Genomic DNA, 112,951 nt, shown 5'->3' with positions numbered 1-112,951 from the left:
ACTTATGGATCTCCACCCCTGAATTCCCGGCGGAAGATAACGACATTATGATGCACGGCTTTATGCTGCGTCATCCGCGCGGCAACCTGCTGTTCGGCCGTATTGAAAACCCGGACGATCATAACGTTATTGAACTAGAAGGTGGCGCGATTCGCCACTATTTTACCCACTGGCACGAAGCGGGCCCCGGCGCGGCGCTGATTCAGCAACGCTTTAACAGCGCGCTCTACTGCCACAGCCGTTCGCTCAGTGCGGTGATGACCAGCGTTGAGCCGGATGAGACGCTGACGCACGATGAACTGCATTTCGGCGATCTACAGATTCTCTCCACTCCTGGCCATACGCCCGGTTCCACCAGCTATTTTTACGCCTCGCCGCACGGCAAAAAGTACCTGTTCGTGGGCGATACGTTGACCCGCGATCATGAACGCTGGATCACCGTTCAGGTGCCGGACAGCAATCGCGCCGATCTGGAGCGCAGCCTGCAACGTTTTCGCAAGCTGCGGCCCGACGTTATTTTGATGAGCACCACTCGCGGTCACCTGTCGTGGCAGGAAGTGACGCTGATGGAATGGCTTGACGCGATCGACGAAGCGGAACAGTCACCGGTGGTGGTGCGTGAATCGCCACTCTACTTACCACGTCATTAAGGCTCTTCAGTCAGCGCTTTGGTTAAATAGTGGCGCTGATAGTGGTCAAGGTAATTATCGAGAGAAAATCGCAGCTGATAGCCCTGCTTTTCATAGAAGGGCCGCGCCTGAAAACTTGCGGTGTCCACCTGGGAAAAACGGCAGCCGCGACCGCGCGCTTCCTCTTCAGCCGCCTTGATTAGCCGACTGCCCACGCCCTCCCCGCGCAGCGCCTCGCTAACCCACAGCATATCGATCCGCAGCCAATTGCCGGTAGTTGAGCCAGTGAGTCCGGCAAGCTTGCGGCCCTGCTCATTGACCACAAAGATTCCCAGCGCCTTGATCACATCAGCATCAAAAAATTGGTCGTTATAGGCCTTCAGACCGAGACGTATCTCATCCAGATCGTGCTGGCTCGGCGTGGCGGTGATCTTCAGTTCCATGGCTACCTCGGCGATCAAAAAAAGGGGCTAAAGTGAACGACCTGATTATGAATCAACGTGCGCGCCAGCATCCCAGCGTTCCAGCGTCACCGACTGCGTGTCACGATCGGCGCTGCGGTTGCAGGGAGTCAGGCTGTCGCTGTCGTTGAAAGCAAAGAAGGTTTCACCGCTGCTTTTGTTCACAATCAGCTGATCGCCGTTGCGGAACTGGGTAATCGCCACCTTATCGCCGTCGTTGATGCGTGAACGGGTCTGCCCTGAGGCGATCTGAAAGTGGTGCTCTCCCCACATCAGCGTACTTAAGCCGTAAGCCGCGCGGGAAACCGTCATGGTGGCACGCCCGCTGCAGGTGATCTGGAATTCGGTTTCTGCCTGCGCAGAAGATAAACCGGCCAGCATCAGCAGCGCGGCAACAGAATAGCGCCTCATAGCCTCTCCATTTCGTTTGATTTCATTAGGGAATTTCAAGGTTATCACAGCAGGTTATAAATGAAGAGATCGCTATCGCAGAAACCTGCCCACGCTTTTTCTGCCCGACATGAGTTACCACTGTCGCTGATGAAATGTGGAAATTGTTAGTTTTTATAGTATGTTGTAACTAGATGCGGTGCGATTTTTTTCTGCTCATCCTGCCACGCTATTCGCTTACGACAAATCTGAAAATGGCATTCAGGGCAATTATTTGCGGCGACATTGAACAATTTCCGGCACTAAAAAAGCGGGCTTTATCACAGATAAAGCCCGCTCGATAACGGTATCCTTGCCCTGGAAACAGGTTACTCAGCAGCAACTTCAGCCGCTATTAGCATCAATGCCATACCCGCAGACTCCTCATCATACTCGCCCATCACGGCGCGCAGCGCGGCTGCACAGGCATCAACCTGCTGTTTTTTTTCGTGTGCCAGTTTCTCAATCGCATGACGAATAATCATCAGACTGGCTTCTTCTTCTCTCATCAAAATAACCTTGTAATGGTGATCCAGTGCCTAACCGGGCCAAGAATAACGTGACAACACTGCAAAAGTCACCCCTTTGCCTCGTTTTCGCTTAACTGTAACGCCGCAGCCAAATTTTTTTCACGGGCAAAAATGCTATGCTGAGACTATCCGCTTTGGGATCACGGAACGATAAAGGGCCGAACACATGCTGCGACTTCCCCTGCTTTTCACCGCGCTTTTACTCGCAGGTTGCGCCTCGGGCCCGCAAGGCGTGACCTGTCGTGGCGACCTTTCCACGCTTGACGGTAAAGCGCTCGGGCAAAGCACGGCAAAGGTGTTTGACCTGGTTAACGCGTTCAGCGTCAGCAATGACGATGTCACCGTTGAGAGTGGCCCGCTGCATTCAAACGATCGCCTGCGCTGGATACCGTCCGCGGTGACTAAGGAGGGTTACTACGCGCAACGGCTCTCTTCACACCAGTTTCGCCTGATCAACCCCTATCAGGATAACCAGGTGACATGGCAGTGTCCGTAGAGACCCGTCCCAAAAAATGCTACCGTTTGCGCTTTATCGTTTTGGAAAGGAAGAACAGTGGAAAGAGACGTTGAGAATAACCATGTTGTTCTGTTTCCCTGGCCCGGCAAACGCCGTGCAGATAACCGCCTAAGCTGTGGCGGCATCGATCTTACGCTGGAAACTGGCCGTATCGATGAGATTGAAGAGTGCGCCCGCTCGGCAAACCTGCGTCGCTTGCTGGAAGAGGTCAATCTGCAGGATGGATTGTTTATGACGTTGGCCTGCGATCACGTGAAACTGGAAAACGGTACGGCGGGTTTTGTGACCTTCGCACTTCGCCCCGAAACCTTATCGCAGCTCAGATCTCACACCCTCGACCTCGACCGGCAATTCTGGCGTTATCTCGCCTGGCAGGAGCGCGAGCATGCGATGGCCGCAGGTGCGCTGGTGAACTACGCGCAGTCGGTGATGAACTGGACCCATGCGCCGGTGCAGATCCGCGGTGAACAGTATGACCGAATCACCGTGCAATATTATTGTGAGCGGTCAGATGAAGCGGAATGGTGTCTGGATCACCTGCGCCATTTCCTGGTGTCGTGGTTTCCCTGTCAGCTGGCGCAGGATCAGCCGTGAACCCGGACAGTGCCGGGCAATACTCACGGTTTTACCAGTCTGATAGCGTGCTCCAGCACGCGCTGCTCCTCGCGATCGCTGTCCCCCCGTTTTAGCCGCGTCTGTTTTAACAGCGTGGCCAGCCTCTCGCGCGGCGTATCGTGGCCGCTTTCTGCCAAAACAATCACCGCATCACCCACTACCCGGCACACTTCGTCGTAATACTCTTCGCTCAATACATCACGTTTCATTGGTCACCTCCTCAGTAAAGCCTGGCATAAAACCGGCGATTGAAAATGTCAGTATGCTGTCAGGAGTGAAAAAAAATATGTCTATTGATTGCAACGTCTTTCGCCGCCCGGCAGAACAAAATCCTTGTGCTATGGTTAATGTAGTAGCAATGATGCTGCCAACCCAGGAAGGAGATGCCTTATGTTTGATAAAGCGAAAGATAAAGCAGAAGAAGCAGCAGGCGCCGTACAGCAGCAGTTTGGTCGCGCCACCGGTTCTGCAGAACATGAAGCGAAAGGCGCTGTACGTCGTCGCGCTTCACAGGCAACCTATGCGGTTGATGACGCACTGGATTGCGCGCGTGATGCCGCAGCAAAAAGCCCGCTGACCGCGCTGGCTGTGGCTGCAGGCGTTGGCTTTGTGCTGGGTAAACTGCTTAGCTCACGCTGAGTCTGTCACCAGAATTAAGCTTACGAGCCCGCCTTATGGCGGGCTTTGTCGTTCTGAAGAGGAGAGAATCATGTTTAACGTTGATGATTTCGTCCAGTCCAAAACCGGCGGCCCTAAAATGCAGGTGGTACGGGTTGAAGACGATCTGCTTTATTGCGTTCGCATTGACGATGCGCATAAAAAAGAGCTTACCGTGCCCGCCTCTTCCGTGAATCTGTATCACGAAGAGGGTGATTTCGGCGTCTGCTGAAGTCGATGAACGCCAATAAAAAACCCGCCAGCGGCGGGTTTTTTTACGTCTGAGCAGAATCAGTTTTTCAGATCGTACTCAAGCGTGATCTCAGCATTCAGTACCTGAGAAACCGGGCAGCCCGCTTTCGCTTTCTGAATGATGGCGTCAAAGGCCGCTTTTTCGATGCCGGGCAGCACGATGTCGCTTTTCAGCGCGATTTTGGTGATCGCAAAGCCGTCATCTTTTTTGTCCAGCGAGACGTCAGCAGTGGTGTCGATGCTGGTTGGCGTGAAACCTTCCAGACCGAGCATCATCGATAACGCCATAGAGAAGCAGCCAGCATGTGCTGCGCCGATCAGCTCTTCCGGGTTGGTGCCGGGTGCGTCTTCAAATCGGGTATTAAAACCGTACGGCTGCTGCTTCAGCGCGCCGCTTTCGGTAGAAATGGTGCCTTTACCTTTTTTTAAATCGCCTTCCCAATGCGCCTGGGCTTTCTTATGAATAGTCATGCTTTCCTCCCGTTGATGAGACACAGCGTTAAGTATAGTTAAGGCTGAGGATTTTGCCGGAGCCTGACGGTCAGTCGGCGGTTTATTCAACAACTGCGCCAACGACTTAGGCCGTGCCTGATGCGAAATAATGGCCCCGGCGCACAAAGCGCTTGCCTGCCAGTGGGGAATCGGGGTTATGTTGCAGGGGAAAACGTGACCCAAGGAGAGAAGAACGATGAGTGCTTATATTATGTTTGTGCGCGATACCACCCTCGATGCCGAAGAGTTTGCGACCTATAGCAAAATGGCCGCCGACGCGCGGGGCGATCATCCGTTAACCGCGCTGGCGCACTACGGTGATTTTGAAGTGCTGGAAGGTCAGTCGTCAGAAGGCGTGGTGTTGCTGAAGTTTCCGGACATGGCCGCAGCGCGTGCGTGGTATCACAGCCCGGCTTATCAGGCAGCCAAAGTGCATCGCCTGAAAGGCGCAGAATATCGGGTGATTCTGGTCGACGGCGTCGAATAATCTGCCCAACGCAGACCGGATATCAACAAAAAACCCGCCAGTCGGCGGGTTTTTTCTGGTTAGCGCAGCTGGCTATCTTTACTGCCGCGCCGGTTATACAGGCTGGCCGTATGCTGCTGTTGATCCAGCTTGCTCTGGCAGTTGACGCAAAATTTCACGCCTTGTAACGCCTGCCGTCTCGCTTCAGGAATCGGTTCTCCACACTCCAGGCAAAATTCCTCACTTTCGCCCTGCCCGACCGCATTGCGCACCCGCGCCACGCCGTCGTTAACCGTGCTGTCGATCTGATCCTGCACTGCGCCATCGGAAGCCCAGCCACTTGCCATATTCACCTCCAATTATGGTCACAGAGATAAATATGGGTGCTAACTGCACTTTCTTCAAGCGGTGCGCTGTACGCTCGCCTCTTCCAGCACCTTATGAATAACCGAAGAGAGCTCGTTGATCTCAAATTTGGCCACATAACCGTTGGCACCGACTTTACGCACGTGATCTTCGTTGGCGCTGCCTGACAGCGATGAGTGAATTACCACCGGAATCTCTTTCAGGCGCGGATCGCTTTTGATATTGCGCGTTAAGGTAAAACCGTCCATTTCCGGCATTTCCAGATCGGTCAGCACCATGGAGATTTTATCGCGAATCGGTACGCCTTCGGCCTGTGCCTGCTGCGCCAGAATCTTGATTTTTTCCCAGGCTTCGAGACCGGTGTTGTGCAGCTCAGCTGGAATGCCCATGCCGCTCAGGCCTTTCTCCAGCATTGAACGGGCCACTTTCGAATCTTCAGCCACGATAGCGATAGAGCCAGGGCGCATGCTGAAGGTTTTGTTTTTGACCTGTTCGGTTTTGACATCGCGCGCTGATGGAATGATGTCATACAGAATCTGCTCAACGTCCAGTACCAGCGCCATATTGCTGCCCTGCTCCTGATTTTCGAGCATGGCGATACTGGTAATGTTGCGGCTGCTGATACCCGCTTCGGCAGCGTGAACGTTGCTCCACTCAAGTCGCACGATGTTGTCCACCGATTCCACCGCAAACGCCTGAGTGTTGCGCGCATATTCCGTTACCAGCAACAGATTCAGGCCGGTGGAAGGCGTACAACCGGCGACGGCGGGCAGATCGATGACCGGAATCACCTGGCCGCGAATATTGGCCATACCTAATAATGGCGGCTTCATGCCCGCTGCTTTGGTGATCTCGGTCATCGGTACGATTTCACGCAGCTTAAAGACGTTGATGCCGTACAGCTCTGGTTTTTCTTCCGGTGAAGAGGAACCCAGACGGAACAGCAGCAGCTCAAAACGGTTTGACAGTGTCAGGTTCGCTCTTTCGTCGATATCTTTTTGAAAATTATCCATGTATTCCTCTGAACATTAACAGGTAAGTGATTACAGGCGATATCGACGACGACCGCCTCCGGCAGCGGCCTTCTCACTTCGCGTAAGCAGCAACACTTCTGTCACAGGTTATCGGCAGAGGAAGGCAAAAGGTGAGGATTGCCGCGTGCGATTGGGATTTATTTTCTCCGGCACCCCCGCTGAATTAATCCGTGGGTGCACTTTCTTTAATTAAATCAGCGCCCTGATTTCTCGGGTTACCCACCGCCGGGCTGACCGGATGCCAGTGAAATTCGTCGGCTGAGCGTGCGCCTTTGTGCGCCAGATCGCAGGCTTCATCCGCCGTGGTGGCGGGATCGAGCCAGGCCAGTGCCGCTTCAGGCGTCAATACCAGCGGCCAGCGATCGTGAATATCCACCAGCCCTTTATCGCTGGCTGCGGTAACGATGACAAATCCTTCGTGATCGTTGGCTTTATCGTAAGGCGCGTTGCCAATGGCGGCAAAAAACAGCGGCTCATGGGAGTGATGATAGAGAAACCATGGCTGCTTGTGGCTGCCCTCACGTTGCCACTCATACCAGCCGTCAGCCATGACGATAGCGCGGCCATGCTGCCAGAGCGAGGCAAACATTCTGCCTGAGGCTGCAGTTTCAGAGCGAGCGTTGATTAAGGGTGGCTTCTGCCACCAGCTGGGCGCATAGCCCCAGTGAACAGGATCGAGAGAAAGGGATCCGGCCCGCGCGTTAAGTAACAGCACGCGCGTACCGGGCGCGACGTTATAACGACCGATCGGTTGCGGATCGTAGGTTATTTCGTCGCTGGCAATGCCAAGTGCGGCGAAGTAGTCATCCCTGCTGCGATATTGTGCAAAACGTCCACACATAGTGCCTCCAGCCGCCGCACGCTACGGCAGATGATCACTCCCGAACGGGCGTGACGTTATTTGGGCTGTTTGGGTTCAAACGGATCTTGTTGATCATCCTTGCTGTCATCACGCTTACGCGGAATTTCACCCTGCTCCTGTGGCGCTTCCTGGCCATGCGCCATGTCATCTTCTTCGTAAGGATTGGTCGAATGAGGCGCATCTTCTGGCAGGCCGTGGAGGTCGTTGTCGTCCGGGTAAGGCTTATTATGATCGTGGCGTTCTGACATGGTCATCTCCTTAGGTGAATGAACCTTAAGTATAGGTGATGCGTCATGATTTGCAGGGAAGTGAAGCGGTGCAGAAACAACAACAGGCCGCAAAGGCGACCTGTTATTAACCCCATCCGGCGCTTATCTCCGGCACTCACTGTTGTGGCTTAGCTCTTGAAGGGGCGAAAAGGAGTATCTCAGATCGGCGCCAGCCAGGTTTAACAATTATTGCCGTTGTTATTATTAGCGCGTTAATTATTTGACAGGCGCATCGCGTCTGGTTAACACCAGACGAAACGAAAAAGGGTTAGCAACGAGCAGAAACGTTCGCGTCACGATAACTGGCATGCATAACTGATTTACAGAAGATGCAGACTGCGCCGTGGGGATTTTTTGTGGTGACATCGAACGAGGAGAGACGATACTGATGTCCGCTACAAGAGGGACATTTGAAATTTAGAATAGTGATAGAAACCTTCGTATTTTTGTTTTAAGAGAAATTAGCCTAGCAGCTTTTCAGGCGCCTGTCTCAGTTATGTTAAAAAAAATTAAACGGCTGGTAAATATTTTGGGCCGGACAGCGCGCCAGCCCAAAAAAATTATGCCGCTACTGCATCGTGCGTTTTAAATACGCGAATGGCGCGCGCCAGCTGATCGGCCTGTTCCTGCATCGCCTGAGCGGCAGCCGCTGACTGATTCACCAGCGAAGCATTTTGCTGCGTGACCTGATCCATCTGGGTGATCGCCGTATTAATTTCATGAATGCCGGTGCTCTGCTCAGCGCTGGCAATCGAGATTTCACCCATGATTTCCGTCACGCTTTTCACGCTGGTCAGGACTTCCTGCATAGTGCTGCCGGCATTAGCAACCTGCTTGCCGCCCTCTTCCACCCGCGCAACCGAATCTTCGATCAGCTGAGCAATCTCTTTGGCTGCTGAAGCGGAACGCTGCGCCAGATTGCGCACTTCTGATGCAACCACGGCAAAACCACGGCCCTGCTCGCCGGCTCGTGCAGCTTCCACCGCGGCGTTCAGTGCAAGGATGTTAGTCTGGAACGCGATGCCATCAATCACGCTGATAATATCGACAATCTTTTTCGATGAGGTGTTGATCATTTCCATAGTGGTCACGACCTGCTTAACCGCTTCGCCGCTCTGGACCGCCACGCTGGAGGCCTGCGCCGCCAGCTGATTAGCCTGACGAGCATTATCAGCATTCTGCTTCACGGTGGAAGTCATCTGTTCCATCGCCGATGCGGTCTCTTCCAGCGAGCTGGCCTGCTGCTCGGTACGCGAAGAGAGATCCATATTGCCCGCTGAAATCTCGCCAGAGGCGTTGGCGATAAGGTCGGTACCCGCGCGCACTTCGTTCACGATGTTCAGCAGGTTATCGTTCATGTTTTTCAGCGCGTGCATCAGCTGGCCGGTTTCATCTTTTGAATTCACCGTGATTACCGTACGCAGATCGCCTGCCGCCACGTTTTCCGCAATGGTCACAGCTTCGCGCAGCGGACGTACAATCGAACCGGTCAGGAACATGCCCAGCGCGATCGCCGCCAGAATAGCAACGCTGGAAAAAATCAGCGTAACGTTAATGGCGGTAGAGCCGTCATGAACCGCATTCGCGCCTTCACCCATCAGCTGCTGAGACTGTGAATCAGCAAACTTCACCGCGCTGTTGAGAAAATCATTCTGAATGTTGGTTATTTTGCGCAGGGCGAAATCAGCCGCAACGTCAGCATTGCCGCCACGGATTAAACCCAGCAGCTCCTGCTTCACGCGCTCGAACTCCTGCGAGGCTTCCTTAATAGATTTGATCTTCTGCTGACCAATCGCCGTGGTTTGCAGCTGAGAGATGCGCTCAATGGCTGAATTGGTCTTGTGAGTCGCCTCATCCAACTGGGTGAAACGCTTAACGTTCTGCTCCGGACGTTCGACGTCGATTACCATACCGCGCAAATATTTAATCTGTTCGTTGACGCCGTCGCGCACGTCAAAAGCGAGACGGACTTTAACGTAACGATCGTTGACGATTTTATCGACCGCGTGATTAATGCTGCCGGTTTTGATGACGGCCGTCGCGCTGACAATAATCAGCAACAGGATGACCAGGCCGAATGCGGCGCCAAGACGCACACCCACTCTCATATTTTTGATTGATACCATGACAGAATCCCTTTTAAGTTTGCAGCAACACGGAGAGGTGATGGCCCATCTGTTCCGGCTGACGTCGCCGCTGAAGTAATGACTTGCGATTGCTTGCACCCGTCGGCAAATAAGAACCAACAAGCGACGTGCCGATGTAGCGCATGCATCGGCCTTTTTTGTTAACGTCGCGGCTGAGTAAATCGGCAGAGCCAGGGAAAACTTGATGTCTGAATGTGACGTAAGTAGCAAATTTTCCTGATCATACATCAGGAAATTGCATGTTTTTTCGGCAGCGGATGGGGGAAAGCATTAACTGCCCGCGGTCACCACAGCGACAGCTGCGCAGAAGTCGCAGCAGATTTCGGCGTGGGTGCAGGCGGGATCGGTCGCTGCATCTCATGATGCAGCCAGTGCATGATCACGCTGACAAGGTAATCCTGTTGCGCCGCGGTCAGCGGCTGATGACGAGGAAGCGCATGCCATTTTTCAATGCAGCCACGACAGCAGGTGGCGGTGGCGTGTTGGGCAATAAATACCGGATGCCCTCGCATTGGCGTCTGTTTACCATCGTGCGCAGGCTCTGCGGCGGCCAGGCGTTCAGCGATAAACGCTGTAGCATGTTCGTTCAGCGCCGCCGCGCCTTTGCTTTGGCTGTAAACATATTCCCGATAACCCAAATGGAAGCGCTGGCGGAAAGGTGATTGGGCCAGACGCTGAAACAGTGCTTTAAAAGCCATAGTACCTGACGTCTTATAGAAAGGATTAATGCTGGCCCTGCAGGCGAAACCAGCAGCGCCGACAGCAGAATTGGATCCAGCGTATCAGATAACGTGGCGATTTGATCGGCAGATGCGCTTCGCCCTGCACCACCCGGGCGTCCCGATCGCAACGTTCACAGCAGGATTGCAGATAAAACTTCTCCTCCTGCGTCAGTGGCGCAAAACAGTTAGTGCAGCGCATGTTTACCCTCAACGGAGCAACGGTGAATTCCAGTGTGGCTGCTAACCTCGGTCAGTTAGCGACGCTCGTCCCTGCCGTTTCAGACTTACCCTGACCGACAAGGTCTATCCTGCGCAGATGGCCTGCCCCTCAGCATTCAGACAACTCTGATTTTGACAAAAACTTACAATTTACTGACATCTGGCTGACGAACTGCGGCTATTTCCGCCAGATTTCGCCTGGATTGTAAGCAGTCAGCATGGTCGCCATTCCGGGTCTGCTCGCTGAAATTTATTTTTGTCATTTCCGTGCAACTTTTCCAGCATGGTCTATCTTCATTTGGCGATACCCGTTTATCGCGCACTTGCCGCCGCTTAACGTCATTTTTAAGGTGCGGCGGTAAAAAAGAAAATATGAAATAAAATAGATTATTTCTCTTTTGCAATCGGATTAATCTTGTTATTATGTCTGTGCAAAGATTAGACACAGCACCCGGCGATGTTGCCGGACTATAAAGAAAAAGAGTTTCGACGTTGATTAACGCTTTTTGCGTTCTGTCTTTTTTACGTCAGCCATGGCTTACTCACAAGGTCAGCATCACATGGTGACAGCGGCTCGCACCCCAATGCGGATGCTGTATATTTGACGGCTAAAGGCGACATACTGTTATATTGGAAATCCGGCCTCGTGCCGGATTTTTTTATGGCGATCTCAAATACGGCATTTCCCTGCCCCTCTTTTCGCGAAATCCCTCCTCTCCTGCCAGCATGAAGCAGCCAGCTGCTCTATAGTCAAAAATAGGAGCGCCGTGCGTATCCCGTCAGGCGACAGATCAAGGAGCAAAGCAAACCGATAAAGGCGTAATGCAGAGAACAACGATCAAATCATTGGCTATTCCCGCAACACTGACGCGCCAGGCGCGAAGGAGTTAAGATGATTTACAACAAACTGTTCGCCATTATTTTACCGCTGGCCGTTGTGGGCTGTACCTCTTCCGTCGAAGATGCCCGGCTGAATCAGCCAAGCTGGCAGGGATCCAGTAGCAAAAGCATGGAGGCGCTTAGCCAGTGTATTTATTCAGGCTGGTCAACGTCGAGGGTGATTGCTAAGGATGATACGTCGCATACGGAAATGAAACCGGGCAAAACGACCGTTTATACATGGGAAGAGTCGATGTTTGTCGACCTGACGCCGCAAGGCAGCGGCACCGATATGCGCTTCTATAAGACGTTTGAAATGGGAGAAACGGTGCTTGCTGACCGCCTCAGCATTGTTCAGCATTGCCGCTAAGCTGCTGGCCTGCGCTCACTATCGGCGCAGGCCGGTCGATATTAACGACACTGCCCGGTGACGCTGTCGATGCCGCTTGGACAGACATCGCTGGACGGAATCAGGGAGGTGATACCCATGCCACAACCGGCAAGCAGCAAACAAGAAACCAACAGCAGCACGCTTTTCATAACTCTCCAGCCAGTCATTCGTTAAATACACAAAAAGATGTTCGCCTGATTATCGCGTAATGGCCAGGCCATTACCGCTGTCGCACAACAAAAATGCGACCCGTATGCTGATTCCTCGCCAATCTCTGGCGCCAGCCATCAGGCGCTGATAACAAAGCACAACGGTGGCGGATGAGCCGCTGGTCTCAAGAATAGATCAGACTGCGGATGCGCGGGGAAGAAAGATGTATCAGATCGTGGCCGCCAACATGCGATGTGTGAAAGCCTTACCGACGGCAAAAAAAACGGGAGCCTGCTGGCTCCCGTTGTTGTTCTCACAGAACGCGATTACATATTTTCGATGATCGCATCACCAAACTCTGAACATTTCAGCAGCTTAGCACCTTCCATCAGGCGTTCGAAATCGTAAGTCACGGTCTTGTTAGCGATAGCGCCTTCAACACCTTTTACAATCAGGTCAGCCGCTTCGAACCACTCCATGTGACGCAGCATCATTTCTGCTGACAGGATCACGGAACCTGGGTTCACTTTATCCTGACCGGCATATTTTGGCGCCGTGCCGTGGGTCGCTTCAAACAGTGCGCATTCATCACCGATGTTGGCGCCTGGTGCGATACCGATACCGCCAACCTGTGCAGCCAGCGCATCAGAGATGTAGTCGCCGTTGAGGTTCATACAGGCGATAACGTCATACTCAGATGGACGCAGCAGGATTTGCTGTAAGAATGCATCGGCAATCACATCTTTAACGGTGATCTCTTTACCGGTGTTTGGATTTTTGAACTTCATCCATGGGCCGCCATCGATCAGCTCGCCGCCGAACTCTTCTTTCACTAACTGGTAGCCCCAGTCTTTGAAAGAACCTTCGGTGAACTTCATGATGTTGCCTTTGTGAACCAGCGTCAGTGAGTCACGATCGTTGGTGATGGTGTACTCAACCGCTGCACGCACCAGACGTTTGGTGCCCGCTTCTGAACACGGCTTCACGCCGATACCGCACTGCTCAGGGAAGCGAATTTTCTTCACGCCCATCTCTTCGCGCAGGAACTTGATCACTTTGTCTGCTTCCGCAGAGCCCGCTTTCCACTCGATACCCGCATAGATATCTTCGGAGTTCTCACGGAAGATCACCATATCGGTCTCTTCAGGACGTTTAACCGGGCTTGGCGTGCCTTTGTAATAGCGCACCGGACGCAGACAAACGTAGAGGTCCAGTTCCTGACGCAGCGCCACGTTCAGGGAGCGGATGCCGCCACCGACCGGGGTCGTCAGCGGGCCTTTGATAGCCACGCGATATTCTTTAATTAAATCCAGGGTTTCCTGCGGCAGCCAGACATCCTGACCGTACAGTTCAACCGATTTCTCACCGGTAAAGATTTCCATCCAGGAAATTTTACGCTCGCCGTTGTAGGCTTTTTTCACAGCGGCATCAACCACTTTCAGCATCACAGGGGATACGTCGACACCAATACCGTCACCCTCAATGTAAGGAATAACCGGATTGTTTGGCACGACCAGCTTGCCCTGATCCAGGGTGATTTTTTGACCTTCCGCCGGAATTACTACTTTGCTTTCCATTAACCTCTCCTTCGAGCGCTCTATTTGTTAATGATTTGTAAGATGCGCGTCAATACTACTTGAATATTCACGTCGCGCCAATCATCGCAATTTCGCGTTATAATGCGCCCATTCTCACAGACTGCAAAGCCCATGCGACAAACTCCTGTTAAACATCATCGCCTTAAACGATTCAGCGACAAGCGCGCCCCGGCCCGTCGGGTCACGGGTCCACAACGCATCATTCTTTTTAACAAACCCTATGACGTGCTGCCGCAGTTTACCGACGAAGCGGGACGCAAAACACTGAAGGATTATATTCCGATCGCCGACGTCTATGCCGCTGGTCGGCTCGACCGCGACAGTGAAGGCCTGCTGGTGCTGACCAATGACGGCGCGCTGCAGGCGGCCCTTACCCAGCCCGGTAAGCGCACGCATAAAACCTATTTTGTTCAGGTCGAAGGCGTGCCCGAAGCGCATCAGCTGCAACGCCTGCGTGATGGCATTAATCTGAAAGATGGCCCAACCTTACCGGCAGGTGCCGAAGCGGTGGCGGAACCCGCCTGGCTCTGGCCGCGTAATCCGCCGATTCGTGAACGACAATCGATCCCGACGCAATGGCTGAAAATCACCCTGCACGAAGGCCGCAACCGTCAGGTTCGGCGCATGACCGCGCACATTGGCTTTCCGACGCTGCGTCTGATTCGCTATGCGGTTGGCGACATGTCGCTGGAGGATTTGGCACCCGGCGAATGGCGCGACTATCACCCCACGGCGTAATACGCCATAACGGCAGGTTATCTAATCAGGAGAAGAGATGTTCAAACCTCATGTCACCGTCGCCACGCTGGTGCAGGCGCAAGGTCAGCTACTGGTGGTGGAAGAGTGGGTGCACGGCAAGCCGACGCTGAATCAACCGGCCGGTCACCTGGAAGCGGATGAAACGCTGATTCAGGCGGCAGAACGCGAGCTGTGGGAAGAGACCGGCATTGCCGCCACGCCGCAGCATTTCCTCGCCGTTCAGCAGTGGATCGCCCCCGACAATACGCCTTTTGTGCGCTTTCTTTTCAGCCTGGATCTGCCTGAGATGGCCGCCACCGCGCCACAGGACAGCGACATTACGCGCTGCCTGTGGCTGCCACCAACGGCGGTGTTACAGGCCCCTAACCTGCGATCGCCGCTGGTAGCGGAGAGCGTGCGGCTCTGGCAGCAAAATGTGCGCTACCCGCTGACGCTGATTAGCGCCTTCCAGTGGCCGTTTAGCGAGGGTGCGCAACGCGCAGGTGCGTGATAGCATATGTCGCCTGTTTTTATTTCATTTCGAGTAGCGTGAGTGCCCATGTCTGACAACAGCCAGAAAAAAGTGATCGTCGGGATGTCCGGCGGCGTCGATTCTTCCGTTTCCGCCTGGTTACTGCAGCAGCAGGGTTACCAGGTCGAAGGCCTGTTCATGAAGAACTGGGAGGAAGATGACGGTGAGGAATATTGCACCGCGGCGGACGATCTGGCAGATGCACAGGCGGTCTGCGACAAGCTTGGGATGAAGCTGCACAAAATAAACTTTGCCGCCGAGTACTGGGACAACGTGTTTGAGCTGTTCCTTGAAGAGTATAAGGCGGGCCGCACGCCGAACCCCGATATCCTGTGCAACAAAGAGATCAAATTCAAAGCTTTCCTCGAGTTTGCCGCGGAAGATCTCGGCGCCGATTTCATCGCCACCGGCCACTATGTGCGCCGTCAGGATGTGGACGGCAAAAGCCGCCTGCTGCGCGGGCTGGATGACAACAAAGACCAGAGCTATTTCCTCTACACCCTGAGCCACGAACAGATTGCGCAAAGCCTGTTCCCGGTCGGCGAACTGGCCAAACCAGAAGTGCGCCGCCTGGCAGAAGAGCTGGAGCTGGTCACCGCGAAGAAAAAAGATTCAACCGGCATCTGCTTTATCGGCGAGCGTAAATTCCGCGATTTCCTCGCGCGTTATCTGCCTGCGCAGCCAGGCATCATTGAAACCGTTGATGGCGCGGTAGTCGGCGAACATCAGGGTCTGATGTATCACACTCTGGGCCAGCGCAAAGGCCTGGGCATTGGCGGCCTGAAAGATAGCAACGACGATCCCTGGTATGTGGTCGACAAAGATGTCGCCAGCAATCGCCTGATCGTGGCCCAGGGCGGCGATCACCCGCGCCTGATGTCAGTGGGCCTGATTGCGCAGCAGCTGCACTGGGTCGACCGTGAGCCGCTGACCGCCCCACTGCGCTGTACGGTGAAAACCCGTTATCGTCAGGCTGATATTCCCTGCACCGTCACGCCGCTGGCTGACGATCGTATTGAAGTGCGCTTTGATGAGCCGGTAGCGGCGGTGACGCCGGGCCAGTCAGCGGTGTTTTACCTTGATGAGCATTGCCTTGGCGGCGGCATCATCGAAGAGCGCGTGCCGTTTGTATCATAATGACGTCGGACGCTGGCGAACGGCAACGCGTAAACGGGAGTAACCGTGGCTAAAAATTATTTTGATATTACTCTGGCGCTGGCGGGCATCTGTCAGTCAGCCCAGCTGGTTCAACAGCTGGCGCATCAGGGTCAGGCGGACAACGCCGCGCTGGAGGTTTCGCTGCGTAGCCTGCTCGACCTGAATCCGTCGTCCACGCTGGCGGTCTACGGTAACGATCCTGCCAACCTGCGCCTCGGGCTGAAAAGCCTGATTGCGGTATTGAATTCGCCGAGCCGTCAGGGCGCCAGCGCTGAACTCACCCGTTATACCCTGAGCCTGATGGTGCTGGAGCGCAAGCTGCACGGCAACAAGCAGGCAATGAACGATCTTGCCCAGCGCATTGCCCAGCTCGACCGACAACTGGCGCACTATCCGCTGGAATCAGACACCATTCTCAGCGCCATGGCGGGCATCTATGTTGATGTCATTAGCCCGCTTGGCCCGCGCATTCAGGTCACCGGCTCCACCGCTATCCTGCAAAATTCACAGGTACAGAGCAAAGTGCGCGCCACGCTGTTGGCTGGCATTCGCAGCGCCGTGCTCTGGCAACAGGCGGGCGGCGGACGACTGCAGCTGATGTTTTCGCGTTCCCGCCTCGTTAACGAGGCGAAAGCTATTTTGGAAAAACTGGGTCCGGCCTGGTAATCAGGCCGACGCTTACTGTCAAACGTTTCAGGAGTTGCACCGATGGAATTATCCTCTCTGACCGCCGTCTCACCGGTCGATGGTCGTTACGGCGATAAAGTCAGTCCGCTGCGCGGCATTTTCAGCGAATATGGCCTGCTGAAATTTCGCGTTGAGGTTGAAGTTCGCTGGTTACAAAAACTGGCTGCGACCGCAGAGATCATGGAAGTTCCTGCATTTGATGCTGACGCAAACGCTTACCTTGACCAAATCGTGGCTGATTTTGCTGAAACTGACGCCGCGCGCATTAAAACCATCGAACGCACCACTAACCATGATGTGAAAGCGGTGGAATATTTTCTGAAGGAAAAAGTGGAAAGCGTGCCCGCGCTGCATGCGGTCTCTGAATTTATTCACTTCGCCTGTACCTCTGAAGATATCAATAACCTTTCCCACGCGCTGATGCTGGAAACCGCCCGTCGCGACGTGGTGCTGCCTTACTGGCATCAGATCGTTGATGCGGTGAAAGATCTTGCCGTGCAGTACCGCGATATTCCGCTGCTGTCGCGCACCCACGGCCAACCGGCCACGCCGTCGACCATGGGTAAAGAGATGGCCAACGTCGCTTACCGTCTGGAACGCCAGCTGCGCCAGCTGGAGCGCGTGGAAATCCTCGGCAAAATCAACGGCGCCGTTGGCAACTACAACGCGCATATCGCCGCCTATCCGGAAGTAGACTGGCACCAGTTCAGTGAAGCCTTTGTTACCTCGCTGGGCATCACCTGGAACCCGTATACCACGCAGATTGAGCCGCACGACTATATTGCCGAGCTGTTTGACTGCATGGCGCGCTTCAACACGATCCTCATCGATTTCGACCGCGATATCTGGGGCTACGTGGCGCTGAACCATTTCAAGCAGAAAACCATTGCTGGCGAGATTGGCTCATCCACCATGCCGCACAAGGTCAACCCGATTGACTTCGAAAACTCCGAAGGCAACCTCGGCCTGGCTAACGCCATGATGCAGCATCTGGCGAGCAAACTGCCGGTTTCCCGCTGGCAGCGTGATCTGACCGATTCCACCGTGCTGCGCAACCTCGGCGTCGGCGTGGGCTATGCGCTGATCGCCTATCAGGCTACGCTGAAAGGCATTTCAAAACTGGAAGTGAACCGTGAACGCCTGCTGGATGAGCTGGATCACAACTGGGAAGTGCTGGCCGAGCCGGTACAAACGGTGATGCGTCGCTACGGCATCGAAAAACCGTATGAAAAACTCAAAGAGCTGACGCGCGGTAAACGCGTTGACGCTGCGGGCATGCAGGCCTTTATCGACGGCCTTGCGCTGCCGGAAGAAGAGAAAGCCCGTCTCAAGCAGATGACCCCCGCCAACTACATCGGCCGCGCCATTAAAATGGTTGATGAATTAAAATAATCTTTCTGCGAGCCAGTCTCCCTGGCTCGCGTTAATATCCTGTTTAGCTCCTCGCCTTTATACTTTGCTCCCTCACTCCGGAATACAGGACAACGCTATGCGCGTACTGGTTGTCGAAGACAATGCATTATTACGCCATCATCTTGCCGTGCAGCTGCGCGACATGGGTCATCAGGTGGACGCCGCAGAAGATGCGAAAGAAGCTGACTATTTTCTCAGCGAGCATGCGCCGGATATCGCCCTGGTTGATCTCGGCCTGCCTGACGAAGATGGTATGGCGCTGATCCGCCGCTGGCGTGGCCAGGGCGTTAAGCAGCCGCTGCTGGTGTTGACCGCGCGTGAAGGCTGGCAGGCGAAAGTCGAGGCGCTGGAAGCGGGTGCCGATGATTACGTTACCAAACCTTTTCACATCGAAGAGGTCGCCGCGCGCCTGCAAGCGTTGATGCGCCGCAACAGCGGACACGCCTCGCAAATTATCAGCCTGCCGCCGTTTCAGGTTGATCTGTCACGCCGCGAACTGGCGATTAACGCGCAGCCGGTCAAACTCACCGCCTTTGAATACACCATTATTGAGACGCTGATCCGCAATGCTGGCAAAGTCGTCAGCAAAGATTCGCTGATGCTGCAGCTTTACCCCGACGCCGAACTACGCGAAAGCCACACTATCGATGTATTAATGGGTCGGTTGCGCAAGAAGATGCAGGCTGAACATGAGGGTGATGTCATCACTACCGTGCGCGGTCAGGGCTACCGCTTTGATCTCTGACCAATGAAGCTGTTTAACCGCCAGCGCCCTTTTTCCCTGCGCGCCCGTTTCCTGCTCGCTACCGCCGCCGTGGTGCTGTTTTTGTCGCTCTCATACGGTTTGGTAGCGGTGATCGGTTACGTGGTGAGCTTCGATAAAAACACCTATCGCGTGATGCGCGGTGAGAGCAACCTGTTCTATACGCTGGCGCAGTGGCAGAACCAGAAGCTGACCATCGCCCAACCGGAACGCATGACGCTGAATTTTCCGACGCTGGTGTTTATCTATGATGAGCGCGGCAAGCTGCTCTGGCAGCAGCGCGATGTGCCAAAGATTCGGCAAAAGATCCGCCCGGAATGGCTACAAAAGCCGGACTTTTATGAAATCGATACCAATAATCGCACCAGCCAGGAAGCGCTGGCAAACGATCAGGCTTCACAGAAAAAACTGCACGCCTACGACGGTAACGGCGATGACACGTTTACCCACTCGGTGGCGGTCAATCGCTATGAGGCGACCACTAATCTGCCCGCGCTGACCATTGTGGTGGTGGATACCATTCCGCAGGAGTTGCAGCACTCCGACGTGGTGTGGTCCTGGTTCAGCTATGTGCTGGCGCTCAACCTGCTGCTGGTAATCCCGCTGCTCTGGCTGGCGGCGCACTGGAGCCTGCGGCCGATCGGTCATCTGGCCGGTCAGATCCGCGAGCTGGAAACCAATCAGCGAGAATCGCTCGATCCGCATCCCCCGCAAGAGCTGGTTAGCCTGGTGCGCAATCTTAACCTGCTGCTGGACAACGAGCGGCAGCGCTATACCCGCTATCGCACCACGCTGGCCGATCTGACCCACAGCCTGAAAACGCCGTTGGCGGTGTTACAAAGCACGCTGCGTTCGCTACGCGGCGGTAAAAATTTTACCGTGGAACAAGCGGAGCCGGTGATGCTGGAGCAGATCAGCCGCATCTCACAGCAGATTGGCTACTATCTGCATCGCGCCAGCATGCAGGCCGATCACAATCCGCTGCAGCGCGAACTGCATTCTGCGTCAGCGTTGCTCGACAGTCTTTGCTCCGCCCTCAACAAGGTCTATCAGCGTAAAGGCGTATCGATCAGCCTGGATATCTCACCGGAAACGGTCTTCCTCGGCGATCAAAATGATTTTATGGAAGTGATGGGCAACATTCTCGATAACGCCTGTAAATATTGCCTTGAGTTTGTTGAGGTCAGCGCTCAGCAACATGGCGAAAGTCTGACGCTGCGGGTTGAAGATGACGGTCCCGGCATTCCGCAAAGCAAGCGCGAGCTGATTTTCCTGCGTGGCCAGCGGGCCGATACGCTGCGCCCCGGTCAGGGGCTGGGGCTGGCGGTGGCGCGCGATATTCTGGAGCAGTATGCCGGCGAAATCGTGGCGTCAACCAGCCCACTCGGCGGCGCGCGCATGGTCGTCACCTTTGGACGCCAGGAAGTGGCGCATCACCACGAGTAGAAAGCGGCTGGCACTGTTATACTTGCTGCAATTTATCGCCTGAATGGAATGTCTTATGGATTATCAGCTTGATCTCGACTGGCCCGACTTTATCCAGCGCTACTGGCAAAAACGCCCGGTACTGCTGAAGCGCGGCTTTAAAAACTTTGTCGATCCCCTCTCTCCTGATGAGCTGGCCGGGCTGGCGATGGAAAATGAGGTCGACAGCCGACTGGTCAGCCATCAGGACGGCAACTGGCAGGTGGGTCACGGCCCGTTTGAGAGCTTCGACCATCTGGGTGAGAACAACTGGTCGCTGCTGGTGCAGGCGGTTAACCACTGGCATCAGCCGTCGGCCGCGCTGATGCAGCCCTTCCGTGCACTGCCGGACTGGCGCACCGACGATCTGATGATCTCGTTCTCGGTGCCGGGTGGTGGCGTCGGCCCGCACCTAGATCAATACGATGTCTTTATTATTCAGGGCATGGGTCGTCGTCGCTGGCGCGTAGGCGACAAAGTGCCCATGAAACAGCACTGCCCGCATCCCGATCTGCTGCAGGTCGAACCGTTCGACGCCATCATCGATGAAGAGATGGAGCCGGGCGATATTCTCTATATTCCGCCGGGATTCCCGCACGAAGGCTGGTCGCTGGAAAATGCGCTTAATTATTCCGTGGGTTTTCGCGCGCCAAGCGGCCGCGAATTGATCAGCGGCTTTGCGGATTACGTGCTGGCGCATGAGCTGGGCGGCAAACGCTTTACCGATCCTGATGTTCCGGCGCGCGACTGCCCTTCCACCATCCTGCCACAGGAAATAGAAGGCATTCGCCAGCTGATGATCGACGTGATCGAGCAGCCAGAGCAGTTTAAGCAGTGGTTTGGTGAGTTTATCTCGCAGACGCGTCACGAGCTGGATCTGGCTCCGCCAGAACCGCCTTATCAGCCTGATGAGATCTATGATGCGCTGCAACAGGGTGACACCCTGAGTCGCCTTGGCGGCCTGCGCGTGCTGACGCTGGAAGGTGCGGTGTTTGTTAACGGCGAGCAGATTGAGTGCGCGCGTCCGGAAGTGTTAACTGCGCTGGCCCATCATCATACCCTTGGCATTGCGCAGCTGGGCGAGGCGCTGGACGATCCGTCCGTGCTGGCACAACTGGCGGCGCTGGTGAACAGCGGCTACTGGTATTTTAGCGAAGAAGAGTAACAGCAAGGGCGCTCATTCTACTCTGAGCGCCCTTTTCTTACCGCCTGACCGCGCGGAAATCGCCGTTATTGTCGATCAGTTACCACGATAGGTAGAATAACCGTACTGACTCAGCAGTAATGGAATATGGTAATGCTCGCCTTTATTTTCCATGGTAAATATCACCGGGATTTCCGGGAAGAAGGTGTTCTGTTTCATTTTCTGATAATAATCGCCGGTTTTAAACACCACTTTATATATGCCGCTGGCGACAGGCTTATCCTGCGGATATAACGCCGGGATGCGGCCATTTTTATCGGTCACGCCACTGGCCAGCTTCACCCACTTATCCTGCTGTTTCTGCTCCAGTTCCACTGTGATATCAGCCGTCGGCACGCCGGTCTGTAAATTAAGAACGTGTACGCTCAGCGGATTTTTCATTGCCGTTGGTTCTGCTGCGCCCGCCGTTACGGAAATAGCCATCAGTGCGCCCGCATATAAACCGTGAGTGATTTTCATATTGTTATTCCTTTTATTCATTGATGAGCAGATGAAGCGAGTGTAATGCAGGTACGCAGCGCGGACGCATTTAGCGATTAAAATGTGAAATTTCCGACAGGTGGGAAAATAATAACCGAGTGGAACAAACAATCTTTCTGTGGGCGTGGCAGGAAATGCGATGATGCAGGCGACAACGCGAAGGTGCCGCCCGCCCGAACATCAGCTCGATTTTTTCTCCGCCGCCAGCTCTGCGATGCGCACAATCACCTGCACCGCCTGCGCCATCTGGTTAAGCGAAGCGAACTCATGCTTGCCGTGATAGTTATAGCCGCCGGTAAAGATATTCGGGCATGGCAGCCCCATCCAGGACAACGATGCACCGTCGGTACCGCCACGAATCGGCTTAACCTGTGGCTCAATGCCACAGTCACGCATCGCGGTCAGCGCCAGCTCAATAATGTGCGGATAGATTTCCACTTTCTCGCGCATGTTGAAATAGGTATCTTCCAGCTGCACGTTGATATGACAATCCACCTGCAGGCCGCGGCTCAAACGCTTCGCCAGATCCACCAGCAGCTGTTTGCGCTTTTCGAAATTATCGCGGTCAAAATCACGCACGATATAGTGTAACTCCGCCTGCTCAACGCCGCCTTTCACCTGATGCAGATGGAAAAAGCCCTCATAGCCCGCGGTGTTCTGCGGCGTTTCGCCCGGTGGCAGCTCGCTGTGAAAACGCATTGCCAGATCCAGTGCGTTGACCATCACGCCTTTTGCCGAGCCGGGATGCACATTGTTACCTTTAATCACCACCGTGGCGGAGGCAGCATTGAAGTTTTCAAATTCAAACTCGCCAACGCCGCTGCCATCCATGGTGTAGGCCCAGTCGGCGCCAAAACCTTCGACATCAAAATGCGCGGTGCCACGGCCGATCTCTTCGTCCGGTGTAAAGGCGACGCGAATGGCACCGTGTGGACGATCGCTGGCCGCCAGCTCCGCCATGGCGGTCATGATTTCAGCGATACCCGCTTTATCATCAGCGCCCAGCAGCGTTTTACCGTCGGTGGTAATTAACGTATGGCCAATCAGCTGATGCAGCACCGGGAACATCACCGGCGATAGCGCCTCTTCACCGTTGCCCAGCGCAATGTCTCCGCCGCGATAGTCTTCAATAATTTGTGGTGCAACGTGCTTCGCCGTGAAATCAGGCGACGTATCCATGTGGGAAATAAAGCCAATCACCGGCGTGGGCCAGTCAACATTGGCGGGCAAGGTGCCCATGACCACCGCGTGATCGCTTAGCGTCACGTCAACAAAGCCCAGCGCCAGCAGCTCTTCCTGCAGCTTTCTGGCCATCAGCCACTGCCCTTCCGAGCTCGGTACAGTCCGTGCCTGCGGTCGTGACTGACTTTCAATCGCGACGTAATCTAAAAAACGCTCAAGTAATTGTGTCATTATTTATCCCTCAGAACAGGCCGTTGTGATTATTGACGTCCTGGCGGCGCTTCGCCTTGTTTCACATCATGCTATTGATACTAAAGCGTAGTGCGCTTTACCACCCCGCGTCGATCGGAAAGTCAGGATGAAGAAAAAAGAGTTTATTGCTCAGGATCTGCTGAGCAAAATTTATCAGCACAGCGCCGAGCCGTTGCAGCGACTGCCGCCGGAGCGACAGCTGGCAGAGGAATATGGCGTGTCGCGCTTTACCATTCGTCAGGCGCTGGAAAAGCTGGTGAGCATTGGCATTATTCGCATCGTGCAGGGTTCAGGGATTTATGTTTCCGCCGAGGCGCGTAACAACCCGCTGATCTACAACTCGATCACCGAGAAGCGCTTTGATCAGATGCACTATCGCATGATCAACCTGCATAAAAAGCTGCCGAACAGCGATCAGCAGCAGGCGTTCGCCCTCGGCGACAATGACTATGTCTGGCAATTTTGCCGCCTGCGCTATGTCGATCAGCGCTGCACGCAAATTGAAACCTCCAGCCTGCCCGCCGCCGATTTTGCCGATCTTAACCAGCGAGTGATCGAAAGCTCACTGCAACGCTATGTGATGGCCAAAGGCCTGCGTATTTCGCATTCGCTGACCCGCTATGAGGCGGTGGCGGTCGACAAGGCGCAGGCGGCGCTGCTGGGTTGTAAACGTGGGCAGCCCGCGATGCACATTCAGCATCGCGGCATTCTGGAAGGCGGGCGCATCTATATCATGAGCGACGTGATCGACATTCATTACGCCTGCACCTACGTGATTCCGTTTAATCACGACAATCTGCGCTTTCGCACCGGCGACTAAGGCGTGTGCATGGCGCCGTTGGGCAAGCGGCTCTGCGTCCACTCATGGGGCCGGTACACCAGCGGATACGCGGCGGCCTGCGCCTCATCAAAGCCCACGCCGATGCCGGGCAGCTCGCCGGGATAGAGATAGCCGCCTTCGGCCACCGGCGCGCCGGGAAACACCGCCTGGGTTGCCGCATCGGCGGGAAGATATTCCTGCACCGCGGCGTTGTGCAGGTGAATATTGAGATGGGTATTCACCGCCACGGCGATCGGCGTCATATCCGGCGGCCCGTGCCAGGCGAGGCGTACGCCAAACGCCTGACAAAGCACCGCCAGCTTCAGCGCTGGCGTAATGCCGCCGATTTGTGACACATGGCAACGGATAAAATCGATGCGCCGGTTGACGATCAGATCGTGCCATTCCGCCGGATTGTTAAACAGCTCGCCCATCGCCAGCGGCACGCTGGCATGCGCCCGCACCTGCTCCAGCCAGCCGCTCTGCTGCGGTGACACAATATCTTCAATAAAATAGGGTTGATAGGGTTCCAGCGCTTTCGCCAGCTGAATGGCCTGCTGCGGAAAGAGCCGTTCATGCACATCGTGCAGAATGTGCAGGCGCATACCGTATTTTTCGCGCAGTGCTTTGAACATCGCCACGGTGTTGGCCATGTACTCATCCTGATCGTAATAGGCACCTGGCGTCGGTTCACGGGTGGCATGCAGCTGCTGCGGCGTGCCGCCATAAAAACCGAGCTGACAGCGCACGTAGCGATAGCCTGCCTCCTGCAAGGCGTCTACCTGCGGATAGAGCGCCGCCAGCGATTCCGCCGCGCAGTGGCTGTAGACCGCAATCGCATCTTTCGATTTGCCGCCAAACAGCTGATACAGCGGCATTCCCGCCAGCTGACCTTTGATGTCCCATAGCGCCATATCGATACCGGCAACGCCGTTGTTGATCACCGGTCCGTTCCGCCAGTAGGCGTTCACTATCATCATCTGCCAGAGATCTTCGATGTGGTTGGCATCGCGGCCCATCAGCAGCGGCTTCAGATACTCCTCCACCATGGTTTTTACCGCCAGTGGCCGTTGCTGAAAGGTGGCGCAGCCGAGGCCGGTGATATTTTTGTCGGTGCTGACGCGCACCACCACCAGATTATGCCGGTCGGGTTTGGTAATAAAACATTCAATATTGGTAATACGCGTAGGCGTCATAACAGCTCCCAAATATAACGCGGCCGGTAAATAACAGCGCCGGATGTGCCGTTATTATTCCCGCCTCCGGGCGCGTTTTGCCACTACTTTATTTTGGTTCACGCCGCTGCGATAAAGAGACGAAAAAACGGACCAATTGGCATAAACGTTCCACATAAGGCCTTTTACAGCGTGATTGTGTGAGCTAAATCAATTTTTATTGGTTGGTTTTGCCACGCCGACTCACATAGACTCAGCTCGCGTTAGTGCTATCACCAGGCGCGTTCACAGGAGCAGTAAAACATGAGCAACCCCAGCATAATTAATAAGATCATTGATGGCGTCGGCGGCAGGGAAAATATCAACAACGTCTGGCACTGCATGACCCGTCTGCGCTTCGATTTAATTGACGATCGCAAAGTCGATCAGCAACAAATAAAAAGCCTGGCCGGCGTGCTGGGCGCGCAAATACAGAATGACCAGTTTCAGATTATTGTCGGGCCGCAGGTTAACAGCTGGTTCCAGCCATTAACGGCGCAGCTCAACCTTGATAACAGCGCGGCACCGGCTGAAAAGCGCGCACGTAAAAGCACGATCTCGCTGTTTATGGATACCGTGTCCGGTGTGTTTGGCCCGATCGTGCCCGCTATCGCCGGTGCCGGCATGATTAAAGGACTGCTGGCCGGCCTGGTGGCGCTGAAGGTACTGTCGGCGCAGAGCCAGACGGTGTTGATCATCGACCTGATCGCCAGCGGCGTATTCTGGTTCCTGCCCTTTTTTCTCGCCGTCTCGGCGGCAAAAATGTTTCGCACCAATGAATACCTGGCCGCCGCGGTGGCCGCCTGCCTGATGTATCCCACGCTGATTGATGCCGCGAAAGCGCTGGCCAGCCATGCGCCGGGCGCCGTCAGCACCTTCTGGCTGTTTGAGATGCTGCCGGTGCCGATTTTTAACTACGCCTCCAGCGTGATTCCAGTGATCTTCTCGGTACTGGCGCTGAGCTATATTCATCGCGGCGTCGATCGCATCATGCCGACGGTGCTGAAAACCGTCTTTACGCCGACGCTGACGCTGTTTATCGCCGCGCTGGTTGCGCTGACGGTGATCGGTCCGGCGGGGATCTGGCTGGGCAAGGGGTTAGCCTGGCTGATTGAGGGGCTGTTCGGCTTCTCCGCCAGTCTGGCGGGGCTGGTGGTCGGGGCGATTCGTCCGCTGGCGGTGCTGACCGGCATGCATCACGCCATGACGCCGATTGCCCTGCAGAATTTCACCGATCGCGGCTATGACATGCTGATGCCCATGATGTTTATGGCCAACATGGCGATCGCTGGCTCCACCTTCGCCGTCTGGTTTCTTAACCGACAGAGTGAGGATCGCACGGTCACCCTGTCGGCAGCAATTTCCGCCCTGCTCGGCATCACCGAACCGGCGCTGTTTGGCGTGCTGACGCGGCATAAAAAGGCCTTTGTCGCCACCATCGTTGCCAGCGCCTGCGCATCGGCGTTTATTGCCTTTTTTGGTGTGCGGCTCTATGGCTATATTTTATCGAGCATTTTCAGCCTGCCCGCTTATATCGGCCCGTGGTTTATCTACGCCGTACTCGGCGTGATCATGGCGCTGACCCTCTCTTTTAGCCTGACGCTGCTGCTGTTACGCCCGCGTCGCTAAGCTCTCTCTGGCGAGCGGCGTCCTGCTGCTCGCCGCCGTTTGCCGTTGCCAGCATGCGGCCATGCCATTGCCGCTTTTTTCAGGTATCATCCCGCCCTTCACGGGGTCTGAGCATGCGCTGCGGCGCGATCAGCCATTCGGCAACTTAACCACTGAGTGACTAAAATGACGCAAACACGCGCGCAACAGGCGCTGGTTACGCTTTCTGGCATCAGTAAAGCTTTTGACGGCAAATCGATTATTGCCGATTTTAATCTCACCATCCGCCACGGCGAATTTATCACCCTGCTCGGCCCTTCCGGCTGCGGCAAGACCACCATTTTGCGGCTGATTGCCGGGCTGGAGCAGAGCGACGCTGGCGTACTGATGCTCGACGGTGAAGATGTCACCGCTACGCCCGCTGAGCATCGCCACGTCAACACGGTCTTTCAGAGCTACGCGCTGTTCCCACATATGTCGGTGTTTGAAAACGTCGCCTTTGGCCTGCGCATGCAGAAAACTCCGGCGGTGGAGATCACCCAGCGCGTTAACGAGGCGCTGGCGATGGTGCAGCTGGAGGAATTTGCCACCCGACGACCGCATCAGCTTTCCGGTGGTCAGCAGCAGCGCGTGGCGATCGCCCGCGCGGTGGTCAATCGTCCCAAGGTCCTGCTGCTCGACGAGTCGCTCTCCGCGCTGGATTACAAGCTGCGCAAGCAGATGCAAAACGAGCTGAAAGCGCTGCAGCGTAAGCTCGGCATCACCTTTGTGTTTGTTACCCACGATCAGGAAGAGGCGCTGACCATGTCCGATCGCATCGTGGTGATGCGCGACGGCTTTATCGAACAGGACGGCACGCCGCGCGAAATCTATGAAGAACCGAAAAACCTGTTCGTGGCGCGCTTTATCGGCGAAATTAACGTCTTTGAGGCCGTGGTGCTGACGCCATTAGCCGACGGCCGCGTGCGGGCGCGGGTGGAAGGCCATGAGTGCGAGCTGAGCGTGCCGTTTGCGGTCAGCGCGGGCGATCGGCTCAACGTGCTGCTGCGCCCGGAAGATCTGCGCGTGGAAGAGGTGGCCGAGGAGGCGCATGCTGAAGGCCTGATCGGCTATGTGCGCGAGCGCAACTACAAAGGCATGACGCTGGAATCCACCGTGGAGCTGGAGAATCACAAGCTGGTGACGGTCAGCGAATTCTTTAACGAAGACGATCCCGATTTTGACCACTCGCTGAATCAAAAAATGGCGGTGAACTGGGTAGCTGGCTGGGAGGTGGTGCTGGCCGATGAACATGCGACGTAATCTGCTGCAAAAAGGCATTATCACGCTGATTGTCGGCTGGCTGCTGCTGTTTGTCTTTTTCCCCAATCTGCTGATTGTTGGCACCAGCTTTCTGACCCGCGATGACGCCCATATCATTAGCATGGTATTCACGCTCGACAATTACAGCCGCCTGCTCGATCCGCTCTACGCCGATGTGCTGATGCACTCGTTCAACATGGCGCTGATCGCCACCGCCTGCTGTTTGCTGCTCGGCTTTCCGTTCGCCTGGTGCCTGACCACACTCTCCGCCAGGCTGCGTCCGCTGATGCTGTTTCTGCTGATCGTGCCGTTCTGGACCAACTCGCTGATCCGCATTTATGGTCTCAAGCTTTTCCTCAGCACGCGCGGCTGGCTGAATGATTTTTTGCTGAGCCTCGGGCTGATTGAGACGCCGTTTCGCATTATGTATACCGAACAGGCGGTGATCCTCGGGCTGGTCTATATTCTGCTGCCGTTTATGGTGATGCCGCTCTACTCAAGCCTGGAGAAGCTGGACAGCGCGCTGCTGGAAGCGGCACGCGATCTCGGCGCCAGCAAACTACACACCTTCTGGCGCATCATTTTGCCGCTGACCCTGCCCGGCATTGTCGCCGGTTCGTTGCTGGTGCTGCTGCCAGCCATGGGGCTGTTTTTCGTCGCCGATCTGCTGGGCGGCGCAAAGAACCTGCTGATCGGCAACGTGATCAAAAGCCAGTTCCTGAACATTCGCGACTGGCCGTTTGGGGCCGCCACCAGCATCGTGCTGACGCTGGTGATGGGCCTGCTGCTGCTGATTTACTGGCGTGCCGCGCGGCTGCTGAATAACAAGGTGGATCTGACATGACCGGACGCCTGCTCCGCGGCGGCTTTATGGCCGTCATTTACGCCTGGCTTTATATCCCGATTGCGATTTTGATCGTCAATTCGTTTAATGCTTCGCGCTTCGGCATTAACTGGCAGGGCTTCAGCGGCAAGTGGTATCACCTGCTGGTTAACAACGACAGCCTGATCGAAGCAGCGCGCCATTCGCTGATCATGGGCGTACTTTCCGCCACCTTTGCCACGCTGATCGGCTCGCTGACCGCGGTGGCGCTTTACCGCTATCATTTCCGCGGCAAGCCATTTGTCAGCGGCATGCTGTTTGTGGTGCTGATGTCACCGGATATCGTGATGGCGATTTCGCTGCTGGTGCTGTTTATGCTGCTCGGCATCTCGCTCGGTTTCTGGTCGCTGCTGTTTTCGCATATCACCTTTTGCCTGCCGTTTGTGGTGATCACCGTTTATGCCAGGCTAAAAGGCTTTGACGTACGCATGCTGGAGGCGGCGAAAGATCTGGGTGCCAGCGAAATGACCATTTTACGCAAAATCATTCTGCCGCTGGCGATGCCAGCAGTGGCAGCAGGCTGGCTGCTGAGCTTCACCCTGTCGATGGATGATGTGGTGGTCTCGTCATTTGTTACCGGGCCAGGATTTGAGATCCTGCCGCTGAAAATTTACTCGATGGTCAAGGTCGGCGTGTCGCCAGAGGTTAATGCGCTGGCTACCATCCTGATGACCCTGTCGCTGCTGCTGGTTGCCTGTAGCCAGCTGCTGCTGCGTGACCGCACGCGGCGATAACTATGTAGCCATGCCGGGCGACACGCACGGCGATGAATAAGAGGAAACAGAATGAAAACGTGGCGTTACTGGCTGACCGCGGGCGCACTGGCCGCGGGTTTATCCACCGCACAAGCGTCGGATGACAGCAAAACCCTCTACTTCTATAACTGGACGGAGTACGTGCCGCCGGGTCTGTTGGAGCAGTTCACTAAAGAGACCGGCATCAAGGTGATCTATTCCACCTACGAGTCGAATGAAACGCTGTATGCCAAGCTGAAAACCTGGAAAGATGGCGCGTACGATCTGATTGTGCCATCGACCTACTTTGTGGCGAAAATGCGCAACGAGGGGATGATTCAGAAGATCGACAAAAGTGCGCTGAGCAACTTTCATAATCTCGATCCTAACCTGCTTAACAAGCCGTTCGATCCCAACAATGACTACTCTATTCCTTACATCTGGGGCGCGACCGCGATTGGCGTTAACAGCGATGCCATCGATCCAAAAAGCGTCACCCGCTGGGCGGATCTGTGGAAGCCGGAATACAAACAGAGCCTGTTGATGACCGATGACGCGCGCGAAGTGTTTCAGGTGGCGCTGCGTAAACTGGGACTTTCCGGCAACAGCACCGATCCCAAAGAGATTGAGGCAGCGTATAACGAGCTGCGCAAGCTGATGCCCAACGTGCTGACCTTCAACTCCGACAATCCGGGTAATCCGTACATGGAAGGCGAAGTGAATCTGGGCATGGTGTGGAACGGTTCCGCGTATGTAGCGCGCCAGGCGGGCACGCCATTGCAGATTGTCTGGCCGGAAGAAGGCGGCATTTTCTGGATGGACAGCCTGGCGATCCCGGCTAACGCGAAGAACAAGGCGGGCGCGCTGAAGCTAATAAACTTCCTGTTGCGTCCCGATGTAGCAGCGAAAGTGGCGGAAACCATCGGCTACCCCACGCCGAACCTGGCGGCGAAAAAGCTGCTGCCTGCCGAGGTGGCGAACGATCCGTCGCTCTATCCGCCAGAGGCGGTGATTCAGAAAGGTGAATGGCAAAACGATGTCGGTGAAGCCAGCGTGCTCTATGAGACGCTGTTTCAGAAGTTGAAAGCGGGACGATAAGCGGTAAAGCGGCCACGGGCAGCTCGCCCGTGGCCGTTAGGTTATTCGCTGGTGGCAGGCTCAGGCCGCAGCGCCTGCAGCATCGCTTTCACATAGGCCGGCACCACTTCACTGGCCAGGCCATATTTTTTCTCTTCAAACTCGCTGCCTACCTGACTCGGCTCAAGGTTGAGCTCTACGGTCAGCGCACCGCGCAGTTTAGCTTCATGCACAAATCCCGCCGCCGGATAGACGTGGCCGGAGGTGCCGATGGCGATAAACACATCCGCCTGCTCCAGCGCCTGATAGATCTGATCCATGCCCAGCGGCATTTCACCAAACCACACCACGTGCGGGCGCAGTACCGATGGAAACTGACAGCAGTGACAGCGATCGTCTTCGCTGACATCGCCATTCCACTCCAGCACCTGGCCGCTGCTGGCGCAGCGCACCTTCAGCAGTTCGCCATGCATGTGCAGCACGCGCTGGCTACCGGCGCGCTCGTGCAGATTATCGATATTTTGCGTCACCAGCAGAAAATTGTCGCCCAGCACCGACTCCAGCTCGGCCAGCGCCAGATGAGCGGCATTGGGCTGAATGTCCGGCTGCTGCAGCTGCTGACGGCGCGCGTTGTAAAATGCCTGTACCCGTTGCGGATCGCGGGCGAATCCTTCCGGCGTGGCCACGTCCTCAACGCGATGATCTTCCCACAGGCCGTCGGCGGCACGGAAAGTGCGGATTCCCGATTCGGCCGAGATACCGGCGCCGGTAAGGATCACCACTTTAGGTTGCGGATGCGCTGCCAGTTCTGCCGTACGGTCGCGTTCAAAGATACGCTGACGGAACCGCTGATGCACCTTGCGGCGGTTCTTCTTATAGCGGGCGAGTCGCACGCGGCGACGGGGTGTACGCATAAACGCTCCTTAGATTCGCAAAACAGCCGGGACTCTGCATGCCCGGCGGCGAGGTTAACCACGATCGTTCACATCATACCGACTACTGCTAGCAGACGCATTGAGAGCCTGCTGATTCTGAGCGGGCGACTCAGTGCCCGCTCAGCACGCGCGCTGGATCGATACGGCTGGCACGGCGAGCCGGATACCAGCTCGCCAGCAGGCTTAACAGAATGGCGGTGATCAGCACCGACACCACATCCAGCCAGTGCAGCTCCGACGGCAGAAAATCGATAAAGTAGATGTCGCCGGAGAGGAAAGCGTGACCGAGCAGCGCTTCCAGCCCACCCATCAGGCGCGTCAGGTTCAGCGCCGCCAGCACGCCAGCGACCACGCCGCACACGCTGCCCAGCAGACCAGCCAGCAGGCCGTACCAGATGAAGATGGCGCGAATCAGGCCATCTTTCGCTCCCAGCGTACGCAGCACGGCGATATCACTGCTTTTGTCTTTTACCGCCATCACCAGCGTGGAGACGATGTTAAAACAGGCAACGCCAATCACCAGTACCATCGCCAAATACATGATGGCGCGAATCATCTGAATATCGCGGTACATATAGCCGTAGGTGCTGGTCCAGTTGCGAATATAGACATAGGCGTTGGTGACTTTACCGGCGTCACGCACCAACTGACTGGCGTTAAACGGATCGTTCATTTTCAGCGCCACGCCGGAAACATTCTCGCCCATATCAAGGTACTTCTGCGCGTCGGCCAGCGGCACCAGTGCCAGGCTGTGATCGAGCATGCCGCTGAGCTGCAAAATGCCGCTGACCTGCAGGCGAATGCGCTTGGGCTGCAGCAGCTTGTTCTGTCCGTCATGATTGGGAATCAGCAGCGTTAACCAGCTGCCCTGCTTCAGGTTCAGCGATTTCGCCAGGCCGCTACCGATAATAATTTGCTGTTTACCGGCGCTGAACTGCGACCAGGCGTTGTTCTGCACAAACGACGGCAGCGCGCTCAGCCGACTCTCCTGCTGCGGATCAACGCCTTTGACCTGAATCGCCTGCAGCTTCGCCGCGCTCTCCACCAGCCCGGTGAAATTCACATACGGCGCCGCGGCGGCAATGCCCGGCACCTGCTCAATGCGGCTGATCATCGGCTGCCAGTCGGCCAGCGGCCCGTTTACCGGCTCGATTTCGCCGTGCGGCACCACCGCCAGAATGCGGTTGTTCAGCTCGCGTTCGAAGCCGTTCATCGCGCTCAGGCCCACGATCAGCACCGCCACGCCCAGCGCGATACCCACGGTGGAGATCACCGAAATCAGCGAAACCATGCCGCCGCGGCGGCGTCCGCGGCTGAAGCGTAAGCCCAGCAGCAGGGATAACGAGGGGGTCATTACAGGCTCTCCGTCAGGGTAAGCCGATCGCTGAGCTGACCGTCGCGCATCTCCTGCTGACGCTTCAGTCGTTTCGCCAGCTGCAAATCATGCGTCACCACCAGAAAGGCGGTGCCCTGACGCACGTTTAGCTCGCCGATCAGATCGAAAATCGCATCGGCGTTGCGCGCATCCAGGTTACCGGTTGGCTCATCGGCCATCACCAGTCGCGGGTTATTGACCAACGCACGGGCAATGGCCACGCGCTGACGCTCACCGCCGGAGAGTTCTGAGGGCCGATGCAGGGCACGTTTTTCCAACCCGACCGCCGCCAGCATGGCGCGGGCGCGCTCCTCTACTTCCGCCCTGGCCACTTTGCCAATCAACAGCGGCATCGCCACGTTTTCCAGCGCGTTAAAGTCTGGCAGCAGATGGTGAAACTGATAGATAAAACCGAGTTCGCGGTTGCGCAACTCCGCTTTCGCCGCGGATGACATCGCATTCAGCGACTGGCCGTTGAAAATCACATCACCGGAGGTCGGCTTATCGAGGCCGCCCAGCAGATGCAACAGCGTACTTTTGCCTGAGCCCGAGCTGCCGACAATCGCCATCAACTCGCCCTGCTGCATGCTGAACGCCACGTTACGCAGCACGTCAGTCTGCACGCTGCCTTCCTGATAGCGTTTGCACAGATTGTCACACTGCAACAGAATCGAATTACTCATAGCGTAAAGCCTCAGCGGGTTGGACGGCGGCGGCGCGCCAGGATGGATAGAGCGTAGAAAGCAGCGCAACGATCATCGTCGTCAACGCAATGGTCAGCACCTGCATCGGTGAAATGGCGACCGGCAGCGAGGCGCCATCAAGGAACAGGCCGATCACCGGCAGCAGTTGATTCAGCTGGCTGGCAAGCAGTACGCCAAGCAGCGCACCGAGTAGCGCACCAATGATGCCGGCGCTGGCGCCCTGCACCATAAACACAGTAACAATTTGCCGACGGGTCAGCCCCAGCGTTTGCAGAATCGCCACTTCGCCCTGCTTCTCCATGATCACCAGACCGAGCGAGGTAATAATGTTAAATGCCGCCACGGCGACGATCAGGCTAAGCAGCAGGCCCATCATGTTTTTCTCCATGCGCACCGCCTGGAAGAGATCGCCTTTGCGCTCGCGCCAGTCTTTCCAGACCAGACCCGCAGGCAGCGCCTGCTGGCTGACGCTGTCAACCTGCAGCGGCTTGTCGAGCCACAGCCGCCAGCCGGTAACGTTACCGAGCGGATAGCGCATCAGGCGCGAGGCATCCTGCTGGTTAACCAGAATTTGATAACCATCGACTTCGCTGTTGGCGGCAAACGTCCCCGCCACGGTGAACAGACGCTGGCTTGGTACACGGCCCATCGGCGTAAACTGACTCACGGATGGCACCATCAGGCGCAGCTCGTCGCCGCGTTTGATACCCAACTGACCCGCCAGCTGTTCGCCGAGAATGACCTTGTAGCTGCCCGATTGCAGCACGTTCTGCTGAACGTTGATCAGGTAAGGCGTCAGCGGATCGCGCTCGTCCGGCTGTACGCCCAGCATTACGCCCACCGCCACGCTGTGCGCGCTTTGCAGCACCACCTCGCCGGTGGTCAGCGGCGCACTGCGGCTGATGCCCTGCAGCTTCAGCGCGCTCACCGGCTGCTGCTGCGGATTGATCGATCCCTTTTCGCTGGTAATCAGCGCCTGCGGCATCAGCCCTAAAATGTTGCCTTCCAGCTCCTGCTCAAAGCCGTTCATTACCGACAGCACGGTGACCAGCGCCATCACGCCCAGCGTAATGCCGATCGTGGAGAGCCAGGAGACAAAGCGACCGAAGCGGTCAGCGGCGCGGCCACGCATGTAACGTAGCCCAATAAATAGTGCGACAGGTTGATACATGAGATCCGTCTTGTAGGTCGAAGGCGTAAGCGATGGCATGGATGATAAAGGAGCCTTTTGTTTTATGGAACCTTTAAGCCGCGGTGCCAGGCCGGAAGTTACTGCAGAATGGTGCATTTTCTCTTTAGCGGATAAAAATGCAGCGGCCCGCGCTTTTTTTCACCGTCCGCGGTGGCGTCGCGCTACACTTTTAGTACGCGGCGCGCCGCCTGATCTGGCGCAGTGCCGCCCGGCAAGCGTGGTTTTATGCGTTTACAGGAGGATTGCCGATGTCCAGGTATCCCAAAGGCAGCATCGTCAAACATAAGTCAGGTGAGATTCGCGGCGAAGTCGTTAACGTTTTTCAACAGGGCGACGCCCCCGGCGGCTGCGGCTATTACGTAAAATGGGATGATGGCAACCACAGCTATCATCCGGAACAGGAACTGAGCTGGGCGAATGTCGATCGGCCCCGCATGCACTATGCGGGTCGATCGGGCAAATAGCGCTTACGCTTGCTCTCTTCTACAGTTAGCGCAGGGCAAAAACTGCCTGGAATCCCGACGCCGCGGGTGATCCCTGCGGCGTATTATGGAATCATACAGCCTGCAAAATCACGAAGAGATCGTCAAAACGACTATGCCTGAACAGACTCGCTATTCCCTTCCCACCAGGGCCGGAGACCAACGTCAGCTTGGTCAGTTGACCGGCGCCGCTTCTGCCGTTGAATGCGCCGACATTATTGAACGCCATCAGGGCCCGGTATTGCTGATTACGCCCGATATGCAAACCGCCCTGCGCCTGCATGATGAGATCCGGCAGTTTACCCGTGAGCCGGTGAACAGCCTCGCTGACTGGGAAACGCTGCCCTATGACAGCTTTTCGCCGCATCAGGAGATCATCTCTTCGCGCCTGTCCACGCTTTATCGCCTGCCGGGCATGACGCGCGGCCTGCTGATTGCGCCGGTGAACACGCTGATGCAGCGCGTCTGTCCGCACAGTTTTCTGCACGGCCACGCGCTGGTGATGCAAAAAGGCCAAAAGCAGTCGCGGGATCTGCTGCGCGACCAGCTGGAGCAAGCAGGTTATCGGCATGTCGATCAGGTGATGGCGCACGGTGAATACGCCACGCGTGGCGCGCTGCTCGATCTCTATCCGATGGGCAGTGAGCAGCCTTACCGCATCGACTTTTTTGACGATGAGATCGACAGCCTGCGTCTGTTCGACGTCGACAGCCAGCGTACGCTGGAAGAGGTTGAGGCGATTAACCTGCTGCCCGCGCACGAGTTTCCCACCGACAAAGCGGCGATTGAGCTGTTTCGCAGCCAGTGGCGCGAACATTTTGAGGTGCGTCGCGAAGCCGAGCACATTTATCAGCAGGTCAGCAAAGGCACGCTACCTACCGGCATTGAATACTGGCAGCCGCTGTTTTTCAGCACGCCATTGCCAACCCTGTTTAGCTATCTGCCCGCCAACACGCTGGTGATCAACAGCGGCGATATTGACAGCGGCAGCGAACGTTTCTGGCAGGATATCAACGCCCGCTATGAAAATCGCCGCGTCGATCCGATGCGCCCGCTGCTGCCACCGGAATCGCTCTGGCTGCGCCCTGACGCGCTGAACAGCGAACTGAAACAGTGGCCGCGCGTTCAGCTGCGCAGCGAAACGCTGGCGGAAAAAGCGGCCAACACCAATCTTGATTATCAGCCGCTGCCGCCGCTTGCCGTGCAGGCGCAGGCCAAAGCCCCGCTCGACGATCTACGCCGCTTCCTTGAGCAGTTTGAGGGCGCCACGATTTTCTCAGTAGAAAGCGAAGGTCGCCGCGAAGCGCTCCAGGAACTACTGGCCCGCATTAAGCTGGTGCCCAAAGCGATCGGCTGCATTGATGAAGCGGGTAATCAGGGTCAATATCTGATGATCGGCGCCAGCGAAAACGGCTTTATTGACGCTCTGCGTCAGCGGGCACTGATTTGCGAAGGCGATTTGCTTGGCGAACGGGTGAGCCGTCGCCGTCAGGAGAGCCGCCGTACCATCAATCCTGACGTATTGATCCGCAACCTCGCCGAGCTGCATCCGGGCCAGCCGGTGGTGCATCTTGAGCACGGCGTCGGCCGCTATATCGGCCTGACCACGCTGGAAACCGGCGGGATTACCGCAGAATATCTGATGCTGGCCTACGCCGGTGACGCCAAACTCTACGTGCCGGTATCGTCGTTACACCTGATCAGCCGCTATGCCGGCGGTGCCGATGAAAATGCGCCGCTGCATAAACTGGGCAGCGATGCCTGGTCGCGCGCGCGGCAAAAAGCTGCCGAGAAAGTGCGTGATGTCGCCGCCGAGCTGCTGGATATTTACGCCCAGCGCGCTGCCAAAGTGGGCTTCGCCTTCAAGCACGATCGTGAACAGTATCAGCTGTTCTGCGAGGGTTTTCCGTTTGAAACCACGCCGGATCAGGCGCAGGCGATCAACGCCGTGCTGAGCGACATGTGTCGGCCACTGGCGATGGATCGGCTGGTGTGCGGCGACGTCGGCTTTGGTAAAACCGAAGTGGCGATGCGCGCCGCCTTCCTGGCAGTGGAAAACCACAAGCAGGTGGCGGTGCTGGTGCCGACGACCCTGCTGGCGCAGCAGCATTATGACAATTTCCGCGATCGCTTTGCCAACTGGCCGGTGCGCATCGAAATGCTCTCCCGTTTCCGCAGCGCGAAAGAGCAGACACAGGTGCTGGAGCAGGCGGTAGACGGCAAAATCGATATTCTTATCGGCACGCACAAGCTGCTGATGACCGATCTGAAATGGCGCGATCTCGGCCTGCTGATTGTCGACGAAGAGCACCGCTTTGGCGTGCGCCACAAGGAACGCATCAAAGCGATGCGCGCCGACGTCGACATTTTAACCCTGACCGCCACGCCAATCCCGCGCACGCTGAATATGGCGATGAGCGGCATGCGCGATCTGTCGATTATCGCCACGCCACCGGCGCGTCGCATGGCGGTGAAAACCTTTGTGCGCGAATTTGACGATCTGGTGGTGCGCGAGGCGATGCTGCGTGAAATTCTGCGCGGTGGCCAGGTTTACTATCTCTACAACGATGTGGAAAACATTGAGAAAGCCGCGCAGCGGCTGGCAGAACTGGTGCCGGAAGCGCGCATCGCCGTTGGTCACGGTCAGATGCGCGAGCGCGATCTGGAGCGCGTGATGAACGATTTCCATCATCAGCGTTTCAACGTGTTGATCTGCACCACCATCATTGAAACCGGTATCGATATTCCTACCGCCAATACCATTATCATTGAGCGTGCCGATCGCTTTGGTCTGGCGCAGCTGCACCAGCTGCGTGGCCGCGTCGGTCGTTCGCACCATCAGGCCTACGCCTGGCTGCTGACGCCGCATCCAAAAGCGATGACCACCGACGCCAAAAAACGCCTTGAGGCGATCGCCTCGCTGGAAGATTTAGGTGCCGGTTTTGCGCTGGCAACGCACGATCTGGAGATCCGCGGCGCCGGTGAGCTGTTGGGTGAAGATCAGAGCGGCCAGATGGAGACCATCGGCTTTACGCTCTATATGGAACTGCTGGAAAGTGCGGTGGATGCGCTGAAGGAAGGCCGCGAGCCGTCGCTGGAGGATCTGACCAGTAACCAGACCGACATTGAGATGCGTATGCCTGCGCTGCTGCCGGAGAGCTACATTCCGGACGTCAACACGCGGCTGTCGTTTTACAAACGCATCGCCAGCGCCGCCAGCGAAGCTGAACTGGATGAGCTGAAGGTCGAGTTGATTGACCGCTTCGGTATGCTGCCTGACCCGGCGCGCAACCTGCTCGATATCGCCGCGCTGCGCCTGACCGCGCGCAAGCTGGGCGTGCGACGCATCGAAGCGAGCGAAAAAGGCGGTTTCATCGAATTTGCCGAGAAGAACAAAGCCGATCCTGCCTGGCTAATTGGTTTGTTGCAAAAGGATCCGCAGCAGTGGCGACTTGATGGCCCGACGCGCCTGAAGTTTATGCGTGACCTGGGTGAACGCAAGGTACGCATGCAGTGGGTGCGCGACTTTATGCAGCAGCTGCAGCAGAACGCCGCCGCCTGACCAAAAAAAAGGACGATTCGCGAGAATCGTCCTGTTTGCTGTGTTTCCCAATCGGGAAAAAGTCTTTGCCGCTTATGCCTGGTTGTTCAGCACCAGCTGGCCATTACGGTCAACCGGAATGCGTGTGCCAGGATCGTTTTCCATCCGCACTTTGCCCTGCTGGTCGCCAATCTTATAGGTGACGTCATAGCCCAGCATTTTTTCCTGCTTGTCGTACACGGTACGACAGCGTTTTTCCGAGGTCGTGTAGGTATCATTGTTCTGCAGGCTGCCCTGCGCCTGGTTACCGGCAAAACCGCCCGCCAGTGCACCCGCTACTGTGGCCACATCGCGTCCGCGTCCGCCGCCAAACTGGTGGCCGACTACGCCGCCCGCCACTGCACCCAGAACCGAACCGGCGATGCGGTGCTCGTCCTGTACGGCACGACGATGGGTTAGCGTTACGTTCCGACATTCCTGACGTGGGTTCTTTAACGTCTCTTTGATCGGCGTGGCTGACAGCACCTGCGCATATTGCGGGCCGCGATCAAACACGTTCATACCGGCGACAGCCGCAACGCCTAACGCTGACACCACACCAATACCGATACCCGCTAACATTGATTTATTCACAGGAAACCTCCTGAAGCAGTCGCCATTACTTTTATTATCTTCATTCATCAACGCTCACATCCTGTAGAGGGCGCTGGCAGTGCCATCGGACACCACGGTGAATAAATCGGTGTAATGATCGACCAAATTGTTACCGCGCAATACTGTTCGCTGAAAATCCCTGCAGACTAAACAGAAGCGGTGTGCGCGACGCACCACATTGCTTGTCAAAAATTCTTACAGATGAAGCGGCAACGCGACATCAGACAAACGGACGAAATGCAACAATTGGGGTTAAGTTATCGCCTTTAGGATGTTTCCTGGCAACAGATCCGCTTAAAAATAGAAAAAGCCGTTTGTGACATTGTCACAAACGGCTTGATTAATTGCTTTTGCTTATAACCGGCGGCGTTTAGTGCAGCTTCAGCCGTGGGCGAATCGCCCGGTTGAGACTGCCTACCAGCATCATCAGGCCGGTTTTGAAATAGCCGTGCAGGGCGATCTGGTGCATACGATAGAGCGAAATGTAGACGAAACGCGCAATACGTCCTTCCACCATCATCGAACCGCGCATCAGGTTCCCCATTAGGCTGCCCACCGTACTGAAACGGGAGAGCGAAACCAGCGAACCGTGATCTTTATAGACGTAGGCCTTCAGGCTCTGGGCTTTGCGCGCCGCGAGAATATTGTGCAGCACCAGTGAAGCCATCTGATGCGCAGACTGCGCGCGCGGTGGCACAAAACCGCCGCCCGGCAGCGCACAGGAGGCGCAGTCGCCAATGGCATAAATGCTGTCATCCAGCGTGGTTTGCAGCGTCTCTTTCACCACCAGCTGATTAATGCGGTTGGTTTCCAGACCGCCGATGCCTTTCATGAAATCAGGCGCTTTGATACCCGCTGCCCAGACCATCAGATCGGCATTGATGAACTCACCCGATTTGGTGTGTAAACCGCCTTTTTCGGCGCTGGTGACCATGGTTTGCGTCAATACGCGCACGCCGATTTTGGTCAGCTCCTGATGCGCAGCCGCAGAGATGCGCGGCGGCAGCGCAGGCAGAATCCGCTCGCCCGCTTCCACCAGCGTGACGTTCAGCGCCTTGCTGTCCAGCCCTTTATAGCCGTAGCTGTGCAGCTGGCGTACTGCATTGTGCAGCTCCGCAGAGAGCTCCACGCCGGTGGCGCCGCCGCCAACAATTGCAATGTTGACCTGCTCTTCCGGCGAGCCGCTGGCGGAGAACTTCAGGAACTGGTTGAGCATCTCGTTGTGAAAACGGCGTGCCTGATGGGGGTTATCGAGGAAGATGCAGTGATCTTTCACGCCCGGCGTGCCGAAATCGTTGGAGGTGCTGCCCAGCGCAAACACCAGCTGGTCGTAGGCGAGATCGCGTTCGGGCACCAGCACGGCACCGTTGGCATCGAGGATTTCCGCCAGCTTCAGGCGTTTGCTCTCGCGATCAACATCGGTGAGCGTGCCAAGCTGGAAGCTGAAATGGTGATTACGCGCGTGCGCCAGATAGCTTACGGCGTCGATACCTTCATCCAGAGATCCGGTAGCCACTTCATGCAGCAACGGTTTCCATAAATGGCTGTGATTACGATCGACCAGGATAATCTCCGCTTTTTTCTTGCGGCCCAGTTTATGCCCCAGCTGGGTAGCCAGCTCAAGGCCGCCGGCACCACCGCCGACAATCACTATGGTTTGAATCGGTGTAGTCAAAAAAGACCCCCTTAAGATGTGAACCAATCGTTAACTAAAGGTTAATAAAAACCTTAGTAAACATAGGGTTGGCGAAGCTAAATCGCGAGCTGATCGCAGAATAGCACGCCCTTCACTCCTGTTCATGAGAAAATTGATGCAGGTCATTGTTTCGCTGGAAACTCAGAATAAGACCAATAAATCAGCAACGCACAGGGTTAAAACGCACGCGGGCATGAGTCATTTATGGCGTAGCGTAGCCTGGGATGGTGAGCACGGCGAGCGAGGCGCTGCCGTGCATTGAGGGGGGAATTAACGTTGCTGCTGTTCGGCCTTGTGCGCCAGCCAGCGTGACTGCAGCGTGCTGAGCTGCTGCTGAGTAGACTGCCAGCGGCTGCTGGCGCGCAGCTCATCGCGGCTATAGTGCTGACGATGCCAGAGCTGAGGCACCCGGCTGGCTGGTGCCGCCTGCAGATTATCCAACACGCTGACCGCACCGGCGCGGTTGTTGCACACCAGCACCATGTCGCAACCCGCATCCAGCGACACCTGCGCTCGCTCGGCGTAGCTGCCGAGCACCGCAGCGCCCTCCATCGACAGATCGTCTGAGAAAATCACGCCGTCAAAGCCCAGTTCGCCGCGCAGCACGGTTTTCAGCCAGTGCGGCGATCCGCTGGCGGGCAGCGCATCAACCTGATGATAAATGACATGTGCCGGCATGATGGCATCCAGCGCCTGCTCGTCAATCAGCTGACGGAAAATCGCCATATCATGCGCCCGGATAGTGGCTTCATCACGCGCATCGTACGGCGTCTCTTTGTGCGAATCTGCAGTGACCGCACCGTGGCCGGGAAAATGTTTGCCGGTGGTTTTCATGCCCGCTTCATGCATGCCGGCAATAAAGTGACGTGCCACCTGCAGCGCAATCGCCGGGTCCTGATGAAACGAACGGTCGCCAATCGCGGCGCTGATGTGGCCAATATCGAGCACCGGCGCAAAGCTGATATCGATATCCATGGCGATCATCTCTGCCGCCATCAGCCAGCCAGCGCTGTGCGCCAGCGCGTAAGCAGCGTCGCCCTGCTCCAGCGCGGCAAACGACTGCATGGCAGGCAGTGTGGTAAAGCCGTCGCGGAAACGCTGCACGCGCCCGCCTTCCTGATCCACGGCAATCAGCAGGCGATGGCGCGACGCGGCGCGGATTTGCCGTACCAGTTCGCGCAGCTGCTGCGGATCGTGGTAGTTGCGGCTGAACAGGATCAGCCCGCCAGTCAGCGGATGCTGCAGAATCTCACGCTCTTCGGCATCCAGTTCATAATGTTGCACATCCAGCATTACTGGCCCGGGGATCAGGCTTTCCATGTTTTTACTCCAACAATCAGATAATTTCGCCAGCGCGAACCGCTGACGATAAATGAGACTGGCCCAGCTGCTGCCAGGCGTCCTGCGCGGCGGTAATCAGTTGGGCATCCTGACTCTGCTCAGCGCGTAGCTGATACCAGCTGGCAGCGAGCAGTTCCAGCCACGGCTGCCAGCGAGCCGTCTGCTGACGCAAGACGGGCAGCGACAGGCGGGCCAGTTGCGCATAGTCGCGCAGCCAACAATCGCGCTCGCCGCTGGCGTACAGCAGGCTGGCCAGCTCCAGCGCGACGTCGCCGTCACCAGCATATTCCCAGTCAATCAGCCGTAGCCCCTGTGGCGTGTGCAGCAGATTGCCCGCGTGAATATCCATGTGCAAGGGCGCCAGGCGCAGCGGCTGCGGCTCCCCGCGCATCTGCAAACGGCGTAGTGCGCGCTGCCAGCGATAGTGGCGCTGCTCGCAGAGCTGCCAGTAGCGCTGCAACAACGGCAGCAGGCGTAAACGATAGCCGGTCAGCGGCTGATGATGCAGCCGGTTCAGCAGCGGGAGCAGCGACGGGCGTAGCGTATTAAGCGACGCCGTGACCGGTTCCCCTGCCTGCCACGGCAGCAGCAGCCATTCGCGGTTCACCGCCAGCGGCGCAGCTACCATGCCCTGCGCACTGAGTTTTCGCAGCAGGCGAAACTCGCGCTGGCGATCGACCAGCGGCAGCGGATAGTCGGGCTGACGGCGTGCCAACAACCGGCCATTTTCCCAGACAATTTGTCCGCTTAAGCCGGTCAGGCCAGCCAGCGGCAAAAAATTACCGGCGACCAAAGCCGCCGGTAAATGTTGGGTCAACAGCTGCTGCAGCGCGGGATCAAAACTGCGCGTCACCGTTGCCTGACCAGATAATTTCGCCGGTTTGCACCAGCATTAGCTGCATCTGAAGCTGTGGCGCTTTGATGTCGCCGTCGGCGTTGCTGTAGAGCACATATTGCGCGCCAACGTAGCGCGCCAGGCCCACCGCTTTGCTGCGTGAGTTCAGGCTATCTTCTGGCGACAGACCCAGCGTCTGCTTCGCCTGCGCCAGTTGCTGCGCCGACACCAGCGTGAACTTGCCGTTGTTCGCCAACGCATTCTGCAATGCGGCGGTGGCTTTATCAATTTGCAGGCTGCCGTTAGTGCTGTTTTTCACCCGATCGACCAGCAGCACGCTGCCATCGGTCACGCCTTCGGCTTTCAGCATGCTGGCTACCAGCGGCTGAACGCTGCTGTCCCAGTTAATGGAACGCAGTTTTGGCGGCTGCGGCACGTTTTCAACGGGTTCAGGTTGTTGGATCGGCGGCGGCTGTTGCACTGGCGTTTCGGGCGTGGCGGGTTCAACCGGTGCCGGTGGCTGTTCGGTGGTGCGCTGGTTAATACAGCCGCTGAGGAACAGCGCCAGCGCCAGAATGCCGGAAAGTCTTGTGATACTGCGAGTCACGATATTACTCCTGTAACCATAAATAGAGGCGCGCCTTGCTGGCGGTGAGATTGCCGACCTGCGAGGCGACTTCTACACTGCTGTGCGCCGGAACCCGGCTGACGCGCGGTCGTTCATAAGGCAGAATTTCCAGCCCTTTATCGTCATACCAGTAAAAGCGATACCAGACGTCTACCGGCGTTTCGCGTTGATTATAGAGCACGCTGGCGGCCCGCTGCTGGCCATCACGTTCGCCAATCACCGGATCGTCAGTGATGATGCCCGCCGATAGCACCGCAGATTCCATCACCAGGCTTTGTGCGGTGTTGATCATCGGTTTATCGCTGCTGCAGCCGGTGAGCATCAGCGCCGCCAGCGGCAGCGCGAGTAAAAATGCGCGCATCGAATGCGATGCCTTAGACACTCAGCATCGGTCCCAGGGGTTTGCCGCCCACCAGGTGCATATGAATGTGATACACCTCCTGGCCGCCGTGCTGATTGCAGTTGATGATCAGGCGATAGCCCTCTTCAGCAATCCCCTCCTGCCGGGCAATTTTGGCCGCCACGGTGATCATGCGGCCCAGCGCATGCTCATGCGCTTCGAGCGCGTCGTTGCTGGTGGCGATCAGCACGTTAGGCACAATCAGCACGTGAACCGGCGCCTTCGGGGAGATGTCACGGAACGCGGTAACCAGTTCGTCCTGATAGAGGATATCGGAAGGAATTTCACGTCGAATGATTTTACTGAAAATCGTTTCTTCAGCCATGGGGCAGATCCTTAGCAGGGAATAAGTTACCGCTGAGTATGAGTGAGAAGTTCATTTTCTTTCAACCTCAGCGGCTATTTTCTTTCGCCAACTGGCGAGCATTGCAGCGTTGCGCTGCTTATCATCCTTTTCTGCCGTCCGCCCTGACATAAATTAAAACAGCGTTTCATAAATTATGATTCCTGACGGGTTTTTCTTCGTGATTTTGCCATTACTATTGCGCATCTTGCCAAATCACGAAGGTTTCACCGCTGGCCGCGCCTTATTTTTGAATGATTCCGATTGTGATGTACGGATACCGGCCCCCGTTTCGACACAGGAGTTTTCCCATGCGCACACGCAAAATCGGACTGGCACACTATCTGGCTTACGGCTCCGGCGATTTTCTCGGTGCCGGCACCACCGCCCTGACCGCTGCCTGGCTGCTCTATTTTTACACCACCTTCTGCGGACTGACGCCGATTGAAGCGACATTTATCTTTGCTATGGCGCGCGTACTGGATGCGGTGATCAGCCCGCTGATGGGCTTTCTCACCGATAACTTTGGCTCGACCTGGCTCGGCAAGCGTTTTGGCCGCCGTAAGTTTTTTATCCTGCTCGGTATTCCGCTGGTGTTTAGCTACAGCCTGATGTGGCTGGCTGATATGAACTACTGGTGGTACCTGCTGACCTATCTGCTGTTCGACATCGTCTACACCATGGTGCTGGTGCCTTATGAAACGCTGGTGCCGGAAATGACCGATGATTTCAAAAAGAAAACCAAGTTCTCGGGCGCGCGTATTGCGCTGGCGCAGCTGTCGGCGATTCTGGCGGCCTTTCTGCCCGGCATCCTGCTTGGCTATCTTGGTAAAGATAATCCGCACTCCTTTTTCTGGGCCAGCCTGGTGTTCTCCTGTATCTGCGCGCTGGTGCTGACGCTGGTCTATCTGTTTACCTGGGAACGGGCGCCAGAGGATTTTTCTGCGGAATCACGCCGCGCCGAGGAAGACAAACAGCAACTGACCTTTGCGCAGAGCATGAAACGATTGTTTGTCGAGCTGAGCTCAACGCTGCGCATCCGCATCTTCCGGCAGCATCTCGGCATGTATCTTGGCGGCTACATCGCGCAGGATGTGTTTAATGCGGTGTTTACCTGGTACGTGGTGTTTGTGCTGATGCAGAGCGCCCAGATCGCCGCCAACCTGATGGGCACCATGGCCGTGCTGCAATTTATTGCAGTGATGGCGATGATTCCGCTCTGTATTCGTCTTGGCCCGGCACCCTCTTATCGGCTGGTGGTGGTGCTATTCGGACTGAGCGCCATCTCTTATGCGGGCCTGTGGTTTACCGGCATGAATGACAATATGGCGCTGCTGGTGGTGATCTCTGCGCTGGCCGGACTGGGTCGCGGCGGCATCAACTACGTGCCGTGGAATATCTACACCTACATCGCCGACGTTGATGAGGTGATCACCGGCCAGCGTCGTGAAGGCATTTTTGCCGGCATCATGACGCTGACCCGCAAGGCGTCGCAGGCCGGTGCGGTGATGTTTGTTGGCATTGTGCTGCAGCTTTCGGGCTTCGTTTCCGGCAAGCCGGTGCAGGCTGAAAGCGTGGGCCACACCATTCTGGCGATTCTCAGCATTGGCACCGTGGCGGTACTCGCCTGCGGCTTTGTTATCTCGCTGCGCTTTAAGCTCAATCTGCATACGCACGCCATCCTGCGCGCCGAGACGGTGAAGATGCGCGATGCTGGCCGACCGCTGCCTGAGGCCATCACACCGCAGGCACGCGCGGTGGTGGAAGAGCTGGCCGGCCTGCCGTACGAAAACCTGTGGGGCAACAACAATATCGGCTTTCTTAATCGTAACCGGCCTGCCGCGCCGCCGCTTGCCACGCATCGCCCCGTGATTCTCACTTTTGACCCGCTAACTGATAAACCGGAACAGAGACCATGACAATATTTCCTGTGAAACAGAGCGCACTGCTGCGCCAGCCTGACTTCCTGTTACCGCGCAGCGAGCTCCTGCAGCTGATCGCGAAACTCACCGACAATCTGGTCAACATCACCGATGAAAGCGGCGAATTTTTGCTGCGCCTCGACGACGGTCGGGTGATCGATACCAAAGGCTGGGCCGGTTGGGAGTGGACGCACGGCATCGGCCTGTATGGCATGTATCACTATTATCAGCAGACCGGCGATCGTCAGACGCTGCAGATCATCGACGACTGGTTTGCCGCCCGGCTGGCCGAGCCGCTGCCCACCAAAAATGTCAACACCATGTGTCCTTTTCTGACGCTGGCTTACCGTTACGAGGAGACGCGCAATCCCGCCTGGCTGCCGGTGCTGGAGCGCTGGGCGGAATGGGTAATGTATGAGATGCCGCGCACCCGCCACGGTGGCATTCAGCATGTGGTGTACAACAATGAAAACCATCAGCAGCTGTGGGATGACACGCTGATGATGAGCGTGCTACCACTGGCGAAGATCGGCAAACTGCTGGGCCGCGATGACTACGTTGAAGAGGCGACCTTTCAGTTCCTGACCCATGTGCAGTATTTAATGGATCGCGAAACCGGCCTGTGGTTTCACGGCTGGAGCTTTGAGGGTAACCACAACTTTGCGCGCGCGCGCTGGGCGCGGGGCAACAGCTGGCTCACCATCGTAATCCCTGACTTTCTTGAGTTAATGGCCTGGCCGGAACAGCACGCGACGCGACGCTTTTTGCTGCAGGTGCTGGAGGCGCAGGTCAGCGCGCTACAGGCGTTGCAGCATGAGAGCGGCCTGTGGCACACCCTGCTCGACGATCGCGACAGCTATCTGGAAGCCTCGGCCAGCGCCGGTTTTGCTTATGGCGTGCTGAAAGCGGTACGCAAACGCTATCTGCCACCGACGTTTCTACCGATGGTGGAAAAGGCGCTACATGGCGTAACGGCGCAGATCAATGCTGAGGGGGAGTTGATGCAGGTGTCGTTTGGTACCGCGATGGGCAACGATCTGGATTACTATCGCCAGGTGCCGCTGACCTCGATGCCCTATGGTCAGGCGATGGCGCTGCTGGCGCTGACGGAATATCTGCGCGTTTATCTGTAAAGGCAGCTTACCCGTCACTAAAAAGAAAAAGAGCGAGATCAACTCGCTCTTTTTTTGTTAGCTGCACAACCGCTGCGGCTTACTGATTACGCATGTATTCGTCCATTTCAGTTTTCAGGTTATCTGATTTGGTGCCGAAGATCGCCTGTACGCCAGAACCGGCCACCACCACACCCGCCGCGCCAAGACGCTTCAGGCCTGACTGGTCAACCTTGCTCACGTCCGCCACGCTGACGCGCAAACGGGTAATACAGGCATCCAGGTTAGTGATGTTCTCTTTGCCACCAAACGCGTTAACCAGGTTAGCTGCCATCTCGTTGGATGAACCGGTGGTCTGCTCTGAGGTCGCCTCTTCGCGGCCCGGCGTTTTCAGGTCAAATTTCGCAATCATCACGCGGAAAATGGTGTAGTAAATCAGGCCGTAAATCACGCCGACAATCGGGAACAACCAGATTTTGCTGCTGTTGCCGCTAAGCACGACAAAGTCGATCAGACCGTGCGAGAAGCTGGTGCCATCGCGCATGCCAAGCAGGATACAGATTGGGAATGCCAGGCCAGCCAGAATGGCATGAATTGCATACAGAATCGGTGCCACGAACATGAACGAGAACTCGATCGGTTCGGTGATGCCGGTCAGGAACGAGGTCAGCGCTGCGGAGATCATGATGCCGCCGACTTTGGCACGGTTTTCAGGCTTAGCGGAATGCCAGATTGCAATCGCTGCCGCAGGTAAACCGTACATTTTGAACAGGAAGCCGCCGGAGAGTTTACCTGCGGTTGGGTCACCTGCCATATAACGTGGGATGTCGCCGTGGAATACCTGACCTGCGGCGTTAGTAAACTCACCAATTTGCATCTGAAAAGGGACGTTCCAGATATGATGCAGACCGAACGGTACCAGCGAACGCTCAATCACGCCGTAAATACCAAATGCTACAACCGGGTTCTGATAGGCCGCCCACTGGGAGAAAGTCTGGATAGCGGTACCTACCGGTGGCCAGATGAACGACAGCACCACGCCAAGGAAAATTGCGGTCAGACCAGAGATGATCGGTACAAAGCGCTTACCGGCAAAGAAGCCCAGATACTCAGGCAGCTTGATACGATAGAAGCGGTTGAACATGTAGGCCGCGATCGAACCGGCAATGATCCCGCCCAGTACGCCGGTATCCGCCAGGTGTTTGGCTTCAATCTCCGCCGCAGGCATGTGCAGCACCAGCGGTGCAACTACCGCCAGCGTTTTAACCATGATGCCATAGGCCACCACGGCAGCCAGCGCCGAGACGCCGTCGTTATTGGTAAAACCGAGTGCAACACCAATCGCAAAGATTAACGGCATGTTGGCGAACACTGAACCGCCCGCTTCTGCCATCACATGTGACACCACCAGCGGCAGCCAGCTGAAGTTGGCAGAGCCTACCCCTAACAAGATCCCGGCAATCGGCAGCACCGATACCGGCAGCATGAGCGATTTACCGACCTTCTGCAGGTTTGCAAATGCATTTTTAAACATAATGTGAAACTCCTGAGTATGAGTGCTTTTTCCGCGATTTCACGGGTGGCAACAGGCGGGAGAGACCCTTGCCGGAGGAGACGTTGGTGCGCCTCTTTGATTTATTACGAAGTGTAAAATAATTCACTATCCGGTAATTTGATGGCTATCACGTTTCGCTCAACATGCGCGTCTTTAATTAGGATATTTCTGGAGATTACGCCAGTTTTTGTGCAAAAAAAATGCGCAGGCTGCGATTCAACCCGCACATTTCTCGCAGCAATCTTCTTTATTACGCGCAATAAAATTAATCAGCCGCCGAGTGACGTCATCGGAACATGAAACAGCGTGGAGAAGTTCTGCGTGGTCGCTGCCGCCAGCGTCTCGATATCCACCCCTTTCAGCACTGCCATGTATTCCGCCACATCACGCGTATAAGCCGGCTGGTTTTCTTTGCCGCGATACGGCACCGGCGCCAGATAAGGTGAATCAGTTTCCACCAGCATCCGATCCAGCGGCACATAGCGCGCAGCGTCACGCAGGCTTTCGGCATTGCGGAAGGTCACGATGCCGGAAAATGAGATGTAGAACCCCATATCCAGCAGGGTGGCGGCGGTGGCGCGATCTTCGGTAAAGCAGTGCAGCACCCCCCCGCATCCTTCCACCTGCTCTTCCCGCAAAATCGCCAGCGTGTCTTCACGCGCGTCGCGGGTGTGCACAATAACTGGCTTATTCAGGTCGCGGCCAACACGGATATGCTCACGGAATGACGCCTGCTGGCGCGCTTTCGTTTCCGGCTGATAGTGGTAATCAAGGCCGGTTTCGCCCATTGCCACCACGCGCGGATCGGCCGCCAGCGCACGCAGCTCAGCAAAATCGTATGTCTCTTCCTGGTTGAGCGGATGTACGCCACAGGAGAGCGCAATATTTGGCCGATCGCCAATCAGCGGCTTCATCGCTTTGAAACCAGGTAAGGTGGTGGAGATGGCCAGCATAAACTTCACATCACGCGCGGCGGCTTTCGCCACTACATCGTCCAGATCGGTGTGCAACTTTTCATAGTCCAGGCCGTCGAGATGACAGTGAGAATCCACTAAAAACATAATTGCTCTCTTTGGTTTAGCCGGTGCGTGCGGGCTTCAGCCGCAGGCTCCAGTTCAATAATTGTTCAGTCAGCAGCAGTTCGCGATTGACCGCGTTGATCTGTAGCAGCCGATCGCGGCAGCGCGTCCATTCCTGCAGGCTGGCGGTTAGCGCACTGGCGGGCATTTGTCCGGCCAGCGAAGCGACCAGCGCCTGACGATCGCAGTTGCTGATAAACTCACCTGCACCCTGCTGCCATTTCAGCGCATCCACTAACAGGCTGATTAACCACGCCAGCCGCTGGGCATGATCGTCATGATTCAGCAGCGGCAGTAACCGCATAATGTCGTGCTGGATAGCGTCAGACAGCGCGTCACACAGACCGTTACGCGCCTGCCAGCTACGCGCCTCCAGCAGGGTCAGTGCCGCGCCAGGCGCACCGGCAGAGAGCCGCAGCGCCGTCAGGGCGGCCTCCGGTGCCACTTCCTGCTGCCTGGCCAGCCAGGCCTGGCTTTGTGCTTCATCCGGGGGCAACAGCGGCCAGCTCAGGCAGCGGCTACGAATGGTAGCCAGCAGGCGCGATGGCTCGCGACAGCTAAGAAAAAACCAGGTTTTGGCCGGTGGCTCTTCCAGGGTTTTCAACAGGGCATTAGCGGCAGCCTCTGTCAGCTGCGCCGCGTCGGGCAACCAGACAATCTTGGCGCCGCCCTGTTGGGCAAAGTTGTAGAGCTTTTCATTTACCGCTCTGACTGCATCAATGCCCAGCGAGCTTTTGCCTTTTTCCGCTTCCAGCCGGTACCAGTCAGGATGAGTACTGGCCATCATCAACTGGCAGCCGTGGCATTCACCGCAGCTTTTCAGGCCATCAGGGCGCTGACACATTAACCAGCGGCTGATGCCCCAGACCAGCGCCTCATCCCCCATGCCCGGCAGCGCAGAGATCAACAGCGCATGGTGCCCGCGGCCCGCCTGCAGTTGGGCGACAATTTGCCGGTAAGGCTGGTTCAGCCACGGATACCAACTCATGCAGATTGCTCAGCCAGCCAGCGCGTAACGGCCTGCTCAAGTGACAATGTCACTTTTTCCAGCGATTGCGTGGCGTCAATGGTGCGGATGCGAGCATCGTCAGCGGCCAGCTCAAGGTAGCGCTGGCGCGTGCGTTCAAAGAACTGCAGTGATTCCTGCTCGATGCGATCCAGTGCGCCGCGGGCACGGGCACGGGTCAAGCCAATCTCTGGCGTAACGTCGAGATAGAGCGTCAGATCGGGTTGAAAATCGCCCAGCACCGTGGCGCGTAAGCTGGCCATTAACTGGTTGTCCAGGCCGCGTCCGCCGCCCTGATACGCCTGCGAGGAGAGATCGTGACGATCGCCTATTACCCACGCGCCACGTGCCAGCGCCGGTTTGATCACCGTCTCGACCAGTTGCACGCGTGCCGCATAAAGCATCAGTAGCTCCGCTTTATCGGTCACCTGCTCGCCTTCAATGCCCTGCTTTACCAGCTCGCGTAATTTCTCCGCCAGCGGCGTGCCGCCCGGCTCGCGCGTGAAGACCACATCACTGATGCCATGCTGGTTCAGCACGCGCACCACGCAGTCACGCGCGGTGGTTTTCCCGGCGCCTTCCAGTCCTTCAATTACGATAAAGTTACTTTTCATTCTTATCCTTCATTGTCAGACGCCAGGCCTGCACCGCACGATTGTGATCGGCAAGATTGGTGGTAAAGGTATGCCCGCCCTTACCGTCGGCGACAAAATAGAGAAAATTAGTTTTCAGCGGGTGCGCCGCCGCCTCCAGTGAGGCCTGGCTCGGCATGGCAATTGGTCCCGGCGGCAGGCCGTTGATCACATAGGTGTTCCAGGCGGTAGCGGTATCAAGATCCTTGCGCGTCAGCGTGCCGGCATAGCTTTTTCCCATACCGTAAATTACCGTGGGATCGGTTTGCAGCCGCATGCCAATACGCAGGCGATTAATAAATACCGAAGCCACTTTGTTGCGTTCTTCGGCCACTGCGGTCTCTTTCTCGATAATCGACGCCATGGTCACCAGCGCGTTCGGCGAATCGTAAGGCAGGTTATCCGCCCGATGCTGCCAGATATCATCCACCACTTTTGTCATGCGTGCATGCGCGCGTTGCAGCAGCGCAACGTCGGTAGTGTTAGCGGTGTAAAGCCAGGTATCGGGATAAAACCAGCCCTCAAGACGATCGGGATCGGTTTTCAGCGCGGCCGCCAGTGTGCTGGCCTGGTCGTCGCTTAATGTGTGTTTGATATAGGGTGCGGCGCGCAGCTGAGCCAGCCACTCGCTAAGCTTATTGCCCTCTACCAGCCGCAGTGGAAACTGCGCCTCTTTGCCGCTGGCCAACAGTTGCAACAATTGACGGACGTTCATTCCGGGCGTCAGGCGATAGGTACCCGCCTTGAAATTAGCCAGCTCGGGTTCCAGCTTCAGCAACGCACCGAACCACACGCTTTTTTTAATGATGTGCTGACTTTCCAGCTGTGCTTCCAGCACGACGCGGCCGCTCCCGGCAGGCAGCGTGTAGATTTTCTCCTGCGAAAGGGTCAGCGGGCTGGTGGCAAGCGACGTAATCTGCCAATAGCTCCAGGCCGCGGCGGCGGCGATAATCACGATGAGCGCACTGATGACGCGCGTTTTCCTGGTCATAAAAGATCCTGATAACAGCAAGCTGCAAGCAAATGATAAAACTGGCGTGATGCATAATGTGTATCGTCTATCTGCCGCACCGGCAAAATCGGCATCAGGGCGTTGCAGATCCAGACTTCATCGGCGGCTTTCAACCGCCCGGGCATCACTTCCACAATCTGACAATCCAGCGACATCTGCGCCATGACCGACAGCAGATGCTGACGCATTACGCCATCGACGCCGGCATGCGCGATGGAAGGGGTAAATACCTGCTCGCCTTCTCGCCAGAATAAATTAGCCGCACAGCATTCCACCACCACACCTTGGGTGTCAAGCACCAGCGCTTCGTCAGCGCCCGTCTGCTCAAGCCGTGCGCGAATCAACACCTGCTCCAGCCGGTTAAGGTGTTTGATACCCGCCAGCAGTGGATTACGTGCCAGCTGAACCGGGCTGGTGACGAGGCAGGCGCCCTGCTGCTGCAACGGCAGGTAATGCGCCGGTAAGGTGGAGAGCGTCAGAATACGCGTCGGCTGCTGACAACCGGCCGGGCTGTAACCCCGACCGCCAGCACCGCGGCTGATAATGACTTTCAGCACCGCATCCTGCGTCGTCGCTGCCAGCGTGCACATCTCCTGTTCCAGCGCCGCCCAGTCACATCCCTCAATCAGCAGCCGTTCGCAGCCCAGACGTAGCCGCTGCAGATGTGCCGTAAGCAGCTGAACCTTGCCCGCCTTGATCCGGGCGGTAGAGAAACTGCCGTCACCAAACTGGACTGCCCGATCGTTGGCGGCCAGTGTGGCTTGCGGTTTGCCATTTATCCAGGTCATGAGGTGATTCCGAAAAATAAAGTGCTGGTCATAATATGAAAAAGGCCCGCTAAGCGGGCCTTGATAACGCGTTAACGTTTTACACTCTGCGGAAAATCAGCGAGCCGTTGGTGCCGCCGAAACCGAACGAATTACACAGCGTGTATTCCAGATCGCTGACCTGGCGCGCGGTATGCGGAACAAAATCGAGATCGCAGCCTTCATCTGGATTATCCAGGTTGATGGTTGGCGGAATCGCTTTGTCGCGCAGGGCGAGGATCGAGTAAATCGACTCAACCGCGCCCGCTGCACCCAGCAGATGGCCGGTCATCGATTTGGTCGAACTCACCATGACCGTCTGTGCAGCCGCGCCAAACACGGTTTTGACCGCGCGCGCTTCTGCTTTATCACCGGCTGGTGTTGAGGTGCCGTGGGCGTTGACATAGCCAATCTGCTCAGCATTGAGCTGCGCATCTTTCAATGCGTTTGTCATAGCCAGTGCCGCACCGGCGCCATCTTCTGGCGGTGAAGTCATGTGATATGCATCGCTGCTCATGCCAAAACCGACCAGTTCTGCGTAGATTTTTGCGCCGCGCTTTTTCGCGTGCTCGTACTCTTCCAGCATTAAAATGCCAGCACCATCACCGAGCACGAAACCATCGCGATCTTTATCCCATGGACGACTGGCCGCTTGCGGATTGTCGTTGCGGGTGGAAAGCGCGCGTGCAGCACCAAAGCCGCCCATGCCCAAAGGCGTGCTGGCTTTCTCAGCGCCGCCCGCCAGCATCACATCTGCATCGCCATAGGCGATAATGCGTGCCGCGTGACCGATGTTATGCACGCCCGACGTACAGGCCGTCGCAATCGAGATGCTGGGACCTCTCAGTCCGTACATGATGGTCAAATGACCGGCCACCATGTTGACAATGGTTGAAGGCACAAAGAAAGGACTGATTTTGCGCGGGCCGCCGTTGACCAGAGAAGCATGGTTCTCTTCGATCAAACCGAGGCCGCCAATGCCCGAGCCGATTGCTGCGCCGATACGGTCTGCATTTTCCTCGGTCACTTCAAGACCGGAATCCTGCATCGCCTGCATACCGGCAACCACGCCATACTGAATGAAGGCGTCCATCTTGCGCTGATCTTTGCGCGAGATGAAATCCTCACAATTAAAATTCTTTACTAAGCCAGCAAAGCGCGTTGCGTAGGCACTAGTATCGAAATAGTCGATTGGGCTGATGCCACTCTGACCGGCAAGGAGAGCACTCCAGGTAGACTCTACGGTATTGCCGACAGGAGACAACATGCCAAGACCGGTCACAACTACACGACGCTTAGACACGTTCGTCCTCCAGGGAGGGAAAGTTAACACGATAACAGAAGGGACATAAAATTCAGGCGGTCAAAGTGACCGCCTGATGGTGTTCAGTAAGCCTTGATCAGGCCTGATGCGAGTTGATGTAGTCGATCGCAGATTGAACGGTAGTGATTTTTTCTGCTTCTTCGTCTGGAATCTCAGTGTCGAACTCTTCTTCCAGAGCCATTACCAGCTCAACGGTATCAAGAGAATCAGCGCCCAGATCTTCTACAAAAGAGGCCGTGTTAACAACTTCTTCCGACTTAACGCCCAGCTGCTCGCTGATGATTTTCTTAACGCGTGCTTCGATGTCGCTCATACTATTAAATTTCCTATCAAAACTCGCTTTCGCGATGGTTTTCGTAGTGTATAAAATGTTGAAAAAGATGCAACTAAATCCCGGCTGGTCAAACCACGATTTTGCGCTATTTTGCGGCTTTTACCGTGAATAACGCAAATAGTTTTCGCAATTATCAGACCATATACATTCCGCCATTGACGTGCAGCGTCTCACCAGTGATGTACGCGGCCTCATCAGAGGCTAAAAATGCAACGGCGTTGGCGATTTCTTGCGCCGCACCGAGACGACCGGCTGGCACTTCTGCCAGGATACCGGCACGTTGATCTTCCGTCAGTGCTAACGTCATGTCAGTTTCAATGAAACCCGGTGCCACGACGTTAACGGTAATGCCACGTGACGCCACTTCGCGCGCCAGCGACTTACTGAAACCAATCAAACCCGCTTTAGCTGCAGCGTAGTTTGTCTGGCCAGCATTTCCCATGGTTCCAACAACGGAACCGATGGTAATGATACGGCCCACACGTTTTTTCATCATTGCACGCATCACCGCCTTGGACAGGCGGAAAACAGAGGTCAGATTGGTGTTCAGGATATCCTGCCACTCATCTTCCTTCATACGCATCAATAAATTATCACGTGTGATGCCTGCATTATTGACCAAAATGTCCACTTCGCCAAATTCAGCACGAACATTTTCCAGTACGCTTTCGATTGATGCGCTATCGGTGACGTTCAGCATCAGGCCTTTGCCCTGCGAACCCAGGTAAGCGCTGATGGCATCTGCGCCGCTCTGGCTGGTCGCGGTGCCGATCACTTTAGCGCCACGGGCGACCAGTGTTTCTGCAATTGCACGACCAATGCCGCGACTTGCACCGGTAACCAGCGCGATTTTTCCTTCGAAGCTCATGTTTATCCTCTTATGCTTGCTCAAGCGCCGCTGACAGACTGGCTGGATCGTTCACAGCAGCAGCCGTCAGGGTATCCACAATGCGTTTGGTCAGACCGGTTAACACTTTGCCTGGGCCTACTTCCAGTAACGATGAAACGCCCTGCGCTGCCATATATTCAACGCACTCGGTCCAGCGTACCGGGCTATAAAGCTGACGCACCAGTGCACTGCGAATCGCCTCTGGCGAGGTTTCACAGATGACGTCAACGTTATTCACCACCGGGAACTGGGGTGCGCTGAAGGTAATGTTTTCCAGCGCCTGCGCCAGCTTATCGGCAGCAGGTTTCATCAAGGCGCAGTGCGAAGGCACGCTGACCGGAAGCGGCAGTGCACGCTTGGCGCCTGCGGCTTTACAGGCAATACCGGCACGCTCAACCGCTTCTTTATTCCCGGCAATGACCACCTGGCCCGGCGAATTGAAGTTAACCGGCGAGACAACCTGGCCCTGCGCAGACGCTTCACACGCCTGGCGGACCGCATCATCGTTCAGTCCGATAATCGCCTGCATGGCGCCAGTGCCTTCAGGCACGGCTTCCTGCATCAGTTTACCGCGCAGCTCAACCAACTTCACCGCTTCGGCAAAGTCGATCACGCCCGCACATACCAGCGCCGAGTATTCACCCAGGCTATGGCCAGCCATCATCAACGGCTGCTTGCCGCCCTTCTCCTGCCAGAGACGAAAAATAGCAACAGAGGCCGCGAGAAGTGCAGGCTGGGTCTGCCAGGTTTTATTCAGCTCTTCGGCTGGACCTTGCTGAACCAGCTGCCACAAATCGTAACCCAGGGCCGTGGAAGCGTCCTTAAAGGTCTGCTCAATCAGCGGGTTTTCCGCGGCCAGTTCTGCCAGCATACCCAGGGTTTGTGAACCCTGACCTGGAAATACCATAGCAAATTGCGTCATTTTCAGTTCCTGTTGATTAAAAACGAACCAGCGCTGAGCCCCAGGTGAAACCACCACCGAAGGCTTCCAGCAGCACCAGCTGTCCGCGCTGAATACGTCCATCGCGAACCGCTTCATCGAAGGCTGCCGGCACAGAGGCCGCAGAAGTATTGCCATGACGATCCAGCGTCACCACGACTTTATCCATGCCCATACCGAGCTTACGTGCGGTGGCGCTGATAATGCGTAGGTTAGCCTGATGCGGTACCAGCCAGTCAAGCGCTTCGCGTTCGAGGTTGTTGGCCTGCAACGTTTCATCAACCACGTGCGCCAGTTCCGTTACCGCAACTTTGAACACTTCGTTGCCCGACATTTTCAGGTAGGAAGGCTGATCCTGCTGTGAACGATCCTGATAGGTCAGCGACAGCAGCTCACCGTAGCGGCCATCAGCGTGGAGATGCGTAGAGATGATGCCTGGCTCTTCGCTGGCACCTAATACCACCGCGCCCGCGCCGTCACCGAACAGAATGATGGTGCCGCGATCTTCAGGATCTAACGTGCGGGTTAATGCATCAGCACCGATAACCAGTGCATATTTCACCGCGCCGTTTTTGATGAACTGATCGGCAACGCTTAATCCATAGGTAAAACCTGCACAGGCGGCCGCCAAATCGAAAGCGGCGCAATCCTCAATGCCCAGCTGTTGCTGGATCATGCAGGCTGAACTTGGAAAAGCGTGGCTGGATGATGTGGTAGCAACCACAATCAAACCGATATCTTTTTTATCGATACCGGCCATTTCCAGTGCGCGTTCAGCAGCGGCAAAGCCCATGGTTGCCACGTTCTCATCAGGTGCAGCAACGCGACGCTCGCGAATGCCGGTGCGGGTGACGATCCACTCATCGGACGTTTCAACCATCTTTTCCAGATCGGCGTTGGTCCGCACCTGAGCGGGCAAGTAGCTGCCCGTACCGATTATTTTCGTATACATGTACGCTTAATCACTCCTGACTAATACCGCTTTCAGGCGCGCGGCAATCCTGTCCGGAAGCTGCCCACGCACCGCCTGCTCTGCCTGTTCAATAGCAACGGCGAACGCCTGCTGATTCGCAGCGCCGTGGCTTTTAATCACCGTCCCGCGCAATCCTAACAGGCAAGCGCCATTATACCGATCGGGGTTAAGGTGGCCAAAACGCGCCATCAGACGCCGTTTAATCCAGCGCCCAAGCCATTTTGCCCACCACGCCCGTTTTTCGCCTTCGCGCGACTTCAGCAGCGAAAGAAACATGCGCACAACGCCTTCCATGGTTTTCAACGTGACGTTGCCGATGAAACCATCACAGACCAGAACGTCACATTTACCGGTCAGCAAATCGTTGCCTTCCAGATAGCCGACATAATTGATGCCGGGTGCCGTTTTGAGTACCTCCGCGGCGGCACGAATGCTCTCCAGCCCTTTGGTCTCTTCCTGGCCAATGTTAAGCAGCGCCACGCGCGGCTGTGTAATGGCCAGTACTTCTTCGGCCATGACTGCGCCCATCACGGCAAACTGTACCAGCATTTCGCTGTCAGAACCGACGTTGGCGCCCAAATCGAGCACAACGGTTTTGCCATGATGTTGATGAGGAAGCACCGACATCAACGCCGGACGATCAATTCCTTCCAGCGGCTTTAAAATCATTTTTGCCAGCCCCATCAGCGCACCGGTATTTCCGGCGCTGACGCAGGCGGCGGCCTGCCCCTCTTTCACCAGCTCCAGCGCAATACGCATAGAGCTACCGCGGCTTTGACGTACAGCCTGAGCAGGTTTGGCATCACTGGCGATAACCGATTCGGCAGGAATAACCCGCAGACGCGCCAAAATGGCAGAATCAGCTTTAGCGAGTAATGGCGTGATGTTGTCGGGATTGCCGACCAGAAGAAGATACAGCTGCGTATGAGAGGCCAGTGCCTGCAATGCAGCAGGCACCGTCACGCAAGGACCGAAGTCCCCGCCCATGGCGTCGATAGCCAGGGTCAAACGTGTCAAAGTATCGCCTTGCGAAGCCGCAAGTATTACTTAGCGATAACCTTGCGACCGCGGTAGTAACCATCCGCAGTGATGTGGTGACGCAGATGAGTTTCGCCTGAAACTTTGTCTACGGAAAGAGCGGCGGTGGTCAGAGCATCGTGCGAACGACGCATGCCACGTTTTGAACGGGTTGGTTTATTCTGTTGTACGGCCATGGACCTTACTCCTATTACTTACGCTTTAAACTGGCTAATACGGCAAATGGATTTGGTTTTTCCGCCTCTGCAGGCAGTTTGCCAAAAACCATGTCCGCGTCGGACACTTCACAGTGTTCAGAATCATGAACCGGAACGACCGGCAGGGCGAGAATAATTTCATCCTCAACCGTTGCCAACAGATTGATTTCACCAAACTCGTTGACCTCAATCGGTTCGTACGCTTCCGGCAGTGCTTCTGCCTGTTCGTCGGTGACGACAGGACTGAAACAATACGAGACGTGAACATGATGTGCGAAAGGCTGATTACAGCGCTGACAAGACAGCGTGACATCCACATCAGCAGTTCCTTTCAGAACGGCCAGACGTTGATTGTCCACCGCGAATGTCATGTCACATTCCACATCACTGTCCACACTAACAACTGAGTCGGCAACACGCTCCACCTGTTGAGAGGTGTAAATGCCTTGATAATCGAGGCGTTTTTGAGCGGTGCGAACCGGATCAAGTGTCAGGGGTAATTTTACCTTTTGCATAGGGCGCGCATATTAACTTTGTAACGTTAGAGAGTCAAAGAAAAAGGCCGTTAAACAGCATCTTTCAGCCAATATTCGCATCCGGTGCGGCGCACAGTTTAAAATGCCTTTACCCGATACGCTATATATTCGTGAAAAAAAGATGACACCATTAATACTTGCTTCAACTTCGCCATTTCGCAAGGCGCTATTAGCTAAACTCGAGCTGCCTTTTATATGTGCTGCGCCCGAGGTGGATGAAACGCCCTTCCCCGACGAAACCGCGGCTGCGCTGGTGCAGCGTCTGGCGTTGGCCAAATCGCAGGCGCTGGCGGCGACCTATCCCGATCACTGGATCATCGGTTCCGATCAGGTTTGTGTGATCAATGGCCGCATCATCGGTAAACCGCATAGCGAGGCGCGTGCGCGTCAGCAGCTGGCTGATGCCAGCGGGCAGGCGATCACCTTTTATACTGGCCTGGCCATCAGCCATGCTGCTACGCACCGCTATAAGGTCATCTGTGAACCCTTTACCGTGCATTTTCGCGCGTTGTCAGCGGCAGAAATTGCTGGCTACGTCCGTAAAGAGCAACCGTTGCAGTGCGCAGGTAGTTTTAAATGTGAAGGTCTGGGCATTGCGTTATTTGAAAAGCTTGAAGGGCGTGACCCGAATACGCTGATTGGACTGCCGCTGATTGCGTTGGGTGAACTACTGCGTGAGGTGGGCATTAATCCGTTATTAAACGATTAAGCGGGGCCGCAGCCCCTGCTCATTACTGTGCCTGCTGGCGTAATACTTTCAGGCACTGCTTCAGGCGCTCATCGAGCGGCGCTTCCATACGCATGACTTCACCACTGTTAGGATGGGTAAACGTCAGCGCGGCGGCATGCAGAAAAAGCCGATTCAGACCGGTAGTGGCCAGTTGGCGATCAAACTCCTGTTCACCATAACGGTCATCAAAAGCGATGGGATGACCGGCATGCAGCGTATGGACACGAATCTGATGCGTTCTGCCGGTAACCGGACTCGCTTTCACCAGCGTGGCATGCGCATAGCGCTCTTCCACTTTAAAGCGTGTTTCTGAAGGCTTACCTTCGCTGTTCACCCGCACCACGCGTTCGCCGCTTTGTAAAATATTTTTCAGCAGCGGCGCCTGTACCACTTTCAAATGCGACGGCCAGCTGCCGCGGACCAGCGCCAGATAATCCTTCTGCATGCCCTTCTCACGCAGTTGCTCATGCAGGGAACGCAGCGCCGAGCGTTTTTTTGCCACCAGCAGCACGCCAGAAGTGTCGCGATCAAGGCGATGCACCAGCTCAAGGAAACGCGCTTCAGGACGCAGCGCACGCAAGCCTTCAATGACACCAAAGCTCAATCCGCTGCCACCATGCACCGCGGTGCCGGAAGGCTTGTTCATCACCAGAATCCAGTCATCCTCATAAAGGATAGCGTCGGCCAGCGAGGCCACTTTCGCCAGCTTCGGCGAAACGGTCTGCTCATCACGTTCGGCAACCCGAACCGGTGGAATGCGAATTTCGTCGCCCGCCACCAGCTTATATTCAGGTTTGATGCGTTTTTTATTCACCCGCACTTCGCCTTTACGCAAAATGCGATAAATCATGCTTTTGGGCACACCTTTTAACTGAGTGCGCAAAAAGTTATCGATACGCTGCCCTGCTTCATCAGCAGAAATAGCAACGATTTGTACCGCGGGAGGATTCGTTTTCATGGCGGCGATTCTAAATAGGGACCGTGCAGAGCGCCACCTCTTTTTCTGGCTTGAGCTTTTTCCTGGTTGGCGTCACGCCTGATAAAAGCCCGGATTTTATGCGGTTTGCGGGAAAGCCCTGCAAAATAAGTGCATTAAGCAGCAATAAACTTCACATACCGATAAAAGTCACCTTGCTATAACAAGGTTAGCAATGGAATAATGCTAATGCTTTTCGCTCGCAATTAAGAGCGAAGATAATAGCGAAATAATAATTTAGCCGGATTGAACATACACGCAGCAATGGCGTAAGACGTAATGTTAAATCAGGCACTTAGCGGGCTGCGGGTTGCAGCCTGGACGATTAGACGGGATATGCTTTTTCTGGTGCAGTTCAGTAGCCTTTCCCTCAGAAGCGCTGTTTTTTTAACTTAAAAAGCAGGCTGCCGATTTTGCGCCCCTGGAGCTGGCGACAACCGTGAGGTTGACGGCCTTGCAATGAGACACGGGGCCACCGGTTTACTCTCGTCCAGCGTTACCATGCCCGTAGCTTTGTCACTCATGTAAGAATAACGAGTAAGTTACGATGAAAAGAATGTTAATTAACGCAACTCAGCAGGAAGAGTTGCGGGTCGCACTGGTTGATGGACAACGTCTCTACGATCTGGATATCGAAAGTCCAGGGCACGAACAGAAAAAAGCCAACATCTACAAAGGTAAAATCACCCGCATTGAACCCAGCCTTGAAGCCGCGTTTGTTGATTACGGCGCTGAGCGTCACGGCTTCCTGCCTTTAAAAGAGATTTCCCGCGATTACTTCCCTGCTAACTACAACGCCCATGGCCGTCCAAATATCAAAGACGTGCTGCGTGAAGGTCAGGAAGTTATTGTTCAGATCGATAAAGAAGAACGTGGTAATAAAGGCGCGGCCTTAACCACCTTTATCAGCCTGGCAGGCAGTTATCTGGTTCTGATGCCTAATAATCCTCGTGCTGGCGGTATTTCACGCCGTATCGAAGGTGACGATCGCACCGAATTGAAAGAAGCGCTCTCCGCCCTGGAACTGCCTGAAGGCATGGGTTTGATCGTGCGCACCGCGGGCGTCGGCAAATCAGCCGAAGCGCTGCAGTGGGACCTCAGCTTCCGTATGAAGCACTGGGAAGCGATCAAAAAAGCGGCCGAGAGCCGTCCAGCGCCCTTCCTGATCCATCAGGAAAGCAACGTGATTGTCCGTGCCTTCCGTGATTATCTGCGCCAGGACATCGGCGAAATCCTGATCGATAACCCAAAAGTGCTCGAACTGGCTCGCCAGCATATTGCCGCGCTGGGCCGCCCCGATTTCAGCAGCAAAATCAAACTCTACACCGGTGAAATTCCGCTGTTCAGCCACTATCAAATTGAGTCGCAGATTGAGTCCGCCTTCCAGCGTGAAGTGCGCCTGCCATCAGGTGGCTCAATCGTTATCGACACCACCGAAGCGTTAACCGCTATCGACATCAACTCCGCGCGTGCTACCCGCGGCGGCGATATCGAAGAGACCGCCTTTAATACCAACCTGGAAGCAGCCGACGAAATTGCTCGCCAGCTGCGTTTGCGTGACCTTGGCGGCCTGATCGTAATCGACTACATCGACATGACGCCGGTTCGCCATCAACGCGCGGTGGAAAATCGCCTGCGTGAAGCGGTTCGCCAGGATCGTGCCCGTATTCAGATCGGCCACATCTCACGTTTCGGCCTGCTGGAGATGTCACGTCAGCGTCTCAGCCCGTCGCTGGGCGAATCCAGTCACCATGTTTGCCCACGCTGTAGCGGCACCGGCACCATTCGTGACAACGAATCGCTGTCGCTCTCGATTCTGCGCCTGATTGAAGAAGAAGCGCTGAAGGAGAACACCAAAGAAGTTCACGCTATTGTCCCGGTTCAGGTTGCCTCTTACCTGCTGAATGAAAAGCGTGACGCAGTAAGCGCCATTGAGAAGCGTCAGGGCGGCGTGCGCGCGATTATCGTGCCAAACGACCAGATGCAAACCCCGCACTATTCTGTACTGCGCGTGCGTAAAGGCGAAGAGACACAGACCCTTAGCTATCACCTGCCGAAGCTACATGAAGCCGAAATGGCGATGCCGTCAGATGAAGAGCACGCTGAGCGTCGTCGTCCGGAGCAACCGGCTCTGGCCGCGTTTGTGATGTCTGATGCACCGCCTGCGCCGGTTGAAGCGCCTGCGGTCACTGAAGCCCCGGCGCCAGCGGTTGTGGTTGCTGAGCCACAAAAATCGGCTGCACCTGCCAGCACACATCAGGGTGGCTTTATGAGTCGCCTGATGGGCGGCCTGAAAAAGCTGTTTGGTAGTGAAGAGAGCGCGAAACCTGCTGAGCAGCCAGCGGCTGAAGAAGTGGCTACCGCCTCAACAACAGAAAGCAGCGAGCCGCAGCGCAATACCGAGCGCCGCAACAACAATCGTCGTAATCCACGTCGCGATCGTAATGACCGCAACGACCGAGGCGACCGCGGCGACCGCAATGAGCGCATGCAGCGCGATCGCAACGGCGAACAGACTCGTGAAGGCCGTGAACCGCGCGAAGCACGCGAGCCGCGTGAACCTCGCGAAGCGCGTGAGCCACGTGAAGCCCGTGATGACAATCGCCGTAATGGCCGTCGTCAACAGCCAGCGCAGGTCGAAGCCCGTGATGAAACGCCGTCAGCACCGCTGAGCGAAGAAGCGCGTAAGCAGCGTGAAGAGCAGCAGCAGCAGCAGCGTCGTGAACAGCGTGCCGAGCGCCAGCGCCGTCGTCAGGAAGAAAAACGCCTGCAGCAGGATGCGGAGAAAGTACAGCAGCCGGTTGTTGCCGAAGCCGAACCTGAAATCGTTGATAGCGAAGCGATGCAGGAAGAGCAGGTTCAGGTGATGACGCGTCGTAAGCCACGTCAGCTGAGCCAGAAAGTTCGCGTGCTTAATGCCGCCGAGCTTGCCGCTGAAGCAGCTGAAGCAGAGGCCGCTGCAACTGCAGCCGCTGAGTCAGTTGCATCTGACGCTGAGCAGGAGATGCCAACGCCGGACGTGCAGGACGAGGACAACCGTGAAAGCACGAACATGCCACGCCGTTCACGCCGTTCACCGCGTCATCTGCGTGTCAGTGGTCAACGTCGTCGTCGCTATCGCGATGAGCGTTACCCTGGTCAGTCGCCAATGCCAGTTACCGTGGCTGCCGCTTCACCAGAAATGGCATCAGGTAAAGTGTGGATTAGCTATCCGGTTGCGCAGGCAGATGAGCCCGCTCAGCAGGTTGAGCAGCACAGCACGCCTGATTACCAGGCAGAAGAGACCGCCGCAGCCGTTGCGCTACCTGCTACTGACGCCTTACCGGTTGCAGTAGCAGAAGCTGAGCCGGTAAAACAGGCTGAGCCGCAGGTTGAAACCCTTGTACCCGTCGTGGCAGCTGAAGAGACCGCCGCTATCGATGCACCGGTCAATGAGCAGCCTTCAGTGATTTCCGCTGCTGACGAAGCCACCGCGCAGACCATCGCCGCGCAGGCCGAGCCCGCTGATGTGAACAGCGCATCCGCCGCTGAAGCACCGGTGGCTGAAACCCAGCCGGTTGCATCAGCAGCTGAACAGCCGCAGGCTACCGCCAGCGACGTTGCTCAGCAGAGTGCCGCTGACGTTTCCTCACGCGTTGAGCAGCAGGTTGAAGAAGTGCTGGCTGCGCCTGTCGCCGCTACTGAAGCACCGGTAGTGACCGAGCCGCATGCGCCGGTTCCGGCCCGCGATGAGCCGGTTAACACCGCCGTTGCGGCCACCAGCTTCAAGCTCCACGCTACCGCGCCGATGACCAAAGCACCGGCACCGGCCTGGCAGCCAGAGCCTGTGCGTCAGAGCGACTGGCAGCGTCCAGCTTACGACTTCGAAGGCAAAGGCGCAGCTGGCGGTCATTCCGCTACGCATCACGCGACTGCACCTGCGACACGTCCGTAAGCGTACTGAACGCGTTAAAAAGCCCCGCTTCGGCGGGGCTTTTTTTATGCCTGCATAACGCTAAGGCGCTGCGTATAACCTGCATACGACAAGCTGGCTCTGCCATACAGCCGTGACAGGCGTCTGCCCACTCGCCCTGTCACTTCTCTGTAGCAACCGGCGTGGTGCTACTTGCTGATTGCAACGCTGAGCCGAACCTGAAAATTAAGCAAAAAAAATCCCGCGGGCTGACCAGCAGACCGCGGGAAAAACTGAGCGCACCCGGTTAAAGTACGCTCAAAGAGTTATTTTCAGGAGTTCAGCTTAAACAATGACAATGCGGACATATCGGTAAAGGTTTTATAGGCCGCCTGCAGCGCGGTCTGCTGCATGGTGTACTTAGAGATCGTTGCAGCCGGATCTGCATCCTCCAGATTGCCCCTCTGCGCTTCATAAATCACGCTGCGGTCACCCGCCTGAGAGTCCAGCGTATCCAGTTCAGTAAGCTGCGTACCGATTTCAGAACGCACGCTCAGCACGTTGTTCAGCGAATTGCTTAGTCCGCGGTTGGTTTTATCCATTGCGGCGGAAACCGCTGTCTTTGTAGCATCATCGGCACTGGCGAGCGGCGTGCGCAACGCGCTAATGGCGCTGTCGAGCATTTTGAACAGGTTGGTCTCACTGGCGCTGCCGTCTGGCTCTTTTTTGGCATTGCTGGGGATTGAGGTGAAAACATCGTCGCCGGTATGGCCTATGGTCATGGTGCGGCTGGCGTCAACTTTCTGCGTTATAGCGTTAGTGCCGCCGTTATAAGCAATATCGCCGGTAGCGTCAGCGGCAAACGGCGCGGCGTCGGTTTTATAACCGGCGAACATATAACGGCCGCTGCCATCTTTACTGTTTGCCAGGTTGAGTAGCTGATTGCGAATACCTTCCAGACGGGTGGCAACCGAAGCGCGATCGCCATCGCTTAGCGTACCGGTGGAGCCAAGGACGATCTGCTCCTGTGCGCTGGTCACCGCACCGGTAACGCCTGCCAGCGTGTTCTCTTCCAGTGACAGGCTCTGCGTCGCAAAAGAGCGCGACGTGGTGTACTGGGCATCCCTCGCCTGCGTTTGTGACAGCACCACCGCCCGCGAAGCCGCGACAGGATCGTCAGAAGGATTGTTAACGCGTTTGCCGGTAGCCAACTGCTCGCCGGTTTTCAGCCAGGAGGACTGAGAATCAGAAATTCCCCGAACCTGCTGTTCATAAATCATCGTGGTACTAAGGCGCATGGTGATGGTTCCTTAAACTGTGCGGTTAAGCGGCAATACCGATTAACGAATACTCATCAGTGCATCAAAAAGCGAACTGGCGGTCTTCAGCACCTGGGCATTCGCCATGTAGTACTGCTGATAACGCGTCAGGTTGGCATATTCTTCATCGAGGTTAACGCCTGAAACCGATTGCTGGCGGTCGCTCAGCTGGGTCACCACGTTTGCCTGCGTAGTGCTGGCGGTTTCCAGCGTGCTGGTTTTATTGCCGACAATGCTCACCAGACCGGCATACGCCTGCGTCAGCGTGGCATTGCCGTTAACCAGGTTCGCATCCTGCAGGCCCAACAGCGCCTGCGCATTGCGGTTATCGCTCTTGCCGCCCGGCTCACTGGCAGCCGCAATCTCCGATTCACGCGTAATAGCAACCGACATACCGGTAATGGCTTTTTCCACCGGCTTCACCAGGAAGCTATCTTTGGCTTTCACATCACCGGTGATGTTCAGATCCAGACCTTCAAAGCTCAGCGTAGTGCCGCTGGCGCCGCTGGTCACGGTTGGTGTCACGCTGACGCCATCTGACATTCGGGTCACGTTCCAGTTGTTATTGGTATCGAGGCTCACCGTATAGTTGGATGCCTGTAGCGCGGAGGCGTTGCTCCAGCTGGCGGTCATCATGCCGGTGCCCTGATTTTTGGTATTATTTAGCGCTTCCGGGCCGCCGATAGTAAAAAAGTCAGTGCCGGCATCGCCCTGGCTGTCAAAACCTTTGGCGTGCTGCTCATTGAATTTGGTGGTAAAGGCGGCAGCAATTTGACCGAGCTGATTGCGTGCGCCGTCCAGATCCTGCGAACGGAACGCCAGCAGACCGCCCAGCGAGCCGTTGGTGAGCAACTTCTCAGGGATCTGCACATTGCCCGCGGCGTTATCCACGTAGCCAACGGTGATCCGCGCCGGATCGCTGCTGGAAGGCATGGCCACCAGCGACTGCACCGAACTGCCCGACACCAGCGACATGCCGTTAGCCATCGAGACGTTATAACTGCCGTCCTGCTGAGAAACGGTCACGCCTACCAATTTATTCAGGCTATTCACCATCTGGTCGCGTTGATCCATCAGCGCATTGGGCGTTGCGCCGCCGCCAACCGCCTGCAGCTTAGCAATCTGCTTATTCAGGTTAGCAATCTGGCTGGAATAGCCATTGATCTGCGATACCGTTGCCTTCACATCAGTGTTAACGCTGTTATCGAGGTTATTCAAATACTGCGCCGAGGTCTGGAACTGATTCACCAGGCCACTGGCATTGCTGAGCAGGGTCTGACGTGCAGAAGGATCTTCCGCGTTGCTGACCACGCCCTGGACGTTTTTAAAGAAGGTTTGCAGTGATTTAGACAGATTGGTCGTTGAGGACGATAACAGATCGTCAATGCTCGAAATCTGGCTGTACTGCGTGGCAGCCGCGCTGCTCTGGCTGCTGGCAGTACGCAGCTGCGAGGTGATGAACTCATCATATTCGCGGGTTACACCGGTCACTGTGACTCCGTTGCCATAATAGGCGCTGCCGTTGAGCGTGCTCTGCGCCTGTGCCAGATTAGTGGTCTGACGTGAGTAGCCCGCCACCGTATAGTTGGTGATGTTGTTACTGGTGGTAGAAAGTGCTGACTGAGCGGCGCTCAAACCGCTCATGGCGGAGTTAATCAAGCTGGACATTTCAGTTCCTTATCTGTCGGCAACGTTGACCGGCATTGAACAAAAGGTTGCGCCAGTCGGCGAATCGCCCACCTGGCCTTCTAAATTTATCGGCCTGCGCAGTGAAAACTTGAGCAGGGAATCAGAATAAATCGCCCATATCCTGGCCGTAGGCTTTGACCACTTTCTCGCCCATCTGCTTGAACTGCTGAATCATGCCCACCAGCTTTTGTGCATACTTCGGATCGGTGGCGTAACCCGCCTGCTGCAACGCCTGCGCGCCCTGCTCCGCCGACTGCGCGGTGGTCACCGCGGCATAGCGCGGATTGTTGCTGAGCAGCTTGACGTAATCGGTGATCGCTTCGAGATAAGAGCCATAGACGCGAAACGAGGCGCGCACTTTTTTCGCCGCGCCCTGCTCATATTCCGTGGTCATGATATCGGTGGTTTCGCCATGCCAGCTGCCGCCCGCTTTGATGCCAAACACATTGAAGCTTGGCTGGCCGTCGCGGGTCAGAATCTGCCGTTGTCCCCAGCCCGACTCCAGCGCGGCCTGCGCCAGAATCAGGTGGTGAGGAATGCCGCTCTGCGCGCTGGCGATTTTCGCTGGCTGCGACAGCTGGGCGATAAAGTCGCTGCTGTCACCGCCCAGCGGTTTCACCGGCAGCCGCGGTACGGCGCGACGCACCGTCTGCTCCAGCTGCGTCTGTACCTGCACCTGTGCCTGACTCATTGGCATCGGCGTCAGCGTGTTAAGCACCACCGAGTTGTCGAGCTTCATCGGTACGGTACCCGCTTTCGGATCGAGTTCGGCAGCTGGCTGCATCTGCTTAACGATAACGTCCGCCAGCCCTAACCCGCGGTTGCCAATCTGCTGTGCCATCTGCTGATCGTACATAGAGGTGTACATGCGGGTGGAGTCGCTGTTGAACAGGCCATCCTTGGGCAGCGCTTCGCGCATACTTTTCATCATCATCTGCACAAACATGCCTTCGACCTGCTTCGCCACCTGTAACGCTTTGCCGTTGGGATCTTTGCTGGCATCGCGTTTCAGGTCGTTCAGTGAGCGGCTGTCATAAGCCGCATTCATCAGCGTTTGTGTATTGCTCATCAGATAATTTCCAGTTTGGCGCGCAGGCAGCCCGCGCTCTGCATTGATTGCAGAATCGACATCAGTTCCATCGGCGTGGCACCCAGCGCATTCAGGGCGCGCACCACGTTATTCAGGTTGGCACTGGCGTTAACGCGTTGCAGTGCGCCGCCTTCCTGACGCAGATCGATCTGTGTTTGCGGCGTCACCACCGTCTGACCACCGGCCAGCGGCGTATCAGGTTGGCTGACATTCTGCTGCTGGTTTACGGTGACTGACAGGTTGCCCTGAGCCACAGCACAGGTGTTCAGCGTCACTTCGCGGTTCATTACCACCGAGCCGGTACGTGAGTTGATGATCACTTTGGCATCTTCTACCGGCACCGAGACATCAATGTTCTGAATCTCCGCCAGCAGGCGCACCTGAGAGCTGTTATTAGCCGAAACACGCACCTGCACGGTACGGGCATCCAGCGGCACCGCTGAGCCATAACCGCCGCGGCTGTTAATGGCATCAGCAATGCGCTGCGCCATGGTGAAATCTTCCTGGTTAAGCTGCAGGTTCAGGGTCTGCTGTGTGCCGAAGTTATTGGCGATTTCACGCTCAATGGTGGCACCGGCGCTAATACGACCGCCGTTCAGCTGGTTGACCTGCACGCTGCTGCCGCCGGCTGAGGCGCCCGCACCGCCGACCAGAATGTTACCCTGCGCCAGCGCATAGACCTGATTATCAACCCCTTTCAGCGGGGTCATTAACAGCGTACCGCCGCGCAGGCTTTTGGCGTTACCCATGGAAGAGACCACTACGTCGATGGTCTGTCCCTGGCGGCCAAACGCCGGAAGCTTGGCGGTGATCATCACCGCCGCCACGTTTTTCAGCTGCATGTTGGTGCCCGCAGGCACGGTAATGCCCAACTGCGACAACATGTTGTTCAGCGACTGGGTGGTAAATGGCGTCTGTGTCGTCTGATCACCGGTGCCGTCGAGGCCAACCACCAGACCGTAGCCGATCAGCTGGTTGTCGCGCACGCCCTGCACGCTGGTCAAATCGCGGATGCGGTCCGCCTGCGCCAGCGTGGAAAACGCCAGCAGCAGGGAGAACAACGTACGCGTTACAAAATTCATTTTCATGCAAACCTCTTACATCGGTGAGATGTTCAGGAAGAAGCGCTGCAGCCAACCCATGGTCTGCGCTTCATTGATATAACCATTACCGACGTATTCAATACGGGCATCGGCCACCTGGGTAGAGACCACCGTGTTGCTACCGCTAATCGTGCGCGGATTAACAATGCCGGAGAAGCGAATGAACTCCGTGCCCTGATTAATCGCAATCTGTTTCTCACCTACCACTTTCAGGTTGCCGTTTGGCAGTACCTGAATCACGGTCACGGTGATGGTGCCGGTAAAGGTGTTGTTCGCCGTTGCGCCACCCTTGCCGCCGAAGTCGGTGGTACCCGAACCTTCGAGGTTGGTTTTGTTGCCACCCAACAGGCCATCCAGCGCGCTCGGCACGGCGGTAAGGCCAAACGTGCTCTTGCCGTCGCGGCTGGCGTTGGCGGAGGAGCTCTTGCTGGCGCTGACGTTTTCCTGCAGCGTAATGGTCAACGTGTCACCGATGTTACGTGGACGGCGATCCTCGAACAGCGGCTGATAGCCGTAGTTCATCGGCATCACGCCCTGAAAAATTGAGCCGTTAACGACGGGCGGCGAAGCGGGCAGCGGCTGGGCCGTTGTCGCGCCTTCCACCAGCGCCGTACGGGGAACTAATGCGCAACCGTTAAGGGTTAGCAGCGCCATCGCTACCAACCAATGTCCAGGCTTTTGAGTTACATGCTTCGCCACGGATTAAGTACCTTTGTTCATCTGTTATAGAGGCCAACTCACGCTGGCCGGTCGGTCAGGATTACAGCTGTGACAGCTTCTGCAGCATCTCGTCGGAGGTGCTGATCGCCTTGCTGTTGATTTCATACGCGCGCTGCGTCTGGATCATGCTGACCAGTTCTTCCGCCACGTTCACGTTTGAAGTTTCCACATAGCCCTGATAGATCACCCCGGCGCCGTTCAGGCCAGGTGTGCTTTCCGTTGGCGTACCGGACGCCTGCGTCTCCTGGTACAGGTTCTCACCGATACTGTCGAGGCCGGAGTTGTTGATAAAGGTGGTCAGCGTCAGCTGGCCGACCTGCGCCGGTGCTGCCTGACCCTGCTGCGTCACGCTTACCACGCCGTCACGGGCAACGGTAATACTTAACGCGTTTGCCGGTACGGTAATCGCAGGCTGCACCGGGAAACCAGCGTTGGTTACCAGCTGACCGTTCTGATCCACCTGAAACGAACCGTCACGGGTGTAGGCCAGCGTGCCGTCTGGCATTTGTACCTGGAAAAACCCCTGACCGTTGATCGCCACATCTTTCGAGTTGTCGGTCTTGGACAGGTTACCCTGACTGTGCAGGCGCTCGGTGGCCACCGGACGAACACCGGTACCAATCTGCAGGCCTGACGGCAGCGTGGTCTGCTCAGAAGACTGTGCGCCAGGCTGGCGCATGGTCTGATACATCAAATCTTCGAACACCGCGCGCGAACGTTTAAAACCGTTGGTGCTAACGTTAGCCAGGTTGTTGGAGATAACGTCCATATTGGTCTGCTGAGCGTCAAGACCGGTCTTAGCGATCCATAAAGAGCGAATCATGATTTTTCCTTAGCCTTAGCTCATGTTGAGCAGCTGGTTAGCTTTCTGTTCGTTTTCATCAACGTTTGAGATCACTTTCATCTGCATCTCAAAACGGCGCGCGTTGCTGATCATGTCGACCATGGTTTCCACCGGCTTGACGTTGCTGCCTTCCAGCACGCCCGGCATCACCTTCAGCGTGGCATCAGCTTGCAGCGTGGCACCGCGCTGTGCCTGTGCCGCTGCGGTCGGGCGAAACATACCGTCATCACCGCGTGTCACTTCCTGACCGGTGGCTTTCACCAGCTTCAGGCGGCCCAGCTGCACCGTAGCGTTCGGCGCATCACCGCCGTTCAGCACGGTGATCGAGCCATCGGCAGCGATGGTGATTTCAGCGCCCTGCGGTACCGCAATCGGTCCGCCGTCGCCCATCACCGGGTTGCCCTGGATGGTGAGCTGACCGGTAGAGCTGATCTGAATGTTACCGTTGCGGGTATAAGCTTCACTGCCATCCGCGGTGCGTACGGCCAGCCAGCCATCCTGCTGTACCGCGACGTCCAGCGGACGTTCGGTATAGTCCATGGTGCCCTGAGACATGTCGGCACCCGGCGTGGAAGCGGCAACCAGCGTACGCGTTGGCAACGACCAGCCTTCGACCGGTACGGCGCGCAGCGCATTCAGCTGAGCACGAAATCCTGGAGTAGCGGCGTTGGCGAGGTTGCTGGCGGTTACCGCCTGCTGATCCATCGTCTGACTTGCCGCGCCCATGGCGGTATATATCGCGTGATCCATAGTGCAATCCCGTTAGCGAATTAACGCAGGTTAACCAGCGTGTTGAGGATCTGATCCTGGGTTTTAATCGTCTGCGCATTCGACTGGTAGTTACGCTGCGCAACGATCATGTTTACCAGCTCCTGGCTCAGGTCAACGTTGGATGATTCCAGCGCGCCTGCGGTCAGGTTACCAAGGTTACCGGTGCCAGCGAGGCCTACCAGCGCCTGACCAGAAGCGCTGGTTGAGGACCAGACGTTGTCGCCATCTGACTTCAGGCCTTCCGGGTTAGCGAAGTTCGCCAGTACGATTTGTCCCAGTACCTGGGTTTTCTGGTTGGAGTAAGTGCCTACCAGTTTGCCGTCGTCGTTGATCTGATAGCTGGTCAGGTCACCCGGTGCATAGCCATCCTGCGTTGGGTTACCAAAGGTGTTAGCGCCGGTGTTCTGCTGCAGGCTGCCTGCCATATTCAGGGCATACGTCTGTGCATTAGAGCCGTTCAGTGCGCCCATGTTCAGCGTAATCGTCGGCGCTGAAGTCAGGGTGCCGTTGTTATCAAAGCTCATACGGAATGGCGTTGGTGCCACTGGCGGAGTCGCGCCTGGGTTGCCTGGATTGGCATAGCTGGCGGTGCCGGTGCTGGAGTCAATTGGGTAGACGTCCCACTGGTTGTCAGCAGACTTCGCGTAGTAAAGGTCCATCTTGTGCTCGTTACCCAACGAGTCAAAGGTGGTCATACTGGTTTTAACGTTATAGGTGTCCGGGTTAGTCGGATCGAACGCGCCACCGGTCTTCACTTTGTCTGACGAGTTCAGGTTGGCGATCAACGCACCTTTGGTAGTGGCGCTGGCGGTCATCTGCTCGGTCGGCACGCGCAGCGCCGTTGGGTTAACACCGGTCTGTACCGTGGCTGGGTTGCCGGTTGCCGGATAGCCGGTCAGCTGCAGGCCCTGCATGTTGACGATGTTACGATCGGCATCGAGTGTAAACTGGCCGTTACGTGAATAGTGCACGCCGCCCGCTGCGTCAGTCATGCGGAAGAAGCCCGCATCGCTGATCGCCACGTCAAGACCACGGCTGGTAGTGGTTGGCGTGCCGTCTTTAAAGTTCTGCGTCACCGCGGCCACTTTCACACCCATACCGACTTTTGAACCGGCAAAAATGTCGGCAAAAGAGATGGAGCTTGATTTAAAGCCAGAAGTCGCGGAGTTGGCGATGTTGTTGCCAATGACGTCGAGATTACTGGATGCTGCGTTTAAACCGCTGACTGCTTGAGAAAAACCCATGATTCATTCACTCCTGAGAAAGTGTTAAGTCGTTAGAGAATTTGACGGACGTCATCTAATGTGGCGTTACCCATCGTTCCAAGATCTAATGTTGAGCCCGTGGCGGCGGTGGTAATGCCGTTGACATAGGCGTAGTTCAGTGGCTGCGCCACCAGCTGGTTGGTACCACTGGACGCTGCCAGCGCTACCTTGTACTTGCCATCCGGCGCCGTGGTGCCGTCGGTCATGGTGCCGTCCCAGGAGAACGTATGCGTCCCGGCGGTCATGCCACCCAGATCCAGGGTGCGAACCACGTTGCCGCCCGCGTCGGTAATCGTCGCGGTAGTGGCGGTTGATGCGGTGGCCAGGTTGATGCCAAACGGCGTGGTTTCGCCCTTGCCTACCAGAACCTGGTCGCCATCAATCATCACGCCACGTCCAATCAGAGCAGAAGACTGCAGCGACTGACCGCTGGTGATTTGGCCAGAGATCGAGCCCAGCGTGGTATTGAGTTTCTCAATGCCGCTCAGGGTGTTGATCTGCGCCAGCTGCGTGGTGAGCTGGCTGTTATCCATCGGATTGGTTGGATCCTGATTTTTAAGCTGTGCCACCAGCAGGGTCAGGAACTGATTCTGTAAATCCGCCGAGCTTTTATCCTGACTACCGGTTGCCGTAGCGACCTTGCTGGTATTAAGAGGATCATTCGCGTTAACCGAAATGCCCATGTTGTTCTCCGTTATTGACCCATCGTCAGGGTTTTCATCATCATCGATTTCACGGTATTCAATACCTCGACGTTGGCCTGGTAACTACGCGATGCCGACATGGTGTTGACCGTTTCACCGATCACATCAACGTTTGGCATTTTGATGTAGCCTTTGGCATCGGCCATCGGGTTACCCGGGTCATACACCAGCTTGGCTGGCGTCGGATCATCAATCACCTGTGCGACGCGAACGCCACCGGTGGCCTGGCCCTGAGCCGCATCGGTCTGGAACACAACCTGCTTGGCCACGTAAGGCTGGCCATCGGGTCCGGTTACGCTGTCGGCGTTGGCCAGGTTACTGGCGCTGACGTTAAGGCGCTGTGACTGTGCAGTCATTGCCGATCCGGCAATATCAAAAATACTTAATAAAGACATAATTATTGCCCCTGAAGTACGCTCATCATGCCTTTGATCTGGCTACTGATGAGGGTCAAATCGGTCTGATATTTCAGGCTGTTATCCGCAAACTGCGTACGCTCGCGGTCCATATCTACCGTGTTGCCATCCAGCGCAGGCTGGTCAGGAATACGGTATTGCAGATCCATCGACGCCGCCTGGTTAACCTCAGCCGGAATATGGCGTGCCGACGTCACCGCCAGCGACATGCTGCTACCTTCCGCCCGGCCATTCTTCATTACCCGGCTCAGTTCACTGGCGAAGTCGATATCACGCGCCTGATAACCTGGGGTATCTGCGTTGGCGATGTTGGATGCGAGGATCTCCTGACGCTGGGCGCGCAGGTTAATCGCCTCAGTGCCAAATCTCAGTGCTGCATCCAGTTTGTCGATCATGCTTCCTCCGGCATTCGAAATTTCGAGTTGACAGCATAAGGGCGAAGGCACAATCGCTATCGACGGAATAGCGCTAAAAAGCGTCGCTATTTGTCGCCTTGAGTTTTGGTAATCATCGGTAGAATCCTCACCATAATGATTTCGGGGGTGTGACCATGCGTAACATAATAATGCTGCTTAGCGGCCTGCTTCTCGCAGTGCACAGTGCCAGCGCGGCCGATCTGACCAGCCAGTTAACGCAGTTTTTTCAGGCGCGTGACGCTGAGCATGCGCAAGGTATGCAGGTGGTGGTTCGCACGCCGCAGAATCAATGGCCCGCCTGTGAGGCGCCGCAGTTTTCGCTGCCGGGTAACAGCCGCATGTGGGGCAACATTAGCGTGGCGGCGAATTGCGGCCAGACGCGTCGTTATTTGCAGGTGCAGGTGCAGGTCTCCGGCAACTATGTGGTGGTCAGTCACCAGGTCGCGCGTGGCGCAACCTTAACCCTCGCCGATCTGGAAGTGAAACAGGGGCGCCTCGATACCTTGCCGGCGCGCATCGTCGATACGCCGGAACAGCTTGCCGATGCGGTTGCCATGCGCGATTTGGTGCCAGGCCAGCCGGTAACCTTAATGATGGTGCGCCAGCCGTGGCGCGTGCAGGCAGGTCAGAATGTGATGGTCATTGCGCAGGGCGACGGTTTTAACGCCAGCGGCGAAGGCAAAGCGATGAATAATGCCACCGCCGCACAGCCGGTGCGGGTCAGAATGAACAATGGGCAGGTGGTGAGTGGACGCGTCGACCCTAATGGGAATATTCTGATAACGCTCTAGGCGATTAAAGAACAGTGCTGTTGTGCCGATAGAGTAAGCAACAACGAGATTACTCTATAATTTCCATGCGGCAATAACCGCCTGAACCTGACAGGAGCTTCATTATGAGCATCGACAGAACTCAACCCCTGAAACCGGTAACGACCGTCCAGTCACGTGACAATAATGATGCGCAAACTGCTAAAGTGCGCACCGCTGCTACCCCCGCGAAGGCGACAGAGAGCAGCACCGCCGCTCAGGTTAGCCTGAGCAATGCACAGGCTGAACTATTGAAACCGGGCAGCCAGGACATTAATACCGCTCGCGTTGAGCAACTCAAAACGGCCATCCGTAATGGCGAACTGAAAATGGATGCCGGCAAAATTGCCGATGCGCTGATTCAGGACACCAAACAGTGGCTGGGAAACAATTAAGTTTTACAGGATAACCGTGCGCCATGAATAACCTGCAGACTACGCTGAATAAGATCCTGGAAGTGTTGTCATCGTTACATGCGATCATGAATGAAGAGCAGGAAATGCTCTCGGCGGGTCGCATCAATAGCAGTCAGCTGCAACGTATTACCGAAGACAAAACGCTGCTGCTGACTACGCTGAACTATCTCGATGAGATGCGTAAGACCACCGAGAAAAGCGAAGGCGCGCAGGCACCCTATCGCGATCGACAGGAGATGGCGCTGCGCTGGCAGGAAATTCAACAGCGTACCGAGCGACTGCGTGACACCAACACGCACAACGGCATGCTGCTGGATCACCAGATGCACTTTACTGAGCATGCGTTGGCGGTGTTAAAGCCGCATCAAAGTCAGCCTTTTTATGGCCCCGATGGCCAGGCGAAAGGTCATGTCATGCTCAGCAGAAAAGCGTAATCGGTACAGGCGGCCCGCAGGCCGCCTCGCCTTCCCTTATGCTGAAGTCCGGCGATTAAAATCGCGCAGGCGGAATCCCATCAGCCCAAGCATGACAAAATAGCTGCCGCCACCCACCGCACAGACCGCTGCCAGACGCAGTAATCGCCACAGCATGCTGCCGTTTTCCCATGCTGGCATCAGCATCAGCACACCCACCAGCACCGCCGCCATTACCACCACCGACAGCACCAGACGCAGCAAAAAGCTGTGCCAGCCCGGTTGGGGAATAAAGATATTTTTCTTACGCAGCTGCCAGTACAGCAGCGCGGCGTTCAGGCAGGCCGCCAGGCCAATCGACAGCGCCAGACCGGCGTGCTTCAGCGGACCGATAAAGGCCAGGTTCATCAACTGGGTACAAATCAACGTCACGATAGCGATTTTCACCGGCGTTTTAATGTCCTGACGCGAATAGAAGCCAGGTGCCAGCACTTTCACCACAATCAGTCCGGTTAAGCCCACCGAATAAGCCACCAGCGCACGCTGGGTCATCGCCGCGTCAAAGGCAGTGAATTTGCCGTACTGAAACAGCGCGGTGGTCAGCGGGCCGGAAAGAATGCCCAATGCCACCGCACTCGGCAGTGCCAGCAGCAAGCAGAGCCGTAGCCCCCAATCCATCAGGCGCGAGTAATCATCGTGATCGCCGCTGGCGAAGCTTTTGGCCAGTGACGGCAGCAGAATGGTGCCGAGCGCTACGCCGAGCACGCCGGAAGGAAACTCCATCAGGCGATCGGCGTAATACATCCAGGAGACCGAACCGGACACCAGAAAAGAGGCGAAGATGGTATTGATAATCAGCGAAATCTGGCTGACCGACACGCCCAGAATCGCCGGTCCCATCTGGCGCATCACTCGCCAGACACCGGCATCTTTCAGGTTCAGGCGCGGCATCACCAGCATGCCGATCTTTTTGAGGTGCGGCAGCTGATAGCCGAGCTGCAGCACGCCGCCCACCACCACCGCCCACGCCAGCGCCATCACCGGCGGATGGAAATGCGGCGCGGCAAACAGCGCAAAGCCGATCATGCTGACGTTCAGCAAGGTTGGCGCAAACGCCGGCACCGAAAAACGGTTCCAGGTATTGAGGATCGCCCCCGCCAGTGAGGCGAGCGAAATCAGCATGATATAGGGGAAGGTCACGCGCAGCAGCGATGAGGTCAGCGCAAACTTATCGGCGGTGTCGGCAAAACCCGGCGCGGTCACCATGATCACCCACGGCGCGGCGATCATGCCGAGAAAAGTGATGATCGCCAGCGCCAGCGTCAGCAGGCCCGCAACGTAGGCTACAAACACCCGCGTCGCCTCTTCACCCTGCTTGCTTTTGTATTCCGCGAGGATCGGCACAAAGGCCTGTGAGAAGGCGCCCTCGGCAAAAATGCGGCGCAGCAGATTAGGCAACTTAAAGGCAACAAAGAAGGCGTCGGTAGCCATACCGGCACCAAACACGCGTGCAACAAGCGCATCCCGGGCAAAGCCCAGCACGCGCGAAAACAGCGTCATAGAACTGACCGCTGCCAGCGATTTCAACAGGTTCATGGTTTACTGCGCATCCTGAAAGTAAAAAAAGAAGGGGCAGCGCAGGGCTGCCCGGGCGATAGTCTACTGACACCGCGCTAAATAACCACTTTCGATTGTGAGCAAAGGTTATTGCTGCGCGTGTGCCTGCCAGATGGCTTCCACCATGCGCTGCGCCACCAGCGCCTGTTCACCGCTGGTCTGCGGCTGAGTCTGATTTTGTACGCAGTGAATAAAATGGTGCGCCGCACCCTCAAATCCGCGCTGCGTTAGCACGTTTTGCCAGCCTGGCGCAGGCTCCGTGTGAATAATACCGTTACGTTCCTGACGCCATTCACGCATATCGGCGATCTCGGTCACCGCGCCGTCGCTGACCGCCAGCAGAGTTTCGCGCTGGCTGCCCGCCCGACGATGCATACTGGCGGTTAATCGTGCGTCGCCTGCGGCAAACAGATGCTCGGCGTAGCGCATCTGCCCGCTGCTGTTGGTGAGCAGCTGGCCCTGCAGCAGCGTAACCTTGCCGCCGCCCAGCCAGATCAGCGTATCCAGCAAATGCAGGTAATCATCCAGCAGAGTGAACTGCAGATCGTGATCGATGCTGTCGCTGCGGTGTTTGTCCATGCGCAGCGACGCCAGATCGCCCAGGTCTGCTTTAAGCTGCAGATAACGCGGGGCAAAACGCCGGTTGAAGGCGACCATCAGCTTGCGCCCGCGCGCTGCGGCCAGTTCCACCAGCTCTTCCGCTTCGGCCAGCGTCTGCGCCAGCGGTTTGTCGACGCAAACGTCGACACCTGCCAGCAGCAGGGTTTTTACCACTTCGTAATGCGAAGCGGTGCTGCTGTGGACAAACACCGCGTCGCAATCAGCCGCCAGCGCATCCAGCCTGGCGTAGCTGGCGATGCGATAACGATCGCACACCGGCTGAGCTTTGGCCTGATTCGGTGAAAAAGCGCCCATCAGCTGCCAGCTGTCGGCGCGGCTCAACACCGGCAGCCAGGCTTTCTGTGCGATGTTGCCTAAGCCGACCATGCCAATCTTAATCGTCATAACGTGCACCCTTTTCCGCCATCAGCGCAGCCAGTTGCTGCTTTATTGTTGCCATCTCCTGCTCCAGCTGGGTCACGCGCTGCGCCATATCGCTCTCTTCCACCGCCATGACCGGCTCGGCTGACGGCGTGACGTCGGGCTGCCCGCTGAACAGATGCGCATAACGGCTTTCGCGTTTACCCGCCTCGCGCGGCAGACGCAGCACAAAAGGCCCATCTTCACGGCTCGCCAGCGTTTCCAGCGTGGCTTCCACTTCGGCCATGTCGCTGAATTCGTGCAGTCGGCCGCTGCGGCTGCGCAGTTCGCCCGGCGTCTGCGCGCCGCGTAGCAGCAGCAGCGTGACGATAGCCACCTCGCCAGCGGTGAATTTCAGATCGCCAAAAGCGGAGTTGCAGAAGCGCTGCTCATATTTCACCACCCGCTGGCCAAAGCCGCTTTGCGTGCTCAGCAGATGCTTTTTAACCAGCAGGTCGAGCGTGTCCTGCACCTGGCGTTCATTCAGCGTTAGCACCGGATCGCGGTTGGATTTCTGGTTACAGGCGGCCAGCACGCCGTTGATCGATAGCGGATACTGATCCGGCGTGGTGACCTGCTTCTCCAGCATGGCGCCAATCACCCGCGCCTCGTGGGCGGATAAATCAATTTTCATTTCACGTCCCTTAAAGGGTTAACTACCGCGCCGCTCTGACGTCCATTCTCGCCAGGTCAGCGCCGTTAACACATGGTCCTGCCAGCGCCCGTCGATCAGCAAATAATCTTTGGCGTAGCCCTCTTTCTCAAAACCCAGACGCGCCAGCAGGTTACCGCTACGCGCATTGTGCGGCATGTAGTTTGCCATGATGCGATGAATTCGCTGCTGACGCTGCATATAGCCGATGGCGGCCTGCAGCGCTTCAAACATCAAGCCCTGCTGCTGCCATTTTTCGCCTAGCGAGTAACCGAGATAACAGGCGTGGAACGAGCCGCGTAGCACGTTACTGAAGTTGGCGACGCCGCGCACTTCGCTCTCCTGCTCATCCAGCAGGATGAAATAGTAGGCGCTGCCCTGACGATGCATATCGGTGATCAGCCCCAGCCGTGCCTGCCAGCCGGAAGGATAACAGTGGCTCTCATCACGCACTGGCTCCCAGGGCTTGAGGAAATCGCGGTTCTCCGCATAGTAGTCAGCCATTCGCCAGGCATCACGTTCATGAACCAGCCTGACCACTAAGCGATCGGTGGTAAGACGTACCCGGGGAGCAGCAGAACGGTAGCCAAACATTTTCTCTCCTGAAGTTGTGGCCTGCAAAACGCATCGGTGATAGTGGACGCAATGGGCAACGGCGGCGACAGCCAGCCGGGAAATCTCCGCGCCTGCGGTTAACTATAACCTTCAACAGGCACAAGGGTAAAACCACAGTTTCACTTTCGTGAGGCTGTCGCAAACAGGACAATTCTTACCCACCACACGGCGAAACCCCTGAAAAAACCGCCCGCAGCTCAGCCGCTTAACCGGTTTCTCTTCGTCTGCGTTTGCCGTGCTGTTGATGGTCATCTGTCTGGCTACAACCGAAGCCGGTTTGACCTGCGCCCGTTCTCTTCCATACTTTATTGAGGCCATTACCAGGCCTGTGACCAAATACAACAAGGAGACGCTAACGTGAAATTATACATTTACGAACATTGCCCCTTTTGCGTAAAGGCACGCATGATTTTTGGTCTGAAGAATCTGCCGGTGGAACTGATCGTCCTGTCCAACGACGATGAGGAGACGCCGCGCCGCCTGATTGGGCAGAAAATGGTGCCGATCCTGCAGAAAGCGGATGGCAGCGCCATGGCAGAAAGCATGGACATTGTGCATTTTGTGGATAACAGCGACGGCCAGCCACTGCTGACCGGCGGCACCAATGCCGCCATCGCCGACTGGCTACGCCGGGTCAATGGCTATGTTTATAAACTGATTACGCCGCGCGTCGCCGAGGCACCCTTTGCCGAGTTTGATACGCCGGAAGCGCGCGCCTACTTCAAAAACAAAAAGGAAGCGACGATGGGCGATTTCAGCGAGCTGAAAAGCCATTCGGCCGGCCTGATTAAAAATATCAATGATGATCTGCGCCAGCTCGACAAGCTGATCGTGCAGCCCAACGCGGTTAACGGCGAACTCTCTGAAGATGACATCAATCTGTTTCCGCTGTTGCGCTCGCTGACGCTGGTCGCCGGCGTGAATTACCCGTCGCGCGTGGCGGAATACCGCGACAACATGGCGAAACAGACGCAGATTAATTTGCTCTCCTCTATTGCGCAGTAACCTGCTGCGGGTGGCATTCTGCTGCCCGCTTTTCCCCCTTCCCAATCCTCTTCTTTACGCCTGCACCTGGTGACAGCGTGTCCGGCTTGAGGCAAGCTATGCGCCCTCACTATTTACTGACCAGATGAGCGTGCAATGAAAAAGATTATCGCCGGGGCATCGATGCTGCTGCTGATGCTCTGCCTGAGCGGCTGTAACAAGCTCACGCAATACACCATCAGCGAACAGGAAATCAACCAGGCGCTGGCGAAACACAATAACTTTGAAAAAGAGGTTGGCGTATCAGGGCTGGTCAACGCGCATATTGTGCTCTCTCAGCTCAACAGCCAGATTGGTCGTCAGGAGCCAGGCAAAGTGACGCTCACCGGCCATGCCGCCGTCAACATCACTTCGTTGTTTGGCCCGCAGCAGGCGGAGATGCTGCTGACCATGCGTGCTCAGCCGCGCTTCGATCGCCAACAGGGCGCTATTTTCCTGCAGGATCTGGAGATCGTGCAGGTCGATGTGCAGCCGGAGAAAATGCAGCCGGTGCTGAAAACGCTGACGCCCTATCTGAACCAGTCGCTGAAAAGCTACTTCAATCAGCAACCGGCCTATCTGCTGAGCAGCGACCGCAGCAAGGCTGAAGCGCTGGCCAAACGCTTTGCCACCGGTATCGAAGTGAAGCCCGGCGAGTTAATCATTCCTTTTACGCAATAAAGTGATAGCCGCCCCGTAAAGGGGCTTTTTTATGTGATGGAGATATAAATGAGGTGCAATCGATTGCCTTGCCCCTTATGCTTATGTCCCGGCATAAAGTATCCCTGACATTTATCCTCGCCGGAGCCTGATTGATGACCGCACAACCCCAGCAACTACAGATTCGCCGCCCAGACGACTGGCATATTCATCTGCGCGATGATGCGATGCTGCATACCGTTTTGCCCTACACCAGTGAAGTCTGTGGCCGCGCGATTGTGATGCCCAACCTGGTGCCGCCGGTGACCAGCGTGGCCGCAGCCCGCGCCTACCGTGAACGCATTCTGGCTGCGCTGCCACAACAGCACCGTTTTCAGCCGCTAATGACCTGCTACCTCACCGATTCGCTGGATGCAGCAGAAGTGGAGCACGGTTTTCGTGAAGGCGTGTTTACCGCCGCCAAGCTCTATCCGGCGCACGCCACCACCAACTCCAGCCACGGTGTAACCAGCATCGCCGCTATTGCCAGCGTGCTTGAACGCATGCAGGCGATCGGCATGCCGCTGCTGATTCATGGCGAAGTCACCGACGCCCATATCGATATTTTCGACCGTGAAGCACGCTTTATTGAAACGGTGATGATCCCGCTGCGCCAGCAGTTTCCGGGCTTAAAAATTGTTATGGAACACATCACCACCCGTGAAGCGGCGCAGTATGTGCTGGAAGCCAACGACCTGCTTGGTGCCACCATCACGCCACAGCACCTGATGTTTAACCGTAATCACATGCTGGTGGGCGGCGTGCGGCCGCACCTCTACTGCCTGCCGATCCTCAAGCGCAATGTGCATCAGCAGGCGCTGCGTGACGTAATCGCCAGCGGCAATCCGCGCTTCTTTTTGGGCACCGACACCGCGCCGCACGCCCGCCATCGTAAAGAGTCGAGCTGCGGCTGCGCGGGCGTGTTCAATGCGCCTGTGGCGCTGCCTGCTTACGCCACGGTGTTTGAAGAGATGGGCGCGCTAAGCCACTTTGAAGCATTCTGCTCAGAAAACGGCCCGCGCTTTTATGGCCTGCCGCTGAATGAAGAACGCATTACGCTGGTGCGCGAAGCCTGGACGGTGCCCGAGAGCATTGCGCTGGGCGAAGAGAGCCTGGTGCCGTTTTTAGCCGGTGAAACCCTGAACTGGCGCGTCGCGCTGTAAATCTGACGGGAAGGTATCCGCCTTCCCGTTGTCTTCCGTTTCTTTCACTTGCGTGCTGCTGAACAATACTGTACAAATAGACAGTATATTCACGGAGGTCCTCATGCGTGTTGAAATTACCGTAGCAAAAACGCAGACGCTGCCGCCGGGCGCACTGGATGCGCTGGCAGAAGAACTGACCCGACGTTTGAACGAACATTTTCCCGACGATGAAGCGCACGTCAGCGTACGTTACGCCAGCGCCAACAACCTCACGGTGATGGGCAAAGGGAAAGAGGCGCGTGAGCAGGTGAGCCATATTCTGCAGGAAACCTGGGAAAGTGCTGACGACTGGTTTCCGCAATAACCGTTTTATTTTGTGCTGTTTTGCCGGGTGTCGCCATCCGGCTTTTTTATCCCGCTGCCTGCCTCGCCAGATCGCGTATCGCGATATAGACTCTTTTCATGCCTTCACCTATTCTTGCGCCTGTGATGACTTACAGGAGGTGTCTACCATGACCTATGAAAATCCCGAAGAGGCGATGACCTTTGGTGAATTACTGACGCTGATCGGCGATCAGCAACGCCGTTTGACCGTACTTGAAACTGCCTTTTCCTGGCTCCCCTTCTGCCTTGACGAACGTGCCAGCCAGCTGCTGTCGCACAGCATGCGTCTGGAATCGCAGAATCAGGAAAATGATGCGGCGCTGCAGACCCATTATGCCCGCCTCGCCGAGGCGCTGGAAAAGCGCACCGGCAGCAGTAAAAGTGAACCTGTTATTGAATAATTAATTGGCTTATTTATTACGCTAATTATTTTTTTATGCGGTGTTCTCACCGCATGAATATTTTCTTTATTCCTGCGCAAAACTATTTTATTGTGCCCTCGCAGTCCGGGTGTTTAACCCGTGTTATAATTAGCTCGCTGCTGTCAGAAAAAAGCCCGCATTGACCTCAATAGTACACTTCGTTTAACGAGTAATAAGGAGGTTATAATGGATAAGAACAAAGATGTTATTCAGACACATCCACTGGTTGGATGGGATATCAGTACTGTTGACAGCTATGACGCCATGATGCTTCGCTTGCATTCACTCTCTTCCCAGGAACAGCAGGAAGATGACGCTGACATTGGCCCAACCTACTGGATTACCACCGACGTCGCCCGACAGTTTATCTCTATCCTTGAAGCTGGCATTGCAAAAATCGAATCGACCGAGTTCCACGATCGTGACTACAAGAAACATTAAGCATTTCTGCAGGCTAAAGACAGGCACCCACCGCGGGTGCCTTTTTAATGCCCGCTATCTTTTGTTATGCTCCCGCCATGGCAGTAGCGCTCAGGAGTAGAGAATAGATGGTTTATGATTTGATCGTGGCAGGAAGCGGATCGGTAGGCGCAGCGGCGGGCTATTACGCCACCCGCGCTGGCCTGAAGGTGTTGATGATTGACAGCGCGCATCCGCCGCATCAGCAGGGCAGCCATCACGGCGAAACCCGGTTGATTCGTCATGCGTACGGTGAAGGCGCTCGCTATGTGCCGCTGGTGCTGCGCGCCCAGACGCTGTGGGACGAGCTGGAGCAGCTGAGCGGCGAGCGTATTATGCATCGCAGCGGCGTGATCAACCTGGCACCCGCCGACTCCACCTTCCTGAATAACGTTATCGAAAGCGCCAACGCACATCAGCTGAATGTGCAGGTGCTGCAAACCGAGGAGATTCGTCAGCGCTGGCCGCAGCTCAACGTTCCCGATGGCTATCTCGGCGCGTTTGAAGCGGATTCCGGTTATTTGCTCGCTGAGCAGGCGATTCGTAGTTACATTCGCCTGGCTGAACAAGCGGGCTGTGCGCAGCTGTTTAACTGCGGCGTCGACAGCATCGGCACCGAAGGCGATCTGCAAACGGTTACTACTGGCGACGGCGTTTTTCACGCCCGTAAGCTGCTGATCAGCGCTGGCACCTGGGTCAATCAGCTGGTGCCCGGCCTGCCGGTTCGGCCATTGCGTAAAGTCTTTGCCTGGTATCAGGCCGATGGCCGCTACAGTGAAAATAATAAGTTTCCGGCATTTACCGTTGAGATGACCAACGGCAGCCAGTTCTACGGTTTCCCGGCGAAGGATAACGCGCTGAAGGTCGGTCGCCACGACGGCGGCCAGTGGATTAATACCCCGCAGGAGCGTACACCGTTTGGCAGTTATGCGGCAGATGGCAGTGAAGCCTTCTCGTTTTTGCGTCAGTTTTTGCCCGGTATTGGCGTTTGCCTGCACGGCGCGGCCTGCACCTACGATAATTCTCCCGATGAGGATTTTATTATCGACCGGCTACCTGGCCACCCTAATCGATTAATTATCACCGGCTTAAGCGGTCACGGTTTTAAATTTGCCAGCGTGCTGGGCGAAATTGCCGCGCAATTTGCGGCCGATCAACCCACCACTTTTGATTTAGCGCCCTTCTCACTCAATCGCTTTTCCTGAACCGCGTTCTGCAATAAAAAAAGGCGCACCTGAGTGCGCCTTTTTTATATTTGGCGTGTGTGCCACGCCTGACCAGCCTGTTTCAGGGCTGAGCTTAATGATTCTTCTGCTGACGACGCAGCTTAATTTTCTTGATAAGCGATTCCGCTTCCGCTTCTGAAGCTACGGCAGGTGCCGAACCGTGCAGCGGCTTACGGGCGCTTTCGCGCATAAAGAACACGGTAATCAAGCCAATCACGGCCGCGCCCATCAGATACCATGCTGGCATCATCACGTTGCCGCTCTTCTCCACCAGCCACGCGGTCATCAACGGCGTGGTGCCACCAAACAGCGAAACGGAAATGTTGAAGCCGATCGCCAGCGCGCTGTAGCGCACATCGGTGGCAAACAGTGACGGCAGCGCCGACGGCATAGTCCCGCTGAAGCAGGTGTGGATAATGCCCAACATCATCAGTCCGACAAATACCCACAGCAGATTGCCGGTGCCGATCAACCAGAAACACGGCAGCGCAAAGATCAGCAGGCCGATTGCGCCAAGGGCAATAACCGGACGGCGGCCAAGATGGTCGTTCCAGTGACCCCAGAACAGCGTCAGCGGCATCATGACAAACATGACCACCAGCACCAGCAGCAGGCCGCTCAGCTCGCTCATGCCCAGAATACCGGTGAGATAACTTGGCATGTAAGAGGTCAGCATGTAGTTGGAGACGTTAAACAGCAGCACCAGACCGATACACTTCAGCATCTGCGCCTGATATTTGCGCAGCATCTGCCAGACACCGATCGGTGGCTTTTCATGCTCGCGCTTATCCTGCTCTTCCATGTGCTTCTGGAACGCAGGCGTTTCTTCCAGCTTCAGACGTACGTAAAGACCAAACAGCCCTAATGGTGCGGCGATAAAGAACGGTACGCGCCAGCCCCATGACATCAGCGTTTCGGTGGACATCGCCGCCGTCATGCCGGTCACCAGTCCCGCACCGAGCAGATAGCCGCCCAGCGTCCCGAACTCCAGCCAGCTGCCCATAAAACCGCGGCGTTTATCGGTAGAGTATTCCGCAATAAAGGTTGCCGCACCGCCATATTCACCGCCGGTGGAGAAACCCTGTACCAGACGCGCGGTCAGCAGCAAAATCGGCGCCAGAATGCCGATGCTGGCGTAGCTGGGAATCAGACCGATACAGAAGGTACCAATCGCCATCATGATCATGGTGATCGCCAGCACTTTTTGTCGGCCAATGCGGTCGCCCAGTGGCCCAAAGAACAGGCCGCCGATCGGACGTACCAAAAAGGCCGCCGAGAACGCCCCGAAGGTGGCGATCAGCTGCGCGGCCTGGCTGGCGCCAGGAAAGAAGATTTTACCGATGGTCACCGCAAGATAGCTGTAAACGCCAAAGTCGAACCACTCCATAGCGTTGCCGAGGGCCGCAGCACCGACCGCGCGACGCAGCATTTTGCGGTCAACGATGGTGATATCGTCAACCGTCAGTTCTTTCTTCGGCTTCTTATTCCAGAAGTGCTTTTTGCCAGCGGCAAGGTTATCGCCCATGTTATGCCTCATATCAGTGATGATGATGCAGCAGCATAGCTTTCGCCGTCTTGATCCCACTGTGGATGGAGAAAGCTATATCGCAGCGCTTTGTAATGAACTGAAAACTATCGTAAACGGCATAGCGCGAACATGCAAATTTGGCGGCATGAATCACCACTAAGTCGTGTAAAGCCAGTTTTTTACTCCGGCTCGCGCGTTTTCAACTGGCAAGCGTAGCGTAAATTCTGCGTTTCACCGGCACGACACCTACCGTTCGCACAGAAATCCAGCAGCGCTGATTTACAAACACTGACACTACGGCAAAAAACAGCCTTTAATCATCAATTTTTTTGATGCAGATAAATAATTGCCGCAAGCCCGACACAGGCAGATGATTCAAAAATGAGACGCTGGTTTTACATAATTTCTGATAATAAATCCGCGTAAAAATCATTTTTTCTGAATAAGAAAAACTAATTTATGAAGAAGCGTAATTATCGTTGATTTTCTGCAATGAGCTGGTCATTCTCGCAGCATCATGTGAGGGAGAACACGACAATGAAACACACTTCTGCGCCCGGTGCGTACAGCCATTTCACCATTCTGTTGCACTGGCTAGTGGCCTTCGCGGTTTATGGCATGTTTGCGCTGGGCCTGTGGATGGTCACGCTCGGCTACTATGACGGCTGGTATCATCAAGCGCCTGAAATTCATAAAAGTATCGGCATTTTACTGTTCATTGTCATGATCGTGCGTGTGGTGTGGCGGTTTATCTCACCCCCTCCGCCGCCGCTGAGCAGCTATTCACCGCTGGTGCGTATTAGCGCGGTGGTCGCCCACCTGTTGCTCTATACCCTACTGTTCGCCATTTTTATCAGCGGCTACCTGATTTCAACCGCGGATGGCGATCCTATCTCTGTGTTTGGCTGGTTTACCGTCCCGGCCACCCTGGCTGGTAGCGGCGAGCAGGCGGATCTGGCTGGCGACATCCATCTCTGGCTGGCATGGACCGTCGTGATCATTTCGGTGCTTCATGGCCTTGCGGCCCTAAAACACCATTTTATCGATCGCGACATCACCCTGAAAAGGATGCTGGGATTCCGCATCCACTGATCTCTGGAAAGGAAATACTATGTTAAAGAAGACGTTGACCGGCATGATTGCCGCCTCGCTGCTGATGAGTTCCGCTGCTGCGCTGGCCGCCGATTACAAAATCGACAAGGAAGGCCAACACGCCTTTGTTAATTTTCGTATCCAACATCTGGGCTACAGCTGGCTTTACGGTACCTTCAAAGACTTCGACGGCAGCTTCACCTTTGATGAGAAGACCCCTTCTGCAGACAAAGTGAACGTCACCATTAACACCAACAGCCTCGATACCAATCATGCCGAACGCGATAAACATCTGCGTAGTGCGGACTTCCTGAACGCAGGCAAATTCCCGCAGGCCACCTTTGTGTCGACCAGCGTGAAAAAAGATGGCGATGAACTCGATATCACCGGCAACCTGACGCTGAATGGCGTGACCAAACCGGTGACGCTGGAAGCGAAAATGCTCGGCGAAGGCAAAGATCCGTGGGGCGGCTACCGTGCAGGTTTTGAAGCCGAAGGTGAAATTGTGCTGAAAGATTTTAATATCAAGAAAGATCTCGGCCCGGCATCGCAGAAGGTGCAGCTGATTATCTCGGTGGAAGGCGTGCGTCAGTAATCACGACGTTTGTCAGTAAAAAGGCCGACATTGTCGGCCTTTTTTATGCGCTATTTTTCCTCAGGTGCAGGAATCGCCATCGTGACGTTCAGCAAGCCGCGCGACTTGTTGAAAATTTTATTGCCGTTTTCACGACCGGCACGACGCGCACGTTGCTCTTCCGGCGGTAGCGCCAGCTCTTCCATACAGACCGGGCTACAGCAGTGCTGAAACTTTTCGGCGCAGCTCGGGCACTGAATAAACAGCAAATGACAGCCGTCGTTTTTACAGTTGACGTGGGTATCGCACGGCGTGCCGCACTGATGACAATGCGCCAGCACGTCATCGGAGATGCGCTCACCCATCCGCTCGTCAAACACGAAGTTTTTGCCCTTGAAGCGTACCGGTAAACCCTGCTCGCGAGCGCGGCGGGCATACTCAATGATGCCGCCTTCAATGTGCGCGACGTCGTCAAAGCCGTTATGCAGCATCCAGGCGCTGGCTTTTTCACAGCGGATACCGCCGGTGCAGTACATAACAATCTTTTTGTCTTTGTGCTCCTGCAGCATCTCCACCGCCATCGGCAGCTGATCGCGGAAGGTGTCGGCAGGAATTTCCATCGCCTTGTCGAAATGGCCCACTTCATATTCATAGTGGTTGCGCATATCTACAAATACCGCGTTGGGATCGTCGAGCAGCGCGTTGACTTCCGCCGCCTGCAAATAGGTGCCGACCTGCGACGCGTCGAAGGTCTCATCGGCAATGCCGTCGGCCACGATGCGATCGCGCACCTTCAGGCGTAGCACCCAAAAGGATTTGCCATCATCATCCAGCGCAACGTTCATGCGCAGGTTGTCCAGCGCCGGATCGAAAGCGTAGAGCTGCGCTTTCATCTCTTCGTAACGGCTGGCGGGCACGCTGATCTGCGCATTGATGCCCTCATGGGCAACGTAAACACGGCCAAACACCTTTAACGCGGTAAAAGTGCGATAAAGCGCATCGCGAAAGGCTTTGGGATCGGCAATGTGAAAGTATTTATAGAAAGAGACGGTGGTACGCGGCTCGGTTTCGGCCAGCATGCGCGCCCGCAGCTCTTCATTAGATACAAGGTTATGTAACACTGGCATGGTGTACCTTTTCCTGTGTAATAAGCGAAAAACGCGCACATCATACCTGAATGAGAATGAATGCACAGCGCCGGGGCGGACTTTCTTCACCGCCGCACGTGAGGTTAAGCGGCTCGCTTGACGCCCTGCAGAGCGCTCACTATAAGTTAGCCAGCTAATAAAAAATGAGGAGAGCCCATGAGTCAGCTATTTTCGCCGTTAGAGATTGGCAAATTGTCACTGGAGAACCGCATCGTGATCGCCCCGATGTGCCAGTATTCAGCTGAACAGGGCCGCGCTACCGCCTGGCATCGCATTCACCTGGGAAACCTGTCGCTGTCGGGCGCCGGGCTGCTGATCGTTGAGGCCGCCGCCGTGCAGGAAGATGGCCGCATTACGCCGCAGGATCTCGGCTTGTGGAACGATGAGACTGAAGCCGCGCTGGCTGATGTACTGAAAGATATTCGGCAATACAGCACCATGCCGCTGGGCATTCAGCTGTCGCACGCCGGTAGAAAAGCCTCTACTGATGTGCCGTGGCGCGGCGGTGGTTTTTTAACGCCCGAGCAGCACGGCTGGCAAACTAAAGCGCCTTCTGCGCTGCCGTTTAATGATGGCGACGGTACGCCGCACGCCCTCTCGCTGGCAGAGTTGGATGAAGTGAAGCAGGCCTTCGTCGAGAGCGCCAAACGCGCCGATCGTCTGGGCTTTGAGCTGATCGAAGTGCACGCTGCACATGGCTATCTGCTGCACCAGTTCCTGTCGCCGCTGGCGAACAAGCGTGACGATAACTACGGCGGCTCGCTGGAAAACCGCATGCGCTTCGTGCTGGAAGTGTTCAGCGCAGTACGCGCCGCGGTGCCGGCAAGCAAGCCGGTGGGCGTGCGCATCTCCGCTACGGACTGGGTGGAAGGCGGCTGGGATATTGAGCAGTCGGTGGCATTAAGCCAGGCGCTGGAAGCGATCGGCTGTGATTACATGCACGTGTCGAGCGGTGGTTTAGCGCCGCAGCAGCAGATCAGCGTCGGCCCAAACTATCAGGTGCCCTTTGCCGAAGCGGTAAAAAAAGCGGTAACCATTCCGGTGATTGCCGTTGGCCTGATCACCGAGCCGAAACAGGCAGAAGCGGTGCTGCATTCGCAGCAGGCGGACGCCGTCGCGCTGGCGCGTGGCATGCTGTACGACCCGCGTTGGCCATGGCACGCCGCCGCCGAGCTGGGTGAAAAGGTGCAGGCGCCGCCGCAATACTGGCGTTGTGAACCGCATGAAGTAAAAGGATTGTTCAAACAGTAATCAGGAAAGCCAGCCAGTCGGCTGGCTTTTTTGCATAAAATGGGACATTTCCGCTGATGGTTTTGGCCTGGCTTAAAACAATGGCACAATAGGTTATTAACATTGAAAAAAGCGCCGCGGCGCTAACAATAATAACTGGATTACCATGACTCAATTGCCTCAATTCAGGCGTGCACTTTTACATCCTCGCTATTGGCCAACCTGGCTGGGCATCGCCCTGCTCTATCTCATTGTGTTGCTGCCCTATCCGGTACTTTACTGGCTCGGCTGTGGATTAGGTCGCCTGTCGCGACGCTTTCTGGGTCGTCGTGTGGCCATTGCCCGCCGTAACCTGCAGCTCTGCTTTCCCGCGATGCCAGAAGCCGAGCGCGAAGCGATGATCAAACACAATTTTGAATCGGTCGGCATGGGCCTGCTGGAAACCGGCATGGCGTGGTTCTGGCCTGACTGGCGCATTCGCAAATGGTTTCAGGTAAGCGGCCTCGAACATATTGAAAAAGCCCACGCCGAAAAGAAAGGCGTGCTGCTGGTGGGCATTCACTTTCTGACGCTGGAACTGGGCGCACGCATTTTTGGCATCTATAACCCCGGCATCGGCGTCTATCGGCCGCACAACAATGCGCTGCTCGACTGGCTGCAAACCTGGGGCCGCATGCGCTCCAATAAAAGCATGCTCGATCGCAAAGATTTAAAGGGCATGATCCGCGCGCTGAAACAGGGCGACATCATCTGGTACGCGCCCGATCACGATTACGGCCCGCGCGCCAGCGTGTTCGTGCCGTTCTTCGCCGTGGACGAAGCGGCAACCACCAAAGGCAGTTACGTACTGATTCGCACCGGTCAGCCAGCGGTGATTCCGTTTGTGCCGCGCCGCCTGCCGCATGGTCGCGGCTACGAAATGGTGATTTTGCCTGACGTCAGCGATATTCCGCTAAATGATGAGCGTGAAACCGCGGCGCGCATGAACAAAGTGGTGGAAGATGCGGTGTTGATGGCACCGGAACAATATATGTGGCTGCACCGCCGTTTCAAAACCCGTCCACAGGGCGCCGCTAAGCTTTATTAGTGAAATAGTCTTTATATTTAAACAGCTCAATATCGCTGCGCAGACCGAGCTTACGCAGCGCCGCCTGTTTCTGCCCGCTGACCGTTTTTCGGCTGCGGGCAAACTTCACGGCAATCTCCGTCACGCTGAGTCCATCAAGATAACAGCGCAATACCTCTTCTTCCCGCGGCGACAGATCGCGCATCATGGTCAGCAAGGCTTCGCCGCTGCCTGGCGTCAGCGGTTCATCGGGCTTGTGCCGATCGTCGCTGTGCGCCTTCTCCAGCGCGTCGCGCATATCCTCACTGAGATAACGCTCGCCCTGTGCCACTCGCCGAATCGCCTGTAACAGCTCGCTCTGCTCTTTGCTTTTGCCAATGAAGCCACGTACGCCCGCCTTCAGCAGCAGCTGTACCACCGCCACGCTCTCCAGCGAGGTGGAGACCAGAATCTTCAGTTTGTCGTGGCGCGTTAACAGATGCCGCACCATCTGCAAACCGTCAATTTCATCATCTGCCAGCAGGTAATCCAGCACCAGCACATCAACCGTGACGCTTTGTAGCGCCGTCAGCATCTCCTCGCGTCGACCATATTCGCCCACCAGCTGCATATCGCGTTCCGACTGCAGCGTAAAACGCAGTGCGGTACGAATCGAGGGATGATCGTCCAGAATAGCAATGCAGTAGGGCGAAAGCGGCGCGGTATACATGATGAATCCTTTTAATGATGAGGCGCGGTGTACAATAGTACCTATTTGCCTCAGCGTGTGCCTGATTAAAGATTAATTATATTAATCACGCTAAGCTGGCGGCCTGCCGTTCGGCTGACTGCCCTGGAGTGCGCTATTGTGATGCCCTTTTTCCGCCTGCTGGTGCCGCTGCTGTGCCTCTGCTTTGGCGCAGCCGCGGCCAATAACAGCAGCCTGCTGGCACGTGCCGAGATTCCGCTGCCGGAAGTGAGGTTCAGCGCGACAAGCCAGCAGTGGCTCGCTACCCATAAGGTGCTGCGCGTGGGCTATTGGGCTACGCCACAGCCGCCGATCTCACTGGATCGTAAGGCAGATCAACTGGAAGGCGTCAGCGCCGAGTTTTTACAATTGGTCAGCGCGGCATTTGATCGCCCGATAAGGCTGACCCGCTACGAAAACAGCCAACGCGCGCGCGACGCTTTGCAGGCGGGCAACATCGATATGCTGGCGTTCTGGTCGACAGACAACGATTTTTACGACGGAATGCTTCACTCCTTGCCGTGGATGCTCGATCGTGACCTGCTGGTGCAGCGACTCAGCAGCGATCCCGAGGACGATTTACGTCAGCAGCGCCTGATGTACGTCGAAGGCAGCACCGCGCCCCTCAACCTGCAACAGCGTTGGCCGAAAGCAACGCTGCAAACCGTTTATTCCGTACTGGAAGGTTTACTGGCCATCCGCCACGACAGCGACACGCTGATGTGGGGCCACGCATCGGTGATCAACTATTTTTTACAACAGCGACGTTTTTACGAGCTGACCAGCCGTGAACCCGCTGCACCTGTTGCAACGCGCTGGACGTTCAGCGCGCGCGCAGACAACGATGCGCTAATTAACGCGGTTGATGCGGTACTGCGTGCCCTGCCGGTAAACAGCTACACCGCCATTAATGAATACTGGGGCGTGGGCCTTGAGCACATTCCGGTGCGCGTGCCATTTGCGCTGAGCCCCGACCTGCAGCACTGGATTGCACAGCACCCGCAGATCAACGTCTATTTTGCTCGTACCCACCTGCCACTCAGCTATATCGATGACGACGGCGATGTCAATGGGCTGAGCATTAACCTGTTAAAAATGATCGCTGCCCGTAGCGGGCTGAACTTCAACTTTGTGCCGGTGGATAATGCCATCACGTTGAAAACAGCGCTGGAACAGGATGCACAGGGCATGCTGGCGGTAGCCGATCCTGCGGACACCAGCAATCAGCATCTGCTGTTCTCGCGCGCCTATATGCAAAGTCCGTGGGTACTGGTGGCGCGAAAGGATGCTCCGGCGTGGCGATCGCTGGCCGATATGGCGGGCAAAAAAGTGGCGGTCTATCAGCCTCTCGCGTTTGTCGACTCGCTGACCAAACGCTTTCCCGCAGTGAAGTTTGTCCACACCGATTACGCCTTTCGCACGGTAGAACAGCTCTTTACCGGCCAGATTGATGCGGTGGTACTGCCGGAACAGATCACCAGCTATCTGCTGAAAATCTATCTGGGCGATCGCTTTCGCATCCTGATGCCTGCGCCGGTATCGCCTTCGGATATCACCTTTGCTACACGCGACCACAATACGCCGCTGATGGAGATTTTAAATCAGGGGCTGCTCGCCTTTCCGCCGCAGGCGCTGAACTTACAAATGTCGCAGTGGATCAGCGATGCTGGTCCGGCGCGCCTGACGCCGTGGAGCGATTACCGCGATTATGTCGTGCAGTACGCGCCGGTGGTGGCGTTGATTGTGCTGTTCATCTTCTGGCGTAACTACATTCTGAAGAAGAACCTGCACGAGCGGCGCAATAATGAACGGGCACTGCTGGAGGCGCGCGAACGGGCGGATAATGCCAACGAGGCCAAAGGCCGTTTTCTGGCGCAGATGAGCCACGAAATTCGCACGCCGCTGAATGCGCTGGTTGGCCTGCTGGATCTTGAGCAGCGCGGCCTCAGCCAGCCCGCGCAGCATCAGCACAATATTCAGGCGGCGGCGGACTCTTCCCGCGCCCTGCTGCTGCTGGTGGGCGATATCCTTGATTTGGCCAAAATAGAATCGGGCACGCTGCAAATGCGGCCGCAGCCGGTATCGCTGACCCGGCTCACCGAACAGATTATTACCCTGTTCCGCCCTCAGGCGGCGGAAAAAACCATTACGCTGGAGTACGACTGCGATGTGCATCAGCCCTGGGTGCTGTTTGATGCGCTGATGTTCAAGCAGTTGCTCTCTAATCTGCTAAGCAATGCCATCAAATTCACCGACCAGGGTGAAGTCAGCGTCGCGCTGTATCAGGGGAAATCGGCGGATGCCGCTCAGGGTCTCTATATGCTGGAAGTCAGCGACAGCGGTATCGGCATGAGTGCGGCGCTGACGCAGACCATTTTCGAGCCTTACGTGCAGGGCGAAACGCTGCAAAAAGGCACCGGCCTCGGCCTGAGTATCTGTCGCCAGCTGGCGGAGTTGTGTGGCGCAACGCTCAGCGTGGAGAGCGAACCCGACGAAGGCAGTACCTTCATGCTGCGCTTTACGGCACCCATCACCGCACCGGTCGAGCACGCCGCGCCGCTGGCGCTTTCGCTGCAGCTCAATAAACGTGTGCTGATTGTTGACGATCACGCGCCGAGCCGCCTGCTGCTGTCGCAACAGCTGGAGCTGGCGGGCTGCGACGTCACCACCGCGGAACAGGGCGAGCAGGCGTTGTGCATCTGGCATAACAGCGCGCCGTTTGACGTGGTGATCACCGACTGCCATATGCCGGTAATGGACGGCTTTACTTTTGCGCAGCGGCTACGTGATGCCGAGCGTCAGGCGCAGCGCGCACCGGTCAGGCTGTTGGGACTGACCGCCATGGCGGAGCAGCACATTATTGAGCGCGCTCAACAGGCAGGCATGGATGGCTGTCTGTTCAAACCGCTGGAACTGGAGGAACTGCTGCGTCAGGTAGGCAATCAGACCGCGCCGCCGCAGGTGATCGCCCGTATTCAGGCGCTGGCAAAAGCTGACCAGCATGCCATGCAGGAACTGGCCGCCACAACGCGTGAGCAGAACCGCCACGATATCCAGCGCCTGGCCGCCGCCATTGCCCAGCAGGATGCGCAGGCGGTGGCGCAAATTGCGCATCTGATCGCTGGCGGCGCACGCCTGCTGCATCTGGACAGCCTGTTTCACTGCTGTCAGCAGCTGGAAACGGCGGCGCGACACACGCAGTGGGCGGAGATTGCCACGCTGTATGCGCAACTGGCGCAGCAGATTGAGGCGCTGGATCTGACGCTACAGCAGCAGATGACGGCTGGCGACGAACAAGAACCGTCTCAAAACCGCAGCTGATCGCCGCAGAGCCTTGAGTATCACGTAAAAGTTCACCATGATGCGCGCCAGTTAGGAATATTCTTAGATGGGGTTCTATGCGGCGTGTTATCAGGACTGTGGTTTGGCTTACCTTTTTCAGCTTTACCTTTACCGCTCAGGGTGAGCACGCGCCGGTGGAACTCATTAGTCGCACCTCGATTGCTCAGGGCGATCCGCAACTGACCGCTGCCTCAAAAGCCTGGCTGACCGCTCATCCGGCGTTGCACGTGGCGATCTGGGGCAATGCGCATCCGCCGCTGCTCCAGCAGCCAGCAGAATCGCAGTGGGAAGGCATCGCAGCGGATTACATCAACGCCATCGCTCAGGCATTAAAAAAACCGGTTATCGTCCACCATTATCCCGACTTCCACGCTGCCCGGCAGGCGCTGGCACGCGGTGAAGTGACGTTGCTGGCGCTCTATTCGCCCGCCCTCAACGAAGAAAATCAGTGGTTAGTTTCGCAGCCGTGGATTCTGGATAATCTGGTGGTCATGCACGATCGTCGTCTGACCCGCCAGGATCAGGCCACAATGTCCTTCAAAACGCTGGGTATTATTCAGCGTGGCCTGCTGGAAGCGCGCACCCGCCTGCACTGGCCGGAGATTACGCTGAGTTCCTGGCATCACTATGCGAATGCCGTCGCCGCGTTACAGTATCAGCAGATACATGGCGTGCTGCTTAATCGCGCCACCGCGCAATCGCTGCTGCAGTATGGGCATTCCGGCGATCTACGCTTCTTTGCGCCGCCATTTTTACAGGATCTCTCACTGAGTTTCGCCACCGATCGCGCCCATGAGCCACTGATGGACGCTGTTAATCAGGTGCTGACCGCCATGCCGCTGGCAGCGAAAATTCGTATCGCCAGTAACTGGGGGCTGGATGCCTCTTTTGTCACCCGCTATGACCCGCTGAACCTCAGCAAAGAGGAGAAACAGTGGCTGCAGCAGCATCGCAGCGTGGATGTGGTGCTGCCGCGTGCGGTCGCGCCTTTCAGCTACATTGATCGCTATGGACATCAGACCGGGCTGGTACAACCTTTGCTGACGCAAATTACCCAGCGCAGCGGCATTGTCTTCCGCACCCTGACAGCAGGCGCAGCGGATCACGCACCGACCACCCTGCTGGTGGCCAGCGTGGCACATCTGTCGCCGCATAATGATGCGCAGCTTTCGCGCCCTTACGCCCGCTCGCCGTGGGTGCTGGTCACCAGCCACCAACAGCCTGCGCGCCTGCTGCAGCGAGACGCGCACTTCACCGTCGCCATTCCCGCAGTGGAAGGATTGGCGCAGGCGCTGCTGACGCACTATCCACTGCTGCATATCGTAACGGCGGAGGATGCCAAAGCCGCTTACGGTCTGCTGGACCGCGGACGAGTGAACGCCGTAATCGACATGCAAATCTCGGCGGAATATTGGGTCAATCACGACTATCCCAATCGCATGAAGCTCACTGCACCACTGCGCATGGCGCCTGCCGCGGTGGCATTCCGCCTGCAGCAGGGCGATCCCATGTTGCTGGCCATCATCAATAAAGTTCTGACTGAGACCTCGCCGCAGGAGCAGCAGCGCGAACTGGCCAACTGGCAACATGGCCCGGAGATGACCGCCTACCTGATTTGGGATCTCTACAGCCGTTACTTTTTGCAGGCGGCCGCGGTAGCGTTGCTGATTATCGCCCTGATTTACTGGCGCAACCGACATTTACAGCAGCGTTTGCAGATTAAACGCGACTATGCGCGTCAGCTGCAGCTGGCCAAATCTGATGCCGATCACGCCAACGCAATGAAAAGCCGCTTTTTATCGCGCATCAGCCATGAAATCCGCACGCCGCTGAATGCGCTTACCGGCCTGCTCGAGCTGGAACATCATCAGATCAGCGCGCCGGAACAGCGGCAGAAAAATATCGCCGTTGCCTGGCAGGCGGCCAATACCCTGATGGCGCTGGTGGGCGATCTGTTGGATCTGGCGCGTATCGAAGCGGGCAAGCTGGAGATCTCGTTACAGGAGGTGGATCTTGCCGCCGCGCTGGAAAATGCCCATCAGCTTTTCGCTGCTTCAGCGGAAGAGAAAGGCCTGCAGTTGCAGCTGCGTTGCGACATCACGCAGCGCGTGGTGCTGTTTGACGGCACTAAACTGCATCAGATCCTGTCTAATCTGCTCAGCAACGCCGTGCGCTACAGCGACAGCGGCACCATTTCTCTCTCGCTGACCCAGCAGGCAGGCAGCGATCGCTATAGCCTGTGCGTGCGCGACAGCGGACCGGGCATTACCGCTGCCCAGCAGCAGGCGATTTTTGAGCCGTTCATCCGTCTCGATAACGATCATCCGGCACAAGGCACCGGGCTGGGACTGAACATCTGCCGGGAGCTGACCACCCTGCTCGGCGGCGAACTGACGCTTGAAAGCGAGGAAAATGTTGGCAGTACCTTCTGCTTTAGCTTTACCGCGGCGCCCGCATCGGCACTCGCCAGCGAGCGTTTGCAAACGGCCCACGCCAGGGTGACACCGCTGCGGGTATTAATCGTTGACGATCACCAGCCCAATCGCCTGTTGCTGAAACAGCAGTTGGCCGCCGCCGGGCATCAGGCCATCGAGGCCAGCGGCGGCGAACAGGCGCTGACGTTATGGCGAGATCAAACGTTTGATCTGGTGATAACCGACTGCCACATGCCGGGTATGGATGGTTTTGCGCTGGCCCAGGCGATACGTCAGACCGAGCAGCAGCACGGCGTTGCGCCCTGCCCGCTGTTTGGTTACACCGCGCAGGCGGAAGAGGCGATGAAGCAGCGCGCGCTAGCGGCGGGCATGGATGATTGCCTGTTCAAGCCGCTGCGTCTGGCCACCCTGCTGGCCTGCGTGAATCAATATGGTCCGCGCACGCCGCTGCCGGAGGAATCTGGCGTGCTGGCGACCCTGAAAACCATGACCGGAAACGATCCGCAGGCGCTGGCGGAGATTGTCGCCACGCTGATCGAGGCGAACCGGCAGGACAGCGAACGATTGCAGCAGGCTTTTCAGCAGCAGCAGCTGGAGCGTGTAGCGTCACTGGCGCACCGGCTGCTCGGCAGCGCCAGGATGGTGCAGCATCAGGCACTGATCGCCCTCTGTTCACGGCTGCAAAAGGCGAACACGTTAACCGTCGCGGAGCGGTCGGATGCCGTCGCCGGGTGCGTGGCGCTGCTGGCGGCGCTGGAGCTGGAGCTGCAACCGGCGTTAACCTGCGATGCGTAAGGCGAGCGCTGCTGGTCAAATTTATCGCAACCCCTGCAGATGACGGTTTATTCGCGAAATTTTAAGCTATTCTTTCCGGGAATGATTTTAACCTGCCAGGAGAAAGACAATGGACGACGAGTTCAAAGTAGAGCGTGATATGTACAGCACCTTAGAAGAAGCCATTGATGCAGCACGTGAATTGTACCTTGAAGAAAATCCGGACACGGACGAAGACGAGGCCAGCGTTGCCCAGTTCAACCTGCAAAAGTTTGTCATGCAGGATGGCGACATCATGTGGCAGGCAGAATTTTTCACTGATGAAGGCAGCGAAGGCGATTGCCTGCCGCTGTGCAGTGGCGAAGCGGCACAGGCTATTTTTGACGGTGAGTTTGACGAGATTGAACTGCGTCAGGAGTGGCTGCCGGAAAACACGCTGCACGAATGGGATGACGGTGAATTTCAACTCTCTCCGCCGGAAGATACTGAAGAAGGTGCTGCTGCGGCCGACGAATGGGCTGACGATAATACCGACGCGGATAACCGCGCCTGATTATTCGTAAGGCCCGTGGTGGGCATCCACTGGTAACAGCAGGGTGTCCACCACCAGTGATAACGGAAGATCGATAATGGTCAAAAAGCGCCACGGTCCGTCCTGCACATCCCATTGCACGCCCGGATAGTATTGATTTCCCTTCCCCTGCCCCGGAAACGTGCGGCTAACAATGCTGCCACATCCGCTGAGCAGCGTGATACATAATCCCGTAATCAGTAAGCGACGTAAAATCATGAGGTTATCCTGCCTGTCGGCGCGGCATGGTAATTCACCGGCGAAAAATCGTCTCTTCCCGGCATCAGAGGTGGGGATATTATCGGCAAATCGCGATAAAACTGCATAAAAAAAGCGGCATCGCTGCCGCTTTTTCATCTCTCCAGCCCGATTAATCGCGCGGTTGGCCTGCTGGCAGCGCCAGCGGATTCAACTGCAACGTACGGTACTGCTCGATCCATTCATGATATTTATCCGCATTCTGCCACAGGCGATAGTGCACCCGCGCCAGCGTGACCGGATCGCTCAGCAGCACCAGACGCTGATCGCGCGTGAGCTTAGCTGGCGCATCGCTTAATGCCTGATCGACATGACGATCGCGTGCGTGCTCCAGCAGATCGCTCTTCAGGTGACGCGAGGTCGCCATGGCGGTGGCCAGCGCGTTAAATGATGGATGGAACAGCGCATGCATAAAGCCATTTTTCAGCACGCGTTCGCGGTTCAGCATCAGATAACGATCGGTATCCAGCAGTTCTTTCGGCGGATCGTACTCTTCCGGGATCAGGAACAGCTGCATACGGCGGCTCGCCTGGCCGTTGGTGGCCCGGCTGGAGAACACCGACACAAACGGCGACAGAATCAACGAGAAGACGATGGGTGCCAGCCACCACAGGAAGTTGAGATCCAGCCAGCCCATACCGGCAGCCCAGACAATACCCAACAGCATCTGCGAACCGTGACGACGAAACGCTTCGCCCCAGGGGGTGGCATCATCATCACGCTGCGGTGAGTTCCAGACCACTTCCCAGCCGAGGAAAGCGCTGACCACGAACACCGTGTGGAACAGCATACGCACCGGTGCCAGCAGCACCGAGAACAGCATTTCCAGCAGCAGCGAGAAGAACAGCCGGATAGCGCCACCGTAAGGCTTCGCCCCTTTGCACCAGATCAGCACCACGCTCAGCAGCTTCGGCAGGAACAGCAGCACCAGCGTAGTAGAGAACAGCGCAATCGCCAGTTCAGGTCGCCACTGCGGCCAAACCGGAAAGAGCTGACGTGGTTGCAGGAAGTACTGCGGCTCCATCAGCGTATGCACCACCTGCAACGCCGTTGAAAGTGCCAAAAACAGGAACCACAGCGGTGCTGACAGATAGGACATCACGCCGGTTAAGAACACCGCACGGTGAACCGGGTGCATGCCTTTGACCAGGAACAGGCGGAAGTTCATCAGGTTACCGTGACACCAGCGACGGTCACGCTTCAGCTCATCCAGCAAGTTCGGCGGCAGCTCTTCATAGGAGCCAGGCAGGTCATAGGCGATCCAGACGCCCCAACCGGCACGACGCATCAGCGCGGCTTCCACAAAGTCATGCGAGAGAATGGAACCGGCAAAGGAACCTTCGCCCGGCAACGGCGCCAGCGCACAGTGCTCGATAAACGGCTTCACGCGGATAATGGCGTTATGGCCCCAATAGTGCGACTCACCCAGCTGCCAGAAGTGCAGACCGGCGGTGAACAGCGGCCCGTAAACGCGGGTGGCAAACTGCTGACAACGCGCATACAGCGTATCCATGCCGGACGCTTTTGGCGACGACTGGATAATGCCCGCTTTCGGGTTGGCTTCCATCATGCGAACCAGACCGGTCAGACACTCACCGCTCATAACGCTATCCGCATCCAGCACCACCATGTAGCTGTAGTTGCTGCCCCAGCGACGACAGAAGTCATCGATGTTGCCGCTTTTACGCTTCACGCGACGACGACGGCGGCGATAGAAGATCTTACCGGCGCCGCCCACATCCTTGACCAGCTCCATCCAGGCCTTCTGCTCGGCTACCGCAATATCGGCATCGTAGCTGTCGCTGAGGATGTAAACGTCAAAATGCTCGCTTTGACCGGAACGCACCACTGATTCCCAGGTGGCGCGCAGCCCGGCGTACACCCGCTCCACGTCCTCGTTACAGATCGGCATGATCAGCGCGGTACGATGTTCAGGGTTGATCGGTTCATCGCCGGTGGTGGAATACGAAATACTGTACTTATCGCGTCCAATCAGCAGCTGCAGAAAGCCCATCAGCGCCGTCCAGAAGCCCGCCGAAACCCAGCAGAACAGGATGGCAAACAGGAACAGAATACCGGTTTGCAACACGTACGGCAGGATCTGCAACACCGACTGCTGCCAGTTCTGGTTGATCATTTCCATCGGATCGATCAAGGCCCAGCCCTGGTAAGGCAGAATGGTTTTCATGTACCAGGTCGCAATCACGGTCTGGAACATGGTCAGGATCAGCAGAATGTAGCGGCGAATCGACCCTACGTGCCGCCACTTATCTTCCTGGCGTTGCTCTTCTGCGTTGGCATAACGCATGGTCGATTTACGGCCACGGAATGAATCCCAGGCGCGCGCCACCGGGTTGGTGCGCCACGCTTCCGGGAACATCAGTGAACGCTTAACCGGCGGCATCGCTTTCAGCGTAGTACGGCCCTGATAGTCGGTGCTGAACTGCTCGCCGTTAGCGAGCGAATCGGGCCAGCTCATTTCAATACGTGATTTCACCGAGTTCAGCGGTGCATCATCGGGGCGAGTTTCTACCGGTCCATCCTGACCAAGCTGCTGGTGCAGTTTGGTGTAACGGTGATCTTCCTCAGGTCCGGGAAGTTCACTGACCAGTTGCGCTTTACGTGCCGCATCCAGCGGCAGCGCATCAATATACTCTTCGGGAGTAACAATCGATTTATTCATTGGCAGGCAGCTGATAGCTCCAGGTTTCCGTCAGCGTTTTATCACCGCTCATCAGTGCGGCACGCATTTCAGTGGTTTGCTTGGCATCTTTTACCTTCAGGCGCAGAATCAGACGCCAGCCTTTGGTGACCGGGTTATAACGCACGGTCTGCTCGACCACATCGCCATTTTTACCCACGCTCACCTGCGGCGTAACCGGCGTATTCTCCGGCAGCTTGCTCATCTCTTTGCCGTTGAAATCAACAATGAAAGCGATTGAGCCGTCTGGCTGACGCACCAGGTTAGATTGCTTAACGTCGCCGGTAGAACGCAGGGTATTTTTCACCCATGCGGTTTCTGGCGAGTGCAGCTGATCTTCATCGCGCGTAAAGTGCAGGCGATATTTGAAGTTCATCTCTTTGCCTGGCTCTGGCAGCGTTTCCGGTGACCAAAACGCCACGATGTTATCGTTGGTTTCGTCAGCGGTTGGAATTTCCACCAGCTCAATGCGTCCTTTACCCCAGTCACCCTGCGGCTCAACCCAACCACTTGGACGCAGATCGTAGCGATCGTCGAGGTCCTGATACTGATTAAACTCGCGGCCACGCTGCAGCAGACCAAAACCTTTAGGATTTTCAACCGTAAAGGTGCTGACCGCCAGATGACGTGGATTATTCAGCGGACGCCAGATCCACTCGCCGTTGCCAGCGTGGATAGAGAGACCGTCTGAATCGTGCAGTGAAGGACGATAGTTGGTCACCGGCGAAGGCTGGTTAGCCCCGAACAGGAACATGCTGGTCAGCGGCGCCACGCCCAGTTTACCGACGCTGTCGCGCAGATAGACTTTGGACTGCACGTCAACCACACTTTCCCGGCCTGGATGAATAACAAAACGGTAGGCACCGGTTGCACGTGGCGAATCGAGCAGCGCATAAATCACCAGCTGCTTGTCTTGGGGTTTTGGACGTTCAATCCAGTACGCTTTAAAGCGTGGGAACTCTTCGCCAGACGGCAACGCCGTGTCGATAGCTAAACCGCGCGCTGAAAGACCGTAAACCTGACCTTCACCAATGACGCGGAAATAGCTCGCGCCAAGGAAACTGGTGATTTCGTCATCTTTGCCTTTGCTGTTCAGCGGATAGAGCACTTTAAACCCGGCAAAACCGAGGTTTTTAACCGTTTCCGGATCGTGCTGCACGCTGCCAAAGTTAAAGTATTCAGGATTATATTTGATCTCTTTAACGGTGTTGGCGGTTACCTCATTGAGCTTAACCGGCACGTCAAAATACATTCCCTGATGGTAGAACTCGAGCTTAAACGGGGTCTTTAACTTGCCCCAGTAAGCTTTGTCGTGGTTAAACTGAATTTGTTGGTAATCGGCATATTTCATGTCACGCAACTGAGAGGGCAAATTGCTTTTAGGCGCTTCAAAGCTTTTTCCTGCCAAATCTTTCGCCTGTTTTGCGACGTCATCAATGCTGAAAGCCCAACTGTTGTTGGCGTACATCGCAAGAAGAACCGCCGCACTTAACCAGCGCAACGTATTCTCTTTTTTGGTTTTACTTTTAATTAGCACATCCCCCCCTTTCGTGTGCTTAAATCAATCGCACCCATATTAATGGATTATTCCGCTTTCCGACAGCGGCCGAGCCAATTTGTTCACTGTTTTCGCGGGTTTATCCGCTTGTTTTCGGATAATTCAACCTTACAGAATAGCCTGATAGTATAAGCGCAATATGCACTATAAAGTATTTTGCGCCGAAAGCTGGTTCAGGGTGAACCAGTGCAACAACAGCACAATTCCGGATACCTATGCCTACCACAACTCAGCAACGCGAATATTTTTTTGATTCCATTCGGGCATATTTAATGCTGTTGGGCGTGCCCTTTCACGTCTCCCTGATTTACTCCAGTCAATCCTGGGCCGTAAACAGCGCCGATCCGTCCCAATGGCTGACCCTGTTCAACGAGTTTATCCATGCCTTTCGTATGCAGGTGTTCTTTGTTATTTCAGGCTATTTTTCCTACATGCTCTATTTGCGCTACGAACCAGCGCGCTGGCTGAAAGTCAGGCTGGAGCGCGTGGGCATCCCCATGCTGGCAGCGGTGCCGCTGTTTACTCTGCCGCAATTCTTTCTGCTGAAGCATTACACCAGCGCCGTTGGTGACTGGAACAGCTTCGATTTTTACCAGAAGTTTAATACCCTCGCCTGGAACCTGATTTCACACCTGTGGTTTTTGCTGGTGCTGGTGATTCTGACTACTCTTGGCATGCTCGCCTTTCGCTGGCTGCGCGATCGCCCCGCTTCGCAGCGTGATTATCGCCAGGTCGGTTGGGGTACGCTGCTGGGCGCGTTTCTCGCCTATGGCCTGATCTGGTGCCTGTTCCGCCGTCTGATCTTTATTTTCCAGCCGACCTGGCTGATGGATGGCCTGTTCAGCATTGGCGTGATGCAAACCACGCTGTTCCTGCCGTTCTTTATGCTGGGCGCGCTGGCGTGGAAACATCCGCCGCTGAAGGCGTTGTTTGTCCGTTTCAGTCCCGCTATGCACCTCGGTGCAGCGGTGACCTTTGCGCTTTACGTGGCGAATCAGCGCTACAGTAGCGGTGAAGGCTGGCTCTATGAGTTGGATGCCTTGATTGTGCTGATGATGGGCGTGTTTATGACTAACGTGGTGTTTGCCTTTGGCCACCGGCTGTTAAATGCCCATTCGCCCCGCATCACCTATCTGGTTAACGCATCGCTGTTCATTTATCTGGTGCACCATCCGCTGACGCTGCTGTACGGCATCTTTATCACGCCGCACATCGCCAACAATACGCTGGGCTTTTTTGTTGGTCTGGCGCTGATTTTTGCCCTCGCCTTTCTGCTCTATGAGATTCACCTGCGCATTCCATTGCTGCGTTTCCTGTTCTCCGGGCGCAGCGCCAAAAAATAGTGCTGATGCGGGCGGCCCTTTATCGCCGCCCGCGCTTACAACAGCCACTCCACCGGCAAGCGCCATACCAGACGCACCAGCAGCCGCTGAATGAATTTGGTGCGTGGCTCATGCTTGTGCACCGTTTCGTCAGGCTCACCGGCATGTTCAATCCAGTTAACCCGTCCCCATTTATCCAGACGCAGCTTCCAGGCGCGATCGCGGATGCTATCGATAAAGCGCTCATGCACTTCGGTGGCCAACATCGGATGTTCAATCACCAGCCCCATTTCGGTATTCAGCACCGCCGATCGCGGATCGAAGTTAAACGAGCCGATAAACAGCTTTTCGTTATCCACGCTAAAAGTTTTAGCATGCAGGCTGGAGCCGGAATTACCGGTAAGTCCGCGGTCATGCGGCGCGTCACGGCCATCGCTGTGCGGCTTGAGCTCATAGAGCTCGACACCGTAGCGCAGCAGCTTTTTCCGCCACTTGGCGTAACCGGCATGCACAATAGAGACGTCGTTGGCCGCCAGCGAATTGGTCAGAATCGATATTTTAACCCCTTTGCGTACCAGCGACAGCAGTTGGGCGACGCCGGCGCGGGTCGGCACAAAGTAGGCTGAAATAATATCAAACTGCTTTTCCGGTTTACCGATCACTTCCAGCATGCGAACCGGTAATAGCGAGCCGCGCGTGGCCTTGCCCAGGCCCTTACGCGGATCGTCGCTGAGCAGGCGCGTTTTCGCCCAGGTCATGGTCAGGGAACCGCTGTCGAACTGGCTAACGAAGGCGGATGCGCGCAGGCGATTCAGGTATCTTTTTACCTGATCGTTCTCCTGCCATTCGGTGGGCAGGCGCACCGTCTGATGCGGATCCTGCTCGCCGCGCTCCACCACCTCATTCAGCGGCGATACCGCTTTGCTCTGCCAGTAGCGTTCAAAATCCTGCGCCACATCGTTCACCACCGGCCCAATCGCCAGCACGTCAAGGTCAGAGAACAGCGGCTGTTCGCCTGCGGCAAAATATTCATCACCGACGTTGCGGCCACCGACGATGGTGGCCATGCCGTCAATGGTAAAGCTTTTGTTGTGCATGCGGCGATTAAGGCGGGCAAAGTCGGTGAGATAGCCGAGCGCGCGCAGGGTGCGGAACGAGAACGGATTAAACAGGCGAATGGCGATGTTGGGATGGCGATTCAGCTCGCTGAGAATGTCGTCGAGCCCCATGGTGTTGTTGTCATCCAGCAGCAGCCGCACCTGCACACCGCGATCGGCGGCATCCAGCAGCGCGCTGAACAGCAGGCGGCCCGACATGTCGTTTTGCCAGATGTAATACTGCACATCCAGCGTCTGCTCGGCCATCTCCATCAGCAGATAGCGGGCGGCAAAGGCGTCCAGGCCATCACTGAGCGGATGAATACCGCATTTGCCCGGATGGCGAGCCAGCCGCGGCGCAATTGCCCGTGCCAGCCGGTTCGCCGCGGCGTACTCCGAAATGTCGACCGCCTCAACCATGATGCTTCCTTGTCATAAGATGTAGATGCTGATTATTCATCCTGCGCCCAGCTATTGTCATGCGACTTCTCTGAATGCTGCTGTTCAGCCAGCAGTTTTTGGTAAAGCACGAAGCTCTCCTCGCCAAAACAGACAAACCAGACGCGTTCCGGTAGCGGATGATCCTGCAGAAACGCGCTGACCGTGGCAAAGGCGATCTGCGCCGCCTGCTGTGGCGGATAGCCGTAAATGCCGGTGCTGATGGCCGGAAACGCCAGGCTGCTGATAGTGTTGTCCAGCGCCAGCTGCAGCGAGTTGCGATAGGCATTAGCCAGCAGCCGCGCTTCATCCTGCGTGCCACCGCGCCAGACCGGACCGACGGTGTGGATCACCGCCTGCACTGGCAGACGTCCGGCGGTGGTAATCACCGCCTCGCCGGTGGCGCAACTGCCATGCGCGGCGACCCAGGCCTTGCAGGCGTCAAGCAGCGCCGGTCCCGCGGCACGATGAATGGCACCATCCACGCCGCCACCGCCGAGCAGGCTGCTGTTCGCCGCATTGACTATCGCATCGACCTGCATACGCGTGATATCGCCCTGTACAACCCGAATTCGATGAGGCATGCCCTTCTCCTTAGACCGATAAGAATCTGTTAGCCAGCAATGAGTTTAGGCTATCCCACGCAATTGTTACGCTGCGCTGACCTCGCCCTGTCGCCTGGCGTGTGCAATCAACAGACAACACCTAAACTTAGCGAACCTTCATGTGTGGAAAGAGGAATGCCCGATGGTCGATCAGCAGCCTAATTCACCCCCACTGCGCCACCAGCCGCAGCTTTTCCGCAGTTTTTTTCAGGGCAGCTTTGGCTGCTCAACCGCCTGCCGCGCCGAAGGCAAACGGCTCGATATGGTGATCAGCAGCGGCCACGATATGCTGCTGGAGAAAGATTACGCGGCGCTGCGGGCGCTGCATGTCAGCACCGCCCGCGACGGGGCGCGCTGGCATCTGATTGAGAAAGTGCCAGGGAACTATGACTGGTCAACCTTTCTGCCGATGATCCATGCCGCCGAGAATCAGCAGCTTGAGGTGATCTGGGAACTCGCCCACTTTGGCTATCCGACCCATCTTGATATCTGGTCGCCGACGTTTGTCGACAGTTTTCAGCGCTTCGCGCGTGCGATGGCGCAGGTCATGCGCGATGAAGGCATTGAGCGGCCGTTTTTTACGCCGGTGAATCAGATCTCTTTTTGGTCATGGGCCGGCGGTGACGTCGCCTGGCTTAATCCCTGGGCCAGTGGTCGTGGCCGTACCCTGAAGCAGCAGCTGGTGCGCGCCTCGCTGGCGGCGATGGCTGCGATCAGAGAAGTCTTCCCCGATGCCCGTTTTGTTGCTACCGATCCGCTGGTCAACGTGGTGCCACGCGATGAGAGCAGCGCCGAGCGTGAGCTGGCCACGCGGCTGCATGAAGCGCAGTTTGAAGCCTGGGATATGTTGGCGGGCCGCATCGAGCCGACGCTTGGTGGCGATGCGGCTTACCTGGATATCATCGGCCTTAATTACTATGACGATAACCAGTGGTTCACCGACGGCAGCGCCCTGCCCGCGGATCATCCGGCGCGGCAGCCGCTCAGCGCGCTGCTTGCCGCCTGCTGGCAGCGTTATCAGCGGCCTTTGCTGCTGGCGGAAACGGGTGCGGAAGGCGCGGCGCGCGCACCCTGGCTGCGGCAGGTGGCAGAACAGGCGAATCTGGCGCTGGCGCAAGGCGTGGCACTGGAAGGCGTGTCAATCTATCCGGTAGTGGAATATCCCGCCTGGGCCGACGATCGTCGTTCGCCCGGCGCGCTGTTTGGACTGGCTGACGCCAATGGCAACCGCACGCTGCATGAGCCGCTGGCGCTGGAATTACGCAGTCAGCAGATCAGGATGCAAAGCTGGCATCAGTGATGACGAATCGGCGGAGGGCTGATTTTCTTGTGGCACGATTGCTGGGTGGTGGCGTCATCGCTGAAACGACGCACGTCCGCCAGCCAGGTCATGATGAACAGAAAAATCATGCCAATCAGGGAAGCGGAGAGCAGGCCAATAACGGCAATAAGCTTATCATCCCGGGATTCCATACGCGCTCCCTTGCTGTGCTGGCCGCGCGCAGGCGACAGATCAGCTCATCCATAAGGTAATCAACAGGACAAAGATTATAAGCGTTAGCGATGCCACTGCAAGCACCACAATAGCGAAGTGGGCATCGTCCATAGGCGGGCGATACTCATGTTTATGATCGGGCGGCGTGTTATTCATTATTTTTAGTGACAAAACCTGCTGCTGTGTATCAGTACGCAAAGGCGCCTGGCGCAACCGCAAATCAGATAAAGTAGATTTATTCTGACCGGCGAAAAGTAAATCCCAAACCGCTCTCAACAGGTTAAATCCTGCCGCCGCATCCTGCTGGAACCGGTTTCGGTGCGCTATTGTGACACAGGCGCGCGAATTCGCGAGTAAATATTACGTTTTTTTAACATCCTGCTGCAGTTTACGCTTCCGGCAGCCAGAAAGGTTGATTTAAGACAATAGCGACATATTTACTGCGCAACTGAATGGCAAATGGCGATAAAAAAGGCGCCATCCGGCGCCGTAAATCTGCTTATGACCAGCGGCGAAAAATCAGTGAAGTATTGATGCCGCCAAAAGCAAAGTTGTTCGACTGTATGTAGTCCGTGTCGATCGCCCGCGGCACATCGATGATGTAATCCAGACCGGCGCAATCATCGGCTGGCCGCCGCAGATTCAGCGTCGGCGCGAACCAGCCTTCACGCATCATCTCAATACTCATCCACGCTTCCAGCGCACCGCAGGCACCCAGCGTATGGCCGAAATAGCTCTTCAGTGATGAGATCGGTGTGTGGTCACCGAACACCGCGGCGGTGGCCGCACTCTCGGCGCTGTCACCGCGTTCGGTGGCGGTGCCGTGCGCGCTGATATAGCCAATCTGGTCGGCCCGCAGACCGGCGCTCTGCAACGCTTTTTCAATGCAAATCTGCATGGTTTCGCGCTGCGGCTGGGTAATGTGCGCCGCATCGCAGTTGGTATGAAAGCCCACCAGCTCGGCATAGATCGTGGCGCCGCGCGCCTGTGCATGCTCCAGCGATTCCAGCACCAGCGTGCCTGCGCCTTCACCAATCACCAGGCCATCGCGTTCGGCGTCAAACGGCGCGGGCGAACTGTGCGGCGCGTCATTGCGCTGGCTGGTAGCGAACAGCGTATCAAACACCGCCGCTTCGCTGGGACAGAGCTCCTCCGCGCCACCGGCAACCATCACCGTCTGATAGCCGTGGCGAATCGCTTCCCATGCGTAGCCAATCGCCTGGCTGCCGGAAGTACAGGCGCTGGAGGTGGGAATCACCCGCCCGCGCAGGCCAAAAAACAGCCCGGCGTTGACCGCGGTGGTATGCGGCATCATCTGCACATAGGTGGTGCCGGTAATGTTGTTGGTATGCTTTTCGGTCAGCATGGTGGCAAATTCACTTACCGGACCGGTGCTGCCGGTCGAGGATCCGTAGGCGATGCCAGTCTCGCCGCTGGTGAGTACCGGATGCGCCAGCAAACCCGCCTGCTCCAGCGCC

The 112,951-nt window shown here is 56.4% G+C and carries 116 protein-coding genes (2 of these 116 only partly in view); 46 read left to right on the top strand and 70 right to left on the bottom strand.

Features of this window, described 5'->3' with window-relative positions; translation table 11 throughout:
* Window positions 1–650, top strand: partial view of an MBL fold metallo-hydrolase gene (locus ACJY2L_RS04305; RefSeq protein WP_067429801.1) — the 3' portion only. Its footprint begins 19 nt before the window's first position; the window shows 650 of its 669 coding nt (coding positions 20–669); its start codon lies beyond the left edge, outside the window; its stop codon occupies window positions 648–650.
* On the opposite strand, the gene ACJY2L_RS04300 is transcribed toward ACJY2L_RS04305, so the two are convergent.
* The 3 genes from ACJY2L_RS04300 to ACJY2L_RS04290 form a co-directional block, all read right to left on the bottom strand.
* Entirely contained in the window at window positions 647–1,072 is a 426-nt protein-coding gene (locus ACJY2L_RS04300) for a GNAT family N-acetyltransferase (protein ID WP_439213026.1), read from the bottom strand. The genes ACJY2L_RS04305 and ACJY2L_RS04300 overlap by 4 nt on opposite strands.
* Window positions 1,073–1,117: 45 nt before the next feature.
* Complete coding sequence (locus ACJY2L_RS04295) at window positions 1,118–1,501, bottom strand: hypothetical protein (RefSeq protein ID WP_439213025.1); 384 nt, start codon at window positions 1,499–1,501, stop codon at window positions 1,118–1,120.
* 347 nt (window positions 1,502–1,848) lie between these two features.
* Entirely contained in the window at window positions 1,849–2,028 is a 180-nt protein-coding gene (locus ACJY2L_RS04290) for a hypothetical protein (RefSeq protein WP_067429794.1), read from the bottom strand.
* A 187-nt stretch (window positions 2,029–2,215) separates the two neighbouring features.
* Between ACJY2L_RS04290 and ACJY2L_RS04285 the strand changes: the two genes are divergently transcribed.
* Together ACJY2L_RS04285 and ACJY2L_RS04280 are read left to right on the top strand one after the other, a co-directional pair.
* Window positions 2,216–2,545, top strand: a complete 330-nt coding sequence (locus ACJY2L_RS04285; protein WP_225700759.1) for a hypothetical protein — start codon at window positions 2,216–2,218, stop codon at window positions 2,543–2,545.
* A 57-nt stretch (window positions 2,546–2,602) separates the two neighbouring features.
* Window positions 2,603–3,160: a hypothetical protein gene (locus ACJY2L_RS04280; RefSeq protein ID WP_439213024.1), complete on the top strand. Its 558-nt coding sequence runs from the start codon at window positions 2,603–2,605 to the stop codon at window positions 3,158–3,160.
* 23 nt (window positions 3,161–3,183) lie between these two features.
* Here ACJY2L_RS04280 and ACJY2L_RS04275 read toward each other — a convergent pair whose 3' ends face one another.
* On the bottom strand, window positions 3,184–3,390 hold the full coding sequence (locus tag ACJY2L_RS04275; protein WP_439213023.1) for a DUF2767 family protein: 207 nt from the start codon (window positions 3,388–3,390) through the stop codon (window positions 3,184–3,186).
* Window positions 3,391–3,571: 181 nt separating this feature from the next.
* On the opposite strand from ACJY2L_RS04275, the gene ACJY2L_RS04270 reads away from it, so the two are divergent.
* Window positions 3,572–3,820, top strand: a complete 249-nt coding sequence (locus tag ACJY2L_RS04270) for a glycine zipper domain-containing protein (RefSeq protein ID WP_067429785.1) — start codon at window positions 3,572–3,574, stop codon at window positions 3,818–3,820.
* Window positions 3,821–3,890: 70 nt separating this feature from the next.
* Window positions 3,891–4,070, top strand: a complete 180-nt coding sequence (locus ACJY2L_RS04265; protein ID WP_439213022.1) for a DUF2158 domain-containing protein — start codon at window positions 3,891–3,893, stop codon at window positions 4,068–4,070.
* A gap of 59 nt (window positions 4,071–4,129) precedes the next feature.
* On the opposite strand, the gene ACJY2L_RS04260 is transcribed toward ACJY2L_RS04265, so the two are convergent.
* Window positions 4,130–4,561, bottom strand: a complete 432-nt coding sequence (locus tag ACJY2L_RS04260) for an OsmC family protein (RefSeq protein ID WP_067429780.1) — start codon at window positions 4,559–4,561, stop codon at window positions 4,130–4,132.
* Between the two features lie 217 nt (window positions 4,562–4,778).
* Between ACJY2L_RS04260 and ACJY2L_RS04255 the strand changes: the two genes are divergently transcribed.
* On the top strand, window positions 4,779–5,069 hold the full coding sequence (locus tag ACJY2L_RS04255; RefSeq protein WP_439213021.1) for a DUF1330 domain-containing protein: 291 nt from the start codon (window positions 4,779–4,781) through the stop codon (window positions 5,067–5,069).
* 59 nt (window positions 5,070–5,128) lie between these two features.
* Here ACJY2L_RS04255 and ACJY2L_RS04250 read toward each other — a convergent pair whose 3' ends face one another.
* The 8 genes from ACJY2L_RS04250 to ACJY2L_RS04215 form a co-directional block, all read right to left on the bottom strand.
* Complete coding sequence (locus ACJY2L_RS04250; RefSeq protein ID WP_439213020.1) at window positions 5,129–5,395, bottom strand: DksA/TraR family C4-type zinc finger protein; 267 nt, start codon at window positions 5,393–5,395, stop codon at window positions 5,129–5,131.
* Window positions 5,396–5,449: 54 nt separating this feature from the next.
* Window positions 5,450–6,427 carry a chemotaxis protein gene (locus ACJY2L_RS04245; protein WP_439213019.1) on the bottom strand — a complete coding sequence of 326 codons (978 nt, stop codon included), beginning with the start codon at window positions 6,425–6,427 and terminating at the stop codon, window positions 5,450–5,452.
* A 184-nt stretch (window positions 6,428–6,611) separates the two neighbouring features.
* On the bottom strand, window positions 6,612–7,289 hold the full coding sequence (locus ACJY2L_RS04240; protein ID WP_439213018.1) for an SOS response-associated peptidase family protein: 678 nt from the start codon (window positions 7,287–7,289) through the stop codon (window positions 6,612–6,614).
* Window positions 7,290–7,345: 56 nt separating this feature from the next.
* Complete coding sequence (locus tag ACJY2L_RS04235; protein ID WP_067429760.1) at window positions 7,346–7,558, bottom strand: hypothetical protein; 213 nt, start codon at window positions 7,556–7,558, stop codon at window positions 7,346–7,348.
* A gap of 289 nt (window positions 7,559–7,847) precedes the next feature.
* Window positions 7,848–8,003 (bottom strand): cold shock small protein YmcF, encoded by a 156-nt coding sequence (gene ymcF / locus ACJY2L_RS04230; protein WP_439213108.1) that lies wholly within the window; start codon window positions 8,001–8,003, stop codon window positions 7,848–7,850.
* A 136-nt stretch (window positions 8,004–8,139) separates the two neighbouring features.
* Complete coding sequence (locus ACJY2L_RS04225; protein ID WP_439213017.1) at window positions 8,140–9,705, bottom strand: methyl-accepting chemotaxis protein; 1,566 nt, start codon at window positions 9,703–9,705, stop codon at window positions 8,140–8,142.
* A gap of 305 nt (window positions 9,706–10,010) precedes the next feature.
* Window positions 10,011–10,424, bottom strand: a complete 414-nt coding sequence (locus ACJY2L_RS04220) for a DUF4186 domain-containing protein (protein ID WP_067429754.1) — start codon at window positions 10,422–10,424, stop codon at window positions 10,011–10,013.
* A gap of 25 nt (window positions 10,425–10,449) precedes the next feature.
* Complete coding sequence (locus tag ACJY2L_RS04215; RefSeq protein WP_067429751.1) at window positions 10,450–10,647, bottom strand: hypothetical protein; 198 nt, start codon at window positions 10,645–10,647, stop codon at window positions 10,450–10,452.
* Between the two features lie 912 nt (window positions 10,648–11,559).
* Here ACJY2L_RS04215 and ACJY2L_RS04210 point away from each other — a divergent pair.
* Window positions 11,560–11,916, top strand: coding sequence for a hypothetical protein (locus ACJY2L_RS04210; protein ID WP_067429748.1), 357 nt, complete (start codon window positions 11,560–11,562; stop codon window positions 11,914–11,916).
* Between the two features lie 41 nt (window positions 11,917–11,957).
* Here ACJY2L_RS04210 and ACJY2L_RS04205 read toward each other — a convergent pair whose 3' ends face one another.
* Window positions 11,958–12,086, bottom strand: a complete 129-nt coding sequence (locus ACJY2L_RS04205; protein ID WP_262385532.1) for a hypothetical protein — start codon at window positions 12,084–12,086, stop codon at window positions 11,958–11,960.
* 327 nt (window positions 12,087–12,413) lie between these two features.
* Window positions 12,414–13,664, bottom strand: coding sequence for an NADP-dependent isocitrate dehydrogenase (icd, locus tag ACJY2L_RS04200; RefSeq protein ID WP_439213016.1), 1,251 nt, complete (start codon window positions 13,662–13,664; stop codon window positions 12,414–12,416).
* 132 nt (window positions 13,665–13,796) lie between these two features.
* On the opposite strand from icd, the gene rluE reads away from it, so the two are divergent.
* From rluE to ACJY2L_RS04160, 8 genes are all read left to right on the top strand, one after another.
* On the top strand, window positions 13,797–14,423 hold the full coding sequence (rluE, locus tag ACJY2L_RS04195) for a 23S rRNA pseudouridine(2457) synthase RluE (protein WP_439213015.1): 627 nt from the start codon (window positions 13,797–13,799) through the stop codon (window positions 14,421–14,423).
* A gap of 37 nt (window positions 14,424–14,460) precedes the next feature.
* Window positions 14,461–14,934, top strand: coding sequence for an NUDIX domain-containing protein (locus ACJY2L_RS04190; RefSeq protein ID WP_067429739.1), 474 nt, complete (start codon window positions 14,461–14,463; stop codon window positions 14,932–14,934).
* A gap of 48 nt (window positions 14,935–14,982) precedes the next feature.
* Window positions 14,983–16,092 carry a tRNA 2-thiouridine(34) synthase MnmA gene (mnmA, locus tag ACJY2L_RS04185; protein ID WP_439213014.1) on the top strand — a complete coding sequence of 370 codons (1,110 nt, stop codon included), beginning with the start codon at window positions 14,983–14,985 and terminating at the stop codon, window positions 16,090–16,092.
* A gap of 45 nt (window positions 16,093–16,137) precedes the next feature.
* Window positions 16,138–16,779 (top strand): high frequency lysogenization protein HflD, encoded by a 642-nt coding sequence (hflD, locus tag ACJY2L_RS04180; protein ID WP_439213013.1) that lies wholly within the window; start codon window positions 16,138–16,140, stop codon window positions 16,777–16,779.
* Window positions 16,780–16,821: 42 nt separating this feature from the next.
* Window positions 16,822–18,192 carry an adenylosuccinate lyase gene (gene purB / locus ACJY2L_RS04175; protein ID WP_067429730.1) on the top strand — a complete coding sequence of 457 codons (1,371 nt, stop codon included), beginning with the start codon at window positions 16,822–16,824 and terminating at the stop codon, window positions 18,190–18,192.
* Between the two features lie 97 nt (window positions 18,193–18,289).
* The gene (gene phoP / locus ACJY2L_RS04170; RefSeq protein WP_439213012.1) at window positions 18,290–18,958 is read left to right on the top strand and encodes a two-component system response regulator PhoP; all 669 of its coding nucleotides are present in this window, start codon (window positions 18,290–18,292) and stop codon (window positions 18,956–18,958) included.
* A 3-nt stretch (window positions 18,959–18,961) separates the two neighbouring features.
* A complete protein-coding gene (gene phoQ / locus ACJY2L_RS04165; RefSeq protein WP_439213011.1) occupies window positions 18,962–20,422 on the top strand; it encodes a two-component system sensor histidine kinase PhoQ in 1,461 nt (486 codons plus the stop codon).
* A gap of 55 nt (window positions 20,423–20,477) precedes the next feature.
* Complete coding sequence (locus tag ACJY2L_RS04160) at window positions 20,478–21,605, top strand: ribosomal protein uL16 3-hydroxylase (RefSeq protein ID WP_439213010.1); 1,128 nt, start codon at window positions 20,478–20,480, stop codon at window positions 21,603–21,605.
* Between the two features lie 75 nt (window positions 21,606–21,680).
* On the opposite strand, the gene uraH is transcribed toward ACJY2L_RS04160, so the two are convergent.
* A complete protein-coding gene (uraH, locus tag ACJY2L_RS04155) occupies window positions 21,681–22,103 on the bottom strand; it encodes a hydroxyisourate hydrolase (RefSeq protein WP_439213009.1) in 423 nt (140 codons plus the stop codon).
* A gap of 201 nt (window positions 22,104–22,304) precedes the next feature.
* Window positions 22,305–23,537, bottom strand: a complete 1,233-nt coding sequence (gene pepT / locus ACJY2L_RS04150) for a peptidase T (RefSeq protein ID WP_439213008.1) — start codon at window positions 23,535–23,537, stop codon at window positions 22,305–22,307.
* 127 nt (window positions 23,538–23,664) lie between these two features.
* On the opposite strand from pepT, the gene ACJY2L_RS04145 reads away from it, so the two are divergent.
* The gene (locus tag ACJY2L_RS04145; RefSeq protein ID WP_187486301.1) at window positions 23,665–24,378 is read left to right on the top strand and encodes a GntR family transcriptional regulator; all 714 of its coding nucleotides are present in this window, start codon (window positions 23,665–23,667) and stop codon (window positions 24,376–24,378) included.
* On the opposite strand, the gene ACJY2L_RS04140 is transcribed toward ACJY2L_RS04145, so the two are convergent.
* Complete coding sequence (locus ACJY2L_RS04140) at window positions 24,375–25,574, bottom strand: enolase C-terminal domain-like protein (RefSeq protein WP_439213007.1); 1,200 nt, start codon at window positions 25,572–25,574, stop codon at window positions 24,375–24,377. The two genes, ACJY2L_RS04145 and ACJY2L_RS04140, sit on opposite strands and share 4 nt — an antisense overlap.
* Before the next feature lie 282 nt (window positions 25,575–25,856).
* Between ACJY2L_RS04140 and ACJY2L_RS04135 the strand changes: the two genes are divergently transcribed.
* The 5 genes from ACJY2L_RS04135 to potD all read left to right on the top strand — a co-directional run bounded on the left by ACJY2L_RS04135 (window position 25,857) and on the right by potD (window position 31,217).
* Entirely contained in the window at window positions 25,857–27,221 is a 1,365-nt protein-coding gene (locus ACJY2L_RS04135; protein ID WP_439213006.1) for a PTS transporter subunit EIIC, read from the top strand.
* A 165-nt stretch (window positions 27,222–27,386) separates the two neighbouring features.
* Complete coding sequence (gene potA, locus ACJY2L_RS04130) at window positions 27,387–28,502, top strand: spermidine/putrescine ABC transporter ATP-binding protein PotA (protein WP_439213005.1); 1,116 nt, start codon at window positions 27,387–27,389, stop codon at window positions 28,500–28,502.
* The gene (gene potB, locus ACJY2L_RS04125; protein WP_439213004.1) at window positions 28,486–29,346 is read left to right on the top strand and encodes a spermidine/putrescine ABC transporter permease PotB; all 861 of its coding nucleotides are present in this window, start codon (window positions 28,486–28,488) and stop codon (window positions 29,344–29,346) included. Before potA ends, potB begins: the two co-directional genes overlap by 17 nt.
* The gene (potC, locus tag ACJY2L_RS04120; protein ID WP_439213003.1) at window positions 29,343–30,119 is read left to right on the top strand and encodes a spermidine/putrescine ABC transporter permease PotC; all 777 of its coding nucleotides are present in this window, start codon (window positions 29,343–29,345) and stop codon (window positions 30,117–30,119) included. The genes potB and potC overlap by 4 nt, the downstream gene beginning before the upstream one ends.
* Window positions 30,120–30,170: 51 nt before the next feature.
* On the top strand, window positions 30,171–31,217 hold the full coding sequence (potD, locus tag ACJY2L_RS04115) for a spermidine/putrescine ABC transporter substrate-binding protein PotD (protein WP_067429698.1): 1,047 nt from the start codon (window positions 30,171–30,173) through the stop codon (window positions 31,215–31,217).
* A 41-nt stretch (window positions 31,218–31,258) separates the two neighbouring features.
* On the opposite strand, the gene cobB is transcribed toward potD, so the two are convergent.
* From cobB to lolC, 4 genes are all read right to left on the bottom strand, one after another.
* Window positions 31,259–32,110: a Sir2 family NAD+-dependent deacetylase gene (gene cobB / locus ACJY2L_RS04110; protein WP_067429695.1), complete on the bottom strand. Its 852-nt coding sequence runs from the start codon at window positions 32,108–32,110 to the stop codon at window positions 31,259–31,261.
* A 130-nt stretch (window positions 32,111–32,240) separates the two neighbouring features.
* Window positions 32,241–33,485, bottom strand: coding sequence for a lipoprotein-releasing ABC transporter permease subunit LolE (gene lolE, locus ACJY2L_RS04105; RefSeq protein WP_439213002.1), 1,245 nt, complete (start codon window positions 33,483–33,485; stop codon window positions 32,241–32,243).
* Complete coding sequence (gene lolD / locus ACJY2L_RS04100; protein WP_439213001.1) at window positions 33,485–34,189, bottom strand: lipoprotein-releasing ABC transporter ATP-binding protein LolD; 705 nt, start codon at window positions 34,187–34,189, stop codon at window positions 33,485–33,487. Before lolD ends, lolE begins: the two co-directional genes overlap by 1 nt.
* Window positions 34,182–35,381, bottom strand: coding sequence for a lipoprotein-releasing ABC transporter permease subunit LolC (gene lolC, locus ACJY2L_RS04095; protein WP_067429680.1), 1,200 nt, complete (start codon window positions 35,379–35,381; stop codon window positions 34,182–34,184). The genes lolD and lolC overlap by 8 nt, the downstream gene beginning before the upstream one ends.
* 269 nt (window positions 35,382–35,650) lie before the next feature.
* On the opposite strand from lolC, the gene ACJY2L_RS04090 reads away from it, so the two are divergent.
* Window positions 35,651–35,866, top strand: coding sequence for a hypothetical protein (locus ACJY2L_RS04090; RefSeq protein WP_439213000.1), 216 nt, complete (start codon window positions 35,651–35,653; stop codon window positions 35,864–35,866).
* Between the two features lie 133 nt (window positions 35,867–35,999).
* Window positions 36,000–39,446, top strand: coding sequence for a transcription-repair coupling factor (mfd, locus tag ACJY2L_RS04085; RefSeq protein WP_439213107.1), 3,447 nt, complete (start codon window positions 36,000–36,002; stop codon window positions 39,444–39,446).
* Between the two features lie 72 nt (window positions 39,447–39,518).
* Here mfd and ACJY2L_RS04080 read toward each other — a convergent pair whose 3' ends face one another.
* From ACJY2L_RS04080 to hinT, 7 genes are all read right to left on the bottom strand, one after another.
* On the bottom strand, window positions 39,519–40,058 hold the full coding sequence (locus ACJY2L_RS04080) for a glycine zipper 2TM domain-containing protein (protein WP_067429674.1): 540 nt from the start codon (window positions 40,056–40,058) through the stop codon (window positions 39,519–39,521).
* A gap of 391 nt (window positions 40,059–40,449) precedes the next feature.
* Entirely contained in the window at window positions 40,450–41,742 is a 1,293-nt protein-coding gene (locus ACJY2L_RS04075; protein ID WP_439213106.1) for an NAD(P)/FAD-dependent oxidoreductase, read from the bottom strand.
* Between the two features lie 303 nt (window positions 41,743–42,045).
* Window positions 42,046–43,095, bottom strand: coding sequence for a beta-N-acetylhexosaminidase (gene nagZ / locus ACJY2L_RS04070; RefSeq protein ID WP_439212999.1), 1,050 nt, complete (start codon window positions 43,093–43,095; stop codon window positions 42,046–42,048).
* A 16-nt stretch (window positions 43,096–43,111) separates the two neighbouring features.
* Complete coding sequence (gene thiK, locus ACJY2L_RS04065) at window positions 43,112–43,969, bottom strand: thiamine kinase (protein WP_439212998.1); 858 nt, start codon at window positions 43,967–43,969, stop codon at window positions 43,112–43,114.
* Window positions 43,953–44,558, bottom strand: coding sequence for a penicillin-binding protein activator LpoB (gene lpoB / locus ACJY2L_RS04060; protein ID WP_187488218.1), 606 nt, complete (start codon window positions 44,556–44,558; stop codon window positions 43,953–43,955). Before lpoB ends, thiK begins: the two co-directional genes overlap by 17 nt.
* Window positions 44,559–44,562: 4 nt before the next feature.
* The gene (locus ACJY2L_RS04055) at window positions 44,563–44,940 is read right to left on the bottom strand and encodes a YcfL family protein (protein WP_439212997.1); all 378 of its coding nucleotides are present in this window, start codon (window positions 44,938–44,940) and stop codon (window positions 44,563–44,565) included.
* A gap of 13 nt (window positions 44,941–44,953) precedes the next feature.
* Window positions 44,954–45,304 carry a purine nucleoside phosphoramidase gene (gene hinT / locus ACJY2L_RS04050; protein WP_067429657.1) on the bottom strand — a complete coding sequence of 117 codons (351 nt, stop codon included), beginning with the start codon at window positions 45,302–45,304 and terminating at the stop codon, window positions 44,954–44,956.
* 329 nt (window positions 45,305–45,633) lie between these two features.
* Between hinT and ACJY2L_RS04045 the strand changes: the two genes are divergently transcribed.
* Together ACJY2L_RS04045 and bglB are read left to right on the top strand one after the other, a co-directional pair.
* Entirely contained in the window at window positions 45,634–47,241 is a 1,608-nt protein-coding gene (locus tag ACJY2L_RS04045; protein ID WP_439212996.1) for an MFS transporter, read from the top strand.
* Window positions 47,238–48,377, top strand: coding sequence for a beta-galactosidase BglB (gene bglB / locus ACJY2L_RS04040; RefSeq protein ID WP_439212995.1), 1,140 nt, complete (start codon window positions 47,238–47,240; stop codon window positions 48,375–48,377). The genes ACJY2L_RS04045 and bglB overlap by 4 nt, the downstream gene beginning before the upstream one ends.
* Window positions 48,378–48,456: 79 nt before the next feature.
* Here the strand turns inward: bglB and ptsG are convergent, their stop codons facing one another.
* The 14 genes from ptsG to yceD form a co-directional block, all read right to left on the bottom strand.
* A complete protein-coding gene (gene ptsG / locus ACJY2L_RS04035) occupies window positions 48,457–49,890 on the bottom strand; it encodes a PTS glucose transporter subunit IIBC (RefSeq protein WP_187486311.1) in 1,434 nt (477 codons plus the stop codon).
* 290 nt (window positions 49,891–50,180) lie between these two features.
* Window positions 50,181–50,972: a metal-dependent hydrolase gene (locus tag ACJY2L_RS04030; RefSeq protein ID WP_067429646.1), complete on the bottom strand. Its 792-nt coding sequence runs from the start codon at window positions 50,970–50,972 to the stop codon at window positions 50,181–50,183.
* 16 nt (window positions 50,973–50,988) lie between these two features.
* Entirely contained in the window at window positions 50,989–51,978 is a 990-nt protein-coding gene (gene holB / locus ACJY2L_RS04025) for a DNA polymerase III subunit delta' (RefSeq protein WP_439212994.1), read from the bottom strand.
* On the bottom strand, window positions 51,975–52,610 hold the full coding sequence (gene tmk, locus ACJY2L_RS04020; RefSeq protein ID WP_067429641.1) for a dTMP kinase: 636 nt from the start codon (window positions 52,608–52,610) through the stop codon (window positions 51,975–51,977). The genes holB and tmk overlap by 4 nt, the downstream gene beginning before the upstream one ends.
* The gene (gene mltG, locus ACJY2L_RS04015) at window positions 52,600–53,619 is read right to left on the bottom strand and encodes an endolytic transglycosylase MltG (protein WP_439212993.1); all 1,020 of its coding nucleotides are present in this window, start codon (window positions 53,617–53,619) and stop codon (window positions 52,600–52,602) included. Before mltG ends, tmk begins: the two co-directional genes overlap by 11 nt.
* On the bottom strand, window positions 53,616–54,428 hold the full coding sequence (gene pabC, locus ACJY2L_RS04010) for an aminodeoxychorismate lyase (RefSeq protein WP_439212992.1): 813 nt from the start codon (window positions 54,426–54,428) through the stop codon (window positions 53,616–53,618). Before pabC ends, mltG begins: the two co-directional genes overlap by 4 nt.
* 79 nt (window positions 54,429–54,507) lie before the next feature.
* Window positions 54,508–55,749, bottom strand: coding sequence for a beta-ketoacyl-ACP synthase II (gene fabF / locus ACJY2L_RS04005; protein ID WP_067429634.1), 1,242 nt, complete (start codon window positions 55,747–55,749; stop codon window positions 54,508–54,510).
* Between the two features lie 97 nt (window positions 55,750–55,846).
* The gene (gene acpP / locus ACJY2L_RS04000; protein WP_067429632.1) at window positions 55,847–56,083 is read right to left on the bottom strand and encodes an acyl carrier protein; all 237 of its coding nucleotides are present in this window, start codon (window positions 56,081–56,083) and stop codon (window positions 55,847–55,849) included.
* 154 nt (window positions 56,084–56,237) lie between these two features.
* The gene (gene fabG, locus ACJY2L_RS03995; RefSeq protein ID WP_067429626.1) at window positions 56,238–56,972 is read right to left on the bottom strand and encodes a 3-oxoacyl-ACP reductase FabG; all 735 of its coding nucleotides are present in this window, start codon (window positions 56,970–56,972) and stop codon (window positions 56,238–56,240) included.
* Window positions 56,973–56,982: 10 nt separating this feature from the next.
* Window positions 56,983–57,915 carry an ACP S-malonyltransferase gene (gene fabD / locus ACJY2L_RS03990; protein WP_439212991.1) on the bottom strand — a complete coding sequence of 311 codons (933 nt, stop codon included), beginning with the start codon at window positions 57,913–57,915 and terminating at the stop codon, window positions 56,983–56,985.
* Window positions 57,916–57,931: 16 nt separating this feature from the next.
* Window positions 57,932–58,885 (bottom strand): beta-ketoacyl-ACP synthase III, encoded by a 954-nt coding sequence (locus ACJY2L_RS03985; RefSeq protein WP_067429621.1) that lies wholly within the window; start codon window positions 58,883–58,885, stop codon window positions 57,932–57,934.
* A gap of 6 nt (window positions 58,886–58,891) precedes the next feature.
* Window positions 58,892–59,923, bottom strand: a complete 1,032-nt coding sequence (plsX, locus tag ACJY2L_RS03980) for a phosphate acyltransferase PlsX (protein WP_439212990.1) — start codon at window positions 59,921–59,923, stop codon at window positions 58,892–58,894.
* Window positions 59,924–59,949: 26 nt separating this feature from the next.
* Window positions 59,950–60,120 carry a 50S ribosomal protein L32 gene (rpmF, locus tag ACJY2L_RS03975; RefSeq protein ID WP_067429617.1) on the bottom strand — a complete coding sequence of 57 codons (171 nt, stop codon included), beginning with the start codon at window positions 60,118–60,120 and terminating at the stop codon, window positions 59,950–59,952.
* Window positions 60,121–60,134: 14 nt separating this feature from the next.
* On the bottom strand, window positions 60,135–60,656 hold the full coding sequence (yceD, locus tag ACJY2L_RS03970; protein WP_067429614.1) for a 23S rRNA accumulation protein YceD: 522 nt from the start codon (window positions 60,654–60,656) through the stop codon (window positions 60,135–60,137).
* A 142-nt stretch (window positions 60,657–60,798) separates the two neighbouring features.
* Here yceD and ACJY2L_RS03965 point away from each other — a divergent pair, with 142 nt between their 5' ends.
* On the top strand, window positions 60,799–61,386 hold the full coding sequence (locus tag ACJY2L_RS03965; protein WP_187486314.1) for a Maf family protein: 588 nt from the start codon (window positions 60,799–60,801) through the stop codon (window positions 61,384–61,386).
* Window positions 61,387–61,408: 22 nt separating this feature from the next.
* On the opposite strand, the gene rluC is transcribed toward ACJY2L_RS03965, so the two are convergent.
* Entirely contained in the window at window positions 61,409–62,365 is a 957-nt protein-coding gene (gene rluC, locus ACJY2L_RS03960; protein ID WP_067429611.1) for a 23S rRNA pseudouridine(955/2504/2580) synthase RluC, read from the bottom strand.
* Window positions 62,366–62,930: 565 nt separating this feature from the next.
* Between rluC and rne the strand changes: the two genes are divergently transcribed.
* Window positions 62,931–66,317: a ribonuclease E gene (rne, locus tag ACJY2L_RS03955; protein ID WP_439212989.1), complete on the top strand. Its 3,387-nt coding sequence runs from the start codon at window positions 62,931–62,933 to the stop codon at window positions 66,315–66,317.
* A gap of 290 nt (window positions 66,318–66,607) precedes the next feature.
* On the opposite strand, the gene flgL is transcribed toward rne, so the two are convergent.
* From flgL to flgB, 11 genes are all read right to left on the bottom strand, one after another.
* Window positions 66,608–67,573 carry a flagellar hook-associated protein FlgL gene (gene flgL / locus ACJY2L_RS03950; protein WP_439212988.1) on the bottom strand — a complete coding sequence of 322 codons (966 nt, stop codon included), beginning with the start codon at window positions 67,571–67,573 and terminating at the stop codon, window positions 66,608–66,610.
* Window positions 67,574–67,615: 42 nt separating this feature from the next.
* Window positions 67,616–69,262 carry a flagellar hook-associated protein FlgK gene (gene flgK / locus ACJY2L_RS03945; protein WP_439212987.1) on the bottom strand — a complete coding sequence of 549 codons (1,647 nt, stop codon included), beginning with the start codon at window positions 69,260–69,262 and terminating at the stop codon, window positions 67,616–67,618.
* A 121-nt stretch (window positions 69,263–69,383) separates the two neighbouring features.
* Window positions 69,384–70,352: a flagellar assembly peptidoglycan hydrolase FlgJ gene (flgJ, locus tag ACJY2L_RS03940; RefSeq protein WP_439212986.1), complete on the bottom strand. Its 969-nt coding sequence runs from the start codon at window positions 70,350–70,352 to the stop codon at window positions 69,384–69,386.
* The gene (locus ACJY2L_RS03935) at window positions 70,352–71,461 is read right to left on the bottom strand and encodes a flagellar basal body P-ring protein FlgI (RefSeq protein ID WP_439212985.1); all 1,110 of its coding nucleotides are present in this window, start codon (window positions 71,459–71,461) and stop codon (window positions 70,352–70,354) included. Before ACJY2L_RS03935 ends, flgJ begins: the two co-directional genes overlap by 1 nt.
* Window positions 71,462–71,470: 9 nt before the next feature.
* Window positions 71,471–72,130 carry a flagellar basal body L-ring protein FlgH gene (locus ACJY2L_RS03930; protein ID WP_222938570.1) on the bottom strand — a complete coding sequence of 220 codons (660 nt, stop codon included), beginning with the start codon at window positions 72,128–72,130 and terminating at the stop codon, window positions 71,471–71,473.
* A 106-nt stretch (window positions 72,131–72,236) separates the two neighbouring features.
* Window positions 72,237–73,019, bottom strand: a complete 783-nt coding sequence (gene flgG, locus ACJY2L_RS03925; RefSeq protein WP_439212984.1) for a flagellar basal-body rod protein FlgG — start codon at window positions 73,017–73,019, stop codon at window positions 72,237–72,239.
* Window positions 73,020–73,034: 15 nt separating this feature from the next.
* The gene (locus ACJY2L_RS03920) at window positions 73,035–73,790 is read right to left on the bottom strand and encodes a flagellar basal body rod protein FlgF (RefSeq protein WP_225700779.1); all 756 of its coding nucleotides are present in this window, start codon (window positions 73,788–73,790) and stop codon (window positions 73,035–73,037) included.
* A 20-nt stretch (window positions 73,791–73,810) separates the two neighbouring features.
* Complete coding sequence (gene flgE / locus ACJY2L_RS03915; RefSeq protein ID WP_439212983.1) at window positions 73,811–75,055, bottom strand: flagellar hook protein FlgE; 1,245 nt, start codon at window positions 75,053–75,055, stop codon at window positions 73,811–73,813.
* Window positions 75,056–75,087: 32 nt separating this feature from the next.
* The gene (gene flgD / locus ACJY2L_RS03910) at window positions 75,088–75,759 is read right to left on the bottom strand and encodes a flagellar hook assembly protein FlgD (protein WP_439212982.1); all 672 of its coding nucleotides are present in this window, start codon (window positions 75,757–75,759) and stop codon (window positions 75,088–75,090) included.
* Window positions 75,760–75,770: 11 nt separating this feature from the next.
* Window positions 75,771–76,175: a flagellar basal body rod protein FlgC gene (gene flgC, locus ACJY2L_RS03905; RefSeq protein WP_187486319.1), complete on the bottom strand. Its 405-nt coding sequence runs from the start codon at window positions 76,173–76,175 to the stop codon at window positions 75,771–75,773.
* A 2-nt stretch (window positions 76,176–76,177) separates the two neighbouring features.
* On the bottom strand, window positions 76,178–76,591 hold the full coding sequence (gene flgB, locus ACJY2L_RS03900; RefSeq protein ID WP_439212981.1) for a flagellar basal body rod protein FlgB: 414 nt from the start codon (window positions 76,589–76,591) through the stop codon (window positions 76,178–76,180).
* A gap of 155 nt (window positions 76,592–76,746) precedes the next feature.
* Between flgB and flgA the strand changes: the two genes are divergently transcribed.
* The 3 genes from flgA (at window position 76,747) to ACJY2L_RS03885 (ending at window position 78,271) form a co-directional block, all read left to right on the top strand.
* Window positions 76,747–77,403 (top strand): flagellar basal body P-ring formation chaperone FlgA, encoded by a 657-nt coding sequence (gene flgA / locus ACJY2L_RS03895; RefSeq protein WP_439212980.1) that lies wholly within the window; start codon window positions 76,747–76,749, stop codon window positions 77,401–77,403.
* A gap of 104 nt (window positions 77,404–77,507) precedes the next feature.
* Entirely contained in the window at window positions 77,508–77,816 is a 309-nt protein-coding gene (flgM, locus tag ACJY2L_RS03890) for a flagellar biosynthesis anti-sigma factor FlgM (RefSeq protein ID WP_439212979.1), read from the top strand.
* A gap of 23 nt (window positions 77,817–77,839) precedes the next feature.
* Window positions 77,840–78,271 (top strand): flagella synthesis protein FlgN, encoded by a 432-nt coding sequence (locus ACJY2L_RS03885; RefSeq protein WP_439212978.1) that lies wholly within the window; start codon window positions 77,840–77,842, stop codon window positions 78,269–78,271.
* A 36-nt stretch (window positions 78,272–78,307) separates the two neighbouring features.
* Here the strand turns inward: ACJY2L_RS03885 and murJ are convergent, their stop codons facing one another.
* From murJ to rimJ, 4 genes are all read right to left on the bottom strand, one after another.
* Window positions 78,308–79,846 (bottom strand): murein biosynthesis integral membrane protein MurJ, encoded by a 1,539-nt coding sequence (gene murJ / locus ACJY2L_RS03880; protein ID WP_067429568.1) that lies wholly within the window; start codon window positions 79,844–79,846, stop codon window positions 78,308–78,310.
* Window positions 79,847–79,954: 108 nt separating this feature from the next.
* Window positions 79,955–80,872, bottom strand: coding sequence for a Gfo/Idh/MocA family protein (locus ACJY2L_RS03875; RefSeq protein ID WP_439212977.1), 918 nt, complete (start codon window positions 80,870–80,872; stop codon window positions 79,955–79,957).
* Window positions 80,862–81,521, bottom strand: coding sequence for a DUF480 domain-containing protein (locus ACJY2L_RS03870; protein WP_439212976.1), 660 nt, complete (start codon window positions 81,519–81,521; stop codon window positions 80,862–80,864). The genes ACJY2L_RS03875 and ACJY2L_RS03870 overlap by 11 nt, the downstream gene beginning before the upstream one ends.
* A gap of 18 nt (window positions 81,522–81,539) precedes the next feature.
* A complete protein-coding gene (gene rimJ / locus ACJY2L_RS03865) occupies window positions 81,540–82,133 on the bottom strand; it encodes a ribosomal protein S5-alanine N-acetyltransferase (protein ID WP_067429561.1) in 594 nt (197 codons plus the stop codon).
* Between the two features lie 378 nt (window positions 82,134–82,511).
* On the opposite strand from rimJ, the gene grxB reads away from it, so the two are divergent.
* The 7 genes from grxB (at window position 82,512) to solA (ending at window position 87,491) form a co-directional block, all read left to right on the top strand.
* Window positions 82,512–83,159: a glutaredoxin 2 gene (gene grxB, locus ACJY2L_RS03860; RefSeq protein WP_439212975.1), complete on the top strand. Its 648-nt coding sequence runs from the start codon at window positions 82,512–82,514 to the stop codon at window positions 83,157–83,159.
* Between the two features lie 135 nt (window positions 83,160–83,294).
* The gene (locus tag ACJY2L_RS03855; RefSeq protein ID WP_187486323.1) at window positions 83,295–83,858 is read left to right on the top strand and encodes a lipoprotein; all 564 of its coding nucleotides are present in this window, start codon (window positions 83,295–83,297) and stop codon (window positions 83,856–83,858) included.
* Window positions 83,859–83,992: 134 nt separating this feature from the next.
* Window positions 83,993–85,039, top strand: coding sequence for a dihydroorotase (pyrC, locus tag ACJY2L_RS03850; RefSeq protein ID WP_187488206.1), 1,047 nt, complete (start codon window positions 83,993–83,995; stop codon window positions 85,037–85,039).
* A gap of 103 nt (window positions 85,040–85,142) precedes the next feature.
* Complete coding sequence (gene dinI, locus ACJY2L_RS03845) at window positions 85,143–85,385, top strand: DNA damage-inducible protein I (protein ID WP_067429549.1); 243 nt, start codon at window positions 85,143–85,145, stop codon at window positions 85,383–85,385.
* Window positions 85,386–85,533: 148 nt separating this feature from the next.
* Window positions 85,534–85,806, top strand: a complete 273-nt coding sequence (locus ACJY2L_RS03840) for a hypothetical protein (protein ID WP_067429544.1) — start codon at window positions 85,534–85,536, stop codon at window positions 85,804–85,806.
* A 207-nt stretch (window positions 85,807–86,013) separates the two neighbouring features.
* Window positions 86,014–86,268 (top strand): biofilm formation regulator BssS, encoded by a 255-nt coding sequence (gene bssS / locus ACJY2L_RS03835; protein WP_439212974.1) that lies wholly within the window; start codon window positions 86,014–86,016, stop codon window positions 86,266–86,268.
* Window positions 86,269–86,375: 107 nt separating this feature from the next.
* Window positions 86,376–87,491 (top strand): N-methyl-L-tryptophan oxidase, encoded by a 1,116-nt coding sequence (solA, locus tag ACJY2L_RS03830; protein WP_439212973.1) that lies wholly within the window; start codon window positions 86,376–86,378, stop codon window positions 87,489–87,491.
* A gap of 94 nt (window positions 87,492–87,585) precedes the next feature.
* On the opposite strand, the gene proP is transcribed toward solA, so the two are convergent.
* Window positions 87,586–89,037: a glycine betaine/L-proline transporter ProP gene (gene proP, locus ACJY2L_RS03825; protein ID WP_067429535.1), complete on the bottom strand. Its 1,452-nt coding sequence runs from the start codon at window positions 89,035–89,037 to the stop codon at window positions 87,586–87,588.
* Between the two features lie 540 nt (window positions 89,038–89,577).
* On the opposite strand from proP, the gene ACJY2L_RS03820 reads away from it, so the two are divergent.
* Entirely contained in the window at window positions 89,578–90,132 is a 555-nt protein-coding gene (locus tag ACJY2L_RS03820) for a cytochrome b (RefSeq protein ID WP_439212972.1), read from the top strand.
* A gap of 19 nt (window positions 90,133–90,151) precedes the next feature.
* Window positions 90,152–90,727, top strand: a complete 576-nt coding sequence (locus tag ACJY2L_RS03815) for a YceI family protein (RefSeq protein WP_439212971.1) — start codon at window positions 90,152–90,154, stop codon at window positions 90,725–90,727.
* A 50-nt stretch (window positions 90,728–90,777) separates the two neighbouring features.
* On the opposite strand, the gene trhO is transcribed toward ACJY2L_RS03815, so the two are convergent.
* The gene (gene trhO / locus ACJY2L_RS03810; protein WP_187486327.1) at window positions 90,778–91,833 is read right to left on the bottom strand and encodes an oxygen-dependent tRNA uridine(34) hydroxylase TrhO; all 1,056 of its coding nucleotides are present in this window, start codon (window positions 91,831–91,833) and stop codon (window positions 90,778–90,780) included.
* Window positions 91,834–92,010: 177 nt separating this feature from the next.
* Between trhO and ACJY2L_RS03805 the strand changes: the two genes are divergently transcribed.
* The gene (locus ACJY2L_RS03805; protein ID WP_067429523.1) at window positions 92,011–93,105 is read left to right on the top strand and encodes an NADH:flavin oxidoreductase/NADH oxidase; all 1,095 of its coding nucleotides are present in this window, start codon (window positions 92,011–92,013) and stop codon (window positions 93,103–93,105) included.
* Window positions 93,106–93,250: 145 nt separating this feature from the next.
* Entirely contained in the window at window positions 93,251–94,171 is a 921-nt protein-coding gene (locus tag ACJY2L_RS03800; protein WP_439212970.1) for a Kdo(2)-lipid IV(A) acyltransferase, read from the top strand.
* Here the strand turns inward: ACJY2L_RS03800 and ACJY2L_RS03795 are convergent.
* Entirely contained in the window at window positions 94,158–94,859 is a 702-nt protein-coding gene (locus tag ACJY2L_RS03795; protein WP_067429517.1) for a response regulator transcription factor, read from the bottom strand. The genes ACJY2L_RS03800 and ACJY2L_RS03795 overlap by 14 nt on opposite strands.
* Before the next feature lie 141 nt (window positions 94,860–95,000).
* Between ACJY2L_RS03795 and ACJY2L_RS03790 the strand changes: the two genes are divergently transcribed.
* The 3 genes from ACJY2L_RS03790 to ACJY2L_RS03780 all read left to right on the top strand — a co-directional run bounded on the left by ACJY2L_RS03790 (window position 95,001) and on the right by ACJY2L_RS03780 (window position 101,981).
* Complete coding sequence (locus ACJY2L_RS03790; protein WP_439213105.1) at window positions 95,001–98,198, top strand: ATP-binding protein; 3,198 nt, start codon at window positions 95,001–95,003, stop codon at window positions 98,196–98,198.
* Window positions 98,199–98,296: 98 nt separating this feature from the next.
* Window positions 98,297–101,449 (top strand): ATP-binding protein, encoded by a 3,153-nt coding sequence (locus tag ACJY2L_RS03785; protein WP_439212969.1) that lies wholly within the window; start codon window positions 98,297–98,299, stop codon window positions 101,447–101,449.
* A gap of 109 nt (window positions 101,450–101,558) precedes the next feature.
* Complete coding sequence (locus ACJY2L_RS03780) at window positions 101,559–101,981, top strand: MysB family protein (RefSeq protein WP_439212968.1); 423 nt, start codon at window positions 101,559–101,561, stop codon at window positions 101,979–101,981.
* Here the strand turns inward: ACJY2L_RS03780 and ACJY2L_RS03775 are convergent, their stop codons facing one another.
* From ACJY2L_RS03775 to ACJY2L_RS03765, 3 genes are all read right to left on the bottom strand, one after another.
* Window positions 101,982–102,218, bottom strand: a complete 237-nt coding sequence (locus ACJY2L_RS03775) for a YceK/YidQ family lipoprotein (RefSeq protein ID WP_067429505.1) — start codon at window positions 102,216–102,218, stop codon at window positions 101,982–101,984. It lies immediately after the preceding gene.
* A 151-nt stretch (window positions 102,219–102,369) separates the two neighbouring features.
* On the bottom strand, window positions 102,370–104,940 hold the full coding sequence (mdoH, locus tag ACJY2L_RS03770; protein WP_439212967.1) for a glucans biosynthesis glucosyltransferase MdoH: 2,571 nt from the start codon (window positions 104,938–104,940) through the stop codon (window positions 102,370–102,372).
* Window positions 104,933–106,426 (bottom strand): glucan biosynthesis protein G, encoded by a 1,494-nt coding sequence (locus tag ACJY2L_RS03765; protein WP_187488250.1) that lies wholly within the window; start codon window positions 106,424–106,426, stop codon window positions 104,933–104,935. The genes mdoH and ACJY2L_RS03765 overlap by 8 nt, the downstream gene beginning before the upstream one ends.
* A 305-nt stretch (window positions 106,427–106,731) precedes the next feature.
* On the opposite strand from ACJY2L_RS03765, the gene mdoC reads away from it, so the two are divergent.
* The gene (gene mdoC / locus ACJY2L_RS03760; RefSeq protein WP_439212966.1) at window positions 106,732–107,859 is read left to right on the top strand and encodes a glucans biosynthesis protein MdoC; all 1,128 of its coding nucleotides are present in this window, start codon (window positions 106,732–106,734) and stop codon (window positions 107,857–107,859) included.
* A 35-nt stretch (window positions 107,860–107,894) separates the two neighbouring features.
* Here the strand turns inward: mdoC and ACJY2L_RS03755 are convergent, their stop codons facing one another.
* Together ACJY2L_RS03755 and ymdB are read right to left on the bottom strand one after the other, a co-directional pair.
* Window positions 107,895–109,355: a phospholipase D family protein gene (locus ACJY2L_RS03755; protein WP_439212965.1), complete on the bottom strand. Its 1,461-nt coding sequence runs from the start codon at window positions 109,353–109,355 to the stop codon at window positions 107,895–107,897.
* Between the two features lie 32 nt (window positions 109,356–109,387).
* A complete protein-coding gene (ymdB, locus tag ACJY2L_RS03750) occupies window positions 109,388–109,957 on the bottom strand; it encodes an O-acetyl-ADP-ribose deacetylase (protein ID WP_439212964.1) in 570 nt (189 codons plus the stop codon).
* Between the two features lie 163 nt (window positions 109,958–110,120).
* Here ymdB and ACJY2L_RS03745 point away from each other — a divergent pair, with 163 nt between their 5' ends.
* Complete coding sequence (locus tag ACJY2L_RS03745) at window positions 110,121–111,278, top strand: beta-glucosidase (RefSeq protein WP_439212963.1); 1,158 nt, start codon at window positions 110,121–110,123, stop codon at window positions 111,276–111,278.
* Here the strand turns inward: ACJY2L_RS03745 and ACJY2L_RS03740 are convergent.
* From ACJY2L_RS03740 to ACJY2L_RS03730, 3 genes are all read right to left on the bottom strand, one after another.
* Complete coding sequence (locus tag ACJY2L_RS03740) at window positions 111,272–111,451, bottom strand: hypothetical protein (protein WP_067429485.1); 180 nt, start codon at window positions 111,449–111,451, stop codon at window positions 111,272–111,274. The two genes, ACJY2L_RS03745 and ACJY2L_RS03740, sit on opposite strands and share 7 nt — an antisense overlap.
* A 40-nt stretch (window positions 111,452–111,491) precedes the next feature.
* Window positions 111,492–111,749 (bottom strand): hypothetical protein, encoded by a 258-nt coding sequence (locus ACJY2L_RS03735; RefSeq protein WP_067429482.1) that lies wholly within the window; start codon window positions 111,747–111,749, stop codon window positions 111,492–111,494.
* A 223-nt stretch (window positions 111,750–111,972) separates the two neighbouring features.
* On the bottom strand, window positions 111,973–112,951 hold the 3' portion of the coding sequence (locus ACJY2L_RS03730) for a beta-ketoacyl-ACP synthase (protein ID WP_439212962.1). Its footprint extends 251 nt past the window's final position; 979 of the gene's 1,230 nt are visible here — the last part of the coding sequence; its start codon lies off the right edge, out of view; its stop codon occupies window positions 111,973–111,975.

The organism is Duffyella sp. Ts4 (genome assembly GCF_051851875.1).
GTDB classification, from domain to species: Bacteria; Pseudomonadota; Gammaproteobacteria; order Enterobacterales; family Enterobacteriaceae; genus Duffyella; species Duffyella gerundensis.
Note: the sequence above shows the minus strand (reverse complement) of the source record. Positions and strands in the feature narration are given on the sequence as shown.

Coding starts and splice junctions, on each gene's coding strand:
- ACJY2L_RS04300 (WP_439213026.1), bottom strand. CDS start 1,072: ATGGAACTGAAGATCACCGCCACGCCGAGCCAGCACGATCTGGATGAG.
- ACJY2L_RS04295 (WP_439213025.1), bottom strand. CDS start 1,501: ATGAGGCGCTATTCTGTTGCCGCGCTGCTGATGCTGGCCGGTTTATCT.
- ACJY2L_RS04290 (WP_067429794.1), bottom strand. CDS start 2,028: ATGAGAGAAGAAGAAGCCAGTCTGATGATTATTCGTCATGCGATTGAG.
- ACJY2L_RS04285 (WP_225700759.1), top strand. CDS start 2,216: ATGCTGCGACTTCCCCTGCTTTTCACCGCGCTTTTACTCGCAGGTTGC.
- ACJY2L_RS04275 (WP_439213023.1), bottom strand. CDS start 3,390: ATGAAACGTGATGTATTGAGCGAAGAGTATTACGACGAAGTGTGCCGG.
- ACJY2L_RS04270 (WP_067429785.1), top strand. CDS start 3,572: ATGTTTGATAAAGCGAAAGATAAAGCAGAAGAAGCAGCAGGCGCCGTA.
- ACJY2L_RS04265 (WP_439213022.1), top strand. CDS start 3,891: ATGTTTAACGTTGATGATTTCGTCCAGTCCAAAACCGGCGGCCCTAAA.
- ACJY2L_RS04260 (WP_067429780.1), bottom strand. CDS start 4,561: ATGACTATTCATAAGAAAGCCCAGGCGCATTGGGAAGGCGATTTAAAA.
- ACJY2L_RS04255 (WP_439213021.1), top strand. CDS start 4,779: ATGAGTGCTTATATTATGTTTGTGCGCGATACCACCCTCGATGCCGAA.
- ACJY2L_RS04250 (WP_439213020.1), bottom strand. CDS start 5,395: ATGGCAAGTGGCTGGGCTTCCGATGGCGCAGTGCAGGATCAGATCGAC.
- ACJY2L_RS04245 (WP_439213019.1), bottom strand. CDS start 6,427: ATGGATAATTTTCAAAAAGATATCGACGAAAGAGCGAACCTGACACTG.
- ACJY2L_RS04240 (WP_439213018.1), bottom strand. CDS start 7,289: ATGTGTGGACGTTTTGCACAATATCGCAGCAGGGATGACTACTTCGCC.
- ACJY2L_RS04235 (WP_067429760.1), bottom strand. CDS start 7,558: ATGTCAGAACGCCACGATCATAATAAGCCTTACCCGGACGACAACGAC.
- ACJY2L_RS04225 (WP_439213017.1), bottom strand. CDS start 9,705: ATGGTATCAATCAAAAATATGAGAGTGGGTGTGCGTCTTGGCGCCGCA.
- ACJY2L_RS04220 (WP_067429754.1), bottom strand. CDS start 10,424: ATGGCTTTTAAAGCACTGTTTCAGCGTCTGGCCCAATCACCTTTCCGC.
- ACJY2L_RS04215 (WP_067429751.1), bottom strand. CDS start 10,647: ATGCGCTGCACTAACTGTTTTGCGCCACTGACGCAGGAGGAGAAGTTT.
- ACJY2L_RS04210 (WP_067429748.1), top strand. CDS start 11,560: ATGATTTACAACAAACTGTTCGCCATTATTTTACCGCTGGCCGTTGTG.
- ACJY2L_RS04205 (WP_262385532.1), bottom strand. CDS start 12,086: ATGAAAAGCGTGCTGCTGTTGGTTTCTTGTTTGCTGCTTGCCGGTTGT.
- icd (WP_439213016.1), bottom strand. CDS start 13,664: ATGGAAAGCAAAGTAGTAATTCCGGCGGAAGGTCAAAAAATCACCCTG.
- rluE (WP_439213015.1), top strand. CDS start 13,797: ATGCGACAAACTCCTGTTAAACATCATCGCCTTAAACGATTCAGCGAC.
- ACJY2L_RS04190 (WP_067429739.1), top strand. CDS start 14,461: ATGTTCAAACCTCATGTCACCGTCGCCACGCTGGTGCAGGCGCAAGGT.
- mnmA (WP_439213014.1), top strand. CDS start 14,983: ATGTCTGACAACAGCCAGAAAAAAGTGATCGTCGGGATGTCCGGCGGC.
- purB (WP_067429730.1), top strand. CDS start 16,822: ATGGAATTATCCTCTCTGACCGCCGTCTCACCGGTCGATGGTCGTTAC.
- phoP (WP_439213012.1), top strand. CDS start 18,290: ATGCGCGTACTGGTTGTCGAAGACAATGCATTATTACGCCATCATCTT.
- phoQ (WP_439213011.1), top strand. CDS start 18,962: ATGAAGCTGTTTAACCGCCAGCGCCCTTTTTCCCTGCGCGCCCGTTTC.
- ACJY2L_RS04160 (WP_439213010.1), top strand. CDS start 20,478: ATGGATTATCAGCTTGATCTCGACTGGCCCGACTTTATCCAGCGCTAC.
- uraH (WP_439213009.1), bottom strand. CDS start 22,103: ATGAAAATCACTCACGGTTTATATGCGGGCGCACTGATGGCTATTTCC.
- pepT (WP_439213008.1), bottom strand. CDS start 23,537: ATGACACAATTACTTGAGCGTTTTTTAGATTACGTCGCGATTGAAAGT.
- ACJY2L_RS04145 (WP_187486301.1), top strand. CDS start 23,665: ATGAAGAAAAAAGAGTTTATTGCTCAGGATCTGCTGAGCAAAATTTAT.
- ACJY2L_RS04140 (WP_439213007.1), bottom strand. CDS start 25,574: ATGACGCCTACGCGTATTACCAATATTGAATGTTTTATTACCAAACCC.
- ACJY2L_RS04135 (WP_439213006.1), top strand. CDS start 25,857: ATGAGCAACCCCAGCATAATTAATAAGATCATTGATGGCGTCGGCGGC.
- potA (WP_439213005.1), top strand. CDS start 27,387: ATGACGCAAACACGCGCGCAACAGGCGCTGGTTACGCTTTCTGGCATC.
- potB (WP_439213004.1), top strand. CDS start 28,486: ATGAACATGCGACGTAATCTGCTGCAAAAAGGCATTATCACGCTGATT.
- potC (WP_439213003.1), top strand. CDS start 29,343: ATGACCGGACGCCTGCTCCGCGGCGGCTTTATGGCCGTCATTTACGCC.
- potD (WP_067429698.1), top strand. CDS start 30,171: ATGAAAACGTGGCGTTACTGGCTGACCGCGGGCGCACTGGCCGCGGGT.
- cobB (WP_067429695.1), bottom strand. CDS start 32,110: ATGCGTACACCCCGTCGCCGCGTGCGACTCGCCCGCTATAAGAAGAAC.
- lolE (WP_439213002.1), bottom strand. CDS start 33,485: ATGACCCCCTCGTTATCCCTGCTGCTGGGCTTACGCTTCAGCCGCGGA.
- lolD (WP_439213001.1), bottom strand. CDS start 34,189: ATGAGTAATTCGATTCTGTTGCAGTGTGACAATCTGTGCAAACGCTAT.
- lolC (WP_067429680.1), bottom strand. CDS start 35,381: ATGTATCAACCTGTCGCACTATTTATTGGGCTACGTTACATGCGTGGC.
- ACJY2L_RS04090 (WP_439213000.1), top strand. CDS start 35,651: ATGTCCAGGTATCCCAAAGGCAGCATCGTCAAACATAAGTCAGGTGAG.
- mfd (WP_439213107.1), top strand. CDS start 36,000: ATGCCTGAACAGACTCGCTATTCCCTTCCCACCAGGGCCGGAGACCAA.
- nagZ (WP_439212999.1), bottom strand. CDS start 43,095: ATGGAAAGCCTGATCCCCGGGCCAGTAATGCTGGATGTGCAACATTAT.
- ACJY2L_RS04055 (WP_439212997.1), bottom strand. CDS start 44,940: ATGCGCGCATTTTTACTCGCGCTGCCGCTGGCGGCGCTGATGCTCACC.
- hinT (WP_067429657.1), bottom strand. CDS start 45,304: ATGGCTGAAGAAACGATTTTCAGTAAAATCATTCGACGTGAAATTCCT.
- ACJY2L_RS04045 (WP_439212996.1), top strand. CDS start 45,634: ATGCGCACACGCAAAATCGGACTGGCACACTATCTGGCTTACGGCTCC.
- bglB (WP_439212995.1), top strand. CDS start 47,238: ATGACAATATTTCCTGTGAAACAGAGCGCACTGCTGCGCCAGCCTGAC.
- ptsG (WP_187486311.1), bottom strand. CDS start 49,890: ATGTTTAAAAATGCATTTGCAAACCTGCAGAAGGTCGGTAAATCGCTC.
- ACJY2L_RS04030 (WP_067429646.1), bottom strand. CDS start 50,972: ATGTTTTTAGTGGATTCTCACTGTCATCTCGACGGCCTGGACTATGAA.
- holB (WP_439212994.1), bottom strand. CDS start 51,978: ATGAGTTGGTATCCGTGGCTGAACCAGCCTTACCGGCAAATTGTCGCC.
- tmk (WP_067429641.1), bottom strand. CDS start 52,610: ATGAAAAGTAACTTTATCGTAATTGAAGGACTGGAAGGCGCCGGGAAA.
- mltG (WP_439212993.1), bottom strand. CDS start 53,619: ATGACCAGGAAAACGCGCGTCATCAGTGCGCTCATCGTGATTATCGCC.
- pabC (WP_439212992.1), bottom strand. CDS start 54,428: ATGACCTGGATAAATGGCAAACCGCAAGCCACACTGGCCGCCAACGAT.
- acpP (WP_067429632.1), bottom strand. CDS start 56,083: ATGAGCGACATCGAAGCACGCGTTAAGAAAATCATCAGCGAGCAGCTG.
- fabG (WP_067429626.1), bottom strand. CDS start 56,972: ATGAGCTTCGAAGGAAAAATCGCGCTGGTTACCGGTGCAAGTCGCGGC.
- fabD (WP_439212991.1), bottom strand. CDS start 57,915: ATGACGCAATTTGCTATGGTATTTCCAGGTCAGGGTTCACAAACCCTG.
- ACJY2L_RS03985 (WP_067429621.1), bottom strand. CDS start 58,885: ATGTATACGAAAATAATCGGTACGGGCAGCTACTTGCCCGCTCAGGTG.
- rpmF (WP_067429617.1), bottom strand. CDS start 60,120: ATGGCCGTACAACAGAATAAACCAACCCGTTCAAAACGTGGCATGCGT.
- yceD (WP_067429614.1), bottom strand. CDS start 60,656: ATGCAAAAGGTAAAATTACCCCTGACACTTGATCCGGTTCGCACCGCT.
- ACJY2L_RS03965 (WP_187486314.1), top strand. CDS start 60,799: ATGACACCATTAATACTTGCTTCAACTTCGCCATTTCGCAAGGCGCTA.
- rluC (WP_067429611.1), bottom strand. CDS start 62,365: ATGAAAACGAATCCTCCCGCGGTACAAATCGTTGCTATTTCTGCTGAT.
- rne (WP_439212989.1), top strand. CDS start 62,931: ATGAAAAGAATGTTAATTAACGCAACTCAGCAGGAAGAGTTGCGGGTC.
- flgL (WP_439212988.1), bottom strand. CDS start 67,573: ATGCGCCTTAGTACCACGATGATTTATGAACAGCAGGTTCGGGGAATT.
- flgK (WP_439212987.1), bottom strand. CDS start 69,262: ATGTCCAGCTTGATTAACTCCGCCATGAGCGGTTTGAGCGCCGCTCAG.
- flgJ (WP_439212986.1), bottom strand. CDS start 70,352: ATGAGCAATACACAAACGCTGATGAATGCGGCTTATGACAGCCGCTCA.
- ACJY2L_RS03935 (WP_439212985.1), bottom strand. CDS start 71,461: ATGAAAATGAATTTTGTAACGCGTACGTTGTTCTCCCTGCTGCTGGCG.
- ACJY2L_RS03930 (WP_222938570.1), bottom strand. CDS start 72,130: ATGGCGCTGCTAACCCTTAACGGTTGCGCATTAGTTCCCCGTACGGCG.
- flgG (WP_439212984.1), bottom strand. CDS start 73,019: ATGATTCGCTCTTTATGGATCGCTAAGACCGGTCTTGACGCTCAGCAG.
- ACJY2L_RS03920 (WP_225700779.1), bottom strand. CDS start 73,790: ATGGATCACGCGATATATACCGCCATGGGCGCGGCAAGTCAGACGATG.
- flgE (WP_439212983.1), bottom strand. CDS start 75,055: ATGGGTTTTTCTCAAGCAGTCAGCGGTTTAAACGCAGCATCCAGTAAT.
- flgD (WP_439212982.1), bottom strand. CDS start 75,759: ATGGGCATTTCGGTTAACGCGAATGATCCTCTTAATACCAGCAAGGTC.
- flgC (WP_187486319.1), bottom strand. CDS start 76,175: ATGTCTTTATTAAGTATTTTTGATATTGCCGGATCGGCAATGACTGCA.
- flgB (WP_439212981.1), bottom strand. CDS start 76,591: ATGATCGACAAACTGGATGCAGCACTGAGATTTGGCACTGAGGCGATT.
- flgA (WP_439212980.1), top strand. CDS start 76,747: ATGCGTAACATAATAATGCTGCTTAGCGGCCTGCTTCTCGCAGTGCAC.
- flgM (WP_439212979.1), top strand. CDS start 77,508: ATGAGCATCGACAGAACTCAACCCCTGAAACCGGTAACGACCGTCCAG.
- ACJY2L_RS03885 (WP_439212978.1), top strand. CDS start 77,840: ATGAATAACCTGCAGACTACGCTGAATAAGATCCTGGAAGTGTTGTCA.
- murJ (WP_067429568.1), bottom strand. CDS start 79,846: ATGAACCTGTTGAAATCGCTGGCAGCGGTCAGTTCTATGACGCTGTTT.
- ACJY2L_RS03875 (WP_439212977.1), bottom strand. CDS start 80,872: ATGACGATTAAGATTGGCATGGTCGGCTTAGGCAACATCGCACAGAAA.
- ACJY2L_RS03870 (WP_439212976.1), bottom strand. CDS start 81,521: ATGAAAATTGATTTATCCGCCCACGAGGCGCGGGTGATTGGCGCCATG.
- rimJ (WP_067429561.1), bottom strand. CDS start 82,133: ATGTTTGGCTACCGTTCTGCTGCTCCCCGGGTACGTCTTACCACCGAT.
- ACJY2L_RS03855 (WP_187486323.1), top strand. CDS start 83,295: ATGAAAAAGATTATCGCCGGGGCATCGATGCTGCTGCTGATGCTCTGC.
- pyrC (WP_187488206.1), top strand. CDS start 83,993: ATGACCGCACAACCCCAGCAACTACAGATTCGCCGCCCAGACGACTGG.
- dinI (WP_067429549.1), top strand. CDS start 85,143: ATGCGTGTTGAAATTACCGTAGCAAAAACGCAGACGCTGCCGCCGGGC.
- ACJY2L_RS03840 (WP_067429544.1), top strand. CDS start 85,534: ATGACCTATGAAAATCCCGAAGAGGCGATGACCTTTGGTGAATTACTG.
- bssS (WP_439212974.1), top strand. CDS start 86,014: ATGGATAAGAACAAAGATGTTATTCAGACACATCCACTGGTTGGATGG.
- solA (WP_439212973.1), top strand. CDS start 86,376: ATGGTTTATGATTTGATCGTGGCAGGAAGCGGATCGGTAGGCGCAGCG.
- proP (WP_067429535.1), bottom strand. CDS start 89,037: ATGGGCGATAACCTTGCCGCTGGCAAAAAGCACTTCTGGAATAAGAAG.
- ACJY2L_RS03820 (WP_439212972.1), top strand. CDS start 89,578: ATGAAACACACTTCTGCGCCCGGTGCGTACAGCCATTTCACCATTCTG.
- ACJY2L_RS03815 (WP_439212971.1), top strand. CDS start 90,152: ATGTTAAAGAAGACGTTGACCGGCATGATTGCCGCCTCGCTGCTGATG.
- trhO (WP_187486327.1), bottom strand. CDS start 91,833: ATGCCAGTGTTACATAACCTTGTATCTAATGAAGAGCTGCGGGCGCGC.
- ACJY2L_RS03805 (WP_067429523.1), top strand. CDS start 92,011: ATGAGTCAGCTATTTTCGCCGTTAGAGATTGGCAAATTGTCACTGGAG.
- ACJY2L_RS03800 (WP_439212970.1), top strand. CDS start 93,251: ATGACTCAATTGCCTCAATTCAGGCGTGCACTTTTACATCCTCGCTAT.
- ACJY2L_RS03795 (WP_067429517.1), bottom strand. CDS start 94,859: ATGTATACCGCGCCGCTTTCGCCCTACTGCATTGCTATTCTGGACGAT.
- ACJY2L_RS03790 (WP_439213105.1), top strand. CDS start 95,001: ATGCCCTTTTTCCGCCTGCTGGTGCCGCTGCTGTGCCTCTGCTTTGGC.
- ACJY2L_RS03780 (WP_439212968.1), top strand. CDS start 101,559: ATGGACGACGAGTTCAAAGTAGAGCGTGATATGTACAGCACCTTAGAA.
- ACJY2L_RS03775 (WP_067429505.1), bottom strand. CDS start 102,218: ATGATTTTACGTCGCTTACTGATTACGGGATTATGTATCACGCTGCTC.
- mdoH (WP_439212967.1), bottom strand. CDS start 104,940: ATGAATAAATCGATTGTTACTCCCGAAGAGTATATTGATGCGCTGCCG.
- ACJY2L_RS03765 (WP_187488250.1), bottom strand. CDS start 106,426: ATGTACGCCAACAACAGTTGGGCTTTCAGCATTGATGACGTCGCAAAA.
- mdoC (WP_439212966.1), top strand. CDS start 106,732: ATGCCTACCACAACTCAGCAACGCGAATATTTTTTTGATTCCATTCGG.
- ACJY2L_RS03755 (WP_439212965.1), bottom strand. CDS start 109,355: ATGGTTGAGGCGGTCGACATTTCGGAGTACGCCGCGGCGAACCGGCTG.
- ymdB (WP_439212964.1), bottom strand. CDS start 109,957: ATGCCTCATCGAATTCGGGTTGTACAGGGCGATATCACGCGTATGCAG.
- ACJY2L_RS03745 (WP_439212963.1), top strand. CDS start 110,121: ATGGTCGATCAGCAGCCTAATTCACCCCCACTGCGCCACCAGCCGCAG.
- ACJY2L_RS03740 (WP_067429485.1), bottom strand. CDS start 111,451: ATGGAATCCCGGGATGATAAGCTTATTGCCGTTATTGGCCTGCTCTCC.